Below are 115,343 nucleotides of genomic sequence, written 5' to 3'. Positions count from 1 at the left end.
ATCAGGTACGCAACACGCGCCAAGCGGGTCTGGGCGCTGTTGCGTTGCAATAAAATCCTTGGGTTTCATTCGAATTACAAAGAAGGCAACAGCATGGCTGCTACTCCAAAACAAAGGCCCGGGACCATGCGTCTCGTCGACGCCTTGCAATACCGTCTGCCGCTCGCAGGCTACGTGTCCATCCTGCACCGTATCAGCGGCATAGTGATGTTCGCGCTGCTGCCCTTCGTGATCTGGATGTTCGACACCAGCCTCACGTCCGAGATCTCCTACGAGAGTTTCACCAATGCCTTTGTGGCTGGCATCGGCTTTGTGCCGGCCTGGTTCGTGAAGCTCACCTGCCTGGGCCTGATCTGGAGCTACCTCCACCACTTCATCGCCGGCGTGCGCCATCTCTACATGGACGCAACGCACAGCGTCACCAAGGAATTCGGCCGCAGCTCGGCCGTCGTCACGCTGGCATTGAGCCTGGCGCTCACTGCTGCCCTGGGCGCCAAGCTCTTCGGCCTGTACTGATTGCCACCCAGCATTCGCGAGGCAAAACACAATGACAACTTTCGGTTCCAAGCGCATCGTCACTGGTGCGAAGTACGGCCTGCGCGACTGGCTGGCCCAGCGCGTCACGGCTCTCCTGATGGCGCTGTTCACCATCGTCCTGCTGGTGCAGGTGCTGCTGCCAGGCCCGCTCGGCTATGAGCGCTGGGCAGGCATCTTCAGCCAGCAATGGATGAAGGTCATCACATTCGCCCTGATCGTCTCCCTGGCGTACCACGCCTGGGTCGGCGTGCGCGATATCTGGATGGATTACGTCAAGCCGGTCGGTGTGCGCCTTGCGCTGCACATCTTCACCCTGGTTTGGCTGGTGGGTTGCGCCGGCTGGGCGATCCAAGTGCTGTGGAGACTTTGAAAATGCAAATTGGATCGACTCTCGCGAAACGCAAGTTCGATGTGGTGATCGTCGGTGCCGGCGGTTCCGGCATGCGCGCCTCGCTGCAACTCTCGCTGGCTGGCCTGAACGTGGCTGTGCTGTCCAAGGTCTTCCCGACCCGGTCGCACACCGTGGCGGCGCAAGGCGGCATCGGCGCCTCGCTCGGCAACATGAGCGAGGACAACTGGCACTACCATTTCTTCGACACCGTCAAGGGCTCCGACTGGCTCGGCGACCAGGACGCCATCGAATACATGTGCCGAGAAGCACCCAAGGTCGTCTACGAGCTTGAGCACTTCGGCATGCCCTTCGACCGCAACCCGGACGGCACGATCTACCAGCGCCCGTTCGGCGGCCACACCGCCAACTACGGCGAGAAGCCGGTGCAGCGCGCCTGCGCCGCGGCCGACCGTACCGGCCACGCCTTGCTGCACACGCTGTACCAGCAGAACGTCAAGGCCCGCACGCAGTTCTTCGTCGAATGGATGGCGCTCGACATCATCCGTGACGCCGATGGCGATGCCGTGGGCGTGACGGCGCTGGAAATGGAAACCGGCGAAGTCCATATCCTCGAAGCCAAGACGGTCTTGATGGCCACCGGTGGCGCAGGCCGCATCTTTGCGGCCTCCACCAACGCCTTCATCAACACCGGCGACGGCCTGGGCATGGCGGCACGTGCCGGCATCCCGCTGGAAGACATGGAGTTCTGGCAGTTCCACCCGACCGGCGTGGCCGGTGCCGGCGTGCTGCTGACTGAAGGCTGCCGAGGCGAGGGCGCCATCCTGCGCAACGCCAATGGCGAGCGCTTCATGGAGCGCTATGCACCGACGCTGAAAGACCTGGCACCGCGCGATTTCGTGTCGCGGTCGATGGACCAGGAAATCAAGGAAGGTCGCGGCTGCGGTCCCAACAAGGACTATGTGCTGCTCGACATGACCCACCTGGGCGCCGACACCATCGCCAAGCGCCTGCCCTCGGTGCTGGAGATCGGCCACAACTTCGCCAACGTCGACATCACCAAGGAACCTATTCCCGTGGTGCCGACCATCCATTACCAGATGGGTGGCATCCCAACCAATATCCATGGCCAGGTGGTGATCCCGAAGAACGGCAAGCACAACGACATCGTCAACGGCCTCTATGCCGTGGGCGAATGCTCCTGCGTGTCGGTGCACGGCGCCAACCGCCTGGGCACGAACTCGCTGCTGGACCTGATCGTGTTCGGCCGTGCGGCGGGCAACCACATCGTCGACTTCAACCTGAAGACCAAGAGCCACAAGCCCCTGCCCAAGGACGCTGCCGACCTGACCCTGGCCCGCCTGTCGGCCCTGGAGAATCGCAGCAACGGCGAATACGCGCAGAACGTGGCGAACGACATCCGCTCGACCATGCAGAAGCATGCCGGTGTGTTCCGCACCCAGGCGAGCCTGGACGAAGGCGTCAAGAACATTCTTGAAGTCGCCAAGCGCGTCGGTGGCATTGGCCTGAAGGACAAGTCCAAGGTCTTCAACACCGAACGCGTCGAGGCGCTGGAAGTCGAGAACCTGATCGAGGCCGCCAAGGCCACGATGATTTCGGCTGCCGCCCGCCCTGAAAGTCGTGGAGCGCATGCGCACAACGACTATCCGAACCGCGACGACGCGAACTGGATGAAGCACACGCTGTGGTACTCGGAAGGCAATCGCCTCGACTACAAGCCGGTGAACCTGCAACCGCTGTCGGTGGAATCGGTGCCCCCGAAGGTCCGGACGTTCTAAAGGATTGATGAAATGAAGCGCACTTTCCAGATCTACCGCTACGACCCGGACAAGGATGCCAAGCCCTATATGCAGACCCTCGAGGTCGAGCTGGATGGGCACGAGCGCATGTTGCTGGACGCCCTGGTCAAGCTGAAGGCGGTCGACCCGACGCTGTCCTTCCGTCGCAGCTGCCGCGAAGGCGTCTGCGGTTCGGACGCGATGAACATCAACGGCAAGAACGGCCTGGCCTGCCTGACCAACATGCTGACGCTGCCGGGCGTGATCACCTTGAAGCCGCTGCCGGGCCTGCCCGTTGTGCGCGACCTGATCGTCGACATGACGCAGTTCTTCAAGCAGTACAACTCGATCAAGCCCTACCTGGTCAACGACAACCCGCCGCCCGACAAGGAACGCCTGCAGTCGCCGGTGGAGCGCGAAGAGCTGGACGGCCTGTACGAGTGCATCCTGTGCGCGAGCTGCTCGACGAGCTGCCCGAGCTTCTGGTGGAACCCGGACAAGTTCGTCGGCCCGGCTGGTTTGCTTCAGGCCTACCGCTTCATCGCGGACAGCCGCGACGAAGACACGGCAGCTCGCCTGGACAACCTCGAAGATCCTTACCGCCTGTTCCGTTGCCATACGATCATGAACTGCGTCGACGTCTGCCCCAAGGGTCTGAACCCGACCAAGGCGATCGGCAAGATCAAGGAACTGATGGTCCGCCGCGCGGTCTGATCAGCGCAAAGAAAAGTCATGGCGAACATGGAAGCCACGCTGATCGACGAGAGGTTTCTGTCCAAGCTGCGCTGGCGCTGCCGGCGGGGCCTGCTGGAGAACGATCTCTTCATCGAGCGCTTCTTCAATCGCCATGCCGAGTCACTGACCGAGTTTCAGGCGGAAGGCCTGCGAGTGTTGATGGATCTGTCTGACAACGATCTGCTCGATCTGCTGCTGCGCCGCAAGGAGCCTGAAGGCGAACTCGTTCGTGCCGATGTGCAAGAGGTCCTGAGCCTGCTCCGGACCGTCACCTGAGTTTTGTTAAGCATTACCCCGGAACCCCAAAGGAATGACCATGACCCCGTCTGAAGTCAAAGCCACCCTGTCGTTCTCTGACGGCAGTCCGCAAATGGATCTGCCCATCTACAAGGGCTCGGTCGGACCGGATGTCATCGACATCCGCAAGCTCTACGCGCAGACGGGCAAGTTCACTTACGACCCGGGCTTCCTGTCCACAGCTTCGTGCAACTCGACCATCACCTACATCGATGGCGACAAGGGCGAGCTGCTGTACCGCGGCTACCCCATCGAGCAGCTCGCCGTGAACTGCGACTACCTCGAGACCTGCTACCTGCTGCTGTACGGAGAGCTGCCGAACGCCGACCAGAAGGCCAGCTTCGAAGACCGCGTGATGCACCACACGATGGTCAACGAGCAGATGCAGTTCTTCCTTCGCGGCTTCCGTCGCGATGCCCACCCGATGGCCGTGATGACGGGCCTGGTGGGCGCGATGTCGTCGTTCTATCACGACAGCACCGACATCAATAACCCGGAGCACCGCGAGATCTCGGCGATCCGCCTGATCGCCAAGATGCCCACGCTGGTGTCGATGGCCTACAAGTACACGATCGGCCAGCCCTTCATCTATCCGAAGAACGATCTCTCGTACGCTGGCAACTTCATGCGCATGATGTTTGCCACGCCTTGCGAAGACTACAAGCCCAACGACGTGCTGGTGCGGGCGATGGACCGGATCTTCACGCTGCATGCCGACCACGAGCAGAACGCTTCGACGTCCACCGTGCGCCTGTGCGGCTCCTCCGGTACGAACCCGTTTGCAGCCATCGCCGCTGGCGTGGCCTGCCTGTGGGGCCCGGCTCACGGCGGTGCGAACGAGGCCTGCCTGAACATGCTGAGCGACATCCAGCAGATGGGTGGCGAGGCCAAGATCGGCGAGTTCATCAAGCAGGTCAAGGACAAGAACAGCAGCGTCAAGCTGATGGGCTTCGGTCACCGGGTCTACAAGAACTACGACCCCCGCGCCAAGCTGATGCGCGAAACCTGCCATGAGGTGCTGAACGAGCTGGGCCTGCACGACGACCCGTTGTTCAAGCTGGCCATGTCGCTGGAAAAGATTGCGCTGGAAGACGAGTACTTCGTCGCCCGCAAGCTCTACCCGAACGTCGACTTCTATTCGGGCATCGTGCAACGCGCCATCGGCATCCCGGTGCCGCTGTTCACTGCCATCTTCGCCCTGGCCCGCACGGTGGGCTGGATTGCCCAGCTGAACGAAATGATCGGCGACCCGGAGTACAAGATCGGCCGTCCGCGCCAGCTCTTCGTCGGCGCCACCAGCCGCGACGTCAAGCCGATCGCGCAGCGTTAAGCCACTCGCGTACTGATGAAGATCTCCCGAGCGCTCGGGCGCCGGGAGATCTTTTTTTTCTGGCTCGATGTTGATGTCGACACTGAGCGAAGAGCAATTTGCGCGTCAGCTGGCATCAACTTAGGGGATGTCGGACGCCTTTACATTTTCTTGCTCCGTGCGCGATTCGCCCGGTTCTATCTTGTTGATTTATTGGAAGGATTTTGAGCTGGCATCAAAGATGCTTTGTGCTTCCTGTCCATTACCGTGAGGTCTCAACATGAAATATCTTGCTACTCGGATTGCCACGGCGCTTGCCGTGTTGGCGATGGCAGGCGGGGCCAGTGCCCAGGCCATCATCCAGAACTCGGAAGTCCAGATGGGCGTGCGCGCCTACGGTGACCTGAATGTTGGCGGCGGAACGCCAGCTAGCGGCTCCGGCACCACAGTGGTCGGCCTTCGCTCGGTCCGCACCAATTCCGATTCGACTTCGCCCGGTTGCACCTGCGAAGGTTGGGGTGTCGGCCTGCGCAGCACGGGCCAATATGGCGCGGCCAACAGCGCTGGCGAAGGCGTGGCCAATCTCTCGCTGGTCAGCTTCAACTCGACGGCCAGCACCGCTGTGTCGGTGGTGAATGTGTTGAGCGCAACTGGCGCTGCGATCCTGCAGGTCACCCACGATTACCACCCGATCGCAGGTACCCCGTATCTGTACGAAGTGCTGGTGTCGATCAAGAACATGACCGGCACGGCACTGGCGGCCAGCGACCTGGTCTACCGTCGCGTGATGGACTGGGACATTCCTTCTCCTGGCTACGAGTCGGTGAGCATCCAGGGTGTTCCGGCAGGGTTGGGGCTGGCCAATGGCAGCAACCTCTATCGTTCCGACAACAACGGTTTCAACTACGGCAATCCGTTCAGCTTCAGCAGCTATGGCCTGCAGAACCAGAACTTCGTCAACTCGGAAGGCCGTGACCAAGGCGCCCTGTTCGACTTCGAGTTCGAAGCCCTGGCCAATGGTGCAACCCGCACCTTCGCAACCTACTATGGTGTGGCGCCGACCAAGGCAGCAGCCGACCTGGCCCGCAGCCTGGTTGACGGCGACTCGTCCGACGTCGAGATCGGCCTGTACTCCTACGGTTCGTGCACCGGAGGCCTGACCGGTTGCGATTCTTCGACCGGCGCACCCGACACCTTCATCTTCGGCTTCGGCGCCGCGGGTGGTGTGCTGGTTCCGCCGGATCGCGGTGACGTTCCCGAACCTGCCAGCCTGGCGCTCGTCGGCCTGGGCCTGCTGGCTGCTGTCGGCGCTCGCCGCCGCAAGTCGGTCGCCGCATAATCTCTGCGGTCCATGACTCGGCCCCTCGCCGGCATAGCCGACGAGGGGCTTTTCAATTCTTGAACGGGATGTCGATGAAACTCCGCTATTTGCCGCTCACTGCTTTCCTGCTCTGCAGTCTCAACCTGCACATCGTGATGGCGGAGCCGATCGCTGCTCAGGCGGGCGCCAAGCCGGCGTCCGCTTCTGGTCTGCTGGCGGCGCAAGCGAAGCTTGAACAGGGGCTTGCCGCGCTGGCCAAACGTGATCATGAGAAGGCGCGAGCGCTGTTTCAGGCGGCGACGAAGCTGGCCCCGTATTGGCCTGAGCCCTGGCTCCAGCTCGCTGAAAGCGCGCGGGTTGCGAATCAACCGGAGCTGGTGAACAAGTGGCTGACTGAGGCGCTGCGAGTGGCGCCCGATGATCCGGCAACCCTGTCCGCCTGGGGCAGTCTCCACTATGCCCGCGGCGAGTACCAGAAGGCAGAATCCTTCAAGCAGGCGGCGTTGAAGGCCGATCCCCGCGCAACCAACGTGCTGGTTGATCTTGGCGACTTGTACTTCAATGTCCATGGCAAGCCCGACGTGGCGGCGGACTACTTCCGCCGTGCATTGGTCATCAACCCCAAGCTGGGCGGCGCACACAATGCGCTGGGCACCATGCTCCTGCTCACTGGCAAGGCCGGCCAAGCCATCGACTCCTTCACTGAGTCGGCCAGGCTGGCGCCTACCAATCCCTTGCCCGTGCTGGGCCTGGCGCGCGCCCAGGCGCAGACCGGCAACACCAGTGCAGCGCTGGCGAGCTATGACCAGGCGCTCAAGCTCAGCCCTGGTCTGATTGACGCTTACCTGGGCAAGGGTGACCTGCTGTTGAACCAGGGCAAGCCTGACGCTGCGCTGCGCAGCTTTGCCGATGCGGTCAAGGCCAATCCTCGGTCCAGCCTTGCATACCTGAAGCTGGGCATGGCCCAGCAAATGCAGAACCGGTCAGATGAAGCGATGGCAGCCTACAAGGAGGCTGTCAGGCTCTCGCCCCAGATGGCCGTGGGCTTCAACAACCTGGCCTGGCTGGCTGCGGAGCGCAGCGACGTGGCGGACAAGGGTTTGGCCTGGGCCAAGCAGGCCGTTGCCTTGAACGGTGAGGAGCCGCGTTTCAAGGGAACACTGGCATGGGTCCATTTCAAGCGCGGCGAATCGGCAGAGGCGATCAAGCTGCTGGAGCCCCTGGTGCGTGGCAATGCAAAGGCGCTGCCTGAAACGCATTACCTGCTGGGCCAGGTCTATGCCGGCAGTGGCGACAAGGCCAAGGCCAAGGCCGCCATTCAAGCGGCGCTGGAGCTTGACCCCAGGTTCTCGCAGGCCGAGCAGGCCCGGGCGAGCTTGCGCCAATTGGATCGTCCCTGAGGCCTGCAGGGGTCAAGTCGTCGGTGACCACCGTCCGGTTGATACGTGGCCTGTATGGCATCGAGCTCCAGCAGCAGGCAGCTCATGAGGCGCGGTATTGAGTCGCTTTTGGGCTATGCTGGCACTCCGGCGCCAAACGTTTGCTGGCGCAATTCATCCATCACTCGCCAAGCGAGGCTTCCTCTGCGCGACCTAGGCAGCAGATCCGGGCCGCCAGCGCTTGGTTTTCCTGCATCAGGCTGAGATTCGTGAGCACGATCAAAGATGTCGCGGCCTTGGCGGGGGTGTCGTTCACCACCGTCTCCCATGTCCTGAACGAAACCCGGCCGGTCAGCGCAGATGCGCGCAGGCGCGTGCTGGCTGCGGTCGAGGAGATCGGCTATCTGCCCAGTGCCGTGGCCCGCTCCTTGCGCAAGAGCGAAACCAAGATCATCGGCGTGCTGATACCGACGGTGGTCAACCCCTTCTTTGCCGAGCTGGTTTGCGGCGTCGAGGACTGCTGCCGTTCGGCCGGCTACTCGGTCTTCCTGTGCAACTCCGACAACGACCCGCGCCGCCAGCAGCAATACATGCGCACGCTGCTCGAGAAGCGCGTGGACGGCCTGCTGCTGTCCTCGGCCGGTGATGCCGCGGCGCTGGCACGCATCTTCAAGCTGGCCACGGTGCCGGCGGTGACGGTGGACCGCCTGGTGGCCGGCGCCAAGGCCGACCGGGTATCGGTTCACAACCAGGATGGCGCCTACCAGGCGGTCCGCCATCTGCTGGACCTGGGCCACCGCCGCATCGGCTGCATCAGCGGCCCGGCCGAATTCGAGGTGGCTTGCGAGCGTATCGACGGCTGGCGTCGTGCCCTGGCCGAGCGCGGCATTCAGCCGGGCGAGGACTGGCTGATCGAAAGCGACTTCAGCAATACCGGCGGCTACGAAGCCGCACGTCAATTGCTGCGTGGCCCGGCCGGCCTGTCGGCCATCTTTGCCAGCAACGACATGATGGCCATCGGCGCCTTGCGCGCTGCGGCCGAAAGCGGCCTCAAGCTGCCCGAGCAGATGTCGGTGGTCGGCTTCGACGATGTGGAGCTGAGCGCCTTCGTCTATCCGGCCCTGACCACGGTGGGCGTGTCGATCAAGGAGTTGGGGCGCGAGGCTGGCAAGGTCCTGCTGGACCGCATCGAGAACCCCGGCGCACCCTTGAAGGACGTGCTGCTCACCCCGCGCCTCGTGGTGCGTGAGAGCAGCGGTGCGCCGCGTGCCATGCCTGCTGCGGTGAATCAATGAGTGCCAGTGTCGTCATCGTCGGCAGCCTGAACATGGACATGGTGTCGCACTCGACGCGCCTGCCGGCGCCGGGCGAAACGCTGGTCGGTCACGACTTCGTGATGGCACCGGGCGGCAAGGGCGGCAACCAGGCTGTCGCGGCGGCCCGCCTGGGTGCTTCAGTGGCGTTTGTCTCTCGTGTTGGCACGCGCCAGCATGGCAAGGCCTTGCTGCAAGCCTTGCGTGACGAAGGCATCGATACGAGCGGCAGCACGGTGGATGCTGCGGCTTTGCCCGGCATCGCCGTCATCATGGTTGCGAGCGTGGGCGGCGAGAACTCCATCGTCTACGTGCCGGGCAGCAATGCCGAGCTGTCGCCTGCCGACGTGCAAGCCAGCCGTGCACTCTTGCATGCGGCCAAGGTCGTCGTGGCCCAGCTCGAGGTGCCGATGCCAGCGATTGCAGAAGCCTTTGCCCTGGCCCGCGCGGCCGGCGTTACGACGGTGCTGAACGCGGCGCCGGCGCTGGCCGTGAGCGACGAGTTGCTGGCGCTGAGCGACTGGCTGGTCGTCAACGAAACCGAGGCCGAGCAGATGAGCGGCGAGCCCGATCCGCTGGCCGCTGCACAAGCGCTCCTGAAGCGAGGCCCGAAGCAAGTGCTGGTGACGCTGGGCGCGCAGGGTGCGCTGCTGGTGACGAATGAGGGCTCTCAAACCGTGGCTGCAGCGGCCGTGAAGGCGGTGGACACCGTTGGCGCCGGCGACACCTTTGTCGGCGGCCTGGCTACCGGGCTGGCCGAAGGCATGTCGGCGATAGCCGCCGTTCGCCTGGGCCAGTCGGCTGCGGCCATTGCTGTGAGCCGCAGCGGTGTGCAATCGGCGATGCCTCGCCGTGCTGACCTGGCGTGAGGCCTTGATGATGAGCAACGTTCAACACCAGGTCATTTTCGACACCGACCCTGGCATCGACGACGCGATGGCCTTGTTCCTGCTTGCGCGCCATCCCTCGGTCAGGCTGCGCGCAATCACGGCGGCGTTTGGCAATGCGTCGGTCGAGACCACCGCCCGCAATGCGCTGGCGCTTGCTGGCTTTTATGGCATTGAGGTGCCTGTCGCGGCCGGTGCTGACAGCCCGCTGCAAGCAGACCTGAGGCGCGATTTCCCGGCCCACGTGCATGGCGACGATGCGCTCGGCGGCATGTTCGAGCGCCTGCCGGCGACTCGGCAGACGCTTGACCCGCGACCGGCGCATGAGCTGATCTGCGACATGGTCAATGCCGAGCCAGGTGAGATCACGCTGCTGGCGGTCGGCCCGATGACCAACCTGGCGCTGGCCTTGCGCCACGACCCCGGCATTGCCGCCAAGGTCAAGCAGGTGGTCGTGATGGCTGGCGCCTTCGGCACCCATGGCCATGGCGGCAATGTGACGCCGGTGGCCGAAGCGAATGTGATCAACGATCCGGAAGCGGCCGATCTGGTTTTCACGGCCTCCTGGCCCGTGGTCATCATCGGCCTCGATGTGACCCAGGAAACCGTTATGAAGCACGAGTACCTGGCCGCCCTGCGCGGCAAAGGGCAGGGCGCGGGCGACTTCCTGTGGGAGGCCACGCGCCACTACCAGGACTTCTATCATGAGCGCGACGGCATCGGCGGCATCTACTCGCATGATGCGAGTGCCGCGGCCTACCTGATCGAACCCACGCTGTTCAAGCTGCGCTCAGGGCCGGTGCGTGTGGTGCAAGATGGCATCGCGCGCGGCCAGACCATCCAGGACCATCACAAGCCCACCGGCGCTGTCACGCCCTGGAGTGCCTGCCCGGCCCAGCAGGCTTGCATCGGCGTTGATGCGGCCGGCATGCTGCGGCTGTTTGCCGCGGCCTTTGAAGAATGAATTCGCAAGACAAGGAATCGACATGAGCATCACCCTTTTGAACGCCGGCTGGATCATCCCCATGGCTGCCGGCACCGGCACGCTGGAAAAGCACAGCCTGGTGATGGACGACCAGCGCATCGCTGCTGTGCTGCCCTGGGCCCAGGCCGCGGCGCTCTATCCCGGCGCCGAAGTGGTCGAGCTGCGCGAGCATGTGCTGATCCCTGGCCTGATCAATTCGCACACCCATTCGGCGATGTCGCTGTTGCGCGGCGTGGCAGACGACGTGCCGCTGATGGACTGGCTGCAGAACCACATCTGGCCACTGGAGAAGCAGTGGGTCAGCGAGGACTGGACCTACCAGGGCTCGCTGCTGTCGGCGGCCGAGGCGCTGCGTGGCGGCGTGACCTACCTGAACGACATGTACTTCTTCCCGACCGCGATGGCACGTGCCGCCATCGATTCGGGCATCCGCGCCGGCGTGTCGATCAATGTGATCGACTTCCCCACCGGCTATGCGGCCGGCCCGGACGACTACATCGCCAAGGGCCTGGCCGCCTATGGCCAGTTCAAGGGCGAGGCGCTGCTGGACTGGACTTCGGCGCCGCATGCGCCCTACACGGTGTCGGACGAAACCTTCATCAAGCTGCGCGAGCTGGCCGAGAAGCACGATCTGCAGATGCATTGCCACATCCATGAAACCCAGCATGAGGTCGATGAAAGCCTCAAGCAGTTCGGCATGCGGCCGCTGGCGCGCCTGGACAAGCTGGGCCTCTTGAACGAGCGCATGATCGCCGTGCACATGGTGCATCTGGACGAGGAAGAGATTCCGATGCTGGCCCGCAATGGTGTGCACCTGGTCCACAACCCGAACTCCAACCTGAAGCTCGCTTCGGGCATCGCACCGGTGACTGCGCTGGAGGCCGCGGGCGTCAACACCATCCTCGGTACCGACGGTGCTGCATCCAACAACCGTCAGGACATGTTCGGCGAAATCCGCGCCGCGGCCTTGCTGGCCAAGGGCGTGACGCAGAACGCGACGACCGTTTCGGCCCGCACCGCGCTCGAGATGGCCACGATTCGCGCCGCCAAGGCCATGGGCCGCGGCGACGACCTGGGTTCGCTGGAAGTGGGCAAGCTGGCTGACGTCGTTGCCGTGTCGCTGGCCGCACTGGAATGCCGCCCGGTCTACAACCCGGAAGCTCAGCTGGTCTATGTGGCCGGCCGAGAGCATGTGTCGGATGTCTGGGTCAATGGCCGCCGGGTCTTGAAGGGCCGTGAGCTGACGACCATCGACCAGGGCGCGCTGCTGGATCGCACCGAGGCCATCGTGGCCGCGATGAAGGCGGGCGCCTAAGCCTTACGCCCCAGTGAAACTTGCCGGCTCTGCCCGGCGAGTGCTCCGGCTCTCGGTAGAATCCCGCGGTTTGAAGCCCAGCCCGACCCGGGCCGGCAGCTATCGCGGGACTCCATGGCACATCAAAAGTATCTGCTCTCGTTCGCAGGCGGCAACGCGCTGTCTGCTTTCCGTTCCCAGGCCCTGCTGCCGCGCTTGCAGGCGGTCAACGAGAAGATCACGGCTGTCCATGCCCGCCATGTCCACTGGGTCTGGCTCGATGCAGCGATGGACGCCGCCGGCCAGGCCAAGCTGGCCGAGCTCCTGAACTACGGCGATGCCTACGAAGGCCCGACGGAAGAGGGCACGCTGGTTGTCGTGGCGCCACGCCTTGGAACTGTCAGCCCATGGGCCTCCAAGGCCACCGACATCGCCCACAACTGCGGCCTGCAGGTGCACCGCGTCGAGCGCGTCACCGAATACCGAATCACATTGAAGAGTGGCCTTCTGTCTTCAATTGGCGCCGGCGCGAAGACTCTCAGCCGCGAAGAGCAGATCGCCTGTGCCGAGCTGCTGCATGACCGCATGACCGAGAGCGTGCTCTTGGCCCGCGAAGACGCCGCCCATCTGTTCGACGAAAAAAGCGCCCAAGGCCTGGAGCATGTCGACGTGCTGGGCCAGGGGCGTGCGGCGCTGGAGTCGGCCAACAAGACCTTCGGCCTCGCGTTGTCGGACGACGAGATCGACTACCTGGTCAGCGCCTTCACGAACCTGAAACGCAACCCCAGCGACGTCGAGCTGATGATGTTCGCGCAGGCCAACAGCGAACACTGCCGCCACAAGATCTTCAATGCCAAGTTCACGGTCGATGGTGAAGACCAGGCCTTGAGCCTGTTCGGCATGATCCGCAACACCGAAAAGCTGCATCCGCAGCACACGGTGATCGCCTATTCGGACAACGCTGCCGTGATGGAAGGCCATCAGATCGAGCGCTGGATGCAGGCCGGCGACCAGCGCGCGCCGAAGTACGAAGCACGTGCCGAGCTGTCGCATGTCTTGATGAAGGTCGAGACGCACAATCACCCGACCGCGATCTCGCCGTTCCCCGGTGCCTCGACCGGCGCCGGTGGCGAAATCCGCGACGAAGGTGCCACCGGCCGTGGCTCCAAGCCCAAGGCGGGACTGACCGGCTTCTCGGTCTCGAACCTGCGCTTGCCGGGTTTGAATGAACCCTGGGAAGCGATGAACATCGGCAAGCCGGCGCACATCGCCAGCCCCTTGCAGATCATGATCGAAGGCCCGCTCGGTGGCGCGGCTTTCAACAACGAATTCGGCCGCCCGAACCTGAACGGCTACTTCCGCGTGTACGAGCAGGAAGTGGACGGCGTGCAGCGCGGTTATCACAAGCCCATCATGATTGCCGGCGGCCTGGGCACGATCCGCGCCGACCTCACCAGGAAGATCGAGTTCCCGGCAGGCTCCTTGCTGATCCAGCTCGGCGGCCCGGGCATGCGCATTGGCATGGGCGGCAGCGCCGCCAGCTCGATGGCGGCTGGCACGAACACGGCCGACCTGGACTTCGACTCGGTGCAGCGCGGCAACCCCGAGATCGAACGTCGCGTGCAAGAGGTGATCAACCATTGCTGGGGGCTGGCCGAACGCAACCCCATCCTTGCGATTCACGACGTGGGCGCTGGCGGCATCTCGAACGCCTTCCCCGAGCTGGTGAATGACGCTGGCCGTGGCGCGCGCTTCGACCTGCGCAAGGTGCCGCTGGAAGAGTCGGGCCTCGCACCCAAGGAAATCTGGTGCAACGAGAGCCAGGAGCGCTACGTCCTTGCCATCGCGCCGGGCAGCCTTGAGCTGTTCAAGGCCATGTGCGAGCGTGAGCGCTGCCCGTTCGCCGTGGTCGGCGTGACGACCGAGCAACGCGAGCTGGTGCTGGAAGATGGCGAAGGTGGCGAGCGCGCCATCGACATGCCAATGGACGTGCTCTTGGGCAAGCCGCCCAAGATGCACCGCGAAGTGACCCGCCTGGCCCGCGATGCCGGCCGCATCGAGCTGACCGGCGTGGACCTGTCCAAGGTCGCCTTCGACGTGCTGCGCCACCCGACCGTCGCATCCAAGCGCTTCCTGATCACCATCGGCGACCGCACCGTCGGCGGCCTCAACAGCCGCGACCAGATGGTCGGCCCCTGGCAGGTGCCGGTGGCCGATTGCGCCGTCACGCTGGCCGACTTCCAGGGTTTTGCCGGCGAGGCCATGAGCATGGGCGAGCGCACGCCGCTGGCCGCGATCAATGGCCCCGCCTCGGGCCGCATGGCTGTGGGCGAGTCCATCACCAATCTGCTGGCCGCGCCCATCGAGCTGTCGCGAGTCAAGCTGAGTGCCAACTGGATGGCCGCTTGTGGCGAGCCAGGTGAAGACGCGGCGCTGTTCGACACGGTCAAGGCGGTCGGCATGGAGCTGTGCCCGCAGCTGGGCATCTCGATCCCGGTGGGCAAGGACTCCTTGTCGATGCGCACCCGCTGGACCGACGACAGTGGCACCGTCCAGCAGGTCACTGCACCTGTGTCCCTCATCATCACGGCCTTTGCATCGCTGGCCGATGTGCGTGGCACCTTGACGCCGCAATTGCAGACCGGCGACACGACGCTGATCCTGGTAGACCTCGGCCAAGGCAAGAACCGCATGGGTGGCTCCATCCTGGCGCAGGCCTTGAACCAGTTCGGTGGCGCCGTCCCCGACCTTGACGACGCGGCCCTGCTGAAGCAGCTGGTTGCAGCCGTGAACGAGCTGCGCGCCGAAGGCAAGCTCCTGGCCTATCACGACCGTGGCGACGGCGGCCTCTGGGCCACGGCCTGCGAGATGGGTTTTGCCGGTCATCTGGGCGTGAGCCTGAATGTGGACATCCTGGTGACCGAGGCCGAAGGCCTGGCCGATGTCGGCGACGTCAAGAACTGGGCCGGTCAGGTGGCCGCCCGCCGCGACGAGCTGACGCTGAAGGCGCTGTTCAACGAAGAGCTGGGCGTGGTCCTGCAAGTGGCCACGGCAGACCGTGACGCGACGCTGCAGCTTCTCCGCAAGCATGGCCTCTCGGCTTGCAGCCATGTGGTCGGCAAGCCCAACAGCACGGGGCAGATGGAAGTCTGGCGCGATGCCAAGAAGGTGTTTGCTGCGCCGCTGGAAACGCTGCACAAGAGCTGGGACGAAGTCTCCTCGCGCATCGCCCAGTTGCGTGACAACCCGGCCTGCGCCGAGAGCGAGCATGCGCATGCCGGCCGCGCGGATGACGCCGGCCTGCACGTGCACTTGAGCTTCGACCCGAAGGAAGACATCGCTGCGCCGTTCATCAATGTGGGCGCAAAGCCGAAGCTGGCGATCCTGCGCGAGCAGGGTGTCAACTCGCACGTCGAGATGAGTTATGCGATGGCCAAGGCCGGCTTCGAGACCTACGACGTCCACATGAGCGATCTGCAAGCGGGCGCCGTGACGCTAGAGCAGTTCAAGGGCTTTGTCGCCTGCGGCGGCTTCAGCTATGGCGACACCCTGGGTGCCGGTGAAGGCTGGGCCCGCTCGGTGATGTTCAACCCTGTGTTGTCCGAGCAGTTCAAGGCATTCTTCGCGCGCAGCGACAGCTTCGCGCTGGGCGTGTGCAACGGCTGCCAGATGATGGCGGCGCTGTCGCCCATCATCCCGGGCGCCGAAGCCTGGCCCAAGTTCACGCGCAACAAGAGCGAGCAGTTCGAGGCGCGCCTGGCCATGGTCGAGGTGCTCGAGTCGCCCAGCCTGTTCTTCAAGGGCATGGAAGGCAGCCGCCTGCCCATCGCCGTGGCGCATGGTGAAGGCTTTGCGGACTTCTCGCAGCGTGGCGATGCGGCCAAGGTGGCTCGCGCCATGCGTTACGTTGGCAACGATGGACAGCCGACCGAGGTCTACCCGTTCAACCCGAACGGCAGCCCGGACGGCCTGACCTCCGTGACCACGGCGGACGGCCGCTTCACGGTGCTGATGCCGCACCCGGAGCGCGTGTTCCGCAACATCCAGATGAGCTGGACCAGCGGCGACAAGAGCGAGCTGAGCCCCTGGATGCGCATGTTCCGCAACGCTCGCCACTGGATCGGCTGACCATGGCGACGCGGAGGGCGCTTCAAGGCGACAACGCCGAACGCTCTCCCGAGTTGCTGCACTTCCGCGCCTTCGAGGCGATCTTCCGCCTGGGGAGCCTGACGGCGGCTGCCGAGCATCTGGGCCTCACGCAGCCGGCGCTTTCGAAGTCGCTGTCGCTCTTGCGCCGCTACTACGGCGAAGACCTGTTCATACGCGGCAAGCAGGGCATGCGACCTACGGCGCGCGCGCGCCTGCTGGCTCCGCATGTCGTTGACATGCTGCGCATCGCCGACGGTGAGCTGCGCGCGCAGGCCGGCTTCGAGCCAGCGCGTTCCTCGCGCGTATTCCGCATCAGCTGCTCCGAGATCGGCGCCATCCACTTCATGCCGCGTCTGGTGGCTAGCGCTGCGGCACTGGCGCCGGGTGTCCGCTTCGATGTCGTGCCGCTCCTGAGCCAGCAGACCGAATCGATGCTGGCCAATGGCGAGGTCGATCTGGCCCTGGGCGCCTACATGGACTTCGGCAGCCGTGTGCATTCGCAGGCGCTCTACGAGGTGCCCTATGTCTGCCTGGTGCGCCAGGGCCATCCGCGCATCGGCCAAACCATGGACCTCGCTGCCTTCCGCCGCGAGCAACATGTGGTGGCTTCGCTGCGCGACACCATGCATGCCTTCAGCCGCGTGGAGCAGGCGATCATCGATGTGGCCGGCAGCGCGGCCATCACGCTGCGCGTGCATTCGCTGCTGGTCGCCCCCTACGTGGTGGCGCAGACCGACCACATCTTCACGGCCACTCAGCATGTGGCGCAGCGCGTGGCCGTCATTCCTGGCTTGCGCGTCGTTGAGTGTCCCTTGCCGCTGCCATCCATCGTCGTGCGGCAGTACTGGCACAGCAGTCAGTCCGGCGACCCGGCCATTGCCTGGCTGCGCGCCCAGATCGAAAGCCTCTTCGGCGAGGACTTGCGCTGATAACCGGTGGCTATTTGCGCAATCAGTTTCGATCAGCTTCATTGCTGGCCTGGAACGCGGCCGCTCTAATGCCGCCACGGTAACAAAGATTGCCGATTGAGGAGAGAGGGGACCCTGGTTTCAGGCTTCCTTCCGGGTACCAGTGGAGGCCCCGGGGGCAACAGAAAACCGGTCGGCTGCACGCAGAGGCGGCTGGCCGGCCTGACCCGAAAATCTTCCGCACAGCGCACAAGGCCTCGCTATCATCCGCCGACTTTTCCCACAGGGAGCGCGGATGCTGACGGTCGAAGGTCTTTGCAAATCGTTCGGAACACGCCAGGTCGTGAGCGATCTCAGTCTGAGCCTGCGCGCCGGCCAGACGCTGGGCCTGCTCGGCCCCAACGGCGCAGGCAAGAGCACCTCGGTTGCGATGATCTGCGGCCTCCTGCCGCCCGACAAGGGCCAGGTGCTGATCGATGGCCAGGCGATGGCAGGCGACGATGACCCCAAGAAGCGCCGAATCGGCGTCGTGCCGCAGGAGTTGGCGCTGTACGAGACGCTGAGCGCCGAAGCCAATCTGCAAACCTTCGCCGCTCTCTATGGCCTGGGCGGCGAGACGTGCCGCCAGCGTGTGGCGGCCGCCTTGCAGGTGGCTGGCCTCACCGAGCGGGCCAAGGACAAGGTCGAGCAGTTCAGCGGCGGCATGAAGCGCCGCTTGAACATCGCCTGCGCCTTGCTGCATGAGCCTGACGTCTTGATCTTCGACGAGCCCACCGTGGGCGTGGACCCGCAAAGCCGCAATGCGATCTTCGACACGCTGATCCAGCTGCGCGCGCAGGGCCGCGCCTTGCTCTACACCACGCATTACATGGAAGAGGCCGAGCGCCTTTGCGACAGCATCGTCATCATGGACCAGGGCCGCGTGATCGCCTCGGACAGCCTGGGCGCCTTGCTGTCCAAGCTGCCGATGGCGGCCAGCCTGGAGCTGCGGATTGCCGGCGAGCCGGACGAGGCTGCGCTGCGTGCCGTGCTCGCCGTACAGAGCCTGGACCGCCAGGGCGAGCAGCTGCGCATGGGTCTGGCCACACTGGACGCGGTGCCTGAAATCCTCCAGCTGCTGCAAAAGCAGGGCGTGCAGGTTCAGCAACTGTCCTCGGGCCGCGCCAGCCTGGAGGCGCTGTTCCTTTCACTGACCGGCCGCAGCCTGCGCGATTGAAGGCAGAAGAACATGAACGCATTGCTTGCTCTCATCCGCGTCCAGGTCCGGCTCTATCTGAGCAACCGGCGCGCCATGGCCATCAACCTGGCCATGCCCATCATCATTGCGGCCTTCTTCGGTTCGCTGTTCGGCGGCAGCGGCAAGGACGACAAGCCCCTGCGCGTGAAAGTTGCGGTGGCCGACCTGGACCGCAGCGAGCTCTCCGGGCGCATCGTCAAGGCCATGGCAGCGGACGCATCGCTGGACCTGCAGCAGCTGGACCAGGCCACGGCTGAAGACCAGGTCAAGCGCGGCAAGCTGCGCGCTGCCCTGATCCTGCCGGCCGGCTTTGGCGAGAAGGCCGGCGCAGCCTTGATGGGCCAGGACAAGGCCGACGTTCGCCTGATCTACGACCCGTCCGAGAAGATGGCCAAGAGCATGCTCAGCGGCATGTTCTCGCAGTATGCGATGCAGCAGACGATGAACTCTGCTTTCAGCGGCGCGAGCGGTGGCAAGCTGGTGGATGAAAGCCTGGCGCGCCTGGACAAGGCAGAAGGCATGAATGCCGCCGACAAGGCGAGCCTTGCCAAGCTGTTCAGCAGCCTGCGCGAGGTGCAGAACAGGCAAGCAGCGGCCGCGTCCTCTGCTTCCGCGGCTTCGGGTGCAGATGAAGGTAAGGCCAGCGTTGGCGGCATGAGCATGCCCTTCAAGATGACCGAAGAGGCGCTCAGCTCGGGCGAGCATGGCTACAACGGCTATGCGCATTCCTTTGCCGGCATGGGCGCGCAGTTCGTGCTCTTCATGGGCGTGGAACTCGGCGTGGGCATCCTGCTGGCGCGGCGCGCGGGCCTGTGGCTGCGGCTGCGGTCGGCGCCCTTGTCGCGCTTCACCCTGCTGGCCAGCCATTTCTGCAGCACCACCCTGATCGCAGCCAGCATCCTGGGCCTGGTGATGCTCAGTGGCATGCTGATCTTCGGCTACCGCGTGCAGGGCAGCTGGCTGGGCCTTGCCCTGGTGGTGTTCGGCTATGGCCTGTTCACCGCCGGGTTCGGCCTCTTCCTGGCGGCCGTGGGTCGCTCACCCGAGGCCACGCGCGGCCTGGCCATTCTCGCCACCCTGATGATGGTGATGCTGGGCGGCGCCTGGGTGCCGAGCTTCGTATTCCCGCAGTGGATGCAGGAGCTGACGCTGGTGGTGCCGGTGCGATGGGCCGTCGACGGGCTGGACGCGATGACCTGGCGCGGGCTGGAGCTGATCGAGGCGGTCAAGGCCGCCGCCGTGCTGCTGCTGTCGTCCGCCGTATTCGCCGGTCTGGCCTGGTGGCGCTTCGACTGGCGCGAGTAGTTCTTCAGGGCCAGAGCTCGGCCAGCAGCGTGTAGGAGCGCTGCCTTGCCGCGGCGTCATGCACGCCGCAGGCGACGATGAATTCATCAACCTGGGTGCGCGCCAGTGTGGCTCGCAGGCCCGCGCGCACCGTTGCAGGCGAGCCGACCACGGCCTCGGCCAGCATGCGCTGGACGCCGGCTTTTTCAGCTGCGGTCCACAATGCATCCATGCTGTCGACAGGCCTTGGCAAGGGCCCGCGCTGGCCGCGCTGCATGCCCAGGAATCGTTGTTGCAGCGAGGTAAAGAGGTAGGCGGCTTGCTCGTCGCTGTCGGCCACCACCACGTTCAAGCCCATCATCGCGTGGGGCCTGGGGTGGCGCGCGCTCGGCCGGTACTGGCTGCGATAGATGTCGAGCGCCTGCATCAGCAGGTCGGGCGCGAAGTGTGATGCGAAGGCAAACGGCAGGCCGAGGTAGGCAGCCAGCTGCGCGCCGTAAAGGCTGGAGCCGAGCAGCCAGATCGGCACCTCCGTGCCCTGGCCGGGGATGGCGCGTACGACCTGCCCCTCCTTGGCCGGCGCCAGATAGCCTTGCAGCTCCAGCACGTCTTCGGGAAAACGGTCTTCGGCCGCACTGGAGAGATGGCGGCGCAGGGCACGCATCGTGGGCCCGTCGGTGCCAGGTGCGCGGCCCAGGCCAAGGTCAATGCGGCCGGGGAAGAGCGTGGCCAGGGTGCCGAACTGCTCGGCAATCGTCAGCGGCGCATGGTTGGGCAGCATGATGCCGCCGGCGCCCACGCGAATCTTCTCGGTGGCGGCTGCAAGCTGGCCGATCAGCACGGCCGTGGCCGAGCTGGCCACGCCCTCCATGTTGTGATGCTCGGCCACCCAGAAGCGCTGGTAGCCGAGGCCCTCGGCATGACGGGCCAGCGCAATGCTCTGGCGCAGCGCGGCGGCGGCATCGCTGCCCTCGACGATGGGTGCGAGGTCGAGGATGGAGAGGGGAACGGCTGAACTCATGCCTGGCAGTCTAGGAGCGAGGCCCCGACCCTTGCCCGGCCGGGCCTATTGCTGCCAATGGCGGCTTATTGGTCGGACTCGCCCAGCTTCACCGCCTGCTGTCGAATCTTGCCCTCGCGCCAGAGCGTCAGGCGCACGGTGTCGCCAGGCTGGCGGCGCTCGAGCAAGCTCAGCATGTCGTCCAGGTCGGCAATCGCCTCATCGTTGATGGCCGTGATCACATCGCCATTGACGATGCGGCCGTTGCGGTCGCGGCTGAACGGCTGCAGGCCGGCGGCCTTGGCCGGGCTGCGCTGGCCCACGGCCACGATGGCCACGCCCTTGGGCAGGCGCAGCGCCTGATGCAGCTGCGGCGGGCCCGAGGTGATGCCCAGCGCCGGGCGGATGAAGCGGCCGTCGCGTATCAGCCGCGGCACCACGCGGTTGACCTCGTCCACCGGAATGGCAAAGCCGATGCCGGCGCTGGCGCCGCTGGGGCTGTAGATCTGCGTGTTGACGCCAATCAGCCGGCCGGCCGAATCGAGCAGCGGCCCGCCGGAGTTGCCGGGGTTGATGGCCGCATCGGTCTGGATCACGCCCCGGATGCTGCGGCGGTTGAGCGAGTCGATCTCGCGGTTCAGCGCGGAGACGATGCCGCGCGTCAGCGTCTGGTCCAGGCCGAAGGGGTTGCCGATCGCATAGACGTTCTGACCCACCTGCAGGTCGCGGCTGCTGCCGACGGCAATCGGCAGCAACTTGTCGCGCGGCGCCGTGATGCGCAGCACGGCGATGTCGCGGTCGACGAAGGCGCCGACAAGACGGGCGTCGAAACTGGTCTGGTCCGACAGCGTGACCCGGAACAGGTCGCTGCCCTGGATCACATGGAAGTTGGTGACGATGTGGCCCTGCTCGTCCCAGATGAAGCCGGTGCCCGTGCCATGTGGCACCTCCTGCACATTGCGCGAGAACAGGTCGCGCTGCACGTCCAGCGTGGTGATATGGACCACGGAAGGTGACACCTTGCGGAACACATTGATGTTGTTCTGCTCCGAGGGCTCGAAGGCGCCGCGTGGCGTGACGGGACGGGGATGCGCCTCCGGGCCCGCATGGGCTGGGACGCAAGTTGTGGCGAGCGTGGCCAGGGCGGCCAGCGCTGCCAGAAGCAGCTGGCGAGTGGTCTGCATGATCTTCATCGGTAAGTTTCTCCGGCCGGCATAGACTGCGCGCCTGATGCCCAGCAGCTTCTCTCATCCATCACCGCGCTTTGACCGTCTCGATGCCTTGCGCGGTGCCGCCATTGTCTGGATGGCGGGCTTCCATTTCTGTTTCGACCTGCGCTTTTTCAAGCTGATTGCGGCCGATTTTTACCGCGACCCGTTCTGGACCGGCCAGCGCTCCGCCATCGTCAGCCTGTTCCTGCTCTGCGCTGGCCTGGGCCAGGCCGTGGCCCAGGCCCAGGGTCTCGGCTGGCCGCGCTTCTGGCGGCGCTGGGGTCAGGTGGCCGTGTGCGCCTTGCTGGTGTCTGCCGGCTCGGCCCTGATGTTCCCGCAGAGCTGGATCAGCTTCGGCGTCCTGCATGCCCTGGCCTTGATGCTGCTGATCCTGCGCTGGGCCGGGCCGCACCTGGGGCAGGCCGCTGCATCACTGATAGGCGCCGCAGCCATCGCGCTGCCGCAGCTCTGTTCGCACGCATTCTTCGACAGCCGCTGGACCAACTGGCTTGGCTTCACCACGGCCAAGCCGATCACCGAAGACTATGTGCCGCTGCTGCCCTGGCTGGGCGTGATGCTGTGGGGTTGGGCGCTGGGCCGCTGGCTGCTGGCCACCAAGCCGGCCTGGCTGCAGGGGCAGCTTCCCGCCGCCTTGCAGCCGCTCGCCGTGCTTGGCCGCTGGTCGCTGAGCTTCTACATGCTGCATCAGCCCATCCTGATTGGCCTCCTGTTCGCCTGGACTGCGACAATGGCGCGATGAGCGCACCCAAGCAAATCCTCTTCGGCTTCCATGCCATCACCGTGCGGCTGAAGACCGCCCAGGCCTCGATCCAGGAGATCCATGTCGATGCAAGCCGGCGCGACCAGCGCATGCGCCAGCTCGTCGAACGGGTCAGGGAGGCCGGCGTCAAGCTGATAGAAAGCGATGACGACCGCCTCACCAAGCTCAGCGGCAGCCCGCGCCACCAGGGCGTCGTCGCCCGAGTGACGGCCCTGGTCCAGCAGCATTCGCTGGACGACCTGCTCGACGCGCTGGAAGGCGAGGGCGCCGAGCCGCTGCTGCTGGTGCTGGACGGCGTGACCGACCCGCACAACCTCGGCGCCTGCCTGCGCGTGGCCGATGGCGCCGGTGCGCAAGCGGTGATCGCACCCAAGGACCATTCGGTCGGCGTCAATGCCACCGTGGCCAAGGTGGCCAGCGGCGCGGCCGAGACCGTGCCCTACTTCATGGTCACCAACCTGGCGCGCACGCTCAACGAACTGAAGGAACGCAATATCTGGGTGATCGGCACCTCTGACCAGGCCACCAAGTCGATCTACGAGCTGGACCTGAAGGGCCCCGTGGCCCTGGTGCTCGGCGCCGAAGGCGACGGCATGCGCCAGCTGACCGCCAAGACCTGCGACGAGCTGGTCAGCATCCCGATGAAGGGTGCGGTCGAGAGCCTCAATGTGTCCGTGGCTGCGGGCGTCTGCCTGTTCGAGGCGCTGCGCCAGCGCCGATAATCCTGCCAACTCACACCAGAAAAGAAGCACAGATCATGGCCGTCATCGAAGTCAAACATCCGCTCGTCAAGCACAAGATCGGCCTGATGCGCGAGGCCGACATCTCGACCAAGAAGTTCCGTGAGCTGACCGGCGAGGTGGCGCGCCTGCTGGCCTATGAGGCGACGGCCGACTTTCCGCTCGAGAAGACGACGCTGGAATGCTGGAGCGGCCCGACCGAGGTCGACCAGATCGCCGGGCGCAAGGTCACGGTCGTGCCCATCCTGCGTGCCGGCCTCGGGATGCTGGACGGCGTGCTGGACATGATGCCCAACGCCAAGGTCAGCGTCGTCGGCCTGGCCCGCGACCACGAGACGCTGCAGCCGGTGCACTACTTCGAGCGCTTTGTCGGCCAGCTTGATGAACGCACGGCTTTGATCGTTGACCCGATGCTGGCCACGGCCGGCTCGATGATTGCCACCATCGACCTCCTCAAGCGACGTGGCGCCAAGGACATCCGTGCCCTGGTGCTGGTCGCAGCGCCTGAAGGCGTGGCGGCCCTGACCAAAGCCCACCCCGATGTGCGTTGCTGGACGGCGGCCATCGACAGCCATCTGAACGAACACGGCTACATCATCCCCGGCCTGGGCGACGCCGGCGACAAGATCTTCGGCACCAAGGAAGGTTGAGGCGCGAGAGACTTGGTCAAACCCAGCCCAGCGCACCCACCACGCCGCCGCCCAGCACCATCCACACCGGGCTGAGCTTGGTGCGCAGCATCAATGCAAGCGTGATGGCGATCAGCACCAGCGTTGCCAGCCGGTGTTCAGGCGCTGTCAGGTAGGGCTGGGCGAGCAGCCAGCCGGTGGCGATGATCAACCCGAGCGTGAGCGGCGCCATGCCGCTGCTGAAGGCGCGCACGCCGATGTGCTCGCGGTTGTCGCGGGCCCAGCGCGAGGCGGCCAGCACAAGGAGGGTGGAGGGCAGCATGATGCCGGCCATCGTCACCGCCGCGCCTGCCGGCCCGGCCAGGTTCCAGCCGAGCACGGCCACAAAAAGGATGTTGGGCCCGGGCGCCGCCTGCGCCAGCGCTATCGAGCTGGTGAAGGTCGTGTCCGTCATCCAGCCCTTGTCGACGACCAGGAAACGGTGCATTTCAGGCGCCGTCGTGATGCCGCCGCCAATTGCCAGCAAGGACATCGCCAGAAAGTGCAAAAAGAGCTGCAGGAGGTCGACCGGTGGCATCAGCGCAGCTCCCTCAAGCGCCACCAGGCCATGACCATGCCCATGCTGCCCAGGCCCAGCACCACCCAGATCAGGGGCCAGCGCAGCACCGCCACGGCGATGATCGTGGCAGTACCGAGCAGCAGGCACAGGAGGCGTCCCATCACGTTGCCACGCAGGCTGCCCAGCAGCTTCAGGCCGGTGGCCAGGATCAGGCCTGCGGCCACGGCGCCCATGCCGCGCAATGCCCCGGCCATGGCGGGATGTGCCAGCAGCTGCTCGGAAACCGCGGCCAGGCTCAGGACGATGACGCAGGGCAGGGCGAACATGCCGGCCAGTGCCGCTGCCGCGCCACGCAAGCCAAAGAAGCGGTCGCCAATCATCAGGGAAATGTTGACCACGTTGGGGCCGGGCAGCACCTGCGAGATGGCCAGCAGCTCGACGAACTCCGCCTTGCTCAGCCATCCGCGTTTCTCGACCAGCTCGCGCTGGGCCACGGCCAGCACGCCGCCAAAGCCTTGCAGGGCGAGGACGGTGAAGGCCCGGAATAGGGCCATCGGATTCTCCGGGCGAGGCCGTGGGAGGCCGTCGTCAGCCGTCATCAGCGCAGGACCTTCAGCGCCTCGGGATTGACGATGTTGGTGGGCTCGCCCTTGACGAAGTTCAGCACGTTCTCGAAGGCCGCATCGAAGTAGAGCTCATAGCTGTCTTGCTCGACATAGCCGATGTGGGGTGTGCAGACGGCGTTCTCCAGCCGCAACAGCGGATGGCCTTGCAGGATGGGTTCGCTTTCGAACACGTCGATGGCTGCCATGCCGGGGCGGCCGCGGTTCAGGGCCGAGACCAGTGCGGTTTCGGCCAGAAGCTCGGCGCGCGAGGTGTTGACGAAGAGGGCGGTCGGCTTCATCCGCGACAGGTCTTCCAGGGTGACGACGCCGCGCGTCGCGTCCACCAGGCGCAGATGCAGGCTCAGCACGTCGCATTGTTCGAAGAAGGCTTCGCGGCTCTCGGCCGCCTGATAGCCGTCGGCGCTGGCGCGCAGGCGCGAGGCCTCGCTGCCCCAGATCTGCACGTTCATGCCGAAGGCGCGGCCATAGCTGGCCACCATCTCGCCGATCTTGCCGTAGCCCCAGATTCCCAGTGTCTTGCCTCGCAACTGCATGCCGACGCCGAAATTGGCCGGCATCGAGGCTGACTTCAGCCCCGACTGCTGCCAGGCACCGTGCTTCAGGTTGCCGATGTACTGCGGCAGACGCCGCATCGAGGCCATGATCAATGCCCAGGTCAACTCGGCCGGCGCCACCGGTGAGCCAACACCCTCGGCCACTGCAATGCCCAGCCGCGTGCAGGCATCGACGTCGATGTGCGAGCCCACGCGACCGGTCTGCGAGATCAGCTTGAGCTTGGGCAGCTTCTCGAGCAACTGCCTTGGGAAATGGGTGCGCTCGCGCACCAGCACCAGCACATCAGCGTCGCGCAGGCGCACCGACAGTTGCCCGATCCCCTTGACCGTGTTGGTGAAGACCTTGGCCTGCAGGTGGTCCAGCTTGGCGGCGCAGCGCAGCTTGCGTACGGCGTCCTGATAGTCGTCGAGGATGATGATGTTCATGGCGGGGCCGGGACATTGTGCCCGACCCTTGCCAAGCGAAGACTCAGGCAAATCGCTAGCATCTGCGTCTTTCGTAAGGAGACATGCGATGACGATTTCCATGCATTCGGCTTGCGCGCCGATCTTTGCCAAGACCCTCGGCAACATGCTGCTGTGGCTCGAGGCCGCCAAGAAGCATGCCGAGACGAAGAAGTTCGACACCGCGGTCTACCTGGGGCTGCGCCTGGCGCCCGACATGCTGCCGTTCAGCCGCCAGATCCAGATTTGCAGCGATGCGGCCAAGGGCTGTGTCGGCCGCCTCGCCGGCCAGGAATTGCCGCGCTGGGACGACAACGAAGCGACGCTGGACGAACTCATCGTCCGCATTCGCAAAACCATCGACTACGTCCAATCGATCCCTGCATCAGCCGTCGAAGGGAGCGAGGAGCGTGCGATCGAGATTCCGCGCCGCAATGGCGAGCCGCTGAAGTTCAGGGGCGAGGACTATCTGCGCCACTACGCGCTGCCCAACTTCTTCTTTCACGCGACGACGACGTACGCGCTGCTTCGCCACGCGGGCGTGGACCTGGGCAAGGCGGACTTTCTCGGTCGTCCCTGAGCTCCGGCGGGCCCGGAACGCGAAATGAGCTGAACCCTGGGCTGGGTTCAGCGCTCAGGAGCGGGACGAATGGCTCGGGAAGGCGCGGGCGATGGCCAGCTCCATGTCGGCGCGGTAGACCAGCGCCAGCTCGCAGTGCTCGGGCAGGGCGGCGAGCAGGGTGCCACGCAGCATCCAGAGTTCGATAGGCTCACAGGCCTGGCGAACCTGGCGTTGCAGCTCGGCACCTTGCTGGCCCTGAACTTCCGCCGCAATGCGGGTGCAGACCAGCTTGAGCTCGACAAAGGTCTGGCGCACGCGGCTGCTGCGGCCACGGCGGTCTCCCATGCTGCTCAGGGATGCGAAAGCCCAGGGCGGCGGGAAGTCGGGAATGTCACGCAGGGTCAGGGTCAGCATGATTTCAGTGCCCCCGGCCGCTGCGGCTTGGCTCGAAGAAGCGGTCCATCTGCGCCAGGCGACGCTCGGCCTCGTACTGGCTGTGGCTTCGCGCCACCTCGGTATAAACGGCAGTGCGTAAATGCCACAGATCACGCAGCGATTGGCTGCGTCGGATGGCCGTTTGCAGCGGTTCGGCGAATTCGGTCTGCACATCGCCCAGGCCGCGGAGGAATTCGGCGCGGGCGCGCACCAGATGATTGCGGCTGCCTGGGCGGGTCGACACGGCGGTCTCGGCCTCGCCCGGGATCAGGCGCAAAAGGCTCTGGAACAGCGAATCGACGCTGCTGGCAGGGCGTGTTGCAGGGGTGGCCCCAGGGGCGGCGGTCATTTCCGTCGCCAGGGCGCTGCGGGTCCAACGACTAAAAAATGCATTCAGCATGGCATTGTTCTGTCAGGTTGCCAGGCCTCCTCCGGCCCGGTCTTCTCTTGATTCTGAGCATCAGGAGTCAGCTCTAATGCGTTGATTAGGCAGGATATTCCAGTTCTTCTTCCACCCAATTCGCTTGTAGGAAAATGTCCTACAGACAAACCCTGAGCCGACCCGGCCGTGAATAGATGCGCTTTCGGGCGCCTAATCGCGGCGTCGCTGCAGGCGCCGGGCTTCTAATATCGGGCGAGCCCAATCGGAGGCCGTCTTGTGGCGGCTGCTCTTGCCCATGGACCTTTCATCGCCCCCCGCGAAGACGCTTGCCCACGCTGTGAACGCCGCACCCGTCCCCGCCCCGCTTGAAGCCGGGACCACCGAGCCCGCCGTCATTGCCGTGTTGCAGCGCGCTCGGCTAGGTGGCATCCAGTTGGGCGATCTGCTCGCGCTTGCTCAGCAATGGCAGCAGCAAGGTCGTACCGAGGCCTTGCTGTTGCTGTACCAGAACTGGGTGATGGGCGCGCCTTCGCCTTACCGCCATGTGGCCTGCTTCAACTGGGGTTCGCTGCTGGGCGACCTGCGTCGGCACGCCGAGGCCGAGAAGGTCTACCGCCTGGCCCTGTCTCTGCATCCCCGCTTTGCACAAGCGCGCCTGAACCTCGGGCATCAGCTGGAGCACCTGGGTCGCAGTGCCGAGGCACTGGCCGAATGGCGCGAGGTCTATGAGGCCGAGAGCTTCGAAGCGGTTGGCGCCGACCCGCTGGACCTGCGCCTGCATGCGCTGAACAACGCCGCACGCCTGCTCGAAACCGAGCGCCGCTATGCCGAGTCGCAGGCGCTGATGCGCCGCAGCCTGGAGCTCAAGGCCGACCAGGGCGACGTGCAGCAGCACTATGTGCACATCCGCCAGAAGCAGTGCGACTGGCCGGTCTATCAGCCGGTGGGCGAGGTGACGCTCAACCAGCTCCTGGTCAACACCTCGCTGCTGGCCACGCTCAGCGCCACCGACGACCCGGCCGTGCAATTGATGGCAGCCCAGCGCTTCGTCCATGAGAAGGTGGTCAAGTACAAGGGCCCGGCCTTCCACCTGGAAGCCTCGGGCAAGCAGCGCCGCGAGGGCAAGATCAAGATCGGCTACCTGTCGGGCGACCTGCGCATGCATGCGGTGGGCTTGTTGACGGCCGAGCTGTTCGAGCTGCACGACCACTCGCGTTTCGAGATCCATGCGCTGTGCTGGAGCGTGGATGACGGCACGCCATTGCAGGCCCGCATCCGCAAGGCCATGGACAAGCGGCTGCCGCTGGCCGGCGTTGACGACATCACCGCGGCGCGAATGATCGCCGAAACCGGTATCGACGTCCTGGTGGACCTGCAGGGCCTCACCAGCGGCGCCCGCCCCAACATCCTGGCTTACCGGCCGGCGCCCATCCAGGCCGGCTATCTGGGTCTGCCCGCCACCTCGGCCGTGCCGGGCCTGGACTGGATCATTGCCGACCGTTTCACGATGCCGCCGGAATACCTGCCGTACTGCACCGAGAAGCCGCTCTACGTGCCGAACTGCTATCAGGTCAGCGACCGCAAGCGTGAGGTCGGCCCGGTGCCCACGCGGGCCCAGTACGGCTTGCCTGAAGATGCGTTTGTCTACGCCACGTTCAACAACAACCACAAGTTCAACGAAGAAACCTTCTCGGCCTGGATGCGCACCCTGCATGCGGTGCCGGGAAGCGTCCTGTGGCTGCTGGCGGACAACGAATGGGCACAGGCCAATATGCTGCGGGTAGCGGCCGAGCATGATGTGGCGGCCGAGCGTCTGATCTTCGCGCCGCGCGTGGCACCGCCCGAGTACCTCGCGCGCTTCACGCTCGCCGACCTGGTCCTGGACACCTTCCCGTACAACGCCGGCACCACGGCGAGCGACTGCCTGTGGATGGGCACGCCTATGCTGACCCGTTCCGGCCGCAGCTACATCTCCAGAATGTGCGGAAGTTTGCTCAGCAGCGTCGGCCTGCCCGACCTGGTGACCTTCTCTCTGGAAGAATACGAACAGCGTGCGATCCAGATCGGCCGCAACCCGGCCCGGGCTGCGTCCTACAAGCGCTTCCTGGCCGAACACGGTCATTCGTCCAAACTGTTTGACATTCCGGGCCTGGTGCGCGATCTTGAGGCCGAGTTCGAGAAGCTGGCCTTGGCCGAGCGCCATCGTCAGCCCGCCTGAGAGATTCCTAGGACAGCAGTACCGTGCCGCAGCGCCACGACCCCTTCTTCGACGGACCCGGCAAGGGCGCCGGCGGCCTTTATCTGGCCGCCGATGGCTCCACGCCGCCGCCCGTCGCCCAGGCGCCAGCGCTGGATGCCGGCGCTGCTGAGCTCGGCGACCCGTTGTTGCAGGCCCTGGTCTGGCTGACCCAGCACCACGGCAAACCCCGTTCTGCGGCCTCCTTGCGCGCCGGCGCCGCCTTCAATGGCGTGCTGGCGCCCGACCAGGCCATGCGCATGATGCGCGAGGCAGGCTATGAGGCCGGCCTGCTGCGCCGTTCGATTCCCGAGATCAGCCCGCTGGTGCTCCCGGCCGTCCTGCTGCTCAATGGCGGCGACGCCTGCGTGCTGGTGACGAAGGGCGAGGGCGGTGCCTTCGACGTCGTGTTCCCCGGTCCCGAGCCCAAGGTCTGCCGCGTCACGGCAGCCGATCTCGAGAGCGAGTACAGCGGCTTCGTCATGCTGCTCACGCCGCAGGAGCTGCCCAAGGCCAACGCGACCAACAGCCTGCTCTTGCGCAATACCGGCAGCCACTGGCTCTGGGGCACGCTGAAGCGCTTCATTCCGTATTACCGCGGCGCCATGCTGGCCGCCATGCTCAGCAATATCCTGATGCTGGCCTCGGGCGTGGTCACCTCGGTGGTGTACGACAAGGTGATTCCGCACCACGATGCCACGGCCACGCTGTGGACCCTTGCCATCGGCGCTGGCCTGGCCCTGCTGTTCGACCTGTTCGCCCGCCAGTTGCGTGCGCACCTGATCGACCTGGCCGGGCGCAAGGCCGACCTGATCATCGGCTCCAAGCTGTTCAAGCAGACGCTGGGCGTGCGCATGGAGCACAAGCCTGCATCTGCCGGCAGCTATGCCCACTACCTCGGCCAAATCGAGACGGTGCGCGATTTCTTCACCTCGGCCAGCATGTCGGTCGTCTCGGACCTGCCTTTCATCGCGCTGTTCGTGGGCATGACCTTCGTGATCGGCGGCCCGCTCGGCTGGGTCGTGGCCATGGCCGTGCCGCTCCTGATCATCCTGACGCTGGCCATGCAGGCATACCTGCGCCGCGCCGTGCGTACCAATATGGCCGAACAGGCCGAGCTGCAGGGCTCGCTGGTCGAAGTCATCGAAGGGCTTGAGGACCTGAAGACCTCGGGTGCCGAAGGGCGCTTCCAGCACAGCTACGAGGTCAGCAATGCCGTGGCAGCAGAGTCGGGGCTGAAGATGCGTGCCATGCATGCGCTGTCCAGCAACCTGACCATGACGCTGCAGCAGGCCATCACCCTGATCATGCTGATCTGGGGCGTCTACCTGATCCAGGACAAGACGATTTCGGCCGGCGCCCTGATCGGCGCCATCATGTTTGCCGGTCGCGCCATCGCGCCGCTGGGCAGCGTGGTGAGCCTGGCGGCACGCTACCAAGCCGCGCGTGCGGCCATGCAGTCGATCGACGACATGATGAGCCGGCCCACAGAGCGCGAGTCTGACAAGAACTATGTACCGCTCACCAGCTTCACAGGCCGCCTGGGCTTGCGTGAGGTCGGTTTTGCCTATCCGCCCACAGGCGGCACGCCTTCGCCCAAGGTGCTGAAGGGCGTGACCATGCGCATCGATGCCGGCGAGCGCATCGCCGTGCTGGGCCGCATCGGCAGTGGCAAGTCCACGGTCCTGCGCCTGCTGGCCGGCCTGTATCAGCCGACCGAGGGCATGGTCGACGTGGACGGCATCGATCTGCGCCAGATCGACCCGGCCGAATTCCGCGGCCGCATCGGCTTCGTCTCGCAGGAGCCGCGCCTGTTCCACGGCACGCTGCGCGAGAACGTGTCGATGGGCCGCAGCGAGATCGACTCGGCCCGCCTGGTTGAAGTGGCGCGCCTGACTGGCCTGGACCGCGTGATTGCCGCCCATCCGCAAGGCTGGGACCTGCCGGTGGGCGAGATGGGTGGCCTGCTGTCCGGCGGACAGCGCCAGATGGTGGCCCTGGCCCGAGCGCTGGTGAACAAGCCGCAACTGCTGCTGATGGATGAGCCCACCAGCTCGATGGACGCGCAAAGCGAAATCGCCTTCCTGCGCCAGTTGCGCGATGCCACGCAGGGCTGCACGCTGATCGTCGTCACCCATCGGCCGGCCGTGCTGGAACTGGTGACGCGCATCGTCGTGATGGACAGCGGCAAGCTGGTGCTCGATGGTCCGCGCGACCAGGTGCTGGCTGCGCTGTCGGGCGTGCGTCCGAGCCAGCCCGACCAGGCGGCCCAATCCAACTTGCACATGCATCCGGCCGCGCAGCCAGTGCAGCGTTCGCCGTCGGTGTGACCACATGAGGCCCCTCGTCCAAGGAGTACCTTGGCCGGTCCCCCGAGGGGACGGCGATGCTTGCCGGTTTGACCGACAAGCACGCGCCCATGGCGGGCCGGTTTGGGAGCGGCCCGGCGCTCGGCCCGCAAACCCTAAGGAGAATCGTTGCGATGGCCGCGCCGCGTGAAGAAGGTCTGTTCATCAGCAGCCTGGCAGCCGCCCAGGTCGATGAGCCCTTGCCGCGTGTGATGTGGGCGCTTTATCTGCTGCTTGCCGTCGTGGCCGTGGCGATCACCTGGGCCTCGCTCGCCCAGGTGGACCAGATCAGCCGCAATGAAGGCCGCGTCGTGCCCGACGGCCGCGAGCAGGTCATCGCCAGCCTGGAGGCCGGCATCCTGCGCGAGATCCTGGTGCGCGAAGGCCAGGAGGTCGAGGCCGGCCAGGAGCTGGTCCGCCTGGACCCAACCCGCTTCGAGGCACAGCAGAACGAAGGCCTGGTGCGGCGCACGGCCATGAAGGCAACGCAGGCGCGGCTGTTGGCCGAAGCCAGCGGCGGCAGATTGGTTTTCCCGCCCGAGGTGCTCGAGCAGCCCAGCCTCGTTCAGGCCGAAACGCAAGCATTCCAGGCTCGCCAGCGCTTGCTGGAAGATGCGCTCGCCACCATGGACCGCAGCATCGCCTTGCTCGTGAAAGAGCAGGGTGTCTCCCAGCAGATGGCGGCCAAGGGCCTGATGAGCGACGTCGAGGTGATGCGGCTGACGCGTCAGGTCAATGAACTGCGCCAGCAGCGCGGCGAGCGCCTGGGGCGATTCCGCCAGGAGGCCAGCTCCGAACTGGTGAAGCTGCAGAGCGATCTGGGCATGCTGGAAGAACAGCAGGTGGTGCGCAAGGACGCCTTGACGCGCACCGTGCTGCGCTCGCCGGTCAAGGGCGTGGTCAAGAACATCCGCGTCAACACCATTGGCGGCATCGTCACCAGCGGCGCCGCGGTGATGGAGATCGTGCCGCTCGGCGCGCGGCTGCTGATCGAGGCGCGCATTCCGCCCAAGGAGGTCGGTTTCGTCCACGTGGGCCAGGAGGCGGTGATCAAGCTGGCCGGCTATGACTTCAACAATCTCGGCGGCCTGGAGGGCAAGGTCGAGCAGATCAGCCCGGATGCCATCGTCGATGGCGAGAAGGTGGCCGGTGGCGACAGCCGTTTCTACCGTGCGCTGATCAGTGCCGAGCGCAAGGGCCTGAAATACAAGGGCGAAGACCTGCCGGTGATTCCCGGCATGACCGCCAGCGTCGAGATCAAGACCGGCCAGCGGTCGGTGCTGCAATTCCTGCTGCAGCCGATGCTGAAGTCGCGCGACGCACTCAAGGAGCGCTGAAAGCGCCCTGTTTCACATGGGATAAGCGCCCGCTGTGCGCCGCTGTTCCGGCCTTTGCGGTCGGTGATCCATGATGAAGTAGCGGCATGTCAAGATTTCCCCTGGCCCTGCTCGCCTGCCTGCCCCTGCTGGCCCTGACGCCGGCCGCCGCGCAGCGTGGCTGCAACGAAGACGATGCCGGCCCCTCGCGCAGTGGCCACTATGCTTCGATGCTGGAAACCAGCAACGTCGACCCGCGCGCCCAGGTCATCGAGCTGGTCAACAAGGCCATGCAGCGCAGCCAGTCGATTGGCGCCATCACCTTGCTGGCCCAGGCCGCCCGGGCCGATTGGGAAGAGGCGCGCGATTCGGGCAAGCCGCGCCTGAGCATCGACAGCTCCGCCAACCACATGGGCAGCATCAACAACGGCATTGCAGACCGCCGGGGCCTGCAGGGCCGCGTCGGTGTGACCGCGACCGCGCCAATCTTCGACTTCGGCCGCGTGGCCCAGACCATGGCCTGGCGCAATCAGCTGGCCGAGAGCGCCCGCCAGGGCATGCTCAGCAGCGAGCAGCAACTGGCCCTGAACACCGTGTCGCTGACGCTGGATCGCAGCCGCTACGTCTTGCAGGCCCAGGTCTATGGCCAGTACGTGCGCAAGATGGCCTGCCTCGTCGAGGCGCTGGAGGTCATCACCAAGGCCGACCGTGGCCGCGCCAGCGAGCTGGTGCAGGCGCAGAAGAGCCAGCAGCAGGCCGAGATGGCGGTGGAGCAGACCATGTCGGCGCTGCGCCAGACCGAGATCCGCCTGAAGCGCTTTGTCGGCGAGCCCTTGCCGCCGAGCGCCAGCTATTCCAACCTGCTGACCGCCATCCCCGAGCTGGGCGAGATCCAGCGCGATGCGCGCAGCGCCGCCGACATCATCCAGCTCGAGGCCCAGGCCCGCGCCCAGTCCAGCTATGCCGACCTGGTGGCCGCCAACAACAAACCCATCGTCAGCGCCACTGTCAATGCGGGGGCGTTGGCGGGCTTGAGCAAGGGGCAGGAATGGAGTGCCGGCGTCAACGTCAGCATCCCGATCCTGAGCCCCGGTGCGGATGCAGGCATCGATGCGGCCCGCAAGCGTGCGGCCGCTGCCCGCATGCAGCGTGATGACGCCATCGAGTCGCGCATCTTCCGCGCCACCGACATGTACGAATCGGCCATCTCGGCCTTTGACCGCGCGCGACGCATCGTCGAGATCCTGCGCAACAGCGACAGGGTGCGCGCATCGACTCTGCAGCAATGGCAGCAGCTGGGGCGCCGTTCGCTGTTCGACGTGATGGGCTCGGAAGCCGAGTACTACTCGCTGCGCGTGGCGCACGTGAATGCGATCTACGATGGGCAGCAGGCAGTGGCGCTGCTATGGTCGCTGGGCCGTGGCGTCATGACGCCCTTGCGCTGAGACATGACCATCACCGACCCCCGCGAGCTCCTCACCCCGCTGCGTTTCGACATCAATGCCAAGACCCTGTATGCGCGCCAGCGCGACAAGGGCGTGCAGTGCGTCTGGAACCAGGCGCTGTATCTGGAGCACCTGAAGGTCTGGAACGGCTTCTTCGAGGCTGAGCCACGCAAGAGCGGCCCGCACGACTTCTTGAATGCCTTCAATGCCCTGCTCGACTCGGTCAAGCAGGAAGGCTGGCGCGAGGATGCGCCGCCGGTGCCATTGCTGAACGGTTCGCCCTACAACGGCGCGCATCGCGTCGCAGCGGCCATCACCTATGGCCACATGCCAGCCACGACGGACCAGGTCACCAGCGGGCGAGGGCAGTGCGACTGGACCTTCTTCCGCGACAAGAACGACATCGTGACCTCGGGCCTGCAGCCGATCTTCAGCGATGCGATGGCGCTTGAGTACATCCGCCTGAAACGCAAGGTTCACACCGTCTCGCTGTTCGCTGCAGACCGGATCGACTGCGCCGCTGCCGAGGCCTTGCTCGCGCGCTTCGCGACCATCGTCTATGCCAAGACGATCCAGCTCAGCGAGCTGGGCAAGTTCAACTACATGATGGGCCTCTACGAGAACGAGCCATGGGTCGGCACGGCCGAGAACGGCCACGCCGGGCTGCACTTCAAGAAGCAGGCCTGCTTCGGCGATTCCGACAGCGTGCGCGTCTATCTGATCGAGGCCGAAGGCCTGGCGCCATTGATGGAGTGCAAGCGCCTGATCCGCGCGCACTATGGCCGTGAAAACCATTCGGTCCACATCAACGACACCTGGCGCGAGACCTGGGAGATCGGCTGCGCCGTCTTCAACGACAACAGTGTTGCCTACATGAACCGCGGTCAGCCCTTGACGCAACCGCGCTTCAACGCCTGGTTCAGGCTCTACCGGGATTGGGTGATGCAGAGCCAGGACGTGGAAGACCTGTGCGTGGTTTCCAGTGCTGTGCTGGCGGCCTACGGCCTGCGGGACTGCCGCGATCTCGACTTCCTCAGCCATGCCGAGCCGCCGCCGGCCACGCCGCATCCGGGCCTGGGCTGTCACAACAAGGAGATCGCACACTACGGCGTGCATCGCGACGAGATCATCTACAACCCGCAGCATCACTTCTACCATCGCGGTCTGAAGTTCTGCACCCTGAATGTGGTCAAGGTGATGAAGTGGAAGCGGCGCGAGCCCAAGGATCTCACCGACCTGCAGCTGATTCTGGAATTCGAAGGCAAGGCATGACGACGATGAAAAAGGTGGCCTTTGTGGGCGGCTGGGGTGAAAGCCCGCAAAGCATGTTGCAGCGCTATGCGATGCAGACGCCGGGCAACCGCGGCATCTGGGGCGACCTGATCGGCATCGCCGATCCGCGCCAGGCCGACCTGATCGTGGTGATGGACCGCACGCCGCGCGACTGGGACCTCGAGAAACTCGACTTCTCCAAAGTCATCTATTTCGAGCGCGAGCCGCACCAGGAGCCCTGGTTGAACCGGCAGTTCCCCTCGAACATGCTGTTCGACGGCAGCTACACCAAATGCCACAACGTGCCGACCTGGTGGATCAGCCTGCCTTTCGACGAGCTGGTGGCCATGCCCTACCAGGCCAAGACCAAGCGCCTCTCCTGCGTCAACAGCGGCATGTACAGCCAGGTGCTGGAGCACCGGCTGCGCGTGGAATTCCTGGCGCGCTTCACCCGCGAATATCCGCATATCGATATCTGGGGGCGCGGCATCGACAAGTTCATCAACCCGGCCACATTCCGCGGTGAGTTGAACTACAACGGCAACTGCAAGCTGCGCGGATTCATCGACCACGAATATGCGCTGGTGCTGGAAAACGTGCGCCTGCCCAATACCTGGAGCGAGAAGATCTGCGATCCCTTGCTTTCCTGGACCGTGCCCATCTACTGGGGCGCCAGCAATATCGACTACTTCTTCCCTGCCGAGTCCTATTTCGCCCTTCCTTTTGACATCACCACCGTGACCCCGGCGATGATCGAGGATGTGCTGCGCCGTCCCGTGAATGTCGATGCGCTGCGTGCGGCGCGCAATGACCTGCTCTTCAAGTGGAATATCTGGCCGACGATCAAACGGATCGCCGATGGCCAGCCCGCCATGTGACGCCGCTCGTCGTTGCCTAGGTGGCGAAGTGTGCTGGTGCGTCGAATCGAAGTGCCTATCACCGCTGACTTCATCAGCTGGCAGGACCTGGAATTGAAATTGGTGGCGCGCTGATCAGCTGGCGTAGACAAGCCTTGCGGCTGCCAGATCTTCCAGGCCCGTTCCCACGGATTTGAAGATCGAGCGTTGGCCGGGCTGATGAGCGGCACCTGGGGCGAGCCGACACAGCTTGGCGAGATCGCCGCGGATGCAAGCTGGCGTGATCAGCCCCTCGGTCAGCGGCTGCAGGAGGTCACCGCTCTTGCGCAGCGCCTCGTCGGTATCGACCCAGAGCTCCGCGTTCACGAAGCAGCTGGCATGCGCTTCGCGCATCTGCGGCGTGAAGCCGCCAATCAGGTCCAGATGACTGCCGGGCTTCAGCCATTCGGCCCGGATCAGCGGCTCGCGGGCCAGGGTGGCGCAAGTGACGATGTCGGCCTGCCTGCAGGCATCGGCAAGTTCAGGCACCGCATTCGCCTCGATGCCGATGCCGCGCCATTGCTCGACCAATGGCTGCGCGGCCTCCGGCCGCCGCGCCCAGACCGACACCTGGCCAATGCCCGGCAGCGCCGCGCGATAGGCCTCGGGCAACAGCGACGCGACCCGGCCACTCCCGACGACCAGAAGATGGCGCGATGCAGGGTCGGCGAGGCGGGATGCAGCCAGTGCCGAAGCCGCCGCGGTGCGGCGCGAGGTGATCTCGTTGCCGTCCATCATGGCCAGCGGCTGGCCGGTGCTGGCATCGAACAGCGTGTAGCTCGAGAACAGGCCGGGCAGGCCACGTACAGCGTTGCCAGGCGCAATGCTGACCGTCTTGATGCCCAGCAGGGCGCCGAGCTGCCAGGCCGGCATGATCAGGAGTGTCAGGTCTTGCCCGAGCTGGTGCTGATGCCGCTGCGGCACTTCGCAGCCCTCGATGAACATCTGCCGCAAGGCTTCGATCAGCGCCGTGAAAGGCAGGGCGGCCCGCGTCGCCTCGGCATCAAAGTGCCGCATCGCTCAGAACCACTCGAGCGGCAGGCTCAGGCCCACGCCGGCCAGGAGGGCCTGGCGCTGGGCCTTGAGCTCCGGCGTCGGCGCGGGCCAGCGGCGGTAGGTGTAGAGGAAGTCGAGGATGACCACGTTGTTGGACGAGGTCTCCTGCGTGCCGCGGCGGGTGCCGGGGTTCACATAGTCCTTGTGCATCACCACGCCGGTGCTCGCGAAATGCTGGGGCAGGGCGCGGCTGCAGACCGCAACCAGGAACTCCCAGTCTTCCAGCGAGGCCATGTGGGCGTCGAAGCTGATGCCTTCCAGGAGCGAGCGGCGATAGGCCAGCGCATGGTTGGGAATGAAGTTCTTGACCCAGAGCTGGTTCGCGTCCTGGCGGCTGAAGTCGAGCTGCTGGCGCGACAGCGGCGGCATGCCTTCCTGGGTGCGGTCTTCGGTGACGACGGCGCAATCGGTGAACAGCACCGGTGAGCTGGAGGCTGAAATTGCCTTGCGCAGGGTGGCGAGATGCTCCGGCTCGAAGCTGTCGTCGTCGTCCAGGAAGACGATCCATTCGCCACGCGCCTGCGCCATCGCCACATTGCGGCTGGTGGCCGGGCCGTTCTTGCCCGTGCGCTTGATGAAAGTGTCCTGCGGCCGCAGCAGCTCCGCGGCCACGGCAGCGCTCTCGGGATCCCAGGCATCGGCAACAACGATGATCTCGAAGTCCTGCTCGGTCTGCGCCCGCAGCGAAGCGAGAGACCGGCGCAGCAGCGCCGGGCGCAGATGGGTGGGCATCAGGACGGAGAAGCAGGGAGTCACAGGCATGCCAGGATGCTAGCGCTGCCAGCCTGCGACCGATGCTCAGATTTGCCCCCGAATTGCCCCGACTTGCCCGGCTCGGACAGCAGAACTGAGCTGCCCACGACCCGCAGATGTCAGGATGGGCGGGCCGCCAAGCTTCGTATCATTGCCTCATCCTCCAGACCGAGAATTTCGCCATGCAGAGCGTCGCCATCGTCATTCCCACCACGGGTGCGCCGCTGGTGCGCAAGGCCATCGAATCGGTGCGAGCCCAGACCCATGGGGCGATCGAGCTGCATGTGGTGATCGACGGCCCTGAATTCGTGGCCGCCTTTGAGGCCTCCACGGCGGGCATGGATCTCTCGGGCGTGCGCGTCACCACGCTGCCCAACAATGTGGGCCGCAACGGCTTCTACGGTCACCGGGTGTATGCCGCCTGGTCGCACCTGGTGAACACCGACTGCATCTCCTTCCTGGACCAGGACAACTGGTTCGAGCCTGGCCACATTGCTTCGCTGGTCGCCGCCATCGAGGCTCATGGCTGGCAATGGGGGTTCGCGTTGCGCCGCGTGGTCAGCGAGGAGGGTGAGTACCTGATCGACGATGAATCACAAAGCGTCGGCCCGTGGGGCGAGACCGGCCCGCACAAGCTGGTCGACACCAACTGCTATTGCCTGAAGGTCGACACGGCCCATCGCATCGCCAGCCATTTCCATGGGGGCTGGGGGCAGGACCGGGTGTTCTACACCCAGTTGGCGGCAGCGTTCCCGAATTTCGGCAGTTCGGGCCAGTACACGGTCAACTACCGCACCCGCCCCGAACTGCAAGCGCGCGTGCTGGAGCTCCTGCAGCGCGAGAACGCCGCGATGCGCGCGCGCTATCCGCAGGGCTTTCCGTGGATGCTTGAGACGGCCTGATCCGCGAGTTCAGCGACCGTAGAAGCGGCGGATCTCTACGCAGATGCGCTTGATCTGCGCGTCGGTCAGCTGGATCATGCTCGGCAGCCACAGGCCGTCGCGGCCGACCAGCTCCGACACCGGATAGCTGCCCGCCTGGTCGTAGGCCTTCTGCTGGTTGATCGGCGGGTACATGGTGCGGGTGCCGATGCCTGCAGCCTTGAGGTGGGCGGCCAGCTCGTCGCGGCGCTGGGCCAGGGAGTCGATGAACCAGGGCGTGCACAGCTTCAGGTCATGCTCGAAGAGCTTGAATTCCGGAATGCCGGCCAGGCCCTCGGCGTAGCGCTGCCAGATCACCTTCTTGCGCACCACGCGCTCCGGCAGCTTCTTCATCTGCGCAATGCCGACGCAGGCCTGCAGTTCGGTGAACTTGAAGTTGTAGCCCACCGAGTCGTGGATGTCGGTGCCGCCCGAGCGACGGCCGAAGTCCTTCAGGCGGCGCAGCTTGTCGGCCAGTGAGTCGTCGTCGGTGATCAGGGCGCCGCCCTGGCCGGTCGAGATGATCTTGGGCGCGGAGAACGAGAAGCTGCCGATGGCGCCGGCCCGGCCCACGTGCTGATCGGGTGCGTAGAAGGAGCCGAGTGACTGGGCCGAGTCTTCGATGAGCGCAATGCCGCGCTCGCTGCAGAGCTGCTGGAAAGCGGCGATGCCGACCTGGGGCGCGCGGCCATTGGCCGACACCAGCATCAGCGCCTTGGTCTTCGGCGTGATCGCGGCGCGGGCCTTCTCGATGTCCATCACCAGCGTCTCGGGTTCGACGTCGACGAAGACCGGCACGGCGCCGAGCATCTTCACCGAATTGGGCGACGCGATCATCGTGTAGTTCGGAACGATCACCTCATCGCCAGGACCGACGCCCAGTGCGATCGCTGCCAGCGTCAGCGAGACCGTGCCGTTGTTGACCACGATGCAGTGGCGTGCTCCGGTGTAGTGCGCGATCTGCTGCTCAAACAGTTCGGTCCGCTTGAACTCGGTGAAGAAGCCGTCTTCGGTCAGGTAGTCGGCCAGCTCGGCCTTCTCTTCCTCGCCGAACAGCGGGCGCATCTGTGGGATGAATTCTTCGGCAGACATGGCTTTCAGGGCTTTCGGGCTTGGAGATTGAGCGAGAGTAGCAGGCCGTGCGCCTTGTCCATGTGCGGAAAATAGGCCTGGGAGTAGTCGTCTATCTGGGCATGTTCGGTCTGGCGCCAGTCCCAATGGCGAATGGCGACAAAGCCGGCCGCGTGCAGCAACTGGCTCAAGGTCGCCTCGTCATAGGCAGTCTTGTGGAACAGCGTGGCCGGGCCGGCCTCGGTGGCAATCTCGAGCCGTCCGTAGAGCGGGCCGAGGATGCGTTGCAACTCGCCGGTCTGCTGATAGACCTTCATCAGCGCTGCCACGTCGGGTACCGCCAGTCGCAAGAGACCATCCGGCCGCAGCACCCGCCGCCACTCGACCAGGGCCTGGCGAGCCTCGATAAGGTCGAGGTATTCGAAGGCATGGCTGCAATAGACCATCTCGACCGAGTCGTCCGCCAGGAAGGGCAGAGGGCTGATGCTCGCCTTGTGATCGATGTGCGGATATTCGGCCAGGTCAACGTGGACGAAGCCCGGGATCACCCGCGGCCCGCAGCCGAGGTGCAGTCTCATTCGCCCCTCGTCCAAGGAGTACCTTGTCCGGTCCCCCGAGGGGACGGCGACGCATGCCGGATTTGCCGGCAAGCAAGTCGCCATCGCGGGCCGGCTTGGGAGCGGCCCTGCGCTCGGCCCGATTGCCGCGAACCGGCGCTCACGGTTGAAGACGTCGGCGGTCGGCATCTGCGCCGACGTAGGGGCCGTTCTTGATCTCCAGCACCTGCGTGCCGTCTTCGAGTATCTGGTAGCCGTGGCCGCCGCGCAGCAGCACGAGGATGTCGCCGGCGCCGGCTTCCAGCTCGGCCACCTTCTGGTCCTTGGTATCAAAGACCTCGGCCTTCACGCGGCCCTGGCGGATGTAGAGCACTTCCTGCGTCCACAGCACGGCGCGCGTCACCTCGTTGTGGCTGTGGGCCAGCAACTGCTTGCCCTGGTCGTAGCCCCAGGTGCCGACCTGCTGGTAGTCGCCGTCGGGCGAGAAGAACTTGAGGCCGCCGCCCCAGGCATCTTCGGCGGGAATGTGGCGGGCGAGGACCAGCTCGCCTTCCTTGATTTCATTGACGGCCATTGTCAGCTTCCGTGTTCGATGTACCAGTCGACAGTGTCGCGCACGCCTTGCTCAAAGTCGCGTGCAGGCGTCCATTGCAGCAGTGCGGCGCCCTTGCTGCCGTCAACCGTCTTGTAGGGCGCGCCGTCAGGCTTGCTGGTGTCGAGCACCAGCTCCCCCTGGTAGCCCACCACGCGCTTGATCAGCTCGGCCATCTCGATGATGGAGATACCCTGGGCCACGCCGACGTTGACCGGCTGGTTGGTGGCGGCGGCGTCGAGGCCGCGGATCAGCGCCTCGGCGCCATCGTCCACATGCAGCCATTCGCGCACCGGCCGGCCAGAGCCCCAGACCACGACCTGTGGCGCGCGCTCCCGCTTGGCCTTGACGATCTTCATGATCAGGGCGCCCATCGCATGCGAACGCTCTTCCTCGAAATGGTCCTCGGGACCGTACATGTTCGAAAGGATCAGGTTGATGACGTCGAGGCCGTACTGCTGCTGGTAGGCCCAGGCGCCCACCCATGAAGCCTTGCGCACGAAGCCATAGACCATCACCGAGTCATGCAGCGGCCCGTCCCAGAACTCCTCTTCCTTGAACAGCGTGGCGGCAGCCGGATAGGCGCAGTTGCTGATCGGGTTGACGATGCGGGCAACGCCGGTGGCCTTGGCCGCTGCCAAGAGGCTCAAGGTCATCAAGAGGTTGTTGTGGAACAGCTCGGCCGGGTGCTTGGTGCCGAACTGGATGCCGCCCACATAGGCGGCGCAGTTGATGACCTCCGTGGGTCGGTGGGTCTCGAAGAACGCGAGGGTGGCGGCCGCATCGCGCAGGTCCAGCCCGAGCGACTGCGAGGTGCGCATGAACTCGCGGCCCTGCGCGGCCAGCTGCCGGCAGACGCGCTTGCCCAGGAAGCCGGTGGCGCCGGTGACCAGGATCACAGCTCAGGCCCGCCGTACTGGTCGTTGTGCAGGTCGTACTGCACCATCTTGCGAACCAGTTCGCGCACCGGCGTCCTGGCCACCCAGCCAAGCTTCTCGCGCGCCTTGGCCGGATTGCCCCAGAGCAGGTCCACCTCGGCGGGGCGGAAGTAGCGCGGGTCGATGGCCACGCGCACCTTGCCAGTGGCGCGGTCGATGCCCTTCTCGTCAACACCGGTACCGACCCAGTCCAGCTGAACGCCGATCTCGTCGAAGGACATGTCGACGAACTGGCGCACGGTCCAGGTTTCGCCGGTGGCGATCACGTAGTCGTCGGGCTGCTCCTGCTGCATCATCAGCCACATGGCTTCGACGTAGTCCTTGGCATAGCCCCAGTCGCGCTTGGCATCCATGTTGCCCAGCGTGAGCAGCTCCTGGCGGCCTTGCTGGATCCTGGCCACGGCCTGGGTGATCTTCTTGGTCACGAAGGTCTGGCCGCGGCGCGGCGACTCGTGGTTGAAGAGGATGCCGTTGCTGCCGTGCAGACCATAGGACTCGCGGTAGTTCACCGTCACCCAGTAGGCGTAGAGCTTGGCTGCGCCATAGGGCGACTTGGGATAGAAGGGCGTTGATTCGCTCTGCGGCGCTGTCTCCGGCAGGCCGCCGAAAAGCTCGGACGTGGAGGCCTGGTAGAAGCGCGGCTTGATGCCCAGGTCCTTGATCGCGTTGAGCAGCCGGATCGTGCCCAGCGCATCGACCTCGGCCGTGTACTCGGGCACCTCGAAGGAAACGGCCACGTGTGACTGGGCGCCGAGGTTGTAGATCTCGTCAGGTTCGATCCTGGAGAGCAGCGTGTGCAGGTTGCTGGAGTCGGTCAGATCACCGTGGTAGGTCTTGAAGCGCTCATGATCGATGAAGCTGTCGACCCGGTGGGTCGTGAAGACCGAGCTGCGTCGCAGGATGGCATGAACCTCATAGCCCTTGGCGAGCAACAGCTCGGCAAGGTAGGAACCGTCCTGGCCGGTCACGCCGGTGATGAATGCTTTCTTCATGGGATGGTGCTGGCCTCGGTCTGGAATCCAGTGCAGATTGGAGCGCATCTGCGCGTCCTCTGGCGGGTGGAGTGGTGCAGGATTTCCCGCGCATTTTGCAGTTCCCGGTGAGAGGGCCGATCTGACCGTGGTTTCTCGCCGTCTTTGCTGGACCGCCTGGCCTTGGCTGCGGGACACTCGCCGCATCTCGAATTCGCGGGAGAAGCGCCCATGCAACTGCTGAGTCTTGGCTACGACTGCAAGGTGGCCTGGCAGATCCGACGCCACAGCGGCCAGGGCGAAGCATTCTTCTTCGATTGGCTGATGACGCCCATCGACGCCTTGGCGGTGATGCTGGGCCGCGATGAAGACCTGCTGCGCGACGGCCGCTGGGAGCTGATCAAGGACGACTGCTGCCTGCGCGACCTCGACACCGGGCTGATGTTCATGCATGAATTCCCCTCGGTGCCGGTGGTGGGCGGCGAGCAGTCGCACCGCATCCTCGCCGAACAGGTGCCTGCCCATCTGCCCATCGCAAGGGCCAAGTTCGCCTACCTGCGCCGCAAGACGCTGGAGTTCATCCGCAGCAGTGAGAACCTGCTGCTGGTTCGTGCCGACGAGGTGGCGACGCTGGACGAGGCGATAGCGAACGTCAACAAGATGCGCAGCTTGTTTCTGCCGATCAATCCGACCCTGAAATTCGCGCTCGCCTCGACGCTTGTTCCGGCCAGCGGCGCCGTGGCCGATACTTTGATCTTCAAGACCGACGCTGGCGACGATTGGCGCGGCGGTCATGAAAGCTGGAGCCGGCTTTTCGAAGCGGCGACCCGAAGGTTTGCCGGCCAGCCTGCCTGAGACTGCGATCATCCATTCCATGAGCACGACCAAGTACTTCGTTCACCCGCAGGCACTGCTGGAATCGACCCAGGTCGGCGAGGGCAGCCGCATCTGGGCCTTCAGCCACGTGCTCCCGGGCGCGCGCATCGGTGCCGAAGCCAATATCTGCGACCACGTCTTCATCGAGAACGATGTCGTCGTCGGCAACCGCGTGACGGTGAAGTGCGGCGTGCAACTGTGGGACGGCGTGACACTGGAAGACGATGTCTTCATCGGCCCCAACGTCACCTTCTCCAACGACCCGGCACCGCGCAGCAAGCACAAGCCCGAGGCGCCACTGCGCACGCTGGTGCGCGCTGGTGCAAGCATTGGCTCGAACGCCACGATCCGCCCCGGCATCACCATCGGCCCCGGCGCCCTGGTGATGGACGGCGCGGTGGTCACGCGTGATGTGCCATCGAACGCCATCGTCACCGGCAACCCCGCGCACATCACCGGCTATCGCGACACGCCGCACCTGGCCTTGGCGGGCAGCCTGAGCAGCGACGCTGCGCTGCCCCAGCTGCAAGCGCGTGGCGCGGCCCTGCACAAGCTGCCCAAGATCGTGGACCTGCGTGGCGCCCTGAGCTTTGGCGAGATCGGTGCCCACCTGCCGTTCACCCCGCAGCGATTCTTCATGGTCTACGACGTGCCGACCAAGGAAGTGCGCGGCGAGCATGCGCACAAGGCCTGTCACCAGTTCCTGGTCTGCGTGAAGGGCAGCGTGGGCATCGTGGTGGACGACGGCGAACGGCGCGACGAGCTCTTGCTCGACAGCGCTCAGCTCGGCCTGCACATACCGCCCATGGTCTGGGGCATCCAGTACCAGTTCTCAAGCGACGCCGTGCTGCTGGTGCTGGCCTCCGATTGCTACGCGGCAGACGACTACATCCGCAACTACGACGAGTTCCTGGCGGCGGTGCGAGGGGCGGGCAATGGGCACTGAAGCGGTTCCTTTCCTGGACCTGCAGCCGGCCTATCGAGTGGCTCAGCCCGCCATCGATGCAGCGCTCTTGCGCGTGGCGGGCAGTGGCTGGTTTCTGCTCGGCAAGGAGCTGCATGCCTTCGAGGAGGCCTGGGCGCGCAGCTGCGGCACCGCGCATTGCGCGGGCGTGGCCAATGGCCTGGATGCGCTCTTCCTGAGCCTGAAGGCACTCGGCGTGCGCGAGGGCGATGAAGTCATCGTGCCCTCCAACACCTATATCGCCACCTGGCTGGCAGTCAGCCAGTGCGGCGCGAAGCCGGTCCCGGTGGAACCTGATGCGCGCACTTTCAACATCGACCCGGCCCGCATCGAAGCGGCGATCACGCCTGCTACCCGGGTGATCCTGCCGGTGCATCTGTATGGGCAGCCGGCCGACATGGACGCGATCATGGACATCGCGCGCCGCCATCATCTGAAGGTGCTGGACGATTGCGCGCAAGCCCATGCAGCGCGCTACAAGGTGAGGCCGGTGGGTGGCCTGGCGGACATGTCGGCCTGGAGTTTCTATCCGGGCAAGAACCTTGGTGCCTTTGGCGACGGCGGCGGCGTGACCTGCCGCGATGCCGACTTGATGCAGCGCGTCAAAGTGCTGCGCAACTATGGCTCGCAGCAGAAGTATCACAACGAGGTCAAGGGCATCAACTCGCGGCTGGACGAGATTCAGGCCGCGGTGCTGGCCGCCAAGTTGCCGCTGCTCGAAGCTGCAACGCATGAGCGCCGCGCCATTGCCGCGCGCCTGCTCGAGGGCCTGGCCGGCTGCGACCTGCAGCTGCCTCATGTGCCGCACTGGGCCGAGCCGGCCTGGCATCTGTTCGTGGTCCGTCATGCCGACCGCGACGGCCTGCAGCGCCGCCTGGCGGAGCAGGGCATAGGCACGCTGATCCACTATCCGGTGCCGCCACACCGCCAGCCAGCCTATGCGGAGCTGGGTTTTGCCGAGGGCGACTTCCCGGTCTCCGAGACCATGCACCGCGAGGTCTTGAGCCTGCCCTTGTGGCCCGGCATGAGCGAGCTGCAGATCGAGCGCGTCATCAAGGCGGTGCGCGCCAGCGTCTGACGCTGGCGGGGGCGGCGATCGGTCGATCAATCAGCTGCTGTTGTCGTGCACGGCCTTCCAGCCGTGCGCGGTGCGCAGCCAGGCCGCGGGCCGGCCTTGGGAATGGGTGCGATTGTTTTGCTCAGGCCGGGCCGCGCGAGCGAGCCGGGTTGCCGACCCACAGCTCGCCGGCCGGCACGTCGCGGGTCACCACGCTGCCGGCGCCAATCATCGCGCCCTCGCCGATGGTGATGCCGCCGAGGATGGTGGCATTCGCGCCAATCGAGGCGCCGCGCCTGACCACGGTGCGCTGGAAGGCCTCGGGGTATTGCTTGGAGCGTGGGTACTTGTCGTTGGCAAACGTAACGTTGGGTCCAATGAAGACCTTGTCTTCGAGCGTGATGCCGTCCCACAGCTGCACACCGCATTTGACGGTCACCTCGTTGCCCACGACGACATCGTTCTCGATGAAGCACTGCGCATTGATATTGCAGCCGCTGCCGACACGCGCACCGGCCAGCACGACACAGAACTGCCAGATCGTCGTGCCTTCGCCGATTTCCTGGCTTTGCACATCTGAACTCGGATGGATGAAAGCGGGTTGGCTCACTTGGTTGCGCTGCTGATGAGTCGAGGCGGCCCAGCATAAGGCAAGCCGCCCCGCCACAGTGCGAACCGTGACGGGGCGGCTTTTGAAGCGGGGCATGGCGCCCCGCTGGGGTTCTTCGTCAGATCAGCGGCGGCAGACGGTCGTCCTCGTCCAGCTTCTTGTGCGTCAGCAGGTGCGAGTGCATCGGGTCGGCATGCGGCACGAAGCCGGTGGCCGCCGAGGCATCGCCCAGCACACTGCCTTGCGGCGGTGCCAGCACATCGGTCAGGCTGACCTTCACCTCAGGTTGCGTGCTGCCTTCCGGCTTCACGTCCTTGGCGAACCAGACGTCGGCCATCTCATGCGTCTTGCCGTCGGCCGTCTTGTAGCCGGAGACCAGACCCACCAGGTTGCCGTTGTCGATCACGCTGCTGGCCTGTGCCTGCAGGTCGAGCTCGGTGATACCGAGGCCTGCCAGGTCCTTCAGCTCGCCCGCATCGGTCTTGCCGTCGTGATTGGCGTCGACCCAGACCTTGAGGTCCTTGAAGCCGGCATCCAGCACGTCGAGCTTGCCGTCGTGGTTGACGTCCAACGCTGCCATCGCCTGGTAGCCGTTGCCGGCATGCTGGCCATTCGCCAGGACCGTGCCGGTGCCGAACAGCTCCTTGCCGTCGTTGATCACACCGTCCTTGTTCAGGTCCATCACCAGCAGACCGTCATTGCCGCCGACCCAGCCCCACTTCTGGGCGTTGCCGGTGCCGTTCAGGTCGAAGGTCACGCCTTGTGCCGAGGACAGGGTCTGGATGCCATTGCCATCCAGGTCCAGCACGATAGGTGTGGCCAGCCACAGGGCATCGAGCTGACCGCCGTCCAGCGAGGCGATCTGGTCGGAAGTGAACGCGCCCACCTGGGTCATGTTCATCTTCGCGATGTCGGCCGAATCAAGGCCGTCGAGCTGATCGGTGGTGAACGAACGGATCTGGTCCGTCGTCAGGCCCGGCATCTGCGCTGTGGTGAAGGCGTGAATGTCGTCCGAGTCAAGCTTGCGGAGCTGGTCGGTCGAGAACGCGCCGATCTGCGTCGAGGTGAACGAGGCGATCTGTGCCGAGGTCAGCGCACCCATGTCATCGGTGGTGATGGCATGCAACTGGTCGGTCGTGATCGCCACGATCTGTGTCGTCGACAGCGAACCGATCTGGTCGCTGGTGAAGGCCAGGAACTGATCGGTCGACAAGGCGCGCAGCGCAGCCGTGGTGAGGCCTCGCAGTGCATCGGTGCTGATGGTGTCCAGGTCGGCCGCATCAATGCCGACGATCTGCGCCGAGCTCAGGCCGCCCAGCTGGGTGCTGGTGAAGGCCGCGATCTGATCGGAGTTGAACGCGGCCAGATCCTCAGACTGCAGGCCCTTGATGCTGGCGGTGCCCAGGGCACGCACATCGTCGGTCGAGAAGGTCTTGATCTGGTCGCTGCTCATGTAGCCGATCTGGGCCGAGGTCAGTGCACCGACCTGGTCCGAACGCAGAGCCTGCACATCGTCCGTCGCCCAGCCCTGGACCTGGGTGCTGGTGAGCACCGAGATCTGCAGGTTGGTCAGTGCGTCCACCTGATCGGTGGTCAGTGCATTGAGCTGATCGGTCGAGAGGGCACGCACGCCGAACACGCTGATCGAGCGAATGTCATCCGTCTCAAGCTTGCGCATCATGTCGGTCGTGATGCCGGCGACCTGCGTCGCAGTGAGTGCGCCGAACTGACTTGTGCTCAGTGCATTGAAGTCGTCCGAACCCATGGCCGTGACCTGGGCCGAGGTGACCGCGGTGACCTGGGTGTTGGTCAGCGAAGCCACCTGATCCGAGGTGAAGGCCACGAACTGGTCGGTGCTGAGCTTGGACAGGGCCGCCGAGGACAGGGCGCGGACGTCATCCGTCTCCATCTTGGCGATCTGGTCGGTGCGCAGGCCGGCCAACTGGTTGGTACCCAGTGCGGCGAACTGTGCGGTGCCCAGGGCCACGACGGCGTCGGTCGTCAGCGCTGCGATCTGGTCGGAGCTGAAGCCCTTCAGGCCGGTCGTCGAGATGGCCGCGAGGTCATCCGTCTGCAGGGTCTTGACCTGGTCGGTGCTGATCGCCGCGATCTGATTCGAGGTCATGGCCTTGAATTGATCGGTCGTGAAGGCGTTCAGGTCGTCGCTCACCAGACCCTGGACCTGGGCCGAGGTCAGCGAGTTGACTTGCGACGTCGTCAGCGATGCGAGCTGGTCGGAGCCCAGGGCGCCGAGCTGGTCAGTGCTGAACTTGGCCAGGGCCGAGGTGCCGAGGGCGCGGAGGTCGTCGGTCTCGAGCTTGGCGATCTGGTCGGTACGCAGGCCGGCAGTCTGGGCGCTGCTCAGCGAAGCGTACTGGGCCGTCGTCATCGCCACGGTCTCGTCCGTCGTCAGCGCGTTCAGCTGTGCCGAGGACAGGCCACGCAGGCCGGCCGAGCTCAGCGATGCCAGGTCGTCGGTCTGCAGGGCCTTGACCTGGTCGGTACCAAGGCCGGCCACTTGCGCCGATGTCAGCGCCCTGAACTGATCGGTGGTGAGCGAATTCAGCTTGTCGGTGGCCAGGCCGGCGAGCTGGGCGCTCGTCAGCGAAGACACCTGGGCCGTGGTCAGCGCGCTCAACTGGTCGGTGCTCAGGCCGGCCAACTGGTCGGTCGCGAGGCCACGCAGTGCGGCGGTGTTGATGGCACGCAGGTCGTCGGTCTCGAGCTTGGCCATCTGGTCGCTGGACAGGCCCTTGACCTGCGCCGTGGTCAGCGCTGCGGCCTGGGCCGTGGTCAGTGCCTTCACATCGTCGGTCGACAGGCTGGTCAGCTGCTGCGAGGTCAGCGACACGATCTGGCCCGTGGACAGCTGGCCGATCTGGTCGGAGGTCAGCGCCGCGAACTGGTCGGTCGAGAACTTGGACAGGGCCGACGTGCTCAGGGCACGCAGATCGTCACTTTCCAGCTTGGTGATCTGGTCGGTGCGCAGGCCGGCGATCTGGCCGGAGGTCAAGGTGCTGACCTGGGCCGTCGTCAGGGCGACGATCTCGTCGGTGCGCATCGCCTCGATCTGTGCCGAGCTGAAGCCCTTGATGCCGGCCGTGGAGATGGCAGCCAGGTCGTCTGTCTGCAGCGTCTTGACCTGGTCGGTCGTCAGCGCAGCCACCGTGGACGAGGCCATGGCCTTGAACTGGTCGCTGGTGAAGGCGTTCAGATCATCGCTGACCAGGCCCTGGATCTGGGTCGAGGTGAGCGAATTGACCTGCGCGGTTGTCATCGCCGCCAGCTGGTCGGAGCCCAGGGCGCCGAGCTGGTCGGTGCTGAGGGCACGCAGGCCGGCAGTGCTGAGGGCACGCAGGTCGTCGGTCTCCAGCTTGGCCATCTGGTCGGTGCGCAGACCCAGCACCTGGGCCGAGCCGAGTGATGCGTACTGAGCCGTGCTCATCGCCACGACTTCGTCCGTCGTCATCGCGGCCAGTTGAGCCGAGTTCAGGCCCTTGATGCCGGCGGTCGAGATGGCCGCCACATCGTCGGTCTGCATCGCCTTGACCTGGTCGGTCGTCAGCGCGCCGATCTGGGCCGAGCCGAGCACCTTGATCTGGTCGGTGACCAGGGCGTTCAGGTCGTCGGTCTGCAGGCCGGCCACCTGGGCGGTGCCCAGCGAGCTGACTTGGGCCGTGGTCAGTGCGCCTACCTGGTCGGAATTCAGTGCGGCCAGTTGGTCGGTGGCGAGGGCCTTGATCGAGGCGGTGTTGATCGCACGCAGATCGTCGGTCTCGAGCTTGGCCATCTGGTCGGTCGACAGACCCTTGACCTGCGAAGAGGTCAGCGCTGCGGCCTGGGCCGTGGTCAGTGCGCGGATGTCGTCGGTCGACAGGGCTCCCAGCAGGTTGACCGGCGTGGTGCTCAGCGTGGCCACTTGTGCCGTGGTCAGCTGGGCCACCTGGTCGGAGGTCAGGGCTGCGAACTGGTCGCTCGTGAACTTGGACAGGGCGCCGGTATTGATCGCACGCAGGTCATCGCTTTCCAGCTTGACGATCTGGTCGGTGCGCAGGCCGGCCACCTGGACCGAGCTCAGGGCGGCGTACTGTGCCGTCGTCATGGCCGCCGTTTCATCGGTGGTCATGGCGCCGATCTGGGCGGAATTCAGGCCCTTGATGCCAGCGGTCGAGATGGCCGCCAGATCGTCGGTCTGCATCGTCTTGACCTGGTCGGTCGTCAGCGCGCCGATCTGTGCCGAGTTCAGGACCTTGATCTGGTCGGTGACCAGGGCGTTCAGGTCGTCGGTCTGCAGGCCGGCCACCTGGGCGGTGCTCAAGGAGCTGACTTGGGCCGTGGTCAGCGCGCCGATCTGGTCGGAGTTCAGTGCTGCAAGCTGATCAGTGCCCAGTGCCTTGATGGCGCCGGTGTTGATCGCGCGCAGGTCGTCGGTTTCCAGCTTGGCGATCTGGTCGGTCGACAGGCCCTTGACTTGCGAGCTGGTCAGCGCCGCGGCCTGGGCCGTGGTCAAGGCGCGGACGTCGTCGGTTGACAGGGCGCCAAGCTGATTGGCCGGCGTGGTGGCCAAGGAAGCCACTTGCTGGGTGGTCAGGACCGCCACCTGGTCGCTCGTCAGGGCTGCAAACTGATCGGTCGAGAACCTGGACAGGGCCGTGGTGGTCAGGGCGCGCAGGTCATCGCTTTCCAGCTTGGTGATCTGGTCGGTGCGCAGGCCTGCGACCTGGGCGGTGCCCAGGGCCGCGTACTGCGCCGTCGTCATCGCGACAATCTCGTCCGTCGTCATCGCCGCAAGCTGGGCCGAGTTGAAGCCCTTGATGCCGGCCGTGGAGATGGCAGCCACGTCGGCTGTCTGCAGCGTCTTGATCTGGTCGGTCGTCAGTGCCGCCACCGTGGACGAGGCCATGGCCTTGAACTGGTCGCTGGTGAAGGCGTTCAAATCGTCACTTACCAGACCCTGGATCTGGGTCGAGGTGAGCGAGTTGACCTGCGCGGTCGTCATCGCCGCCAGTTGGTCGGAGCCCAGGGCGCCGAGCTGGTCGGTGTTCAGTGCGCGCAGTGCGGCCGTGTTGAGCGAACGCAGATCGTCCGTCTCGAGCTTGGCCATCTGGTCGGTGCGCAGCCCCAAGACCTGTGCCGAGCCCAGAGCGCCGAACTGGGCGGTGCCCATGGCGACCACTTCATCGGTGGTCATGGCATTGATCTGGGCCGAGTTCAGGCCCTTGATGCCGGCGGTCGAGATGGCCGCCACATCGTCGGTCTGCATCGCCTTGACCTGGTCGGTCGTCAGTGCGCCGATCTGGGCCGAGGACAGCACGCGCACCTGGTCAGAAACCAGGGCGTTCAGGTCATCGGTCTGCAGGCCGGCCACCTGGGCGGTGCCCAAGGAGCTGATTTGGGCCGTGGTCAGCGCGCCGACCTGGTCGGAGTTCAGCGCGGCCAGTTGGTCGGTGGCCAAGGCCTTGATCGCGGCGGTATTGATCGCACGCAGATCATCCGTCTCGAGCTTGGCGACCTGGTCGGTCGACAGACCCTTGACCTGCGAAGAGGTCAGCGCTGCGGCCTGGGCTGTGGTCAGTGCGCGGATGTCGTCGGTCGAGAACGAACCGATCTGGTTGGCCGGCGTGGTGGCGAGCGCGGCGATTTGCGCCGTGGTCAGCACGGCCACCTGGTCGCTCGTCAGGGCGGCGAACTGGTCGGTCGTGAACTTGGAGATCACGCCGGTGCCGATGGCCCGCAGGTCATCGCTTTCCAGCTTGGTGATCTGGTCGGTACGCAGACCGGCCACCTGGGCGGTGCCCAGGGCGGCGTACTGCGCCGTGGTCATGGCGACGATCTCGTCTGTCGTCAGTGCGGCGATCTGAGCCGAGTTGAAGCCCTTGATGCCGGACGTCGACAGCACGGCCAGGTCCTGCGTCTGCAGCGCCTTGACCTGGTCGGTCGTCAGGGAGGCGACCGTGCCCGAGGCCATGGCCTTGAACTGGTCGGTGCTGAAGGCGTTCAGGTCGTCCGTCGCCAGGCCCTGGACTTGGGCTGAGGTCAGCGAATTGACCTGGGTGGTCGTCATCGAAGCCAACTGGTCCGAGGTCAGTGCGGCGAGCTGGTCGCTGTTCAGTGCACGCAGGGCGCCGGTGTTGATGGCACGAAGGTCATCCGTTTCCAGCTTGGCCATCTGATCGGTGCGCAGACCCGCGACCTGGCCCGAGCCGAGTGCCGACACCTGGGCGGTGCTCAGCGCCACCACTTCATCGGTGGTCAGGGCGCCCAGCTGGGTCGAGGTGAGGCCCTTGATGCCAGCGGTCGAGATCGCCGCGACATCGTCGGTCTGCATGGCCTTGATCTGGTCGGTCGTCAGCGCAGCGATCTGGCCGGAAGACAGCACCTTGATCTGGTCGGTGACCAGCGCGTTCAGGTCGTCGGTCTGCAGGCCGGCCACTTGCGCCGTGGTCAAGGAGACCACTTGCACCGTGGTCAGCGCGCCCATCTGGTCGGAGTTCAGCGCGGCCAACTGGTCGGTGCTCAATGCCCGGACCGCGCCGGTATTGATCGCACGAAGGTCGTCGGTCTCGAGCTTGGCCATCTGGTCGGTACCCAGGCCCTTGACTTGCGAACTGGTCAGCGCCGCGGCCTGTGCCGTCGTCAGTGCCCGGATGTCGTCGGTCGAGAAGGCGCCAAGCTGGTTGGCCGGCGTGGTGGCAAGCGATGCGACCTGTGCCGTCGTCAGCTGCGACACCTGGTCGCTGGTCAGCGCGGCGACCTGGTCGCTCGACAGCTTGGACAGCGCGCCAGTGCTGATCGCACGCAGGTCATCGCTTTCCAGCTTGACGATCTGGTCGGTGCGCAGGCCTTGCAACTGGGCCGAGCCGAGCGCAGCGAACTGCGCCGTGGTCATGGCCACGATCTCGTCGGTCGTGAGCGCGCCGAGCTGGGCCGAGTTCAGGCCCTTGATGCCGGCGGTCGAGATGGCCGCAAGGTCATCCGTCTGCATCTTGATGAGCTGGTCGGTCGCAATTGCCGCGATCTGACCCGAGCTCATGTTCTTGAACTGGTCGGTCGTGAAGGCGTTCAGGTCGTCGCTGACCAGGCCCTGGATCTGGGTCGAGGTGAGCGAGTTGACCTGCGCTGTGGTCATGGCGGCCAGCTGGTCGGAGCCCAGGGCGCCGAGCTGGTCGGTGGACAAGGCACGCAATGCGGCGGTGTTGATCGCGCGCAGGTCGTCTGTTTCCAGCTTGGCCATCTGGTCGGTGCGCAGGCCAAGCACCTGGGCGGAGCCCAGGGCCGCGACTTGCTGCGTGCCCAGACCGACAACTTCATCGGTGGTCAGCGCGCCGAGTTGGGCCGAGCTCAGGCCCTTGATGCCGGCGGTGGAAATGGCGGCCACATCATCCGTGGTCATCGCCTTGAGCTGGTCAGTCGTGATCGCGCCGATCTGCTGCGACGTCAGGACCTTGATCTGGTCGCTCACGAGGGCGTTCAGGTCGTCGGTCTGCAGGCCGGCCACCTGGGCAGTCGTCAGCGAAGTGACCTGCAGGCTGGTGAACGCCGACATCTGGTCGGAGTTAAGCGCCGCCAGCTGGTCGGTGCTCAGAGCCTTGATCGCGCCCGTGTTCAGTGCACGCAGGTCGTCGGTCTCGAGCTTGGCCACCTGGTCGGAGGACAGGCCCTTGATCTGGCTGGAGGTGATGGCCGCGGCTTGAGCCGTGGTCATTGCGCGGATGTCGTCCGTCGAGAAGGCGCCGAGCTGGTTGGCTGGCGTCGTGGCCAGGGCCGCGACTTGCGCCGTGGTCAGCTGCGAGACCTGGTCGGAGGTCAGCGCGGCGATCTGGTCGGAGCTCAGCTTGGACAGCACGCCAGTACTGATCGCGCGCAGGTCATCGCTTTCCAGCTTGATGATCTGGTCGGTGCGCAGACCCGCCAGCTGGGCCGTGCCCATGGCTCCGAACTGCGCCGTACTCATCGCGACGATTTCATCGGTCGTCATCGCGGCGATCTGGTCGGACGAGAAGCCCTTGACGCCCAGCGTCGAGATCGCGGCCAGGTCGTCGGTCTGCAGCGTCTTGACCTGGTCGCTCGTCATTGCTGCGACTTGCGCCGTGGCGAGATTCTTGAACTGGTCGGTCGTGAAGGCGTTCAGGTCATCACTGACCAGGCCCTTGATCTGCGTGGAGGTCAACGCGTTGACCTGCGTCGTGGTCATCGCGGCCAGTTGGTCTGAGCCGAGAGCGCCGAGCTGGTCGGTCGACAGCGAGCGCAGAGCGCCCGTGCCGAGCGCGCGCAGGTCGTCGGTCTGGATCTTGGCCATCTGGTCGGTCGTCAGGCCTTGGACCTGGGCCGAGTTGAAGCTGCCGTACTGCGTCGTCGTCAGCGCCACCACTTCATCGGTGGTCATCGCGCCGAGCTGGGCCGAGTTCAGGCCGCGGATACCGGCGGTGGAGAGCGCCGCCAGGTCGTCCGTCTGCATCTTGCGGATCTGGTCGGTCGCGATCGCGCCGACCTGAGCCGAAGTCATGTTCTTGAACTGGTCGGTCGTGAACGCGTTCAGGTCGTCACTGACCAGGCCCTGGATCTGGGCCGAGGTGAGCGAGTTGACCTGCGCCGTGGTCATCGCGGCCAGTTGGTCTGAGCCGAGGGCGCCGAGCTGGTCTGTAGAGAGGGCGCGCAGCGCGGCGGTGTTGATCGCGCGCAGGTCGTCCGTTTCCAGCTTGGCCATCTGGTCGGTGCGCAGACCCGTCAACTGGGCCGAGCCCATGGCGGCGAACTGCGCCGTGCCCATGGCCACGACTTCATCGGTGGTCAGCGCAGCGACCTGCGCCGAGTTCAGGCCCTTGATGCCGGCGGTCGAGATCGCCGCCACATCGTCACTCTGCATGGCCTTCAACTGATCGGTCGTCAGTGCGCCGATCTGGGCCGAGGTGAGTGCCTTGATCTGGTCAGTGACCAAGGCGTTCAGGTCGTCGGTCTGCAGGCCGGCCACCTGGCCCGTCGTCAGGGAGACGAGCTGGGCCGTGGTGAGGGCGCCGATCTGGTCGGAATTCAAGGCGGCCAGCTGGTCGGTGCTCAGTGCCTTGACCGCGCCGGTGTTCAGCGCGCGCAGGTCATCGGTCTCGAACTTGGCCATCTGGTCCGTGCCGATGCCCTTGATCTGGGCCGAGGTGATGGCGGCCGCCTGGGCGGTCGTCAGCGCGCGGATGTCGTCGGTCGAGAACGAACCGATCTGGTTGGCCGGCGTGGTGGCCAGCGACGCGACCTGCGCCGTGGTCAGCACGGCCACCTGGTCGCTGGTCAGTGCCGCAACCTGGTCGCTGCTCATCTTGGACAGCGCGCCTGTGGTCAGTGCGCGCAGGTCATCGCTTTCCAGCTTGGTGATCTGGTCGGTGCGCAGGCCGGCCACCTGGGCCGAGCTCAATGCGGCGAACTGCGCCGTGGTCATGGCGACGATTTCGTCGGTCGTCAGCGCTTCGATCTGGGCGGAGTTGAGGCCCTTGATGCCGGCCGTGGAGATGGCGGCCAGATCGTCGGTCTGCAGTGTCTTGATCTGATCAGTCGTCAGCGCCGCCACCGTGGACGAGGCCATGGCCTTGAACTGGTCGCTGGTGAAGGCGTTCAGGTCATCGCTGGCCAGGCCCTTGATCTGGGTCGAGGTCAGCGCATTGACCTGGGCCGTGGTCATGACGGCCAGCTGGTCGCTGGTCAGCGCGCCGAGTTGGTCGCTGGACAGTGACCGCAGCGCGCCTGTGTTGATGGCGCGCAGGTCGTCCGTTTCAAGCTTGGCCATCTGGTCCGTGCGCAGGCCAAGCACTTGTGCGCTACCGAGGGCTGCCACTTGTTGGGTGCTCAGGCCCACCACTTCATCGGTGGTCAGCGCCCCCAGCTGGGCCGAGTTCAGGCCCTTGATGCCGGCCGTGGAGATGGCGGCCACGTCGTCCGTGGTCATGGCCTTCAATTGGTCGGTCGTGATCGCGCCGATCTGCTGCGAGGTCAGGACCTTGATCTGGTCACTCACCAGGGCGTTCAAGTCATCGGTCTGCAGGCCGGCCACCTGGGCGGTTGTCAAGGAGACGACTTGGGCGCTGGTCAGCGCGCCCACCTGGTCGGAATTCAACGCGGCCAATTGGTCGGTGCTCAGAGCCTTGATCGCACCTGTGTTCAGCGCGCGCAGGTCATCGGTTTCCAGCTTGGCGATCTGGTCGGTGCCCAGGGCCTTGATCTGGGCCGAGGTCAGAGCAGCCGCCTGAGCGGTCGTCAACGCGCGGATGTCGTCGGTGGAGAAGGAGCCGAGCTGGTTGACCGGCGTCGTTGCCAGCGAGGCGATCTGGGCCGTGGTCAGCTGGGAGATCTGGTCGCTGGTCAGCGCAGCGGTCTGGTCCGATGTCAGCTTGGACAGCGCAGCGGTACTGATGGCACGCAGGTCGTCGCTTTCCAGCTTGGTGATCTGGTCGGTGCGCAGGCCGGCCAACTGGGCCGAGCCCATGGCGGCGAATTGCGCGGTACCGAGCGCCTGAATTTCGTCGGTGCTCAGCGCGGCGATCTGGTCCGAGTTCAGGCCCTTGATGCCGGCGGTGCTGATCGCAGCCAGGTCGTCGGTTTGCAGTGTCTTGATCTGGTCGGTCGTCAGCGCGCCGACAGTGGCCGAGCCCATGGCCTTGAACTGGCTCGTCGTGAAGGCGTTCAGGTCGTCGCTGGACAGGCCCTTGATCTGGGTCGAGGTCAGGGCGTTGACCTGCGCCGTGGTCATGGCGCCGAGCTGGTCGGAGACCAGGGCACCGAGCTGGTCGGTGCTGAGCGAACGCAGGGCCGCGGTGCCGATGGCGCGCAGGTCGTCGGTTTCCAGCTTGGCCATCTGGTCGGTGCGCAGGCCGGCAACCTGTTGCGTGCCAAGGGCCGCCACTTGCTGCGTGCCCAGGGCAACGACTTCGTCCGTGGTCAGCGCGGCGATCTGGGCGGAGTTCAGGCCCTTGATGCCGGCGGTCGAGATGGCGGCCAAGTCGTCCGTCTGCAGCTTGGCAACCTGATCGGTGCCGATGGCGCCGACCTGGGCCGAGGTCAGGACCTTGAACTGCTCGGTCGTGAAGGCATTCAGGTCATCGCTGGCCATGGCGGCGACCTGGCCGGTGGTCAGCGAGACGACTTGGGCCGAGGTGAGGGCGGCGGTCTGGTCGGAGGTGAGGGCAGCGAATTGGTCGCTGCTCAAAGCACGAAGCGCGCCGGTGTTAATGGCGCGCAGGTCGTCGGTTTCCAGCTTGGCGATCTGGTCGGTTCGCAGCCCCTGCAACTGGGCTGATCCCAAGGCACTGAACTGCGCTGTTCCCAGCGCCACGACCTCGTCGGTACTGAGCGCCGCGATCTGCGCTGAATTGAGTCCCTTGATGCCGGCAGTGCCGATGGCTGCCAGGTCATCGGTCTGCAGGGCCTTGATCTGGTCGGTCGTCAGGCCAGCCACCTGGCCGGAGCCCAGGACCTTGAACTGTTCGGTGGTCAGGCCATTCAGGTCGTCAGTCGTCAGCCCGGCCAGCTGGGCCGTGGTCAGCGAGACCACTTGGGCGGTGCTCAGGGCGGCGATCTGGTCGGAATTGAGGGCGCCGAGCTGGTCGGTGCGCAGGGCGCGCAGGGCGCCGGTGTTCAGGGCACGCAGGTCGTCGGTTTCGAGCTTGCCGATCTGATCGGTCGTCAGGCCGGCCATCTGGGCCGAGCTGAAGGACTTGAACTGGGCGCTCGTGAAGGCATTCAGGTCATCGCTGACCAGGCTGGACAGTTGGCTGGTGGTGAGCGTCGAGACTTGGTTGGTACCAAAGGCGGAGAGCTGGTCGGAATTGAGTGAGCCGAGCTTGTCGGTGCTCATCGAGCGCAAGGCCAGGGTGCTGAGTGCTCGCAGGTCCTCGGTCTGGAACTTGCCGATCTGGTCGCTGGACAGCGAGGCAATCGCGAAGGTGCCGAAGGTGCTGACCTGTCGAGTGGTCAGCGCCGCAATCTGGTCTGAGTTGAAGGCCGCCCAGTCCTCGGTCGTGAGTTTCGCCAGTGTCTGAGTGGCAAGACCGGCGATCTGCGCTGTCGACAGACTGGAAATGATAGAGGCCATCTTTAACTCACTTGGTTAATTCAGAAGCGCCGCCCGGGGGCGACGTCTCGACACAAATCTCACAGGCGCTGTGTCAAGCACCATAACTTTTCAGGCAGGCTCCGCGTGCCAGCGCACGCACGAAGCCTTCCCGCTTCATTCGGTTTTCGTCTCCTGCGCCCAGTACTTGAGCGCAATCGACGGCAAGCTGTGCTTGAACGACCCAGCCAACCAACAGATTGCTATAAAAACAAGCAAAAGCAACGAAAAGATACACGTATTGCAGGGTCCGCCAATACTAGGGGTGTGGCCTGTCCACAATGTTTACAAAAGCGAGTCCAAAACTTGGCTGTTCTGCCCATGAACGGAAGCCAGTCGCGAGTTAAATCACGATTCGCCGCCCTTTTCGAGGGCGGCTATCGCCCGTGCGCTCTTCCATGCAAATCACCACGCTGATTCCCGCCTACAAGACCAAGTACATGGTCGAGCTGATGACCAGCCTGGTCACGCAGACGCACAAGAGCCAGCGCATCATTGTGTCCGACGACAGCCCGGGCGGCGAGTTCGGCCAGATCCTGTCGTCGCCTGCCATGCTGGTGGCTCGCGAGCGTTTGCCGATTGAGATCCATCAAGGCCCCCGCATCGGTGCCTATGAGAACTTCCTCCACCTGCTGAAGCTCTGGGACAACAGCACCGAGCTGGTGCATTTGCTGCTGGACGACGACGTCATCTACCCGGATTTCTATGCCGCCCATCGCGCCATCCACGGGGCTGGCAACTTCGCCTGCAGCATCAGTGCCCGCTGGACGGCCAATGAGCGCGGCCAGCCGATCGAGGGCATGCCGATACCGGCCGGCGTTCTGCAGTCCATGGGCCGCATCGTCTCGCTGGACGCCGGGGCGATGTTCACGACCACGATTCCGCAGTGCCAGAATTGGTTCGGCGAGTTCTCCAACTGCGTGATGCGGCGCGAAACGGCAGCCCTGCTGTTCAAGCCGGACTTTGGCGGTGTGTCCTATGCGGGCTTGTGGGACCTGGGCGCCTTCCTGGCCGCCAGCCTGCAGGGACCGGTCGCCTACATCCAGGACCGCCTGGGGCACTTCCGTACCGGTGGAGAAGGCCATTCCAATCAGCTCTACGGCAAGCACATGAAGGCTGCGCACCTGGGCTATGCCGCGCTGGCGGTGGGCGCTCGCCGTATCGGGCAGCTGGGTGAGAGCCACGCACGCCAGTGCTACGACGGTATCGCCTCGGCAATTTGGCAGCGCTACGCAGGCGAGGAAGACATGCAGCCTTTCTGCCGGGTGCTGCCGCGGATGCGCGACGGCCTGCCCGGTGCCGAAGACGAGTTTCTGCCGATCTGGCAGGACTTTCTGACTCGGCACAAGTTCTGAGCCGGCGGCTTTCATCACCATGCTGAAACTCATCGAAAGCCTGCGCAAGCGCCTCGGCCGCAGCAACCCGCTGGACCTGGAGCTGTGGGTACGCGGCCTCCTGATCCACTATTTCTTCCATACCTCGGAGCGAGGTCGCATCGAGCTGGCCGGCGAGGGCGGCCGCACGCTCAAGCTGCTCACGCCCACGCAGTTCAAGGGCGATGGCCGGGTCCGCCTCGACGTGAGCGCCGTTTTCGGCGTGCCGCGCTCGCCCGGCGCGTACAGCTGCTCCTATATAGAAGCGCGCACGCCGGAGTCGCTGATCGAGGTCGGCCCAGGATGCGTCTTCAACAACCGCTGCGTGCTGATCTCCGAAGGCGCCAGCATCCGTTTCGGCGCCAATGTCCTTGTCGGCCCCGAGCTGCATGTGATGGACAGCAATTCCCACGACTTGCGACTGACGCACCGCCGCTCGCCCGACCCGCGCCCGGCGGGCGTGGAGATCGGCGACGAGGTCTTCATCGGCTCGCGTGTCACCATCCTCAAGGGCGTGAAGATCGGGCGTGGCTGCGTGATCGCTGCGGGTGCCGTTGTCACGCCTGGCTTCGAGGCGCCGGCCATGAGCATCGTCGCCGGCAATCCGGCGCGCGTGGTCGGGCAGGTCAGCCCGGAAGGAATGAATCCATGAGCGCGGACATCCAGGCGATTCCTGTTGTCGCCGTCTCCTACAACTCACCCGAGCTCTTGCAGGGCCTGCTGAGCTCGCTGCGCGAGTTCTACCCGAACCCGGTTCACATCGTGGACGGCTCGACGCCCGAGCATGTCGAGAAGATCCGAGCCGTCGTGGCCGGCTTCGAGAACGTCCAGCTCCACGTGATGGGCTTCAACATCCACCACGGGCCCGGCATGGCCTGGGCAATCACCGAACTGGGCCTGAGCGGCCGCGTGCTGTTCCTGGACACCGACATCGTGATCCGCCGCGGCGGCTTTCTGGAGCTGTTGGCCGAGGCCCTGCAGCCGGGCGACTACGGCGCCGGCGGTGTGGCCTACGTGAACCGCGACGGCTTCGACATTCCGTATGCCTACGGCGCCGTGCCCTATCTGCATCCGCCTTGCATGCTCTGCAATGTCGAGGTGATGCGGCAATGGCCGCTGCCGATCAAGCATGGTGCACCCATGGTGGCGCCGATGCTGGCGCTGCACGACGCAGGCAAGTCTGACCTGCTGCGCCATCTGGACTGGTGTGGCAACGATGTCCTGATGGGCACGAAAAAGGTCTACGTCGACCACATCGGCCAGGGCACCAGCCAGGCCACCGGAAGCTACAACCTGGACGAATGGTTTGCCGAGGTGCGCGCCAAGGAGGCGGCGAAGGCCTTGCCACCACCCACCGGCTACAACCCGGACCTGCTGGCGCTGATTCCCGCCACGGCGCAAGCCATCGTCGAGATCGGCTGCAGCACCGGCGCGCTGGCCCATGCGGTCAAGAGCAGCCGGCCGGCCGTGCATTACATCGGCGTCGAGCTGGACCCCAAGGCCGCCGAGATCGCCGCGCGCTTCTGCGATGGCGTGCAGGCCCTGGACCTGGAGGCGACCGACGACAGCCAGTTCCGCGACTATGCCTCGCGCGACTGCTGGGTTTTCGGCGACGTGCTCGAGCATCTGCGCGACCCCTGGAAGGTCTTGCAGCGCATCCGCGCCGTGCTGCCACCTGGCGGCTGCGTGGTAGCCAGCATCCCGAATGCCCAGCATTGGAGCCTGCAGGGGCGGCTGTCGGTGGGCGACTTCCGTTATGAATCGGGCGGCCTGCTGGACCGCACGCACCTGCGCTGGTTCACCCGCGTGACCATCTTCGAGCTGTTCCAGTCGGCCGGCTTTCGCGTCGAGGCCGGCGTGCCGCGCATCTTCGACGAACCCGGCCGCGAGCCGGTCTTGAACGCGATCCGTCAGATGGCCATGGCCATGGGGCGCGACCCTGAGGGTGCGGTGCGCGACGCGCTGCCGCTGCAGTACGTGGTCAGGGCTGTCGCGGCCTGAAGAGGCTCAGGCGCCGGCCGTCGCGGCGGTCAGACCGTTCTCGAAATGCTCGCGCATCAGGCGCGCCGCCGCCTTGCCGTCCCGCTGGCCGATGGCCTTCATCACGGCCCGGTGCTCGCCCAGCGATTCGGCCAGGCGGCCCTGCTTGAACAGGGAGTGATGACGGTTCAGCTTCATCACGCGGCGCAGGTCATTGACCATCTGGCAGCGCCAGCGGTTGCCTTCGATTTCCAGCAGGCGCAGATGGAAGCGCTCGTTGGCAATGAAGAAGGCATCGCGCTGGTCAATGGCGGCTTCCAGCTGCTCGTGCAGCGATTGCAATTCCGCCAGCTCTTCGTCTGAACCGGATTCGGCCACGCGGGCGGCCGCATCGCTTTCCAGCAGGGCCAGCAATTGATAGGCCTCGCGCACATCGCGCTCGCTCATCTCGGTCACGTAGGCGCCGCGCCGCAGCTTCATGGTGACCAGGCCTTCTACGGCCAGCACCTTCAGGGCTTCGCGCATCGGCGTGCGGCTGATCCCGAGTTCGGCGCACAGCTTCAGCTCGTCGATCCAGCTGCCCGGCTCCAGTTCACGGCCGAAGATCTGCTGGCGCAGGCGTTCGGCAACCTCCTGGTAGAGGGCGCGGGGGGCGAGAGGTGGGGCGGCGGACATGCGTGTTGAAAAGCAGGGCGTGTCAGATTCTAGCCAGTTCTGAATTCATAATTATGAATAACGGAGGCGGTATGATGCCCACTTCAACGGAGTTGCCCCATGTCTGAGTCCAAGCCCAACCCATCTGAATTTGCTTCCGCCACGCTGGAGCAATGGCACAAGGCGGCCGCAAAGTCGGCCCCTGGTGGCGATGTCTCCGCCTTGAACTGGGTGACTCCCGAAGGCCTGACAGTCAAGCCGCTCTACACGGCGGCCGACACGGCAAACCTGCCGCATGCCGACACGCTGCCCGGCTTCGAGCCCTATCTGCGCGGCCCGCAGGCCACGATGTATGCCGTGCGGCCCTGGACCATCCGTCAATACGCCGGCTTCTCGACCGCCGAAGAATCCAATGCCTTCTATCGCAAGGCCTTGGCTGCGGGCGGGCAGGGCGTGTCGGTCGCCTTTGACCTGGCCACCCACCGCGGCTACGACTCCGACCATCCGCGCGTGACTGGCGACGTGGGCAAGGCCGGCGTGGCCATCGACTCGGTCGAGGACATGAAGATCCTGTTCGACGGCATTCCGCTCGACAAGGTGTCGGTCTCGATGACGATGAACGGCGCCGTGCTGCCGGTGCTGGCCGGCTATGTGGTGGCGGCGGAGGAGCAGGGCATTTCGCAAGACAAGCTCAGCGGCACCATCCAGAACGACATCCTCAAGGAGTTCATGGTCCGCAACACCTACATCTACCCGCCCGAGCCGAGCATGCGGATCATCGGCGACATCATTGGCTACACGGCCAGGAACATGCCCAAGTTCAACTCGATCTCGATCTCGGGTTATCACATGCAGGAGGCGGGTGCGAACCAGGCGCTGGAACTGGCCTTCACGCTGGCGGACGGCAAGGAATACGTGAAGACGGCGATCGCCTCCGGCCTTGACGTGGACGACTTTGCCGGCCGTCTGAGCTTCTTCTGGGCCGTCGGCATGAACTTCTATCTGGAGATCGCCAAGATGCGGGCGGCGCGCCTGCTCTGGTGCCGGATCATGAAGGGTTTCGACGCGAAGAACCCGAAGAGCCTGATGCTGCGCACGCATTCGCAGACCTCGGGCTGGAGCCTCACCGAGCAGGACCCGTACAACAACGTGGTGCGCACCACCATCGAAGCCATGGCCGCGGTGTTCGGCGGCACGCAATCGCTGCACACCAATTCGCTGGACGAAGCCATCGCGCTGCCCACCGAGTTCTCGTCGCGTATCGCTCGCAACACGCAGCTGATCATCCAGGAAGAGACGCACATCACGAACGTGGTCGACCCCTGGGCCGGCAGCTACCTGATGGAGACGCTGACGCAGGACATGGCAGACAAGGCCTGGTCCATCATCGAAGAGGTCGAGGCCATGGGTGGCATGACCAAGGCGGTGGACAGCGGCTGGGCCAAGCTGAAGATCGAGGCCAGCGCGGCCGAGAAGCAGGCGCGCATCGACTCGGGCAAGGACGTGATCGTCGGTGTCAACAAGTACAAGCTGGCCAAGGAAGACCCGATCGAGATCCTCGACGTGGACAACGTCAAGGTGCGTGACAGCCAGATTGCCCGCCTGAACACCATCAAGGCCACGCGTGATGGTGCAGCCGTGCAGGCGGCGCTCGCTGCCTTGACGCAGGCTGCGCGCAGCGGCGAGGGCAACCTGCTCGACCTCTCGATCAAGGCCGTGCGACTGCGCGCCACGGTCGGCGAGATCAGCGATGCGCTGGAAGAAGTGTTCGGCCGCCACCGCGCCGACACGCAGAAGGTCAGCGGCGTCTACGCCGCGGCCTACGACTCGGCCGAGGGTTGGGCCAAGCTGCAAGACGAGATCAAGGACTTCGCCGAGGCGCAGGGCCGCCGCCCGCGCGTGATGATCGCCAAGCTCGGCCAGGACGGCCATGACCGCGGCGCCAAGGTCGTGGCTACCGCCTATGCCGACCTGGGCTTTGACGTCGACATGGGCCCCCTGTTCCAGACGCCCGAGGAATGTGCCCGCCAGGCGATCGAGAACGACGTGCATGCCGTGGGTGTGTCCACGCTGGCCGCCGGGCACAAGACGCTGGTGCCAGCCATCATCGCGGCGCTGAAGGCTCAGGGCGCGGACGACATCATCGTTTTCGTCGGCGGCGTGATCCCGGCACAGGACTACGACATGCTTTACGAGGCAGGCGTCAAGGGCATCTACGGCCCGGGCACGCCGATACCGGCCAGTGCCAAGGACGTGCTGGAACAGATCCGCCAGTCGGTGGCCAAGGTCGCTGCCTGATGAATCTCGCTGCGGCGGTCACTGGTGAGCCCGGCGCCGAGCAGCGCCGCGCCATCGCCAAGACCATCACCCTGCTGGAGTCGACCCGGGCCGATCATCGTGCCCAGGCCGATGCCCTGCTGACTGCGCTGCTGCCGTACAGCGGAAAGTCGCTGCGCCTGGGCATCTCCGGCGTGCCGGGCGTGGGCAAGAGCACCTTCATCGAAGCGCTGGGCCTGTTCCTGATTGCACGTGGCCACCGAGTGGCCGTGCTGGCCGTGGACCCGTCCAGCAGCATCTCGGGCGGCTCCATCCTCGGCGACAAGACGCGCATGGAGCGGCTCTCGATGGATGAGCGCGCCTACATTCGCCCCAGCCCCAGTAGCGGGACGCTGGGCGGCGTGGCCGAGAAGACGCGCGAAGCCATGCTGGTCTGCGAGGCAGCGGGCTACGACATCGTGATCGTCGAGACCGTCGGCGTGGGCCAGAGCGAAACCGCCGTGGCCGGCATGACCGACATGTATGTGCTGATGCAGCTGCCCAATGCCGGCGACGATCTGCAGGCGATCAAGAAAGGCGTGATGGAGCTGGCCGACCTGGTGGTCATCAACAAGTCCGACCTGGACCATGCGGCGGCCACCCGCGCGCAAGCCCATATCTCTTCTTCGCTGCGACTGCACGGCATGCACGGCCATGCGCATGACGAGGCTGTCTGGCATCCGCTCGTGATGCAACTCTCAGCCTTGAAGGGCGATGGTCTCGATCAATTCTGGGCGGCGGTGAGCCGCTTTCAGCAGCTGCAGGCCGGCAATGGCAGCTTCGCCTCCAAGCGCCAGCAGCAGTCACTCGCCTGGATGTGGGAGCGTATCCAGGCCGGGCTCAAGCAGCAATTTTCCGAGGCGCCGCCTGTTCGCGCGGCCTTGTCCACCATCACCGAACGCGTGCTGCAAGGCCAGCTCGCACCCTCTACGGCAGCCCGTGAGCTGCTGACGAAGTTTTCCGGAGACAAACCCTCCTAACCCCCACGCCCATGAATGGGCTGCCCCCCGAGGGGGTGCAGTCCTTTCTTGGGGCGGCCCTGCGAAAGAACTGACCATGCATGACATCCAGCAGATGCTCGAAGAGAAGCGCGAGCAAGCCCGCCAAGGTGGCGGCGCCAAGCGCATCGCAGCCCAGCACGCCAAGGGCAAGCTGACCGCACGTGAGCGGCTGGAGCTGCTGTTCGACGAAGGCACGTTCGAGGAATGGGACATGTTCGTTGAGCACCGCTGTGTGGATTTCGGCATGCAGGACAACAAGATCCCGGGCGACGGCGTGGTCACCGGCTACGGCATGATCAACGGCCGCCTGGCGTTCAGCTTTAGCCAGGATTTCACGGTCTTTGGCGGTGCGCTCTCGGAGTCTCATGCCGAGAAGATCTGCAAGGTGATGGACCAGGCGATGAAGGTCGGCGCGCCGGTCATCGGCCTTAATGATTCGGGCGGTGCACGCATCCAGGAAGGTGTGGCTTCGCTGGGCGGTTATGCCGACGTATTCCAGAAGAACGTGCTGGCCTCGGGCGTGATCCCGCAGATCAGCATGATCATGGGGCCTTGCGCCGGCGGCGCCGTGTACTCGCCTGCGATGACCGACTTCATCTTCATGGTGAAGGATTCCTCCTACATGTTCGTCACCGGCCCCGAGGTGGTGAAGACGGTGACACACGAGGAAGTCACCGCTGAAGAGCTGGGCGGCGCCGCCACGCACAACAGCAAGAGCGGCGTGGCCGACCTCTCGTTCGAGAACGATGTCGAAGCGATCCTGATGCTGCGCCGCTTCTTCAACTACCTGCCCCTGAACAACCGCGAGAAGGCGCCCACGCGCCCGAGCGGCGACCCCGGCAACAGGCTCGACATGTCGCTGGACACCCTGGTGCCCGACAACGCCAACAAGCCCTACGACATGAAGGAGCTGATCCTCAAGACCGTGGACGATGGCGACTTCTTCGAGCTGCAGCCCGACTACGCCAAGAACATCATCATCGGCCTGGCCCGCATGGAAGGGCAGACCGTGGGCATCGTGGCCAACCAGCCGCTGGTGCTGGCCGGTTGCCTGGACATCAAGAGCTCGATCAAGGCCGCACGCTTCGTCCGCTTCTGCGACGCTTTCAACATCCCGGTGATCACCTTCGTCGATGTGCCTGGCTTCATGCCCGGCACATCGCAGGAGTACGGCGGCATCATCAAGCATGGCGCCAAGCTGCTCTATGCCTACGCCGAATGCACGGTCCCCAAGGTCACCGTGATCACGCGCAAGGCCTATGGCGGCGCCTATGACGTGATGGCCTCCAAGCACCTGCGCGGCGACGTCAACTTCGCCTGGCCCAATGCCGAGATCGCGGTGATGGGCGCCAAGGGCGCGGTGGAAATCATCTTCCGCGAAGACAAGAACGACCCCGAAAAGCTGGCGGCCCGCGAGGCTGAATACAAGGCCCGCTTTGCCAACCCCTTCGTGGCCGGCGCGCGTGGCTTCATTGACGATGTGATCCAGCCGCACGAAACACGCAAGCGCATTTGCCGTTCACTCGCGATGCTCAAGGACAAGAAGCTCGAGAACCCGTGGCGCAAGCACGGCAACATCCCTCTGTAAATGTTGGCCCCCACGCTCCTCTCGTCGCTGCCCCCCACGGGGGCTCATGCAGCGGACCGGCGGAGCCGGATCCGCGCATGTCCCTTGATCGGACGACCGCCCTGTCTCGAAAAGAAAAGGTGAAGTGATGTTTACCAAGATACTGATTGCAAACCGTGGCGAGATTGCCTGCCGCGTCATCAAGACGGCCCAGAAGCTGGGCATCAAGACCGTTGCCGTTTACTCAGAAGCCGACAGGGACGCCCGCCATGTCGAGCTGGCTGACGAAGCCGTGCTGCTCGGCCCGGCTCCCTCGCGCGAGTCCTACCTCGTTGCCGACAAGATCATCGCCGCTGCCAAGCAGACCGGCGCGCAGGCCATCCACCCCGGCTACGGCTTCCTGTCAGAGAACGAGGACTTCGCGCGCCGCGTCGAAGAGGCCGGCATCGCCTTCATCGGCCCCAAGCACTATTCCATCGCGGCCATGGGCGACAAGATCGCCTCCAAGAAGCTCGCGAACGAAGCTCGGGTCAACACCATCCCGGGCCACAACGAGCCCATCCTCTCGCCCGAAGAGGCGGTGAACATTGCCCAAGGCATCGGCTATCCGGTGATGATCAAGGCCAGCGCCGGCGGCGGAGGCAAGGGCCTGCGCGTGGCTTTCAACGACAAGGAGTGCTTCGAAGGCTTCACGTCCTGCCGCAACGAGGCGCGCAACAGCTTTGGCGACGACCGAGTCTTCATGGAGAAGTTCGTCGAGGAGCCGCGCCACATCGAGATCCAGGTGCTGGGCGACTCGCTTGGCAACGTGGTCTACCTGCATGAGCGTGAATGCTCGATCCAGCGTCGCCATCAGAAGGTGATCGAGGAGGCGCCGAGCCCCTTCATCAGCGACGAAACACGCAGGGCCATGGGAGAGCAGGCCGTGGCTTTGGCCAAGGCCGTGAAGTACCAGAGCGCAGGCACGGTGGAGTTCGTGGTCGGCAAGGACCAGAGCTTCTACTTCCTCGAGATGAACACCCGTCTGCAGGTGGAGCACCCGGTGACGGAGTGCATCACCGGCGTCGACCTGGTGGAGCAGATGATCCGCGTGGCTGCCGGCTTGCCGTTGCCCTTCAAGCAGGAAGAGATCAAGCGCGAGGGCTGGGCCATCGAGTGCCGCATCAATGCCGAGGATCCCTTCCGCAACTTCCTGCCCTCGACCGGGCGACTGGTGAAGTACCAGCCGCCGGCGGCCAACCTGGAGCAGGGCACGAACACACTCGTTGGCGCGGCCTACGAGGGCGGCCAGTTCGGTGGCGTGCGGGTCGAACCGGCGTCTACGAAGGCGGCGAGATCCCGATGTTCTACGACTCGATGATCGCCAAGCTGATCGTCCATGGCCGCGACCGCAAGGACGCGATTGCCAGGATGCGCGAGGCGCTCAACGGCTTCGTGATCCGCGGCATCTCCAGCAACATCCCCTTCCAGTCGGCCCTGCTGGCCCACCCTGACTTCGCCACCGGCAACTTCAACACCGGCTTCATCGCCCAGCACTACGGCGGCGGCTTCCTCGCCGAGGATGTGCCGCATGACGACCCGCTGTTCCTCGTGGCGCTGGCCGGCTTCATCCGCCGCAAGGCACGTGAGCGCGCCGCCGGCATCAGCGGCCAGATGGCCGGCCATGAAGTCAAGGTGGAGCACGACTACGTGGCGGTCGTCAATGAGGGCCATGGTGACTTCGAGCGCCATGCCTTGCATGTCTACGAGTTCAGCGGCAGCCAGGGCGAGGCCCTGGTCGATGTCCGCGACGGCACCGAGACCTGGAGCTACCGCATCGTCTGCACCTCACGGCTCAACGATGTACGCCTCAGCGGCACGGTCAACGGCCGGCCTTTCACGGCGCAGGCCGAGCGCGGCACGCCCAAGAATCCGCTGGCCTACCGCATACAGCACAACGGCCGCGCCATCGAGGTGACGGTGCTGTCGCCTCGCGCGGCCGAGTTGCAGCAGCTGATGCCCTACAAGGCGCCGCCCGACACCAGCAAGTTCCTGCTCTCGCCGATGCCGGGCCTGCTGGTCCACATCGCCGCTAAGCCAGGTCAAGTGGTGCAGGCCGGCGAACGCCTCGCAGTCATCGAAGCGATGAAGATGGAGAACATCCTTGTCGCCGAGCGCGATGTGAAGGTGGCCGAAGTGTTGGCGAAGACGGGTGAGAGCCTGGCAGTCGATCAGCCGATCCTGAGGTTCGAGTAATGACCAAGCCCTACAAGATCCTCGGCATCCAGCAGATCGCCATCGGCGGGCCCGACAAGAAGCGCTTGAGCAAGCTCTGGGTCGATGTGCTGGGCCTCACCGTCACCGGCAACTTTGTGTCCGAGCGCGAGAACGTCGACGAAGACATCTGCGCGATCGGCAGCGGAGCGCACAAGGTCGAGGTCGACCTGATGCAGCCGCTGGACCCCGAGAAGAAGCCAGCCGTGCACACCACGCCGCTCAATCACGTGGGCCTGTGGGTGGACGACCTGCCCAAGGCGGTCGAGTGGATGAGCGCCAACGGCGTGCGCTTCGCGCCGGGCGGCATCCGCAAGGGCGCGGCGGGCTTTGATATCTGCTTCATCCATCCGAAGAGCAGCGACGAGTTCCCGATTGGCGGCGAGGGCGTGCTGATCGAGCTGGTGCAGGCACCGGCCGAGGTGATCGCCGCCTTGGGTTGAAGTCGCTCGGCGCTGCGCGCCGCCATGCTTCTATCGGCCGGCCGCGATGGCCTGCGCCAGCTGCCACAGCGCCGTGCGATGCGCACTGACCAGCGCATCGGTGTCGGCGCCGGAGGCCGCCACGTCGATGCGGCGCTCGGCCACCACCGGCTTGCTGGCGCCACTTGGGTCGATCAGCGTCCAGCGCGCCTGCAAGACGACGACGCGGCCAGCGCTGTCGGCATCCAGCCTTTGAATCTCGACACGCAAATGCCGCTCCGCCGTCATGCCGGGTGGCAGCGGCAGGCGCCACACAGCATCGTTGCCGCGCAGCCGTGCCAGGTCTTGCTGCAGGAGGCGCGGCACGGCATCTCGCAAAGACTCGGCCCAGCGTTCGCCGGGGTTGGTGTTCAGCGTGGCCTGGCCGCTGGAGCGGACGATGGCATCGCGGTCCAGGTACTCCGGCAGCAGGACCGGGCCCAGGGCCCAGGTCGGCGACGCTGCCTGTGGCGCCGCTGCCAGCGGGCCTGGTGGGTCGGCTCGCAGCTGGTAGAGCTGCACCGGTGGCGAGCTGCCGCAGGCGCTCAAGGCCAGTGCGCACAGCACAGCGAGGGTCGACTTGGCTGAGATCATTTGCGTCCCTTCAACACCGATTCCGGCTGCTTGTCCAAGGTGTCAGCCAGCTCGCGCAAGGCGCGCGCTGCTTGCGCGATGTCTTTCAGTGCCCGCTGCAAGTTCTGGTTCAAGGGCGCTTCGTCCTGTGTGGCGCTCGATACCGAGGCTGCAGCCTTGGCCAGCTCATCGGCGACCCGGCGAAGGTCCTTCACCAGCGGTCCCTCTGCATTGAAGGTCTTCTTGACGGTATCGGCCGCGCCGTCCACCGTCACGGCTGCCTTGTTCATCCGTTCCATGGCCTGCCGGGTGCTTTCCATGGCCGCCAGCGTGGTGTCCGACAGCGGACCCACGCGCTTGTCCAGCTGTTCGGTCAGCCGGCGCAGATTGGCGCTGACCTGCTCGATGTCCTTCAGCGCATGGCTCAGCTCCGGCCCTTCGATCAGGCGCCGGCCGGTGCTGACCAGGGCGGAGAGATCGACCACGAGGCGCTTGATGTCCAGGCCGTCGACCTGGCTGCGCAGGTCCTGCAGCGGCGTGCTGACCGTCGGGATCTCGATGTACTTGTGCTCGGGTGCATCGACGGCCGGGCCCTTGCCGGGCCGGAAATCCAGGTCCACATAGAGCTGGCCGGTCAGCAGGCTTTGCAGGCCCAGTTGTGCCCGCAGGCCACGCCCGACCAAGGCGTTCAGCGACGGCGCATTGCTGCCGCGCCGGTGCTCGCCCGTCAGGTTGCCGAGCATGTCGCGCTCCAGCTCGGCCTCGACCGGAATCGACACCGTGTTGTTGGCGCCGTCGTACGACACGCCGATGGCGCTGACACTGCCCAGGTGCACGCCACGGAACACCACCGGCGCGCCGACCTGCAGGCCGTAGATCGAGCCGTTGAAATACATCACCACCTTCTCCTTGCCGCCGAGCAGCTTGCCGCCGGCGATCACGAACACGGCGACGAAGAGCAGGATCAGCGCCGTGACGACGAAGAGCCCGAGCAGGGCAGGGTGGCCATGGCGTTTTCTCATGCGGGCTCTCCGCGACGCAGGAACTCGCGCACGGCCAGTGGCCCGGATTCAAGCAATCGTTGCGGCGCATCCAGCGCGGTCATGGTCTTTTCCTTGGCGTCGAGAAACAGGGCGCGGTCGGCCACCGCGAAGATACTGCTGAGCTCATGCGTGACCAGCACGATGCTGGTGCCCAGATGATCGCGCAGCTTCAGTATCAAGTCATCCAGCCTGGCGGAAGTGAGCGGGTCCAGCCCGGCAGAGGGTTCATCCAGAAACAGCAAGGGCGGGTCCAGTGCCATCGCGCGGGCAATCGCGGCGCGCTTCTTCATGCCGCCGCTCAAGGAACTGGGCATTTCATCGAAAGCGCCGTCCAGACCCACCAGGGCCAGCTTGAAGCGCGCCACCTGCTCGACGCCTGCTTCGTCCAGATCGGCAAACTCGGTCAGCGGCAGCATCACGTTCTCGCCTACCGTCATCGAGCTCCACAAGGCGCCCGCCTGAAACATCACGCCGAACTGGCTGCGCAGCCGGGTGAGCTCCGTTTCATCGGCCTCGGCCAGGTCCACGTCGCCGTAGATGACGCGGCCACAGGCCGGCTGCTGCAGGCCCACGAGATGGCGCATCAAGGTGCTCTTGCCGCAGCCGCTGCCGCCCATCAGCGCGAGGATCTCGCTGCGGCGCACATCGAAATTCAGGTCCTTTTGCAGCAGTCGGCCGGCCGCGCTGAGTGACAGGTTTTCGACACGCAGGAGTGGGGCTGGCGCTGCCTTGCTCATCACACCCCCAATCGCTGGAAGGCGATGGTCAGGGCCGAGGCGGCGATGACGATCCAGATGATGGCCTGCACCACCGCCTTGGTCGTGGCATCCCCCACTGCCTGCGCGCTGCGGCCGGCATTCATCCCTTGCCGGCAGCCAGCCAACGCGACGAGCAAGGCGTAGACGGTTCCCTTGAGCAGCCCGATGCCCGCGTGCGCCAACGTCAGCGCCTTGGAGCTGCGGTAGAGATAGTCCAGCAGCTCGACATGGAAGATGCCCACGGCGACCAGGCAGCCCGCCAGCATGCCGACGAGCGCTGCAAAAGTGGTGAGTAGCGGCGCCATCAGCACCATGGCCAGCACTCGCGGCAGCACCAGGTGCTCGACCGGATTCAGGCCCATTGCCCGCAAGGCGTCAATCTCCTCGTTTGCTTCCATGCTGCCGAGTTGCGCAGCGAACGCCGCACCCACGCGGCCGGCCAGGATGATGCCGGTCATCAGCGCGGCAATTTCTCGCACCACGCCGATCGTTACCAGGTCGGCCATGAAGGACTGGGCGCCCAGGCGCTGCAGCTGCGCTGCGCCCATGTAGGCAATGATCAGCCCGACCAGAAAACTCACCAGCGCCACGATGGGCAGGCTGGCCGGCCCGGTGGCATGCAGTTGCGTGGCCAGGTCCTCGCCGCGCATCGCGGTGCTGCCTCGCATGGCCTTGTAGGTCGCCTGCAAGACCTCGCCGATGAAAGTGAGCGTGGTGTGCGTGCGGTGGTAGCGGCCCAGCCAGTCCAAGCCGACCTGGGTCAGCCAGCGTGGCCGGCGGCGGCGCTGTGACTCCGGCGTGCGGCTGCCGGGATTGTCGAAAGCCAGTTGCAGCAGGCCGCGCAGCCCTGACGGCAGTTGGCTCAGGTCGAGCGGGCGGCCGCTCTGCATCGCCAGGTCGAACAGCGCCGCAGGCAATTGGCTGTCGAAATGGCCCAGTGCCAGGCCGTCCACTCCCCAAGGCTGGTCAGCGGGCGGGGGCGACGGTGGCGCAGGCAGCTCGCCTCGGCCACGCCAGTCGCCGCGAAGCACCAGCAGCGGCCGCCCTTGCGGGTCGAGTTCCCAGCGGGCCTCGGCAGGCAAGGAGTCAGATGCTGCTTTCGCGGCGTGTTCGCTCAACGGGCTTGCTCCCGGCAGCCTCAGCTGCATAAAGACCGAGATGGGCTCAGGGTAACAGGGCAGCAAGCCGGTTTAAACTTCGCCATCCACGAACCCTTCGTTTTGATCTGCCGTATTTCCGGCTTGTTCGCGAAGGGACAATCAACCCAGTCGAGTACACCCCCATGCGCCTGGACCTCACCACCCTCAATCTCGTGCTGGCCATCGAGCAGACCCGCTCGATCACCCGCGGAGCCGAGCGCGAGCACCTGGCGCTGGCGGCGGCCAGCAAGCGCATCTCCGACCTGGAGTCGCGCCTGGGCGTGCAGTTGTTCGAGCGCCGAGCGCGCGGTGTCGAGCCCACCGAAGCCTGCCGCGCGCTGGTCCGCCATATCCGCACGCTCAATGCATCGCTGCATGCGCTGGAGAGCGAGGTGGTGGAGTTTGCGCGAGGCATCAAAGGTCATCTGCGCATCGCCGCCAATGCCGGTGCGATTGCCGAATGCCTGCCTGCCGACATGGCCAGCTTTCTGCAGGCCCATCCGCAGATCCGCATCAGCCTGGAAGACATGACCAGCGCCGAGACTCAGGCTGCCGTGGCCGAAGGCCGGGCCGACGTGGGCGTGTTCACGCCACCCATCGTCGACAACCGGCTCGATACCCGCAACTACAGCCAGGGCCGCCTGGCCGTGTTGGTGCCGGATGGTCATGCGCTGGCCGGGCGTCAATCAGTGTCGTTCGACGATTTGCTGGATTACGACCTGGTCGGCCTGCATGCCGGCGCCTCAGCCCAGGAGCTGATGCGCGAGCAGGCGCTGGCCCGCGGCCGCACGCTCAATGCGCGCCTGGCCGTGCGCGGCTTCGATGCCATCGCGCAGCTGGTCGAAGCGGGCCTTGGCGTTGCCGTACTGCCGCAGGGCCCGGCGCAGCGTTTCTCGCAGGTCTTTGCCGTCAAGCTGTTGCGCCTGGAAGAACCCTGGGCACAGCGCGACTATGTTCTCGGTGTGGCCCGCGTCGAGCGGCTGCCCACCGTGGTGCAGCGCTTTGTTGATGCGCTGTGCCCAGTTGCCAAGGAAGAGAAGAAGCCATGAGTGCAAGAACCTTGTACGACAAGCTCTGGGATGAGCATGTCGTCCATACCGAAGACGATGGCACGGCCGTGCTCTACATCGACCGCCACCTGGTCCATGAAGTGACCAGCCCGCAAGCTTTTGAAGGCCTGGACCTCGCGGGTCGCAAGGTCTGGCGCCTGTCGGCCAATCTGGCCGTCAGCGACCACAACGTGCCGACGACCGACCGAAGCGAAGGTATTGCCGACCCGATCTCGCGCCTGCAGGTCGACACGCTGGACAAGAACTGCGACCGCCATGGGCTGACGCAGTTCAAGATGAACGACAAGCGCCAGGGCATCGTCCACGTGATCGGCCCGGAGCAGGGCGCGACGCTGCCCGGCATGACCGTGGTCTGCGGCGACAGCCACACCTCGACGCATGGCGCATTTGGCGCTTTGGCCCATGGCATCGGCACGTCCGAGGTGGAGCATGTGCTGGCCACGCAGACGCTCTTGGCCAAGAAGGCCAGGAACATGCTCGTGCGCGTTGAAGGCGCCTTGCCGCGTGGCGTTGGTGCCAAGGACGTCGTGCTGGCCATCATCGGCAAGATCGGCACCGCCGGCGGCACCGGCTACACCATCGAGTTCGCCGGCTCGGCGATTCGCTCGCTGTCCATGGAAGGCCGCATGACGGTCTGCAATATGGCGATCGAGGCGGGTGCCCGCGCCGGCCTGATCGGTGTGGATGACACGACCATCGCCTATTGCAAGGGCCGGCCGTTCTCGCCCTCTGGCGTGGAATGGGACCAGGCCGTGGCGTACTGGCGCACGCTGCACAGCGATGCCGGTGCGCATTTCGATGCGGTGGTCGAGCTCGATGCCTCGCAGATCCGCCCGCAGGTGACCTGGGGCACCTCGCCCGAGATGGTGCTCTCCATCGAGGACCGCGTGCCCGATCCGGACAAGGAAAAGGACAGCGTCAAGCGCGGTGCCATCGAGCGCGCCCTGCAGTACATGGCACTGGAGCCCAACAAGGCGCTGGCCGACATCCGCATCGACAAGGTCTTCATCGGCTCCTGCACGAACAGCCGCATCGAAGACATGCGCGAAGCCGCTGCGGTGGTCCGGCGTGTCGGCGGCAAGATCGCCGGCAATGTGAAGCTGGCGCTGGTGGTCCCGGGCTCGGGGCTCGTGAAGGCGCAAGCCGAAGCCGAAGGCCTGGACCAGGTCTTCAAGGCCGCCGGCTTTGAGTGGCGTGAGCCGGGCTGCTCGATGTGCCTGGCGATGAATGCCGACCGGCTGGAGCCGGGCGAGCGCTGCGCCTCGACCAGCAACCGCAATTTCGAAGGACGGCAAGGTGCCGGTGGCCGCACGCATCTGGTGAGCCCGGCCATGGCCGCGGCCGCCGCCATGCAAGGCCATTTCGTCGACGTTCGCCGGATCTCCTGAGCACACCATCATGGAAAAGTTCACCCTCCACAAGGGCCTCGTCGCGCCGATGGACCGTGAGAACGTCGACACCGACGCGATCATGCCCAAGCAGTTCCTGAAGTCGATCAAGCGCAGCGGCTTCGGCCCCAATCTGTTCGATGAATGGCGCTATCTGGACCACGGCGAACCGGGGCAGGATCCGGCCACGCGCAAGCCCAATCCGGACTTCGTCCTGAACCAGCCGCGCTACCAGGGCGCCTCCGTCCTGCTCGCGCGCCGCAACTTCGGCTGCGGCTCCAGCCGCGAGCACGCGCCCTGGGCGCTGGATCAATACGGCTTCCGCGCCCTGATCGCGCCGAGCTTTGCCGACATCTTCTTCAACAACTGCTTCAAGAGTGGCCTGCTGCCGATCCAGCTGTCAGAGACGCAAGTCGCGCAATTGTTTGATGAAGTGGCCGCATTCCCGGGCTACCAGTTGACGGTGGACCTGCCGCGCCAGGTCGTCATCAAGCCCGATGGCACCGAGCTGCCGTTTGATGTGCAACCGTTCCGCAAGTTCTGCCTGCTGAACGGCTTCGACGACATCGGCCTGACGCTGCGCCACGCCGACAAGATCAAGGCCTTCGAGGCCGAGCGCATGGCCAGCAAGCCCTGGCTCAACAACCGAATCATTGGATGAACATGAAGATCGCAGTCCTGCCGGGCGATGGCATCGGCACCGAAATCATCAATGAGGCGGTCAAGGTCCTGAAGGTCCTCGACCTGCCAATGGAGCTGGAGTTCGCGCCGGTCGGCGGCGCGGCCTACGAAGCGTCCGGCCATCCGCTGCCGGAGGCCACGCTGAACCTGGCCAAGGCGGCCGATGCCGTGCTGTTCGGCGCTGTGGGCGACTGGAAGTACGACAAGCTGGACCGCCCGTTGCGCCCCGAGCAGGCGATTCTTGGCCTGCGCAAGCACCTGGGCCTGTTCGCCAATTTCCGTCCGGCCATCTGCTACGAGCAGCTCACGCATGCATCGAGCCTGAAGCCGGAGCTGGTGGCGGGGCTGGACATCCTGATCATCCGCGAGCTGACCGGTGACATCTACTTCGGCCAGCCACGCGGCCGCCGCATGGCGGTCGATGGCCACTTCCCCGGAGCTGAGGAAGCCTTCGACACCATGCGCTACTCGCGCCCCGAGATCGAGCGCATCGCCCATGTGGCTTTCCAGGCCGCGCGCAAGCGCAACAAGCGCGTGACCAGCGTCGACAAGGCCAATGTGCTGGAGACTTTCCAGTTCTGGAAGGATGTGGTCACCGAGGTCCACGCTCAGTATCCAGACGTCGATCTGGACCACATGTATGTGGACAACGCGGCCATGCAATTGGTCAAGGCGCCGAAGAAGTTCGACGTGGTGGTGACCGGCAATATGTTCGGCGACATCCTCTCGGACGAAGCGGCGATGCTGACCGGTTCCATCGGCATGCTGCCCTCGGCCTCGCTCGACAAGAACAACAAGGGCCTCTACGAGCCCAGCCATGGCAGCGCGCCGGACATCGCTGGTAAGGGTGTTGCAAACCCACTGGCTACAATCCTTTCCGCTGCCATGATGCTCAAGTTCTCCCTCAACCGGCCCGAAGCTGCCGCTCGTATCGAGTCGGCCGTTCAATCGGTGCTGTCCCAAGGTCTGCGCACCGCCGACATTTGGAGCGAGGGCACCCAGAAGGTGGGTACGCGCGAGATGGGTGATGCCGTGGTTGCGGCAATCACCACGATGACCAAAACCATTAAGGGCTAGTTCAGCTCCGGTTCGTCTCGCCCCTACAAACCCGGCGAAGCGAGCCGGGGAAGAAGAAACCCGAGGGTTTGTTTTGTTTGTAGAGCGATTGAGGAATACGAGATGACGACGACATTGGTTGGACTGGTGGGCTGGCGCGGCATGGTCGGCTCGGTGCTGATGGACCGCATGGCGGCCGAGCGCGATTTCGATTTGATCGAGCCGCTGTTCTTCAGCACTTCGAACGCTGGCGGCGCTGCCCCAGCGTTCGCCAAGAACGAAACACAGCTGCAGAACGCCTTCGATATCGAGCAGCTCAAGCGCTGCGAGATCATCATCACTGCCCAAGGTGGCGACTACACCAGCGAAGTCTTCCCCAAGCTGCGCGCCGCGGGCTGGAACGGCCACTGGATCGACGCCGCCTCCACGCTGCGCATGGCCGACGACGCCGTGATCGTGCTGGACCCAGTCAACATGCCCGTCATCAAGGACGCGCTCGCCAAGGGCGGCAAGAACTGGGTCGGCGGCAACTGCACGGTCTCCTGCATGCTGATGGGCGTGGGCGCGCTCTACAAGGCCGGCCTCGTGGAGTGGATGAGCACGCAGACCTACCAGGCCGCGTCTGGCGGCGGCGCCCAGCACATGCGCGAACTGCTCACCCAGTACGGCACGCTGAATGCCGAAGTGCGCGCTCTGCTGGACGATCCCAAGAGCGCCATCCTCGAGATCGACCGCAAGGTCATCGCCAAGCAGCGTTCGCTGTCCGAGGCGGAAACGGCCAACTTTGGTGTGCCGCTGGGGGGCTCGCTGATCCCCTGGATCGACAAGGACCTGGGCAACGGTCAATCCAAGGAAGAGTGGAAGGGCATGGCCGAGACCAACAAGATCCTCGGCAGCGCCAATATTCCTGTCGACGGCTTCTGCGTCCGCGTGGGCGCGATGCGCTGCCACAGCCAGGCCCTGACCTTCAAGCTGAAGAAGGACGTGCCGCTTGCCGACATCGAGGCCATGATCGCCGCCGACAACGAATGGGTGAAGTTCGTGCCCAACACCCGCGAAGCCACGCTGAAAGACCTGACCCCCGTGGCCGTGACCGGCACGATGACGATTCCGGTTGGCCGTGTGCGCAAGCTGGCCATGGGCCCCGAGTACCTGGGCGCCTTCACCATCGGCGACCAACTGCTGTGGGGAGCGGCGGAGCCGCTGCGTCGCATGCTGCGCATCCTGTTGGCTCAGTAATTCCCCTAGCTGATCCCCCCGCCCCCCGTTGCCCTGAAGCTACAAGCGGTGACAGGGGGTAATTCAGAGCGCTGACATGGGGCGTATTCACGCTTTGCATGAGGGGTGCAGCGTATATGCTTGCCGCTGTTGTGTTTTCGGACCGTTGGGTCACTGAGGGCATCGTGCAGACAGCCGACAACGAGACCATCATTGCAAGAACAGGCGGGACCCATGTTGGCCCCGCCTTGTCGTTTTGGGGGACGCCTTGAAAAAACCATCCAGCGCTTTGGGGCGCTTCGCCCTGTCTCATGTCGCGGTGGCGGCGATTGCAACGCTCACCACCACGGCCTCCTGGGGTCTGGGTCTGGGCCGTTTGTCGGTGCAGTCTTCGCTCGGCGAAACGCTGAGGGCCGAGATCGACGTGGCCAGCCTCAGTGCGGAAGAAGCCGGCTCCCTGAAGGTGCGCATCGCGCCGGCCGACATCTATCGCAGCAGTGGCGTCGAGTTCAACTCGGTGTTGAGCAACACGCAGGTCCAGCTGGCGCGCCGCGCCGATGGCCGCCCATATTTCCGCATCCAGAGTGACCGCGCGGTCCAGGAGCCCTTCGTCGATGTGATCCTCGAGATCACCTGGACCGGCGGCCGCCTGGTACGTGAGTACACCTTGCTGTTCGATCCGCCGGCCACGCCGTCGCGTCAGGCAGCGCCGCCGATGGTTGCGACATCGCCGGTGATCGCACCAGCCCCGGCTGATCCAACCCCCTTGCCCAGCGCAGCGGCCACGCCAGCTCCCGCCGTGGCCGCAGCGCCGCAGCGTCCTGCCGTGCCGGCGCCAGCGCCGCGCGCTCGTCCCGAGCCTGCGGCACCGCCGCCGGCCACCCCGGTGCCGCCGCGCGATGCCAGCCAGTACCAGGTCAAGGCGGGCGACACGCTGTCTCGCGTCGCTGCCAAGACGCAGGCGCCCGGTGTATCGCTGGACCAGATGCTGGTCGGCCTGTTCCGCTCCAACCCGCAAGCCTTCATCGAAGGCAATATGAACCGGCTCAAGTCCGGCTCGGTGCTGCAAGTGCCAGCCAGCGACGAACTGAGCAGCGTCACGCCCGGCGAGGCGCGCCAGATCATCGTGGCGCAGAGCGCAGACTTCGAGAGCTATCGCCAGCGCCTGGCGGGTGCCGCGCCGCTGATGAAGCAGGACGAAAGCCCGCGCCAGGCCAAGGGCCAGGTGCAGGCCGCCGTTGAAGACCGCAAGCCAGCGGTCTCCGCAACACCAGACAAGCTGACACTGAGCAAATCCAGCGTTGCCGCCTCGCAGGCCGGCAAGGCCTCCAAGGACACCGAGAAGAAGGATGCGGCCGCCCGCGTGGCCGAATTGACTCGCAATGTGGAAGAGCTGAAGAAGCTCTCCAGCGCGGCCAAGCCAGCGCCGCAACCGGCCGCACCGCCGCCGAGTGCGCCTGCGCTGTCGGCACCGCCGCCAAGCTCGCCGCCACTGGGCGCCAAGCTGGCTGCGCCGCCGCCGAGCGCGCCCCCGTTGGCAGCCCCGCCGCCAAGTGCGCCGCCTTTGGCCGCTCCGCCGCCGAGCGCGCCGCCTCTGGCTGCACCGCCGCCAAGCGCACCACCAGCCGCTTCCAAGCCCAAGACCATCACCAGTGCTGGCGAGCCGAGCCTGATCGATGGCCTGCTGGACAGCCCGCTGGTCGTGACCGGCGCGGCAATCCTGGTCGCGCTCCTGGGTGGCTTCGGTCTGTACCGCTTGCGTGCTCGCAATGCCGGCAAGAATTCGAAGCCTGACACCGGCTTCCATGAAAGCCGCCTGCAGCCCGACTCCTTCTTCGGATCGGCCGGCGGCCAACGCGTGGACACCCGAGATCAGTCGACCACCGGCCAGTCGTCGATGAGCTACTCGCTCAGCCAGCTCGACGCCATCGGTGATGTGGATCCGGTGGCCGAGGCCGATGTCTATCTGGCGTATGGCCGCGACCTGCAGGCCGAGGAAATCCTCAAGGAAGCCTTGCGCGCCAATCCGGAACGCATGGCCATCCGGCTGAAGCTGCTGGAGGTCTACGCCAAGCGCCGCGACATCAAGGGCTTCGAGCAATTGGCCGTGCATCTCTATGCCGAGACACAGGGCCAGGGTGAAGATTGGGACAAGGCGCAGGAGCTCGGCCGCCAGATCGACCCTGACAATCCGCTCTACCAGCCCGGTGGAGCGCCCGCCCAGTTGCTGAGCTCCAGCATGGGCGGCCGTCCCGAGCCCATGGATGCCAGCACGCTGCCGCAGACCGTGTCGGCGCCGGGCATGGCCACCGAGCCGATGCTGGACCACGCAAGCGACCCCGGCCCGGCCAGCGGCATGGGCGACCTGGATCTGGACCTCGATCTGGACCTGGGCGGCGGCGATGAACCGTCCACCAGCTCGATGCAAGCCACGCAAGCCATGGCCATCTCGGTCGAGCAGGCGCCGATGGAAATGGACTTCGACCTGTCGAAGGCACCTGCGAAGGCAGCGCCTGCGCCAGCAGAAGACAACGAGCTGGAGTTCGACCTCGATCAGCTGGACACCGCCCAGCCGGCCGCGGCCGAGCAGGCTTCGTCGCTGGACTTCGACCTGTCCTCGATCGATCTGAACCTGCCAGCAGCACCCGCTGCCGCGCCGGTGCCGTCGGGCGAGGCCATCGAAGGCCTGTCGCTGCCCGATATCAGCGACGCTGCCTCGCTGGGCGAAGATGACGGCGATCCGCTGCAGCGCCAGTTGGAGCTGGCCGACGAGTTCCGCCAGATCGGCGATACCGAAGGCGCCCGCGACGTGCTGCAGGAACTGGTCGGCAAGGCGACCGGCGTCCTGAAAGCCAAGGCTCAAGCCATGCTCGACGAGCTGCGCTGACCGATACTCGGGCATGATCCCGAAGGCGCTCGGCCCCGGCCGGGCGCCTTTTCTTTTTGCAGAGCCAATATGACGATACGAGTGGCGCTGGGCGTGAGCTACCGCGGCGAGCCCTACAAGGGTTGGCAAAGCCAGAGTGGCGGCGGCACGGTGCAAGACGCGCTGGAAACGGCACTGACCCAGTTCGCAGCGCATCCGGTCCGCACGATCTGCGCTGGCCGCACCGATGCCGGCGTGCACGGATTGAACCAGGTCGTTCACTTCGACGCCGAGGTCGAGCGCGATCCGTTCTCGTGGATACGCGGCAGCAACCGCTACCTGCCTGCTGACATCGCGATCCAGTGGTGCGAGTTCCCGGGTGCCGATTTCCATGCTCGCTTCGATGCGCGGGGTCGGCGCTATGCCTATCTCCTGCGCGAATCGGTCGTCAGGCCGGCCATCGAAAGCGGTTCCTGCGGCTGGGTTTTCCGGCCCCTGGATGGCGATGCGATGCGTGCCGCGGCGGCCTTGCTGGTGGGCGAACACGATTTCTCATCATTTCGCTCGGCCGAATGCCAGGCCAAGTCACCGATCAAGCAGCTGCGCTCCATCCACATCAAGAAGCAGGGTGCCTATTGGCGCTTCGAGTTCGACGCCACGGCTTTCCTGCATCACATGGTTCGCAACCTGATGGGCTGCCTGATCGCCGTGGGCACAGGCACGCGCAGCGTGGAGTGGATTTCAGAGGTCCTGGCTGCAAAAGACCGAAGGGTGGCCGCGCCGACCTTTGCCCCTGACGGGCTCTACTTCGTCGGGCCGTACTACGATGCCCACCTGAACCTCCCCGAGCATGTAGCAGCCCTCGACTGGCTGCCTGGCGCATGAAGCATCACGCAAGCACCCGAATCAAGATCTGCGGCCTGACCCGCGAGGCCGATGTGGATCTGGCGGTCGAGGCTGGGGCCGACGCCATCGGTTTTGTCTTCTACGAGAGGAGCCCGCGCTACGTGAGCCCGGCCCGCGCGGCCGAGCTGGCGCGCAGGCTCCCACCGTTCGTGACGCCTGTCGGTCTGTTCGTCAATGCCTCGCCCGCGCTGCTGGCGCAAGGCCTGGCGGCCTTGCCGAACATGCTTGTGCAGTTCCATGGCGACGAGACACCGGCCGACTGCCGCGCGCCGGGGCGGCCCTTCCTGCGCGCCGCGCGGATGGAGCCGGGCTTTGATTTGCTAGACTTCGCCCATCAATTTTCAGAGGCATCAGGCCTGCTCGTCGACGCCCACGTCGAGGGCTATGGCGGTGGTGGAAAGGTTTTCGATTGGTCACTGCTTCCAACAAACGTGCCCCGTCCAGTCGTTTTGTCTGGTGGGTTGCATGCCGGAAATGTGATCGAAGGGATTCTTCGGGTCCGGCCCTGGGCCGTTGACGTCAGCTCCGGCGTGGAGGAGGCCAAGGGCCTCAAGAGCGCCGCGCTGATGCGCCAGTTCTGCGATGCGGTCCGCCAGGCGGATGCGCAGATTGCCGGAGCTGTTTCTGCACCGAATCTCTGAAGAAGGAAATCCATGTCCTACGACCAACCCGATGCCCGCGGGCATTTCGGTCAATTTGGCGGCCGCTTTGTCGCTGAAACCCTGATCCATGCGCTGGACGAGCTGAACGCGGCCTATGCCCACTACAGCAAGGACCCCGAGTTCATCGCCGAGTTCAACAAGGAACTCGCCCACTTCGTCGGCCGCCCCAGCCCCATCTATCACGCCGACCGGCTGAGCCGTGAACTGGGTGGCGCGCAGATTTTCCTCAAGCGCGAAGACCTGAACCACACGGGCGCTCACAAGGTCAACAACACCATCGGTCAGGCCTTGCTCGCCAAGCGCATGGGCAAGAAGCGCGTGATCGCCGAGACCGGCGCCGGCCAGCACGGCGTGGCCACGGCCACGATCTGCGCCCGCTACGGCATGGAATGCGTGGTCTACATGGGCAGCGAGGACGTCAAGCGTCAGTCGCCCAATGTCTATCGCATGAAGCTGCTGGGCGCGACCGTGGTGCCGGTGGAGTCGGGCTCCAAGACCCTGAAGGACGCGCTGAACGAAGCCATGCGCGACTGGGTTACCAATATCGAGTCGACCTTCTACATCATCGGTACCGTTGCCGGCCCGCACCCTTATCCAATGATGGTGCGCGACTTCCAGCGCATCATCGGTGACGAATGCCTGACGCAGATGCCGGCCATGACGGGCCGCCAGCCCGATGCCGTGATCGCCTGTGTCGGTGGCGGTTCGAATGCCATCGGCATCTTCTACCCCTACATCGATCACAAGGAGGTGCGCCTGATCGGTGTCGAGGCTGCAGGGCAGGGCATTGAAAGCGGCAAGCATGCCGCCACGCTCTCGGCCGGTAGCCCGGGTGTCTTGCATGGCAACCGCACCTATCTCCTGCAGGACGCCGACGGTCAGATCATCGAGACCCATTCGATCTCGGCCGGCCTGGATTACCCCGGCGTTGGCCCCGAACACTCGTATCTCAAGGACATCGGCCGGGCCGAGTACGTCGGCGTGACGGACCAGGAGGCGCTCGCCGCCTTTCACCGCCTGTGCCGCACCGAAGGCATCATCCCGGCACTGGAGTCCAGCCATGCGGTGGCCTATGCAATCAAACTGGCGCCGACGATGAGGCCGGATCAGCATCTGCTGGTGAACCTTTCCGGCCGGGGCGACAAGGACATCGGCACGGTCGCCGATCTCTCGGGCGCCAAGGTCTATGACCAGCCCTCGCAGGCCGGCCACACGGTGAAGGGAGGTGCAGCATGAGCCGCATTGCCAATGCCTTCGCCCGCCTGAAGTCGGAAGGCCGCAAGGCCCTGATCCCTTTTATCACCGCTGGCGACCCGTACCCCGATGCGACGGTCGAGATCATGCATGCGCTCGCCCAAGGCGGCGCCGACGTGATCGAGCTGGGCGTGCCGTTTTCCGACCCAATGGCCGACGGCCCGGTGATCCAGAAGGCCGGCGAACGCGCCCTGAAGCATGGCATCGGCCTGGCCAAGGTGCTTGAATTCGTGCGCAGCTTCCGCAGCACGGATGGCAATACGCCGGTGGTGCTGATGGGTTATGCCAATCCGGTGGAGCGCTACGGCCTCCAGCGTTTTGTGGCGGACGCCAAGGCGGCCGGAGTCGATGGCGTGCTGATCGTCGACTATCCGCCGGAAGAGGCCGAGGCCTTCGCAGCCGCCTTGCGCACGCAGGCGCTCGATCCGATCTTCCTGCTGGCTCCGACCAGCAGTGAGGAGCGCATGGAGCGGATCGGCAAGATTGCCAGCGGCTACGTCTACTACGTCTCGCTCAAGGGCGTGACCGGTGCCGGGCACCTGGACACGGCTGCCGTGGCCGAAGTCATCCCCCGGATTCGCAAGCATGTCAGCGTGCCGGTGGGCGTCGGTTTCGGCATCCGCGACGCGGCCACGGCGCAGGCGGTGGGGGCGGTTTCGGACGCCGTCGTCATCGGTTCACGCCTGGTTCAGCTGCTGGAGGTCCAGCCACGCGATAATGTGGCCTCCACTGCGGCAGCCTTCATGGCTGAAATCCGCGCGGCCCTGGACAAAATCTAGGCGCCGGCCCCAACAAGACAGAAGGAGCACGCGCATCATGAGTTGGCTTGAGAAACTGCTGCCACCCAAGATCCAGCAAACCGACCCCGCCGAGCGCCGCACGGTGCCCGAAGGTCTCTGGATCAAATGCCCGTCCTGCGAAACGGTGCTCTACAAGACCGACCTGGAGCAGAACGTCAACGTCTGCCCCAAGTGCTCGCACCACCATCGCATCGGCGCGCGTGCCCGCCTGGACGCCTTCCTCGACGGCGAAGGCCGCTACGAGATCGGTCAGGAGGTGCTGCCGACCGACGCCTTGAAGTTCAAGGACAGCAAGAAATATCCCGACCGCCTCAAGGAAGCGCTGGAAAACACCGGCGAGACCGACGCGCTCGTGGTGATTGGTGGCGCCGTGATGAGCGTGCCGGTGGTTGTGGCCTGCTTCGAGTTCGACTTCATGGGCGGTTCCATGGGTTCTGTGGTCGGCGAGCGCTTCGTGCGCGGTGTCGAAACCGCCATCGAGCAGAAGACGCCCTTCATCTGCTACACCGCCACCGGCGGTGCTCGCATGCAGGAGGGCCTGCTCTCGCTGATGCAGATGGCCAAGACCAACGCGGCCCTGACCAAGCTGGCCAAGGCCAAGTTGCCCTATATCAGCGTGCTGACCGATCCGACCATGGGCGGCGTGTCCGCCTCCTTCGCCTTTGTGGGTGACGTGGTGATCGCCGAGCCCAAGGCCCTGATCGGCTTTGCCGGCCCGCGCGTGATCGAGAACACCGTGCGCGAAAAGCTGCCGCCGGGCTTTCAGCGTGCCGAGTTCCTGATGGAGAAGGGTGCCGTCGACATGATCGTCGACCGCCGCCAGTTGCGCGAGACCATCGCCCGCCAACTGGCCATGCTGCAGCGCCAGAGCGCCGACGCTGTCGCCTGAACCTGAAAAGCTCTTGTGACACTGGCGGCCAGGCCCTCAAGCCTGGCCGTCTTCTTTTGCGAATCGAATTCTATGAACCTCGACGACTGGCTGGCCCACTGCGAGCGACTCCATCCAAAGCAGATCGACATGACGCTGGAGCGCGTTGCGCGCGTGCGCGATGCCCTGGGCTTGCGCTTCGAGGCACCGGTCATCATGGTGGCGGGCACCAATGGCAAGGGCTCGACCTGCGCGATGCTGGAGTCCATCGCCCTGCAGGCGGGCTTTCGCGTCGGGCTCTATATCAAGCCGCACCTGGTGCATTTCCAGGAGCGCTGCCGCGTGGGTGGCGCGCCAGTAGAGGCTGATTCGCTGCTGCCGCATTTCGAGGCGGTGGAGAAGGCGCGCGGCGAGGTGTCGCTGAGCTATTTCGAATTCACCACGCTGGCCATCATGCGGCGCCTGAGCCAGGAGCCGCTGGACCTGGTCATCCTCGAAGTGGGACTGGGTGGGCGCCTGGATGCCGTCAACTGCATCGATGCCGACTGCAGCATCATCACCAGCATCGATCTGGATCACACCGAATACCTGGGACCGGACCGCGAGTCGGTGGGCCGCGAGAAGGCCGGCATCATGCGATCGGGCAAGCCGGTGGTGGTGAGCGACCCCATGCCGCCTGCCTCGCTGGCTGCGCGTGCCGCCGAGATCGGCGCCGACCTGCGCCAACTGGGCCGCGATTTTTCATTCAACGGCGACCGCCAGCAATGGCAATGGGTGGGCCGCGAGAAGCGCTTCTCCGGCATGGCCTACCCCTCGCTGCGCGGCGTGAACCAACTGCTCAATGCCTCGGGCGTGCTGGCGGCCTTCGAGGCGCTGTACCAGCAACTGCCGATCAGCGCGCAGGCGGTTCGCACCGGGCTGTCGATGGTCGAGTTGCCGGGTCGTTTCCAGGTCGTGCCGGGCCAGCCGGCCCTGGTGCTGGACGTGGCGCACAACCCGCACGCGGTGTCGGCGCTGGCCCAGAACCTCGATCAGATGGGCTTCTTCCCGCGCACCCACGCGGTGTTCGGTGCCATGGCCGACAAGGACCTGGCGCAGATCTTCGAGCGCATTGCCCACCTGGTCGACGACTGGCATTTCTGCGACCTTGCGATCCCCCGGGCTGCCAAGGCTGACGCCCTGGCAGAGAGTTTTGAAGCACTGCGCCTGGCTGGGCGTTTGAAGACGCCGGGTCAGCCGGCAATTCACAGGCACGCCGACCCGCTTTCAGCCCTGGCCGCCGCGGCGGCCGAGGCGGACCCCGCTGATAGAATTCTGGTCTTCGGCTCCTTCTACACCGTCGGCGGTGTGCTCAAGAACGGAGTGCCGCGGCTGCAGTCGGCCAAGCACCTGCCGACCTGATTGCCCTCCCGATCCAGCCATTCCACCGGAACCTCTCCAAGACCATGGGTTTGATGTCTTTCTTCAAGCGCGGTACGGACAAGCCGGCGGCCAAGCCGGTGGCGGATTCGGCCGATGCGGTGCAGCAACTTCGTCTGCGCGCCCGACGCCGCCTGATCGGTGCCGCGGTGCTGGTGCTGATCGGCGTGATTGGCTTCCCGCTGGTGTTTGAAACCCAGCCGCGGCCCATTCCCGTGGACCTGCCGATCGACATTCCGCGCAAGGAATCTGCCTTGCCGCTGCAGATTCCGGCTGCGCCAGCTTCGCAACTCGTCGCTACGGCGCCCACGCACGCGCCGACACCGTCAGCGGTGGCCGAGCCGCAGTCAACCGTGCCCGCCGAAGCGCAGCCCGTGGTTGAAGACAGTCCGCCGCCTGCCAAGGCCGTTGAAAAGCCGGCGGACAGGCCAGCCGTGAAGCTCGTCGAGAAGGCGGCGGAGAAAGCCGCAGAGAAACATGCCGATCACAAGGCTGCCGACAAGGCAGCCGCAGACAAGGCAGGCCGTGAATCCGCGCGCATCCAGGCGCTGCTTGATGGCAAGCCAGCACCCAAGGCGAGTGAGGCTGCGCCTGGGCGCTTCATCGTCCAGGTCGGCGCCTATGGCGAGGCCAAGGCGGCGCAAGAGGCTCGCATGAAGGTCGAGAAGCTCGGCCTGAAGACCTATACCCAGGCGGTTGAAACTGCGGACGGCAAGCGCATCCGCGTTCGTGTCGGCCCCTACGGTGATCGTGCCGAGGCTGACAAGGTCGCTGCCAAGGTTCGCAGCGCCGGCCTGTCGGTGGTCGTGTTGACGCTTTGAGTCTGTAAGCACCGCATGAGCACGCTCGACTGGATCCTCATCGGCCTCTTGGCCATTTCGGTCGCGGTGGGGCTGTGGCGCGGCCTCGTGTTCGAGATCCTGTCCATCGTCGGCTGGTTCGTCGCCTACTTCGCTGCACCCTATGTGTCGCCCTTCGTCGTGCAGTGGCTGCCCGAAGAGCGCATGAGCCCGGCAACGCTGCAGGTGGCCGGCTTCGTCATCGCCTTTCTGATCGTGCTGCTGGTCTGGAGCCTTGGCGCCAAGCTGGTGCGCATGCTGATCCATGCCACACCGCTGAGCCTGATCGACCGGGTCGGCGGTGCCGGGTTCGGTGTGCTGCGGGGCGTTCTGTTCGCCTTGCTGGCCGTGCTGCTGGTTGGCCTCACGCCGGTGCGCGAGACACCATCCTGGCAGGATTCTGTGCTGGCGCCGCCCCTGCTGGCGCTTCTGCAGGGCATCAAGCCGGTATTGCCGGAGCAACTCGTCAAATTCATCCCGGCCTGAGCGTCACGAGCGCGCGGGCCTGCAAGCTATCCAGGAACAAGGACTTCAATCATGTGCGGCATCGTTGGTGTGCTCTCCAAGCAGCCGGTCAATCAGCTGATCTACGACGCCTTGCTGCTCTTGCAGCATCGTGGCCAGGACGCCGCCGGCATCGTCACGATGCAGGGCAACAAGTGCTTCATGCACAAGGCGCGCGGCATGGTGCGCGACGTGTTCCGCACCCGCAACATGCGTGCCTTGCCCGGCACGGTGGGCCTGGGCCAGGTGCGCTACCCGACGGCCGGCAATGCCTACAACGAAGAGGAGGCGCAGCCCTTCTACGTCAATGCGCCGTTCGGCCTGGTGCTGGTGCACAACGGCAATCTCACGAACGCCCATGCGCTGAAGGATGAGCTGTTCCAGAATGACCGCCGCCACATCAACACCGAAAGCGACACCGAGGTCCTGATCAATGTGCTGGCGCATGAGATCGAGCGCGTGGCGCGCGACCTGCCTCTGACGCCGGACTCGATCTTCGAAGCCGTGCGCGCGGTACAGAAGCGCATCAAGGGCTCCTATGCCGTGATCGCCCTGATTGCCGGCCATGGCCTCCTGGCCTTCCGCGACCCCTTCGGCATCCGGCCTCTGTGCTTCGGCCAGGCTGAAGACGGCGAGTTCATGGTGGCCAGCGAAAGCGTGGCGCTCGAGGGCACGGGCCACAAGCTAGTTCGCGACGTGGCGCCCGGCGAGGCCTTGTTCATCGACACGGCCGGCAGGGTACATACGCAGCAATGCAATGACAACCCGACGCTGAATCCCTGCATGTTCGAGTTCGTCTACCTGGCCCGTCCGGACTCGGTGATGGACGGCATCTCGGTCTACCAGGCCCGCCTGAACATGGGCGAGACCCTGGCCCAGCGCCTGATCTCGACCATGCCGCCCAGCGACATCGACGTGGTGATCCCGATTCCTGAATCGAGCCGTCCCTCGGCCATGCAATTGGCCCACCGCATCGGCAAGCCCTATCGGGAAGGCTTTGTGAAGAACCGCTATGTCGGCCGTACTTTCATCATGCCGGGGCAGGGCGCGCGCAAAAAGTCGGTGCGCCAGAAGCTGAACGCCATCGGCCTGGAGTTCAAGGGCCGCAATGTGCTGCTGGTGGACGACTCCATCGTGCGCGGCACCACGTCCAAGGAAATCGTGCAGATGGCGCGCGAAGCCGGCGCCCGCAAGGTCTACCTGGCTTCGGCCGCACCGCCGGTGCGCTACCCGAATGTCTACGGCATCGACATGCCCACCAGCGAAGAGCTGATCGCCCACAACCGCACCATCGAAGAGATTCGTGCCTACATCGGTGCCGATGCCCTGATCTATCAGGACGTGGATGCCATGAAGCGCGTGGTGGCTGCGCTGCGCCCGGGTCTCAACGGCTTCGAGGCCTCCTGCTTCGATGGCCAGTACGTGACCGGTGACGTGTCGGTGGAGGACTTCGCCACCATCCAGGCACAGCGCAAGTCGCAAGGCGACGAGGAAGAGGACTCCGCGCGCAGCCGCCTGGCGTTGCAGAGTCGAGCGGAAGGCTGATGGGCATGAGCGACGAAGAACGCCGAATCGCCCGCGCCAAGCTGCCCGAAGGCCTGCGCCCGGAAACTCTGGCCGTGCGCACGGCGCTGGCCCCCAGCCAGCATGGCGAAAACTCCGAAGCGCTGTTCCTGACGAGTGCCTACGTGCAGCCGGATGCGCAGACCTCGGCCGAGCGTTTTGCCGCGTCCGAAGACTTCACCTACTCGCGCACCAGCAACCCGACGGTGCGCAGCCTTGAAGCGCGCCTGGCCGCGATGGAAGGCACGGAAGCAGCGGTTGCCACGGCCAGCGGCATGGGCGCCATCCTGCTGCTCTGCATGGGCCTCTTGAAGGCCGGCGACCATGTGGTCTGCTCGCGCTCGGTGTTCGGCTCGACCATCAACTTGTTTGCCAAGGAGTTCGGCAAGTTCGGAGTCGAGACGACTTTCGTCTCGCAGACCGATCTTCAGGAATGGCGCGACGCAATCAAGCCGACGACCAAGCTCTTCTTCGCCGAGACACCCACCAATCCCCTGACCGAGGTCTGCGATATCGGCGCGCTGGCCGACATCGCTCATGCCGCGGGTGCGCTGCTGGTGGTGGACAACACCTATTCAACGCCTTGCCTGCAACGGCCCACCGAGTTCGGTGCCGACCTGATCATGCATTCGGCCACCAAGTACATGGATGGCCAGGGTCGCGTGATGGCGGGCGCGCTGTGCGGCCCGAGCCGCATCATCAAGGACGTGTTCGGCCCGGTGGTCCGCACGGCCGGCATGGTGTTGTCGCCTTTCAATGCCTGGGTCGTGCTGAAGGGCCTCGAGACACTGAGCCTGCGCATGCGGGCACAAAGCGAGCAGGCACTGGCTGTGGCGAGCTGGCTGGAAGCGCGCCCGGAAGTTGCCCGCGTCCACTACCCATCACTAGCGTCGCATCCTCAGCACGAGCTGGCCATGCGTCAGCAATCGGGGCAGGGCGGTGCCGTCTTGTCCTTTGAACTGCACGGTGCAACACCCGAGGCTGCGCGCGCCGCGGCCTTCCACGTCATCGACAGCACTCGCGTCCTGAGCATCGCGACGAACCTGGGCGATACCAAGTCCATCATCACGCATCCGGCCACGACCTCGCATGGCCGCCTGAGCGAAGAGCAACGTCGCGCTGCCGGCATCAGCCAGGGCTTGATCCGCCTGTCCGTCGGCCTCGAGCATGTCGACGACATCACCGACGATCTGCTGCGCGGCCTTTCCACATTGTTGAAGAACTGATGAGCCAACAAGCTTCCACCACCGTGCGCACCCGCATTGCGCCTTCGCCCACCGGCTTCCTGCACCTGGGTACCGCGCGCACTGCGCTGTATTCCTGGGCCTACGCCCGCCACCACGGCGGCCAGTTCGTGCTGCGCATCGAAGACACCGATTTGGCCCGCTCGACGCAGGATTCGGTCGAGCAGATCCTTGCCTCGATGAAGTGGCTGGGCCTTGAGTACGACGAAGGCCCGATCTATCAGATGCAGCGTCTGGAGCGCTATCAGGCGGTGGTCGATCAGCTGATCGCCGAGGGCAAGGCCTACCGCTGCTACTGTACTCCCGAGCAGCTCGAATCGATGAAGGCGGCGCAAGATGCACGCGGCGAGAAGCGGCGCTACGACGGCACCTGGCGCCCCGAGGCAGGCAAGGAGTTGCCCGCCGTACCTGAAGGTGTGCAGCCGGTCGTGCGCTTCAAGAATCCCGTGGATGGCGACGTGACCTGGAACGATCTGGTCAAGGGTCCGATCACGATCAACAACCGCGAGATCGACGACCTGATCATCGTTCGCCCGGATGGCGTGCCGACCTACAACTTCGCGGTGGTCGTGGACGACTGGGATATGTCGATCACCCATGTCTTCCGTGGTGACGAGCACATCAACAACACGCCCTGGCAGATCAACATCTTCCATGCGTTGGGCGCCAAGCTGCCAGTATTCGGCCATCTGCCCATCATCCTGGGCGACGATGGCCAGAAGCTCTCGAAGCGCCGCGGTGCGGTCAGCGTGACGGCCTATGAAGACGACGGCTACCTGCCCGAGGCGATGCTCAACTACCTCTCGCGCCTGGGCTGGAGTCATGGCGACGACGAGCTGTTCTCCAGCGAACAAATGGTCAGCTGGTTCGACGGCACGCACTTGTCCAAGAGCCCGTCGCAATGGGATCCGGCCAAGTTGGAGTGGGTCAACGGCCAGTACATCAAGCAGATCGACGAAGCTCGCCTGGCATCGTTGGTCTCGGCTCAACTGGCCAAGCGCGGCATTCAGGCCGAAGCGGCGCAGCTGCAGCCGATGTGTGCTCTGTTCAAGGATCGTTGCGCGACCACGGTCGCGCTCGCCGACTGGTTGAGCATGTACTTTGCTGCGGTGACGCCGTCAGCGGAAGAGTTGACCGCTCACGTAACCGACACGATCAAGCCAGCCTTGACCGCGCTGGCCGACAAGTTCGCCGGCATCGAGTGGCACAAGGCTGCCATCCAGGCAGCGATCAAGGAGGTCATTGGTGCCCATGCCCTGAAGATGCCGCAACTCGCGATTCCGGTGCGGGTGCTGGTGTGTGGCCGCGCGCAAACGCCATCGCTCGATGCCGTGCTCGAACTGTTCAGCAAAGAAAAAGTCATCGAACGCTTGCGTGGGGCCTAAAAAACGGTCTATACTCTTGGTCTTGCTTGAACAGCGCGATACATTGAATTGCAAGCGGCGGCTGAGTTTAGATACTCGCGGTAGCTTGAGAATCAAAGTAACCAAGGCTGAACACGAAAGTGCGCAGTCGGCCGTGAAAACGGGGGTATAGCTCAGCTGGGAGAGCGCTTGCATGGCATGCAAGAGGTCAGCGGTTCGATCCCGCTTACCTCCACCAAGTTTCAAAGCTTGAGTGGCGCGCAGTTCAAGTGACAGAAGGATTTGTCCCCTTCGTCTAGAGGCCTAGGACACCACCCTTTCACGGTGGCTACAGGGGTTCGAATCCCCTAGGGGACGCCAGATTTATCTGGTCAATCCGTCGCAAGACGGGCAAGTTTGGTAATACTTGGCAGTCTTTTTGAACGCGAGTTTGAAGAGGTTGTTCAAAATTACCCCACGCGGAGTGGTAGTTCAGTTGGTTAGAATACCGGCCTGTCACGCCGGGGGTCGCGGGTTCGAGCCCCGTCCACTCCGCCAAGGTTTGCTAATATCAGCGGCCATTCAGTTGGCCGCTTGTATTTTGATGGTATAGTTAGTGACACGCTTGAACAGCGCGCCCTGATTGAAGAAATTCAAAAGGGGGTATAGCTCAGCTGGGAGAGCGCTTGCATGGCATGCAAGAGGTCAGCGGTTCGATCCCGCTTACCTCCACCAAGTTTCAAGGCTTGAGTGGCGCGCGTTCAGGTGCAGAAGTTTTGTCCCCTTCGTCTAGAGGCCTAGGACACCACCCTTTCACGGTGGCTACAGGGGTTCGAATCCCCTAGGGGACGCCAGATTTATCTGGGTAGTCCCGTCGCATGATGGGAGATTTTGACAATCCCGTCGCAAGACGGGCGAGTTTGGTGAGCTTGGTTGGATTCAAGAAATTGAATTCGGCTTAAATTACCCGGTGATTGAAATATATCCCCGAATGGAGTGGTAGTTCAGTTGGTTAGAATACCGGCCTGTCACGCCGGGGGTCGCGGGTTCGAGCCCCGTCCACTCCGCCAACATTCAAAAGCCCTGGTTGCGAAAGCAGCCGGGGCTTTTTCTTTGGCGCAGTTGTCGGACTCGCCATGCTCGTCAAAATTCCAGCTGGCCCATTAGATTGAACTTGTTCCCGGTAGGGCCTGGTCAATACTCAGCGAGCGCCTGATTCAATGCTGATTAGATAGTTCCGTAAAGTGCCTTGCGTTGCGCCGTGTAATGCCACCACGGGCTGGCAGCAGCGCCGCCCATGAAATCAACGGCCGCCATGAAGGTATCGAGCACGCAGGGGTCATGACGCTGTTCGGTTACTGCGCAAAGCTGCTGATAAAGAACGAAGGCGTCGCGGCCGCGCAGTTCACGCGGCTTCTTGATACCCAGCAGCCTCAAATCGGCCGCAGCGGCCGGACCGATGTTTGGAATCTGCTCCAGCTCCTCGCACTCGTCACGATGCTGAGCCTTGGTCGACTGCGTCATCAAGCGGCCCCGTTCAGAATTGCGAACGGATCAGCCCGACGGCGAGACCCTCCAGGGCAAAGCTCTCATCGTCATTGCTGACGATGATGGGTTCGAAATCCGGGTTCTCTGGCAGCAGCTCGATGCCGGCGCGGCCGCGCTTGAAGCGCTTGACCGTGACTTCATCTCCAAGCCTGGCCACCACGATCTGACCGTTCCTGGCCTCGCTGGCGCGTTGCACGGCCAGCAGGTCGCCATCGACGATGCCGATGTCGCGCATGCTCATGCCCTTGACTCGCAGCAGGTAGTCCGGCTTGCGGGCGAAGAGCGAGGGCTCCACGCTGTAATGCTGCTCGATATGCTCTTGCGCGAGGATCGGGCTGCCGGCCGCCACACGGCCCACCAGGGGCAGGCTCAATTGCGCGATGCCCGGCATGGGCAGTGAAAACTGGCGCTCGCGAGCTTCTCTTGCCTCGTGTAACGCGCGCAATGTGTCAGACTTCAGGCGGATACCTCGCGAGGTGCCGCCCACCAGTTCGATTACGCCCTTGCGGGCCAGTGCTTGCAGGTGCTCCTCGGCCGCGTTGGCCGAGCGGTAGCCGAGCTCGTTGGCGATTTCGGCACGGGTGGGGGGGGAGCCTGTCTTCGCGATGGACTCGCGCACCAGGTCGAGGATTTGCTGTTGGCGGGCAGTGAGTTTCGGGCTGTCGTCCACAAGATCCTCTTTGTGTTGTTGCGCCCGGCTTGTCGAATGAACTGCAAGCCAGAGCGCAGGATCAGCCGGCGGCTGAGTATTTATCCAGTGGCTGTATTTTCATCCAGGAATTTCCAAATTGCAAAACAAAGCTGAGCGCATCGTCATTCTGGGTACCGGCGGCACCATTGCGGGCAAGGCTGCTGATGCGGCCGACAACGTCGGCTACGTGGCCGGGCAGGTGTCGATCGAGCAGCTGGTGGCTGCGGCGCCGCCCTTGGCTGCCTATGAGCTCGAGACGGAGCAGGTCGCGCAGCTCGACAGCAAGGACATGGATTTCGCCACCTGGCAACGCCTGGCCCAGATCGTGGACAGGCATCTTGCACGCCCGGAGGTGGCTGCAGTCGTCATCACGCATGGCACTGACACTCTCGAGGAAAGTGCGTTCTTCCTGCAGCGTGTGCTGGCGCCGGGCAAACCGGTCGTCTTCACGGCTGCCATGCGGCCTTCAACAGCATTGGCGCCGGATGGCCCGCAGAACCTGCTCGATGCAGTGGTGGTGGCGTCGCAAGCGAAATCCGGCGTGCTGGCGGTGATGAGCGGCAAGGTTCACGGCGCTGATCGTCTGCGCAAGGTGCATAGCTATGCGGTTGAGGCCTTCGCGTCTGTCGAGGGCGGGCCATTGGGTGTGGTGGAGGAGGGCAGGCTGCGCTGGCTTGGCGCGCCGCCTGTGCAAGCGCAGGCGCTTGGCCTTGCGCGCATCGAAATAGATGCGGATGCCTGGCCCTGGGTCGAGGTGATCCAGAACCACGCTGGTGCCGATGGCCGCGTGGTCGACGCGATGCTGTCGCAAGGCGTGCAAGGCATTGTTGTGGCCGGAACAGGCAACGGCACCTTGTCGGAGCGCCTGACAGCTGCTTTGATGCGCGCCCAGGCTCAGGGCGTGCGGGTGCTGCGAAGCACACGCTGCGACGCCGGCCCAGTCATTGGCGGCGCTCTGCCCAGCGCGGGAGCGCTGAGCCCGGTCAAGGCGCGGGTCGAGCTGCTGCTGCAGTTGCTGGCCTGAGAAACCAAGAAACCCCGCCGCGGCGGGGTTCAGCGAGAACCGCCGGCGGCGGGTTCACGTGCCTCAGTGCAGTTGTCTCAGACGACGGTCAGTGCCACGTCGATATTGCCGCGCGTGGCGTTCGAGTAAGGGCAGACCTGGTGGGCGGCAGCCACCAGGGCTTCGGCCTGAGCGCGCTCCATGCCTGGCAGGCTGATTGCCATGGCGACCTGAATGCCAAAGCCGGCGGGAATCGGGCCGATGCCGACATCGGCAGTGATCGACAGGTCGGCCGGCAGTGCCAGCTTCATCTTGCCAGCAACGGCCTTCATCGCGCCGATGAAGCAGGCCGAATAGCCGGCAGCAAACAGCTGCTCCGGGTTGGTGCCCGGGCCGCCGGCGCCGCCGAGCTCCTTGGGCGTGGACAGCGCGACGCTCAATGCGCCATCGCTGGATGCAGACTTGCCTTCGCGGCCGCCGGTCGAAGTGGCGCGTGCGGTGTAGAGGACCTTGTCGAGTGCCATATTCATTCCTGTTGAGGTGAGGTGGGGTTTGCAGCGGCGTCGCTGAGCTGCTTTCGCAACTCATGCAGGCGCCGGGTGAGGGAACTCAGTTCTTCCAGTGAGCAGGCCGAGGCGCAGGCCAGCTGTGGCGGGATGTCCTGGGCCTGGCGCTTCAGGGCCTGGCCTTCAGGATTCAAGAAGATCTCGACGCGGCGCTCATCGTCGCTGGCGCGCTGGCGCTTGATCAGCCCGGCCGCTTCAAGTCGCTTGAGCAGGGGGGTCAGGGTGCCCGAATCCAGCGACAGCCGCTGGCCCAAGGTGGAAACGCTGATGCCGTCCTGCTCCCAAAGCACCAACATCACGAGGTACTGCGGATAGGTCAGGCCCAGCGGTTCCAGCAAGGGCTTGTAGAGCTTGGTCATGGCCAGCGAGCTGGAATACAGCGCAAAGCAGAGCTGCTGGTCGAGCCTCAGCCAATCTGCTGGAGTGCTTTGTTTGCCGGGAGTGTTGCTGCGTGCCATGGGTGATAATGTAGTTCGCAATTCAATTGCACACAATTGAAATGGTTATTCCGCGAGCCTTGGCTCGCTTCGACGGAGATCAAAGAGATGACGATGCTCGCCAATGTGCTGGTCGGCCTGGTGGCCGCCCTGCATCTGTACTTCCTGGTGCTGGAGATGTTCTTCTGGACCAAGCCGCTGGGTCGCAAGGTCTTCAGGCTGGAGCCGGAGTTCGCTGAAGCCAGCAAGACGCTGGCGGCGAATCAGGGCCTGTACAACGGTTTCCTCGCCGCAGGCCTGGCCTGGGGCCTGGTTGCGGGCAAGGTGGACGTGCAGCTGTTCTTCCTGGGCTGCGTCGTCGTCGCTGGCGTGTATGGCGCAGCGACGGTCGGCAAGAAAATTCTCTACGTGCAGGCGTTGCCGGCAGCCTTGGCAATGGCCGCCGTCTTGGCGAGCTAGGCACGCATCAAGCCGGAATCAGGCGGCTGCCGCGTGCATCGCGTCGACCTGGCCGCTGAGTTCCAGCCAACGCAGCTCGGCGGCTTCCAGTTCGTCGTGGATGGCCTTCAGTCGCTTGCCCACCTCGGCAATCTGCGGCGGGGTGGCTGAGCCGTTGGCCAGCTGCGCCTCCAATGCCGTGCGCTCGTCCGCCAGCTTGTTCAGCCTGGCGTCGATGCCTTCCATTTCCTTGCGCAAGGGCCTGGTCTGCTCGGCCAGCTTCTGACGGGCCTGGCCGCTGGCCTTGCGGTCCTCGCGCGAGGCGATGGGAGCAGGCGGCGGAGGTGCCGCGACAGCGGGCGCAGGCGCAGGCGCAGCGACCGCAGCGGACGATGTCTTCCTGCTCGCCTCCTTCGCCGCTTCCTTTGCCAGCTTGGCCGCTTCCTTGGACTGGTCGAGCAGCCACTTCTGGTAGTCATCCAGGTCGCCGTCAAACGGCCCCACGCCGCCCTTGGTGACCAGCCAGAACTCATCGCAGACCTCCCGCAGAAGCGCGCGATCATGGCTGACCAGCATCACCGTGCCTTCGAACTCGTTCAAGGCCATCGATAGCGCCTCGCGGGTTTGCAGATCCAGATGGTTGGTCGGCTCGTCCAGCAGCAGCAGGTTGGGGCGCTGCCAGACCAGCATGGCCAGCACCAGGCGCGCCTTCTCGCCACCGGAGAGGCTGCCCACCTGCTGGTTGACCATGTCGCCGACAAAGCGGAACTGGCCCAGGAAGTCGCGCAGCTCCTGCTCGCGTGCCGATGGGCTGACCTCCTTGGCCAGGCGCACCATGTGCATCAGCGGGCCTTCGTCAGGGCGCAAGACATCCATTTCCTGCTGGGCAAAGTAGCCGATCGACAGGCCCTTGCCCTCGGTGATCTTGCCGCCCATGGCGCGCTGCATGCGGGCCACGGTCTTCACCACGGTTGACTTGCCCTGGCCGTTGGCGCCAAGGATGCCGATGCGCTGGCCGGCCAGCACGGAACGGTCGATACCGCGCACGATGATCTTTTCGCCTTCGTCGGTGTCGTAGCCGCAGGCGACTTCGTCGAACATCAGCATTGGATTTGGAAGACTGACTGGCTCGCGGAACTCGAACGAGAAGTCCGAAGCCGTGAGAACGGGCGCCAAGCGTTCCATCCGCTCCAGCGCCTTCACGCGGCTCTGCGCCTGCTTGGCCTTGCTGGCCTTGGCCTTGAAGCGGTCGATGAACTTCTGCAGGTGCGCCATGCGGTCCTGCTGCTTCTCAAAGGCTGCCTGCTGCAAGACCATGCGCTCGGCGCGCATCGCCTCGAAGGCCGTGTAGTTGCCGCCGTAGCGCATCAGCTTGGCTTCATCCAGGTGCAAGGTCACCTTGGTGATCGCATCGAGGAATTCGCGGTCATGGCTGATGATGATCAGCGTGCCTTCATAGCGCTGCAGCCAGGCTTCCAGCCAGACCAGGGCGTCCAGGTCCAAGTGGTTGGTCGGCTCGTCCAGCAGCATCAGGTCAGCCGGGCACATCAGCGCACGAGCGAGTTGCAGACGCATGCGCCAGCCGCCGGAGAAGCTGTTGACTGGCGCATCGACCTGCGCGCCCTTGAAGCCCAGACCCATGAGCAGCGCCTGCGCGCGCGGGCGAGCATCAAAGGCGCCGGCATCCATAAGCAGGCCATGAGCATCAGCCATCGCATGGCCGTCTTCGGCCGCTTCGGCTTCTTCCAGCGCCTTGCGGGCAGCCATCAGGCGGGTGTCGCCTTCCAGCACGAACTCGGTGGCCGGCATGTCGGTTTCGGGCATGTTCTGCGCGACCTCGCCCACCGCCCACTGGCGCGGAATCTCGACCTCACCCTTGTCGCTTTGCAGCCGGTCGGTCAGCAGCGAAAAGAGGCTGGACTTGCCGGCGCCATTGCGTCCCACGAGGCCGACCTTTTCACCGGGTTGCAGGGTGACGCTGGCGTCGTCGAGGACGACCTTGGTGCCGCGGCGCAGCGTGATATTGCGTAGAGTAATCATTGTGTCGCCTGCAGGGCCGCCCCAAAGGCGACAGCGCCCCCTCGGGGGGCAGCGAGTAAAAGGAGCGTGGGGGTTGTCAACATGCCTGAAGGGCCTCTTTCGTGACCAGCAATACCTGGTCGTCTCCGGCCGATGTCTCCATCCAAGCCACTTCCAGCTGCGGGAATGCAGCCTCGAAAAATTCTCTCTCGTTGCCGATCTCGAGCACCAGCACACCGTGCTCGCTCAAATGTCGCGGTGCGGCAGCCAGCAACTGGCGGACAAAGTCCATGCCATCGCTGCCGCCAGCCAGCGCGAGCTCAGGCTCGGCCAGATATTCGGCCGGCAATCTGGCCATCGAGCCGCTGTTCACATAAGGCGGGTTGCAAAGAATCAGGTCGTACTCGCCGTCGGCAGGCGCCAGGCCATCGCCTTGCAGCAGCCGGATGCGCTCTTGCAGGCCATGCCTGTCCACATTGATGCGGGCAACTTCCAGCGCCTCGGTGCTCAGGTCGATGGCATCCACCTTCACGTCGGGCCAGGCCATCGCGGCCAGCACGGCCAGGCTGCCGTTGCCAGTGCACAAGTCCAGCACGCGCGACGTGTCTTCGGACAACCAGCCGTCGATGCTGGCATCGGCAATCAGCTCGGCGATGAAGCTGCGCGGCACGATGGCGCGCTCGTCCACATAGAAGGGCACGCCTTGAAGCCAGGCTTCGCGGGTCAGGTAGGCGGCAGGCTTGCGGCTGGCAATGCGCTCGCCCACCAGGGCTTCGATCTCGGCCAGCTGCTGCTGGGTCAGGTCTTGCTGGGCGTGCTCATCCAGTGCATCGAGCGGCAGCTGCAGGCGCCACAGCACCAGCCAGGCGGCTTCGTCAAAGGCATTGGTCGTGCCATGCCCAAATGAAACGCCCGCCGTACTCAGGCGGGCGGCTTGTGCCTCGATGCAGGCAATCAGGGTGCTTGTCACAGCAGCAGATTCTCCAGGGTGCGCCGGTAGATGGCGGTCAGCGGTTCGATGTCGGCCACCGGCACGAATTCGTCGATCTTGTGGATGCTTGCGTTGATGGGCCCGAACTCGATCACCTGCGGGCAGATCTTGGCGATGAAACGGCCGTCCGACGTGCCACCGGTCGTCGAGAGTTCCGGCTTGCGGCCGGTTTCAGCCTCGATTGCCGCGGCGAGCGCTTCCGAGAGGCTGCCCACCGGCGTCAGGAAGGGCTCGCCGCCCAAGGTCCATTCCAGGCGGTAGTCCAGGCCATGGCGGTCCAGCAGCGCGTGCACGCGTTGCTTCAGGCTCTCCGGCGTCGATTCGGTCGAGAAGCGGAAATTGAAGTCCAGCACGCAGTCGCCCGGGATCACATTGCCCGCGCCGGTGCCGGATGCGATGTTCGATATCTGGAAGCTCGTGGCCGGGAAATACGCGTTGCCAGCGTCCCATTCGGTGCCCACCAACTCTGCCAAGGCCGGTGCTGCCTGATGAATCGGATTGCGCGCCAATTGGGGATAGGCCACGTGGCCTTGGATGCCGATCACGCGCAGCTTGCCGCTGAGCGTGCCGCGGCGGCCGTTCTTGGCCACATCACCCAATTGCTTCACCGATGTCGGCTCGCCAACGACGCAGAAGTCCAGGCGCTGGCCGCGCTCGCGCAGCTTGGCGCAGCAGACCACGGTGCCATCGCGCGCCGGGCCTTCTTCATCGCTGGTCAACAAGAGTGCGATGCTGCCGCGATGCTTGGGATGCGCCGCGGCAAACTGCTCCGCCGCGACCACCATCGACGCGACCGAAGTCTTCATGTCAGCCGCGCCACGGCCATACAGGCGGCCATCGCGATAGCTGGGGACGAATGGTGGCGACTGCCAGTCGGCGAGACGCCCAGGCGGCACCACGTCGGTATGGCCGGCCAGCACCAGCACCGGCCCGTCGCTCGCGCTGCCGCGCCGGATCGCCCAGAGATTGCTGACGCGAAAGTCGGCTGGTCCGCTGTCCATGCGCTCGCACTCGAAGCCCGCCGCTGTGAGTCGCGCAGCGATCAGCTCTTGGCAGCCGCCGTCGTCCGGCGTCACCGAAGGCCGCGCGATCAGCGCTTCGACGAGGGCGGCAGTTGAGCTCATTCGCCCCGCACGTCCAACTGGATTTCAGTGAAGCTGGCCTGGTCGCTGGCCGGCTCTTCCTTCTTGGCCACCGGTTTGCCGCCAGGCGCGCTTTCGTTCTGCAGGCGCCAGATCAGGTTGGTCGGCGAATCGGCGTAGAGCAGGCCTTCCTCGCGCGTGATCACGCCGTCGCGGATCAGCTTGGCGAAATGCTCTTCAAAGGCCTGCGAGCCTTCGGCAATGGACTTCTCCATCGCTTCCTTGACACCGTTGAAGTCGGACTTCTCGATCAGCTCGGACACCAGCTTGGTGTTGAGCAGGATCTCGACAACAGGCACGCGGCCACCTGCGGTGGCGCGCACCAGGCGCTGCGAGACGATGGCTTTCAGGCCTGCGGACAAGTCGTTCAGCAGGGCCGGGCGAGATTCCGGCGTGTAGAAGGAAAGGATGCGGTTCAGCGCGTGATAGCTGTTGTTGCCGTGCAGGGTGGCCAGCACCAGGTGGCCCGAGAGCGCGTACGAGATCGCAGCGGTCATCGTCTCGCGGTCGCGGATTTCGCCGATCAGGATGCAGTCCGGCGACTGGCGCAAGGCATTCTTCAGCGCTACCTGCAGGGAGGCCGTGTCGCGGCCCACCTCGCGCTGGTTGACCACCGAACGCTTGTTGCTGAACAAGAACTCGACCGGGTCCTCGATGGTGAGGATGTGGCCGGCCATGTTCTGGTTGCGCTGCTCCAGCATCGCGGCAAGCGTCGTGCTCTTGCCGGTGCCGGTGGCGCCGACCATCAGGATCAGGCCGCGCTTTTCCTGCACCAGCTTGGCCAGGATGGGCGGCAGGTTGAGGCTGTCCAGCGAAGGGATCTGGTGCGGAATATGGCGGAACACGGCGGCGATCGAGCCGCGCTGGCGGAAGCCCGAAAGCCGGAAGCTGCCGACCTTGGGGACAGACACCGCCATGTTCAGCTCACCGGTCTTGTCCAGCTCTTCCAGCGCTTCCTCGCCCACCACTTCGGCGATCAGCTGCCGCGGCTGCGAGGGCGTCAATTGCTGGTCGGAGAGCTGCAGCATCTGGCCGTTGATGCGGATCAGCACCGGCATGGCCGCCGACAGATAGGCGTCAGAAGCGCCTTTCTCGGCCATCAGGCGCAGGATGCGCTCCATGTTCCCACCACTCATGCGGACTCCCTGTTGCTGGAAGAAATTCAGGCGCGCAGCAGCTCGTTGATCGAGGTCTTGGCGCGGGTGCCGGCGTCGACCTTCTTCACGATGATGGCTGCATAGAGGCTGTACTTGTCGCTCTTGGGCAGCGAACCGCTGATCACCACCGAGCCGGCCGGCACGCGGCCGTAGCTCACCGTGTCGGTTTCGCGGTCATAGATCGGCGTGCTCTGGCCGATGTAGACGCCCATCGAGATGACCGAGTTCTCTTCGACGATCACGCCCTCGACCACTTCCGAGCGGGCGCCGATGAAGCAGTTGTCTTCGATGATGGTCGGGTTGGCCTGCAGGGGCTCGAGCACGCCGCCGATGCCTACGCCTCCACTCAGATGCACGTTCTTGCCAATCTGGGCGCAGGAGCCGACGGTGGCCCAGGTGTCGACCATGGCTCCGTCATCGACGTAGGCGCCGATGTTCACGTACGAAGGCATCAAGACCACATTCTTGCCCTGGAAGCTGCCGCGGCGGGCCACGGCGGGCGGCACCACGCGCACACCCATGGCGCGGATCTCTTCGTCGGACAGACCTGCGAACTTGGTCGGCACCTTGTCGAAGAAGGTCATGTCGCCCGATCCCATGATGCGGTTGTCGTTCAGGCGGAACGACAGCAGCACGGCCTTCTTGATCCACTGGTGCACCGTCCACTGGCCCACGCCTTGGCGTTCGGCCACGCGCAGGCGGCCGCCGTCGAGCTCATTGATCACATGCTCGACAGCCTCGCGCACTTCGGGCGCATTGGCGGGGTTGAGCGAGGCGCGACCTTCCCAGGCGAGGTCGATGACGGATTGCAGTTCGTGGCTCATGATCGGGGTGGGCTAAAGATAGGTTTCGGTGAAGCGGACGATGCGTTCGGCCGCTTCCAGACATTCGGCTTGATCGGCCACCAGGGCAAGGCGGACCCGTCCGGCGCCCGGGTTGTGCCCATGCGCCTCGCGGGCCAGAAGGCTGCCCGGCAGGACCGCGACATTGTATTGAGCCAGCAGGCCCTGGGCGAACGCAACATCATCCCCGCCCGGCACGCCTGCCCACAGGTAGAAGCCTGCATCCGGCAAGGCCACATCCAGCACCTGGGCCAGCATCGGCGTGACGGCAGCGAACTTGGCCCGGTACTCGTCGCGATTGGCGTGCACATGGGCCTCGTCATTCCAGGCCGCGATGCTGGCCGCCTGCACCATGGGGCTCATCGCGCTGCCGTGATAGGTGCGGTAGAGCAGAAATTTCTTCAGGATGGCCGCATCGCCCGCCACAAAGCCCGAGCGCATGCCCGGCACATTGCTGCGCTTGGAGAGACTGCTGAACACCACGAGATTGCGGAAATCGCCCCGGCCCAGCTTCTGTGCCGCTTCCAGCGCGCCCAGCGGCGCTTCCTCGCGGAAGTAGATCTCCGAATAGCACTCATCCGAGGCGATCACCAAGCCATGCCGGTCGCTCAGCTCGAACAGCTCTCGCCATTCGTCCAGCGGCATCACCGCGCCGGTCGGGTTGCCCGGTGAGCAGACGTAGAGCAGCTGGGTGCGGGCCCAGGTGGCTCCATCGATCTGGCCCCAGTTGGCGGCGAAGTTGCGCGCCGGGTCGCTGTTGGCAAACGCGGGCTGCGCGCCGGCCAGCAGGGCTGCTCCTTCGTAGATTTGATAGAAGGGGTTCGGGCAGACGACGGTGGCGCCGGGGCGCGTCGGGTCGATCACGGTCTGCGCAAAGGCAAACAAGGCTTCGCGTGAGCCATTGACCGGCAGCACTTGCGTTGCCGCGTCAATCTGAACTCCGTAGCGGCGCCCGACCCAGCCGGCAATGGCGGCTCGCAGCGCCGGGTCGCCGGCCGTCAGCGGATAGCTGGACAGGCCCTTGAGATTGGCCATCAGTGCCTGCTCGACCACAGCCGGCGCAGGATGCTTGGGCTCGCCCATGCCCAGCGAGATGTGCCGCAGCTCGGGGTTGGGCGTGATGCCGGCTGTCAGTGCGCGCAGGCGTTCGAAGGGGTAGGGGTTCAGCCGCTCCAGCAGCGGATTCACAGGGAAATTCATGCCGCGATGATAGGTGAGCAACGGCGGCTTGCCGGGTGCGAAAGTGGCTTCAAAGCCAGCCCGCGCAGGCCGCTGAGCCGCAGCGGCAGGCCAGGCGCCCCTCGTGATGGCTGCTGCCGTAGTCAACCGTCAGTTCCTCGCCAACCGAGATTTCGCGCAAGGCGAAGAACTCGATCTCGCCGCCCTCGACCTGCAGCCGCGCGTTGGGGCAGCAGCCGTGGTTGGTGAAGCGCATCGGGTCGCTGGAACGCGTGGCGTCGATCGCGCGGCTGGCCGAGATCTCGACCAGCATCAGGCGCTGCCGGCCTTCGGCGCGGCGGCGCGCCTCGGCCACCGTGATGGTTTCTCCGGTCAGCGCGCCGATCTTGGCCGCTGCCGGTATGCCCTCGGCCGCGAACACGCCAAAGCCGTCGATGCGGCTGCGCCGCACGGCAACTTCGTAGTGCTGGTGATCGGAGTTCGAGGCGAAGGCCAAGCGCGGCTCAGAGCGTCTCAGCGCAAGAGGCCCGATTCGAAACCATGCGTCGGCAGGTCGACGCGCGGCTCCGGCTTCCAGCCCTTCTTGCGGTGCTCGACCACCACGTTGGTGTAGATGCCGCCGCGCACGTACCACTTGGCCGTGATGCGGATGAAGCGCGGCTTCGTGACCTTGACGATGTCTTCGAGGATGGTGTTGGTGACCTTCTCGTGGAAGGCGCCTTCATCGCGGTAGCTCCAGAAGTACATTTTCAGGCTCTTCAGCTCGACGCAGTACTGGTCCGCGATCATGTCGATCGTGAAGTGGGCGAAGTCGGGCTGGCCGGTCAGCGGGCAGTGGCAGGTGAACTCGGGCACCTGAAACTGGATCACATAGTCGCGCTCGGGCGCCGGGTTGGGGAAGGCGTGCAACTCCTTGCTGGGGCGCGAGGGCGGGTTGGGCGGCATCTCGCGTTGCTTGGGCGCGGCCGCGGTGCGGGGCTTCTTGGCGGCCGCTTTGACAGCGGGCTTGGCGGCAGTCTTCACTGCGGCGGCGGAGGTGTTCTTGGCCATGGGGGTCAATGCTTGCGCCCGGGTCTTCATGGAGACGCCAAGGCATTTTTGGGGAAGGCCCGATGGTATCATCCCGACCCGAGATCAAGCCCCGCGAAGGGGCTTTTCTTTCGATAAATCAACGGCTTAGCTTCACCCGATTGGTCCACGACACCGATGCGCCTGAACTCGATCAAGCTCTCGGGCTTCAAGTCCTTTGCCGACCCGACCAACTTCCAGCTGCCCGGGCAACTGGTCGGCGTGGTCGGACCCAACGGCTGCGGCAAATCCAACATCATGGATGCGGTGCGCTGGGTGCTGGGTGAGAGCAAGGCCAGCGAGCTGCGCGGCGAGTCCATGCAGGACGTGATCTTCAACGGCTCAGGCAACCGCAAGCCGGCCAGCCGTGCCAGCGTGGAGCTGGTGTTCAGCAACGAAGACGCGCGTGCCGGCGGCCAGTGGAACCAGTTCACCGAGATCGCGGTCAAGCGTGTGCTGACCCGTGATGGCACCAGCAGCTACTTCATCAACAACCAGCCGGTGCGCCGCCGTGATGTGCAGGACGTGTTCCTCGGCACGGGCCTCGGCCCCCGCGCTTACGCCATCATCGGCCAGGGCACGATCTCCCGCATCATCGAATCCAAGCCGGAAGAGATGCGCATGTTCCTGGAAGAGGCCGCTGGCGTCTCCAAGTACAAGGAGCGCCGCCGCGAGACCGAGAACCGGCTCAAGGACACGCGCGAGAACCTGACCCGCGTCGAAGACATCCTGCGCGAGCTGAACAACAACCTCGAGAAGCTGGAGCGCCAGGCCGAGGTGGCCGCGAGCTACCGGTCCTTGCAGGAGCAGGGCACGCTGAAGCTGCACCAGCTCTGGTTCCTCAAGCACCGCGATGCGGCCGGTGAGGAGGCGCGGGTCAAGACGGCGCAATCCGAAGCGGTGAATGCCCTGGAAGCCCGCATGGCCGAGCTGCGCCATGTGGAAGCCGAGCTGGAAACGGTTCGTCAGGCCCACTACGCCGCTGGCGACGAGCTGCATGCTTCACAGGGCCGCATGGCCGAAGCCCAGCTGGAGGTGAGCCGCCTGGAAGAGCGCATCCGCTATGTGGTCGAAGGCCGCAACCGTGTTGAGCAGCGCATCGCAGAATTGAAGGCGCAAGATCAGCAATGGCAGGAACGCTCGGCCCTGGCCGCCGAGGAGCTGGACAACATCGCCGCCCAGATTGCCATGGCCGAGGAGCAGAGCGAGATCCTGGCGGCACAGGCCGAGGAGCAATCGCTCAACCTACCGACGATTGAAGACGGTCTGCGTGCGGCGCAAGGCAAGGCGAACGAACAGCGCGTGCATGTCACGCAGGTGCAGCAGCAGATCCAGGTGCTGGCCGCCGACAGCCGCAACATCGAAGAACAGTCGCGCACCTTGCGCACCCGGCGCGAGCGCCTTGCGACCGAGCGTGCCGGCCTCGCCGCGCCGGATACCGACAAGCTCGCCGAGCTGAAGACGCAAAGCGCCGCCGCCGACGAGCAACGCGAGCTGGCCGACGCCCGCCTGCATGAGCTCTCCGAGCAAGTGCCGGCGCTGGACGAAGCGCGGGCCGCTGCGCAGTCGGACAGCAATACGCAGCTTGCGCGACAGGCCGACCTTTCGGCTCGCCTGGAAGCCTTGCGCGCCTTGCAAGAGAAGGTGCAGACCGAGGGCAAGTTGAAGCCCTGGCTGGCCAAGCATGGGCTCGATGGCCTGGCTGGTTTGTGGACCAGGCTGCACATCGAAACCGGCTGGGAAAACGCCCTGGAAGCCGCGCTGCGCGAACGCATGGGCGCACTGGAGGTTGGCCGTCTCGACACGGTGCGCGCCTTCGCCGCCGATGCGCCGCCGGCCCGAATGGCCTTCTATTCGCCGCCGCCGGCCGGCATCGCCAACACGCATGAAACGCTGCCCCGTTTGTCGGAGCTGCTTCGCTTGAATGACGCCGGTCTGAAGGCGCTGCTGAACGACTGGCTGGAAGGTGTCTACACGGCTTCCAGCATCGAGGAGGCCCTGGCCGGCCGGTCCAAGCTGACGCACGGCGAGGTCATCATGACCCGCGAGGGCCATGCAGTCAGCCAGTTCGCCGTGGCCTTCTATGCGCCCGATTCCGAGCAGGCCGGCCTGCTGGCCCGCGCCCAGGAAATCGAGAACCTCGAGCGCGAGCTGCGCGCCCAGGGCCTGATCACGGAAGACGCCAAGACCCGCGTCGTGCGGGCCGAAGCAGCCTATTCCGAAGCCGCTCAGCGCCTTGCAGGCGTGCGCCGCGAAGCCAGCGAAGCGCAGACTCGCGCTCATCAACTCCACGTGGAGCTCTTGCGTCTGAGCCAACAGGCCGAAGCCGCCAGCAACCGGCGCAACCAGCTCGAGGAAGAGCTGGCCGAGATCGACGCGCAGGAAGAAGAACTGCAAGAGCGCCGCATGACCGGTGAAGCGCGCTTCGAAGAGCTGGACATGCAGCTCGCCAGCACGCAGGAAATGCATGCGGAGCTGGAAGAGGCCGTGATCAACGCCGAGCGCAAGCTCGCCGAGGCCCGCGAGCAGTTGCGGGCCCTGGAGCGCCGTTCGCAGGAAGCGCAGTTCAGCGCCCGCGCGCTGGCCGCGCGCCGTGGCGAGTTGCAGCGTTCGATCGAGACGGCTCAAGCGCAAGTCCAGCAAAACCATGCATCCAGCGAAAGCCTGCAGAGCGAGCTGACAACGCTGAACGACGCTGCCGCCCAGGCCGGCCTGCAAGATGCACTGGCCTTGAAGGCCGAGCGCGAGCAGGCTCTCGCTGCCGTGCGCAGCAACTACGACGACCTGAGCCTGCGCCTGCGCAAGGCGGACGAGCAGCGACTCGAGTTCGAACGCAGCCTGGACCCGCTGCGCGAGCGCATCACCAAGCTTCAGCTCGAAGAGCAGGCCGCGCAGCTCGGGGGTGCTCAATACATGGAGCAGCTCACGGCCGCCAATGTGGACATGGCGCTGCTGGCTCAGTCCATCGAAGAAGGCCAGGTCAAGCTCTACGGCCTGCAGGGCGAGATCGACCGAATCAATCGCGAGATCGCAGCACTCGGCGCCGTGAACCTGGCGGCGCTGGACGAGCTGACCTCGGCTCGCGAGCGCAAGACTTTCCTCGATGCGCAGAACGCCGACCTGCAGTCGGCAATGAAGACACTGGAAGACGCGATCCACAAGATCGACCTCGAAACCCGCGACCTGCTGGGCGCGACCTTCGAGCAGGTCAATATGCATTTCGGCCGCATGTTCCCGACCTTGTTCGGTGGCGGCCAGGCTCGGCTCGTGATGACGGGCGACGAGATCCTGGACGCTGGCGTGCAGGTCATGGCACAACCGCCGGGCAAGAAGAACTCGACCATCCACCTGCTCTCCGGTGGCGAGAAGGCGCTCACCGCGATTGCGCTGGTGTTCGCGATCTTCCAGCTGAACCCGGCGCCCTTCTGCCTGCTGGACGAGGTGGACGCGCCGCTAGACGATGCCAATACCGAGCGCTATGCCAAGCTCGTTTCCGAGATGAGTGCGGGCACGCAGTTCCTCTTCATCTCCCACAACAAGATCGCCATGGAAATGGCCAAGCAGCTGATCGGCGTGACGATGCAGGAGCAGGGCGTCTCGCGCATCGTCGCGGTCGACATGGAAGCTGCACTGACCATGGCCGAGGCCTGAGCACCCTATGACCCTCACCGCATTGCTGGCCATTCTCGGTGGCCTGATCCTGGCCGGCGTCATCGCCCATGGTGCCTGGAGCGCCCGCAAGGCCGGCCCGCGCCGCGCCGACCCGCCGATCGAGCCGCAACTGGGTGAAGGCCGCCAGGAACCCAGCCTGGGTGAGGCCCGTGAAGCGGTTGCATCGGAGCTTGACAACACCCTGCCCGCCGCGGCCCGCCTGTTGCCGCGCAAGCCTTCGGCACGTATCGATGCCTTGATCGACATGATCGCCACGATGAGCCTGGAAGCGCCAGTGAGTGGCGAGATGGCTGCTTCGCACCTCCCGCCCAGCCGCCGCGCCGGCACCAAGCCTTTCCATATCGAAGGGCTGAATGCAGAAAGCGGTGAATGGGAGCTGCCTATGCCTGGTCAGCGCTACGGCGAGTTCCAGGCCGGCGTGCAACTGGCCAATCGAAGCGGTGCCCTGAACGAGATCGAGTACTCCGAGTTCGTGCAGAAGGTGCAGGCCTTTGCCGACGGCATCAATGCCTCGGTCGACTTCCCCGACATGCTGGAAGTCGTGGCCCGCGCCCGCGAGCTCGATCAGTTCGCCAGTGCCCATGACGCGCAGCTGGCCGTGCTGCTGCGCGCACGCAATGCCGCCTGGACGCTCGGCTTCGTACAGCAGCTTGCGCTGCGCAACGGCTTTGTGCCGGGCGCCATCCCTGGCCGCCTGGTGCTGTCGGCCGAAGAGGAGGGCGCGCCGCCCATCCTGACCCTGAGCTTCGAATCTCAGGCGGCCCTGGCCGAAGACCCGCAGGCCAGCTCGCTGCGAGAGCTGACGCTGGCGCTGGATGTGCCGCAGACGCCCGAATCGCAAGAACCCTTCGCTGCCTGGCAGGAAGCCGCGCGTGGCCTGGCCCGCGACATCGAGGCCGACATCTGCGACGACCGCGGCCAGATCCTCAATCTGCATGCCTTCGCAGCCATCGACCAGGAACTGGCCACGCTCTACCGCGCGCTGGCGTCGCGCGACCTGGCGGCGGGCTCGCCGGTGGCGCGGCGGCTTTTCAGCTGAACAAGAGGCTCAGTCAGCTTTCTCCATCAGTGCGGCGATTCGTCGCGTCTCGACTCTGCTGTGTTCACTGAGCATGCCGAAACCGCGCAGGTCGTGGGAGTTCATCTTGATCTCGCCAGGGCTGCAGGTCGCCTGAGCGAGCGGGCTCGCAGCTACACTGCCGCGCATGAGCACCAGTCTCCTGCTGATCGCGCTGCTGATCGCGGCCAGCGCCTTCTTCTCCATCGCCGAAATTTCGCTGGCCTCGGCCCGCCGGCTCAAGCTGCAGCAGCTGATCGAAGACGGTGATCCTCGTGCGGCCCGGGTGCTCGCCACGCAGGAGCGGCCTGGCCACTACTTCACGGTCGTGCAGATCGGCGTCAACACCCTGGCCATCCTGGCCGGCATCGTCGGCGAGGGGGTGCTCTCGCCGCACTACGAGGCCGCCATGAAGCTGGTGTTTGGCGACCCCGAGCGTGCCGCTGCCCTGGGTTTTGCCGCCTCGTTTGCCACCATCACCAGCCTCTTCATCGTGCTGGCCGACCTGCTGCCCAAGCGCCTGGGCATGAACGAGCCCGAGCGCATGGCCATGGCCGTGATCGCGCCCATGCTGGCCCTGGTCACAGTGCTCAAGCCGCTGGCCTGGGCCTTCAGTGCCTTGTCTGATCTGCTGACCCGCCTGCTGGGCCTGCCCGCCGGGCGCGATGACAGCATCACCTACAACGACATCCTGGCCCTGACCGAGGCCGGCAACCAGGCCGGCGTGGTGGCCGATGCCGAACAGCAGGTGATTGCCAATGTGTTCGAGCTCGACACCCGCCGGGTTGAAAGCGCGATGACCACGCGCGAACGCATCGTCTACCTCTCGCTCGATGATGAAGAGGCGCTGATACGCACGCGCATCGCCGAGAGCCCGCACTCCACCTACCTGGTCTGCGATGGCGAGATCGATGCCGTGGTCGGCTATGTGGACGCCACCGACCTGTTTCAGCGCGTGCTGCGCGACGAGGGCCTGACGCTGCGCGGCAGCGCCATGGTCAAGAAGGTGCTGATCGTGCCGGACCGGCTGACGCTATCCGAGGTGCTGATCCAGTTCAGAGAGAAGCTCGAAGACTTTGCCGTCATCGTCAATGAGTACAGCCTGGTCGTCGGTGTGATCACCCTGAACGACGTGATGAGCACGGTGATGGGCAGCCTCGTGGCCTCGCACGACGAGGAACAGATCGTCCGCCGGGACGACGGCAGCTACCTGGCCGACGGCATCACGCCCATCCCCGATGTGCAGCGCGCGCTGGAGCTGGAAGCCTGGCCGCATGCCGGCCAGTACGACACACTCGCCGGCTTCCTGATGGTGATGCTGCGCCGCATACCGAAGCGCACGGACCAGGTCGTCTGGGAAGGTTGGCGCTTCGAGGTGGTGGACGTGGACAGCCACCGGGTCGACCAGGTGATGATCACGCGGCAGCCTGCCGCGTCCGACTGAATTTCGAGTTTCCATGAACGACATTGAATCCGCGCGCCGCCGGGCCGCCGAGCTGCGTGCCACGCTCAACCACCACGCCCATCTCTATTACGTGCTGGATGCGCCGACGCTGCCGGATGCCGAGTACGACAAGCTCTACCAGGAGCTGCAAGCGCTGGAGAGGGCGCACCCGGAACTGCTGACGCCGGACTCGCCGACGCAGCGTGTGATCGGCAAGGTGCTGGACGGTTTCACGCCGGTGCGCCATGCGGTGCCAATGCTGTCGATCTATACCGAGACCGATACCGAAGACAGCGGCGCCGTTGCCTTTGACGAGCGCGTGCGCAAGCGGCTGGAGCTGGACGAATCGGCGCCGCCGCTCGAGTACGCGGCCGAACTGAAGTTCGACGGCCTGGCACTGAACCTGCGCTACGAACACGGACTTCTGGTGCAAGCCGCGACACGCGGTGATGGCGAAACCGGCGAGGACGTGACCCAGAACATCCGCACCATCGGCCAGATCCCCTTGCGGCTGAAGGGCACCGAGGCCGAGGTGATCGAGGTGCGCGGCGAGGTGTACATGCGCCGCGATGATTTCGAGACGCTCAATGAACGCCAGCGCGAGAAGGGTGAGAAGACCTTCGTCAACCCGCGCAATACCGCGGCGGGCGCCGTGCGCCAGCTCGACCCGGCACTGGCCAGGCAGCGGCCCTTGAGTTTCTATGCCTACGGTCTGGGCGAGGTGAAGGGCTGGGCTGAACCTGAAACTCACGCGGGCCTGATGGATGCGCTCGCAGCCATGGACCTGCCCGTCTGCGAGCACCGCGTGGTCACGCAAGGCGCGGCCGGCCTGGTCGCCTTTCATCAGAAGATCGCCGCGCTGCGCGACAGCCTGCCCTTCGACATCGACGGCGTGGTCTACAAGGTCAACAAGCGCGCCTTGCAGCAGCGCCTGGGCTTCATCAGCCGCGAACCGCGCTGGGCGGTGGCGCACAAGTATCCGGCGCAGGAGCAGCTGACGCGCCTGAACGGCATCGAGATCCAGGTCGGCCGCACCGGCAAGCTCACGCCGGTGGCCAAGCTGGAGCCGGTCTTCGTGGGCGGCACGACAGTCAGCAATGCCACCTTGCACAACCTGTTCGAGCTGCGCCGCAAGGGCGTGCGCATCGGCGACCAGGTGATCGTGCGCCGTGCCGGTGACGTGATTCCCGAAGTGGTGGGCGTGCTGGCGGCCCAGCGGCCGGCCTATGTGCCGAACTTCCGCATGCCGCGCGAATGCCCGGTCTGTGGCAGCGCTACGGCGCGCGAGAAGGGAGGCATGGACTACCGCTGCACCGGCGGCCTGTTCTGCGCGGCGCAGCGCAAGCAGGCGCTGCTGCACTTCGCCGGCCGCCGTGCGATGGACGTTGAGGGCCTGGGCGACAAGCTTGTGGACCAACTGGTGGATGGCGGCATCGTCGACAGCCTGCCCGCGCTCTACAAGCTCGGCGTGGCCAAGCTCGCAGCGCTGGAACGCATGGCCGAGAAGAGCGCGCAGAACATCGTCGATGCGCTGGAGAAGAGCAAGAGCACCACGCTACCGCGCTTCCTGTTTGCGCTGGGCATTCGGCAAATTGGCGAAACCACGGCCAAGGAC

The 115,343-nt window shown here is 65.1% G+C and carries 95 protein-coding genes, 6 tRNA genes and 1 pseudogene (1 of these 102 cut by a window edge); 69 read left to right on the top strand and 33 right to left on the bottom strand.

Going from position 1 to position 115,343, the window contains the following annotated elements:
* Window positions 1-93 precede the first annotated feature (93 nt).
* From sdhC to V3596_RS06975, 16 genes are all read left to right on the top strand, one after another.
* Entirely contained in the window at window positions 94-516 is a 423-nt protein-coding gene (gene sdhC / locus V3596_RS07050; RefSeq protein ID WP_416383964.1) for a succinate dehydrogenase, cytochrome b556 subunit, read from the top strand.
* Between the two features lie 31 nt (window positions 517-547).
* On the top strand, window positions 548-907 hold the full coding sequence (sdhD, locus tag V3596_RS07045) for a succinate dehydrogenase, hydrophobic membrane anchor protein (protein WP_334276968.1): 360 nt from the start codon (window positions 548-550) through the stop codon (window positions 905-907).
* A gap of 2 nt (window positions 908-909) precedes the next feature.
* Window positions 910-2,685: a succinate dehydrogenase flavoprotein subunit gene (gene sdhA / locus V3596_RS07040; protein WP_334276967.1), complete on the top strand. Its 1,776-nt coding sequence runs from the start codon at window positions 910-912 to the stop codon at window positions 2,683-2,685.
* Window positions 2,686-2,697: 12 nt separating this feature from the next.
* Window positions 2,698-3,399, top strand: a complete 702-nt coding sequence (locus tag V3596_RS07035; RefSeq protein ID WP_334276966.1) for a succinate dehydrogenase iron-sulfur subunit — start codon at window positions 2,698-2,700, stop codon at window positions 3,397-3,399.
* A gap of 27 nt (window positions 3,400-3,426) precedes the next feature.
* Window positions 3,427-3,696 (top strand): FAD assembly factor SdhE, encoded by a 270-nt coding sequence (locus V3596_RS07030; protein WP_334277363.1) that lies wholly within the window; start codon window positions 3,427-3,429, stop codon window positions 3,694-3,696.
* Window positions 3,697-3,736: 40 nt separating this feature from the next.
* On the top strand, window positions 3,737-5,047 hold the full coding sequence (gene gltA, locus V3596_RS07025) for a citrate synthase (RefSeq protein ID WP_334276965.1): 1,311 nt from the start codon (window positions 3,737-3,739) through the stop codon (window positions 5,045-5,047).
* 259 nt (window positions 5,048-5,306) lie between these two features.
* Window positions 5,307-6,365 (top strand): PEP-CTERM sorting domain-containing protein, encoded by a 1,059-nt coding sequence (locus tag V3596_RS07020; protein ID WP_334276964.1) that lies wholly within the window; start codon window positions 5,307-5,309, stop codon window positions 6,363-6,365.
* A 74-nt stretch (window positions 6,366-6,439) separates the two neighbouring features.
* Window positions 6,440-7,747: a tetratricopeptide repeat protein gene (locus V3596_RS07015; RefSeq protein WP_334276963.1), complete on the top strand. Its 1,308-nt coding sequence runs from the start codon at window positions 6,440-6,442 to the stop codon at window positions 7,745-7,747.
* 248 nt (window positions 7,748-7,995) lie between these two features.
* Window positions 7,996-9,021 carry a LacI family DNA-binding transcriptional regulator gene (locus V3596_RS07010; RefSeq protein ID WP_334276962.1) on the top strand — a complete coding sequence of 342 codons (1,026 nt, stop codon included), beginning with the start codon at window positions 7,996-7,998 and terminating at the stop codon, window positions 9,019-9,021.
* Window positions 9,018-9,908, top strand: coding sequence for a ribokinase (rbsK, locus tag V3596_RS07005; RefSeq protein WP_334276961.1), 891 nt, complete (start codon window positions 9,018-9,020; stop codon window positions 9,906-9,908). The genes V3596_RS07010 and rbsK overlap by 4 nt, the downstream gene beginning before the upstream one ends.
* 10 nt (window positions 9,909-9,918) lie before the next feature.
* Entirely contained in the window at window positions 9,919-10,890 is a 972-nt protein-coding gene (locus V3596_RS07000) for a nucleoside hydrolase (RefSeq protein ID WP_334276960.1), read from the top strand.
* Between the two features lie 22 nt (window positions 10,891-10,912).
* Window positions 10,913-12,226 carry a TRZ/ATZ family hydrolase gene (locus tag V3596_RS06995; RefSeq protein WP_334276959.1) on the top strand — a complete coding sequence of 438 codons (1,314 nt, stop codon included), beginning with the start codon at window positions 10,913-10,915 and terminating at the stop codon, window positions 12,224-12,226.
* Window positions 12,227-12,340: 114 nt separating this feature from the next.
* Window positions 12,341-16,333, top strand: a complete 3,993-nt coding sequence (purL, locus tag V3596_RS06990) for a phosphoribosylformylglycinamidine synthase (protein WP_334276958.1) — start codon at window positions 12,341-12,343, stop codon at window positions 16,331-16,333.
* A 2-nt stretch (window positions 16,334-16,335) separates the two neighbouring features.
* A complete protein-coding gene (locus V3596_RS06985; protein WP_334276957.1) occupies window positions 16,336-17,283 on the top strand; it encodes a LysR family transcriptional regulator in 948 nt (315 codons plus the stop codon).
* A gap of 322 nt (window positions 17,284-17,605) precedes the next feature.
* On the top strand, window positions 17,606-18,478 hold the full coding sequence (locus V3596_RS06980) for an ABC transporter ATP-binding protein (RefSeq protein WP_334276956.1): 873 nt from the start codon (window positions 17,606-17,608) through the stop codon (window positions 18,476-18,478).
* Between the two features lie 12 nt (window positions 18,479-18,490).
* Window positions 18,491-19,804: an ABC transporter permease gene (locus tag V3596_RS06975; RefSeq protein WP_334276955.1), complete on the top strand. Its 1,314-nt coding sequence runs from the start codon at window positions 18,491-18,493 to the stop codon at window positions 19,802-19,804.
* Between the two features lie 4 nt (window positions 19,805-19,808).
* On the opposite strand, the gene V3596_RS06970 is transcribed toward V3596_RS06975, so the two are convergent.
* Together V3596_RS06970 and V3596_RS06965 are read right to left on the bottom strand one after the other, a co-directional pair.
* Window positions 19,809-20,804: an LLM class flavin-dependent oxidoreductase gene (locus tag V3596_RS06970; protein WP_334276954.1), complete on the bottom strand. Its 996-nt coding sequence runs from the start codon at window positions 20,802-20,804 to the stop codon at window positions 19,809-19,811.
* Between the two features lie 65 nt (window positions 20,805-20,869).
* The gene (locus V3596_RS06965) at window positions 20,870-21,967 is read right to left on the bottom strand and encodes a S1C family serine protease (protein WP_334276953.1); all 1,098 of its coding nucleotides are present in this window, start codon (window positions 21,965-21,967) and stop codon (window positions 20,870-20,872) included.
* Window positions 21,968-22,013: 46 nt separating this feature from the next.
* On the opposite strand from V3596_RS06965, the gene V3596_RS06960 reads away from it, so the two are divergent.
* From V3596_RS06960 to upp, 3 genes are read left to right on the top strand one after another with little or no spacing between them, the layout of a single operon-like run.
* Window positions 22,014-22,754 (top strand): acetyltransferase domain-containing protein, encoded by a 741-nt coding sequence (locus V3596_RS06960; RefSeq protein WP_334276952.1) that lies wholly within the window; start codon window positions 22,014-22,016, stop codon window positions 22,752-22,754.
* Window positions 22,751-23,497 carry a 23S rRNA (guanosine(2251)-2'-O)-methyltransferase RlmB gene (gene rlmB / locus V3596_RS06955; RefSeq protein ID WP_334276951.1) on the top strand — a complete coding sequence of 249 codons (747 nt, stop codon included), beginning with the start codon at window positions 22,751-22,753 and terminating at the stop codon, window positions 23,495-23,497. The genes V3596_RS06960 and rlmB overlap by 4 nt, the downstream gene beginning before the upstream one ends.
* Window positions 23,498-23,532: 35 nt before the next feature.
* Entirely contained in the window at window positions 23,533-24,165 is a 633-nt protein-coding gene (upp, locus tag V3596_RS06950) for a uracil phosphoribosyltransferase (protein ID WP_334276950.1), read from the top strand.
* A 16-nt stretch (window positions 24,166-24,181) separates the two neighbouring features.
* On the opposite strand, the gene V3596_RS06945 is transcribed toward upp, so the two are convergent.
* Genes V3596_RS06945 through V3596_RS06935 form a run of 3 tightly spaced genes read right to left on the bottom strand, consistent with a single transcriptional unit; the run spans window position 24,182 to window position 26,309 of the window.
* Window positions 24,182-24,721: a chromate transporter gene (locus V3596_RS06945; protein ID WP_334276949.1), complete on the bottom strand. Its 540-nt coding sequence runs from the start codon at window positions 24,719-24,721 to the stop codon at window positions 24,182-24,184.
* On the bottom strand, window positions 24,721-25,257 hold the full coding sequence (locus tag V3596_RS06940; protein WP_334276948.1) for a chromate transporter: 537 nt from the start codon (window positions 25,255-25,257) through the stop codon (window positions 24,721-24,723). Before V3596_RS06940 ends, V3596_RS06945 begins: the two co-directional genes overlap by 1 nt.
* Before the next feature lie 44 nt (window positions 25,258-25,301).
* Entirely contained in the window at window positions 25,302-26,309 is a 1,008-nt protein-coding gene (locus V3596_RS06935; protein WP_334276947.1) for a D-2-hydroxyacid dehydrogenase family protein, read from the bottom strand.
* 88 nt (window positions 26,310-26,397) lie between these two features.
* Here V3596_RS06935 and V3596_RS06930 point away from each other — a divergent pair, with 88 nt between their 5' ends.
* A complete protein-coding gene (locus V3596_RS06930; protein WP_334276946.1) occupies window positions 26,398-26,907 on the top strand; it encodes a DUF1993 domain-containing protein in 510 nt (169 codons plus the stop codon).
* A gap of 54 nt (window positions 26,908-26,961) precedes the next feature.
* Here V3596_RS06930 and V3596_RS06925 read toward each other — a convergent pair whose 3' ends face one another.
* Both V3596_RS06925 and V3596_RS06920 read right to left on the bottom strand, forming a co-directional pair.
* Window positions 26,962-27,303, bottom strand: coding sequence for a hypothetical protein (locus V3596_RS06925; protein ID WP_334276945.1), 342 nt, complete (start codon window positions 27,301-27,303; stop codon window positions 26,962-26,964).
* Between the two features lie 4 nt (window positions 27,304-27,307).
* Window positions 27,308-27,673, bottom strand: a complete 366-nt coding sequence (locus tag V3596_RS06920) for a hypothetical protein (RefSeq protein WP_334276944.1) — start codon at window positions 27,671-27,673, stop codon at window positions 27,308-27,310.
* Window positions 27,674-28,139: 466 nt separating this feature from the next.
* On the opposite strand from V3596_RS06920, the gene V3596_RS06915 reads away from it, so the two are divergent.
* From V3596_RS06915 to V3596_RS06890, 6 genes are all read left to right on the top strand, one after another.
* Entirely contained in the window at window positions 28,140-29,924 is a 1,785-nt protein-coding gene (locus tag V3596_RS06915; protein ID WP_334276943.1) for an O-linked N-acetylglucosamine transferase, SPINDLY family protein, read from the top strand.
* 23 nt (window positions 29,925-29,947) lie between these two features.
* Window positions 29,948-32,272 carry a type I secretion system permease/ATPase gene (locus V3596_RS06910; protein WP_334276942.1) on the top strand — a complete coding sequence of 775 codons (2,325 nt, stop codon included), beginning with the start codon at window positions 29,948-29,950 and terminating at the stop codon, window positions 32,270-32,272.
* Window positions 32,273-32,424: 152 nt separating this feature from the next.
* A complete protein-coding gene (locus V3596_RS06905) occupies window positions 32,425-33,627 on the top strand; it encodes an HlyD family type I secretion periplasmic adaptor subunit (RefSeq protein ID WP_334276941.1) in 1,203 nt (400 codons plus the stop codon).
* Between the two features lie 86 nt (window positions 33,628-33,713).
* Complete coding sequence (locus tag V3596_RS06900) at window positions 33,714-35,051, top strand: TolC family protein (RefSeq protein WP_334276940.1); 1,338 nt, start codon at window positions 33,714-33,716, stop codon at window positions 35,049-35,051.
* Window positions 35,052-35,054: 3 nt separating this feature from the next.
* Window positions 35,055-36,323, top strand: a complete 1,269-nt coding sequence (locus tag V3596_RS06895; protein WP_334276939.1) for a hypothetical protein — start codon at window positions 35,055-35,057, stop codon at window positions 36,321-36,323.
* The gene (locus V3596_RS06890; RefSeq protein ID WP_334276938.1) at window positions 36,320-37,201 is read left to right on the top strand and encodes a glycosyltransferase family 10 domain-containing protein; all 882 of its coding nucleotides are present in this window, start codon (window positions 36,320-36,322) and stop codon (window positions 37,199-37,201) included. Before V3596_RS06895 ends, V3596_RS06890 begins: the two co-directional genes overlap by 4 nt.
* 114 nt (window positions 37,202-37,315) lie before the next feature.
* On the opposite strand, the gene lhpI is transcribed toward V3596_RS06890, so the two are convergent.
* Both lhpI and V3596_RS06880 read right to left on the bottom strand, forming a co-directional pair.
* Entirely contained in the window at window positions 37,316-38,236 is a 921-nt protein-coding gene (gene lhpI / locus V3596_RS06885) for a bifunctional Delta(1)-pyrroline-2-carboxylate/Delta(1)-piperideine-2-carboxylate reductase (RefSeq protein WP_334276937.1), read from the bottom strand.
* Window positions 38,237-38,239: 3 nt separating this feature from the next.
* Window positions 38,240-39,037, bottom strand: a complete 798-nt coding sequence (locus tag V3596_RS06880; RefSeq protein ID WP_334276936.1) for a glycosyltransferase family 2 protein — start codon at window positions 39,035-39,037, stop codon at window positions 38,240-38,242.
* 173 nt (window positions 39,038-39,210) lie between these two features.
* On the opposite strand from V3596_RS06880, the gene V3596_RS06875 reads away from it, so the two are divergent.
* Window positions 39,211-39,930, top strand: a complete 720-nt coding sequence (locus tag V3596_RS06875; RefSeq protein WP_334276935.1) for a glycosyltransferase family 2 protein — start codon at window positions 39,211-39,213, stop codon at window positions 39,928-39,930.
* Between the two features lie 9 nt (window positions 39,931-39,939).
* Here V3596_RS06875 and V3596_RS06870 read toward each other — a convergent pair whose 3' ends face one another.
* From V3596_RS06870 to gmd, 5 genes are all read right to left on the bottom strand, one after another.
* Window positions 39,940-41,040 (bottom strand): DegT/DnrJ/EryC1/StrS family aminotransferase, encoded by a 1,101-nt coding sequence (locus V3596_RS06870; RefSeq protein ID WP_334276934.1) that lies wholly within the window; start codon window positions 41,038-41,040, stop codon window positions 39,940-39,942.
* A gap of 5 nt (window positions 41,041-41,045) precedes the next feature.
* Complete coding sequence (locus V3596_RS06865; RefSeq protein ID WP_334276933.1) at window positions 41,046-41,597, bottom strand: class I SAM-dependent methyltransferase; 552 nt, start codon at window positions 41,595-41,597, stop codon at window positions 41,046-41,048.
* Window positions 41,598-41,736: 139 nt separating this feature from the next.
* Window positions 41,737-42,150, bottom strand: coding sequence for a cupin domain-containing protein (locus tag V3596_RS06860; RefSeq protein WP_334276932.1), 414 nt, complete (start codon window positions 42,148-42,150; stop codon window positions 41,737-41,739).
* Window positions 42,151-42,152: 2 nt separating this feature from the next.
* Entirely contained in the window at window positions 42,153-43,067 is a 915-nt protein-coding gene (locus tag V3596_RS06855) for an NAD-dependent epimerase/dehydratase family protein (RefSeq protein WP_334276931.1), read from the bottom strand.
* Window positions 43,064-44,098, bottom strand: a complete 1,035-nt coding sequence (gmd, locus tag V3596_RS06850; protein WP_334276930.1) for a GDP-mannose 4,6-dehydratase — start codon at window positions 44,096-44,098, stop codon at window positions 43,064-43,066. Before gmd ends, V3596_RS06855 begins: the two co-directional genes overlap by 4 nt.
* A 210-nt stretch (window positions 44,099-44,308) precedes the next feature.
* On the opposite strand from gmd, the gene V3596_RS06845 reads away from it, so the two are divergent.
* From V3596_RS06845 to V3596_RS06835, 3 genes are read left to right on the top strand one after another with little or no spacing between them, the layout of a single operon-like run.
* Window positions 44,309-44,932, top strand: a complete 624-nt coding sequence (locus V3596_RS06845) for a hypothetical protein (protein ID WP_334276928.1) — start codon at window positions 44,309-44,311, stop codon at window positions 44,930-44,932.
* A gap of 19 nt (window positions 44,933-44,951) precedes the next feature.
* Window positions 44,952-45,899, top strand: coding sequence for a WxcM-like domain-containing protein (locus V3596_RS06840; RefSeq protein WP_334276927.1), 948 nt, complete (start codon window positions 44,952-44,954; stop codon window positions 45,897-45,899).
* Entirely contained in the window at window positions 45,889-46,995 is a 1,107-nt protein-coding gene (locus V3596_RS06835) for a DegT/DnrJ/EryC1/StrS family aminotransferase (RefSeq protein WP_334276926.1), read from the top strand. The genes V3596_RS06840 and V3596_RS06835 overlap by 11 nt, the downstream gene beginning before the upstream one ends.
* Before the next feature lie 121 nt (window positions 46,996-47,116).
* Here the strand turns inward: V3596_RS06835 and V3596_RS06830 are convergent, their stop codons facing one another.
* A complete protein-coding gene (locus tag V3596_RS06830) occupies window positions 47,117-47,584 on the bottom strand; it encodes an acyltransferase (protein WP_334276925.1) in 468 nt (155 codons plus the stop codon).
* Window positions 47,585-47,702: 118 nt separating this feature from the next.
* Window positions 47,703-59,657, bottom strand: coding sequence for a hypothetical protein (locus V3596_RS06825; protein WP_334276924.1), 11,955 nt, complete (start codon window positions 59,655-59,657; stop codon window positions 47,703-47,705).
* A 416-nt stretch (window positions 59,658-60,073) separates the two neighbouring features.
* Between V3596_RS06825 and V3596_RS06820 the strand changes: the two genes are divergently transcribed.
* From V3596_RS06820 to V3596_RS06810, 3 genes are read left to right on the top strand one after another with little or no spacing between them, the layout of a single operon-like run.
* Window positions 60,074-61,030, top strand: a complete 957-nt coding sequence (locus tag V3596_RS06820) for a glycosyltransferase family A protein (protein ID WP_334276923.1) — start codon at window positions 60,074-60,076, stop codon at window positions 61,028-61,030.
* 19 nt (window positions 61,031-61,049) lie between these two features.
* Window positions 61,050-61,700, top strand: coding sequence for an acyltransferase (locus tag V3596_RS06815; protein ID WP_334276922.1), 651 nt, complete (start codon window positions 61,050-61,052; stop codon window positions 61,698-61,700).
* Window positions 61,697-63,049 (top strand): bifunctional glycosyltransferase/class I SAM-dependent methyltransferase, encoded by a 1,353-nt coding sequence (locus V3596_RS06810; protein WP_334276921.1) that lies wholly within the window; start codon window positions 61,697-61,699, stop codon window positions 63,047-63,049. Before V3596_RS06815 ends, V3596_RS06810 begins: the two co-directional genes overlap by 4 nt.
* Window positions 63,050-63,055: 6 nt before the next feature.
* On the opposite strand, the gene V3596_RS06805 is transcribed toward V3596_RS06810, so the two are convergent.
* Window positions 63,056-63,703, bottom strand: coding sequence for a GntR family transcriptional regulator (locus tag V3596_RS06805; protein ID WP_334276920.1), 648 nt, complete (start codon window positions 63,701-63,703; stop codon window positions 63,056-63,058).
* Window positions 63,704-63,802: 99 nt separating this feature from the next.
* Here V3596_RS06805 and scpA point away from each other — a divergent pair, with 99 nt between their 5' ends.
* The 7 genes and pseudogenes from scpA to V3596_RS06770 all read left to right on the top strand — a co-directional run bounded on the left by scpA (window position 63,803) and on the right by V3596_RS06770 (window position 71,262).
* Window positions 63,803-65,980, top strand: a complete 2,178-nt coding sequence (scpA, locus tag V3596_RS06800; RefSeq protein ID WP_334276919.1) for a methylmalonyl-CoA mutase — start codon at window positions 63,803-63,805, stop codon at window positions 65,978-65,980.
* Window positions 65,980-66,978, top strand: a complete 999-nt coding sequence (gene meaB / locus V3596_RS06795; protein WP_334276918.1) for a methylmalonyl Co-A mutase-associated GTPase MeaB — start codon at window positions 65,980-65,982, stop codon at window positions 66,976-66,978. The genes scpA and meaB overlap by 1 nt, the downstream gene beginning before the upstream one ends.
* Window positions 66,979-67,054: 76 nt before the next feature.
* The gene (locus V3596_RS06790) at window positions 67,055-68,587 is read left to right on the top strand and encodes an acyl-CoA carboxylase subunit beta (protein WP_334276917.1); all 1,533 of its coding nucleotides are present in this window, start codon (window positions 67,055-67,057) and stop codon (window positions 68,585-68,587) included.
* Between the two features lie 127 nt (window positions 68,588-68,714).
* Window positions 68,715-69,926, top strand: a complete 1,212-nt coding sequence (locus V3596_RS06785; RefSeq protein ID WP_334276916.1) for an acetyl-CoA carboxylase biotin carboxylase subunit — start codon at window positions 68,715-68,717, stop codon at window positions 69,924-69,926.
* Window positions 69,833-70,036 (top strand): annotated as a pseudogene (locus V3596_RS21750) (hypothetical protein); the annotation flags it as partial. The gene V3596_RS06785 and the pseudogene V3596_RS21750, both read left to right, overlap by 94 nt.
* A gap of 93 nt (window positions 70,037-70,129) precedes the next feature.
* A complete protein-coding gene (locus V3596_RS21745) occupies window positions 70,130-70,801 on the top strand; it encodes a biotin/lipoyl-containing protein (protein ID WP_416383971.1) in 672 nt (223 codons plus the stop codon).
* On the top strand, window positions 70,801-71,262 hold the full coding sequence (locus tag V3596_RS06770; protein WP_334276915.1) for a VOC family protein: 462 nt from the start codon (window positions 70,801-70,803) through the stop codon (window positions 71,260-71,262). Before V3596_RS21745 ends, V3596_RS06770 begins: the two co-directional genes overlap by 1 nt.
* 30 nt (window positions 71,263-71,292) lie before the next feature.
* On the opposite strand, the gene V3596_RS06765 is transcribed toward V3596_RS06770, so the two are convergent.
* From V3596_RS06765 to V3596_RS06750, 4 genes are read right to left on the bottom strand one after another with little or no spacing between them, the layout of a single operon-like run.
* Window positions 71,293-71,874 (bottom strand): PqiC family protein, encoded by a 582-nt coding sequence (locus tag V3596_RS06765; RefSeq protein WP_334276914.1) that lies wholly within the window; start codon window positions 71,872-71,874, stop codon window positions 71,293-71,295.
* Complete coding sequence (locus tag V3596_RS06760; protein WP_334276913.1) at window positions 71,871-72,875, bottom strand: MlaD family protein; 1,005 nt, start codon at window positions 72,873-72,875, stop codon at window positions 71,871-71,873. Before V3596_RS06760 ends, V3596_RS06765 begins: the two co-directional genes overlap by 4 nt.
* On the bottom strand, window positions 72,872-73,633 hold the full coding sequence (locus V3596_RS06755) for an ABC transporter ATP-binding protein (protein WP_334276912.1): 762 nt from the start codon (window positions 73,631-73,633) through the stop codon (window positions 72,872-72,874). The genes V3596_RS06760 and V3596_RS06755 overlap by 4 nt, the downstream gene beginning before the upstream one ends.
* The gene (locus V3596_RS06750; RefSeq protein ID WP_334276911.1) at window positions 73,633-74,772 is read right to left on the bottom strand and encodes an MlaE family ABC transporter permease; all 1,140 of its coding nucleotides are present in this window, start codon (window positions 74,770-74,772) and stop codon (window positions 73,633-73,635) included. The genes V3596_RS06755 and V3596_RS06750 overlap by 1 nt, the downstream gene beginning before the upstream one ends.
* A gap of 164 nt (window positions 74,773-74,936) precedes the next feature.
* Here V3596_RS06750 and V3596_RS06745 point away from each other — a divergent pair, with 164 nt between their 5' ends.
* The 23 genes from V3596_RS06745 (at window position 74,937) to V3596_RS06635 (ending at window position 95,544) form a co-directional block, all read left to right on the top strand.
* Window positions 74,937-75,842 (top strand): LysR family transcriptional regulator, encoded by a 906-nt coding sequence (locus tag V3596_RS06745; RefSeq protein WP_334276910.1) that lies wholly within the window; start codon window positions 74,937-74,939, stop codon window positions 75,840-75,842.
* On the top strand, window positions 75,839-77,251 hold the full coding sequence (gene leuC, locus V3596_RS06740; protein WP_334276909.1) for a 3-isopropylmalate dehydratase large subunit: 1,413 nt from the start codon (window positions 75,839-75,841) through the stop codon (window positions 77,249-77,251). Before V3596_RS06745 ends, leuC begins: the two co-directional genes overlap by 4 nt.
* Window positions 77,252-77,261: 10 nt before the next feature.
* Entirely contained in the window at window positions 77,262-77,912 is a 651-nt protein-coding gene (gene leuD, locus V3596_RS06735) for a 3-isopropylmalate dehydratase small subunit (RefSeq protein ID WP_334276908.1), read from the top strand.
* A 2-nt stretch (window positions 77,913-77,914) separates the two neighbouring features.
* A complete protein-coding gene (leuB, locus tag V3596_RS06730) occupies window positions 77,915-79,009 on the top strand; it encodes a 3-isopropylmalate dehydrogenase (protein WP_334277361.1) in 1,095 nt (364 codons plus the stop codon).
* Window positions 79,010-79,111: 102 nt separating this feature from the next.
* On the top strand, window positions 79,112-80,227 hold the full coding sequence (asd, locus tag V3596_RS06725) for an aspartate-semialdehyde dehydrogenase (protein ID WP_334276907.1): 1,116 nt from the start codon (window positions 79,112-79,114) through the stop codon (window positions 80,225-80,227).
* Window positions 80,228-80,474: 247 nt separating this feature from the next.
* Complete coding sequence (locus V3596_RS06720) at window positions 80,475-83,093, top strand: FimV/HubP family polar landmark protein (protein ID WP_334276906.1); 2,619 nt, start codon at window positions 80,475-80,477, stop codon at window positions 83,091-83,093.
* 75 nt (window positions 83,094-83,168) lie between these two features.
* Window positions 83,169-83,957: a tRNA pseudouridine(38-40) synthase TruA gene (gene truA, locus V3596_RS06715; RefSeq protein WP_395386847.1), complete on the top strand. Its 789-nt coding sequence runs from the start codon at window positions 83,169-83,171 to the stop codon at window positions 83,955-83,957.
* Window positions 83,954-84,619 (top strand): phosphoribosylanthranilate isomerase, encoded by a 666-nt coding sequence (locus V3596_RS06710; protein ID WP_334276904.1) that lies wholly within the window; start codon window positions 83,954-83,956, stop codon window positions 84,617-84,619. Before truA ends, V3596_RS06710 begins: the two co-directional genes overlap by 4 nt.
* Before the next feature lie 12 nt (window positions 84,620-84,631).
* On the top strand, window positions 84,632-85,876 hold the full coding sequence (trpB, locus tag V3596_RS06705) for a tryptophan synthase subunit beta (RefSeq protein ID WP_334276903.1): 1,245 nt from the start codon (window positions 84,632-84,634) through the stop codon (window positions 85,874-85,876).
* Complete coding sequence (gene trpA / locus V3596_RS06700; protein WP_334276902.1) at window positions 85,873-86,673, top strand: tryptophan synthase subunit alpha; 801 nt, start codon at window positions 85,873-85,875, stop codon at window positions 86,671-86,673. The genes trpB and trpA overlap by 4 nt, the downstream gene beginning before the upstream one ends.
* 37 nt (window positions 86,674-86,710) lie before the next feature.
* On the top strand, window positions 86,711-87,583 hold the full coding sequence (gene accD / locus V3596_RS06695) for an acetyl-CoA carboxylase, carboxyltransferase subunit beta (RefSeq protein ID WP_334276901.1): 873 nt from the start codon (window positions 86,711-86,713) through the stop codon (window positions 87,581-87,583).
* Between the two features lie 72 nt (window positions 87,584-87,655).
* Window positions 87,656-88,963 carry a bifunctional tetrahydrofolate synthase/dihydrofolate synthase gene (gene folC / locus V3596_RS06690; protein ID WP_334276900.1) on the top strand — a complete coding sequence of 436 codons (1,308 nt, stop codon included), beginning with the start codon at window positions 87,656-87,658 and terminating at the stop codon, window positions 88,961-88,963.
* Between the two features lie 44 nt (window positions 88,964-89,007).
* The gene (locus V3596_RS06685; protein WP_334276899.1) at window positions 89,008-89,802 is read left to right on the top strand and encodes an SPOR domain-containing protein; all 795 of its coding nucleotides are present in this window, start codon (window positions 89,008-89,010) and stop codon (window positions 89,800-89,802) included.
* A gap of 15 nt (window positions 89,803-89,817) precedes the next feature.
* Window positions 89,818-90,306: a CvpA family protein gene (locus V3596_RS06680; RefSeq protein WP_334276898.1), complete on the top strand. Its 489-nt coding sequence runs from the start codon at window positions 89,818-89,820 to the stop codon at window positions 90,304-90,306.
* 51 nt (window positions 90,307-90,357) lie between these two features.
* Window positions 90,358-91,869 carry an amidophosphoribosyltransferase gene (purF, locus tag V3596_RS06675; RefSeq protein WP_334276897.1) on the top strand — a complete coding sequence of 504 codons (1,512 nt, stop codon included), beginning with the start codon at window positions 90,358-90,360 and terminating at the stop codon, window positions 91,867-91,869.
* Between the two features lie 5 nt (window positions 91,870-91,874).
* A complete protein-coding gene (locus V3596_RS06670; protein ID WP_334276896.1) occupies window positions 91,875-93,113 on the top strand; it encodes an O-succinylhomoserine sulfhydrylase in 1,239 nt (412 codons plus the stop codon).
* On the top strand, window positions 93,113-94,516 hold the full coding sequence (gltX, locus tag V3596_RS06665; RefSeq protein WP_334276895.1) for a glutamate--tRNA ligase: 1,404 nt from the start codon (window positions 93,113-93,115) through the stop codon (window positions 94,514-94,516). The genes V3596_RS06670 and gltX overlap by 1 nt, the downstream gene beginning before the upstream one ends.
* Window positions 94,517-94,657: 141 nt before the next feature.
* Window positions 94,658-94,733, top strand: a tRNA-Ala gene (locus V3596_RS06660).
* A 46-nt stretch (window positions 94,734-94,779) separates the two neighbouring features.
* Window positions 94,780-94,855, top strand: a tRNA-Glu gene (locus V3596_RS06655).
* A 100-nt stretch (window positions 94,856-94,955) separates the two neighbouring features.
* Window positions 94,956-95,032 (top strand) — tRNA-Asp (locus V3596_RS06650).
* Between the two features lie 101 nt (window positions 95,033-95,133).
* Window positions 95,134-95,209, top strand: a tRNA-Ala gene (locus V3596_RS06645).
* Window positions 95,210-95,252: 43 nt separating this feature from the next.
* A tRNA-Glu gene (locus V3596_RS06640) sits at window positions 95,253-95,328 on the top strand.
* Window positions 95,329-95,467: 139 nt separating this feature from the next.
* Window positions 95,468-95,544 (top strand) — tRNA-Asp (locus tag V3596_RS06635).
* Window positions 95,545-95,701: 157 nt separating this feature from the next.
* Here V3596_RS06635 and V3596_RS06630 read toward each other — a convergent pair.
* Both V3596_RS06630 and lexA read right to left on the bottom strand, forming a co-directional pair.
* Complete coding sequence (locus V3596_RS06630; protein ID WP_334276894.1) at window positions 95,702-95,998, bottom strand: helix-hairpin-helix domain-containing protein; 297 nt, start codon at window positions 95,996-95,998, stop codon at window positions 95,702-95,704.
* 13 nt (window positions 95,999-96,011) lie between these two features.
* A complete protein-coding gene (gene lexA / locus V3596_RS06625; RefSeq protein ID WP_334276893.1) occupies window positions 96,012-96,692 on the bottom strand; it encodes a transcriptional repressor LexA in 681 nt (226 codons plus the stop codon).
* Window positions 96,693-96,810: 118 nt separating this feature from the next.
* Here lexA and V3596_RS06620 point away from each other — a divergent pair, with 118 nt between their 5' ends.
* The gene (locus V3596_RS06620) at window positions 96,811-97,737 is read left to right on the top strand and encodes an asparaginase (protein WP_334276892.1); all 927 of its coding nucleotides are present in this window, start codon (window positions 96,811-96,813) and stop codon (window positions 97,735-97,737) included.
* A 77-nt stretch (window positions 97,738-97,814) separates the two neighbouring features.
* Here the strand turns inward: V3596_RS06620 and V3596_RS06615 are convergent, their stop codons facing one another.
* Window positions 97,815-98,240 carry an organic hydroperoxide resistance protein gene (locus V3596_RS06615; protein ID WP_334277360.1) on the bottom strand — a complete coding sequence of 142 codons (426 nt, stop codon included), beginning with the start codon at window positions 98,238-98,240 and terminating at the stop codon, window positions 97,815-97,817.
* A 2-nt stretch (window positions 98,241-98,242) separates the two neighbouring features.
* A complete protein-coding gene (locus V3596_RS06610; protein ID WP_334276891.1) occupies window positions 98,243-98,740 on the bottom strand; it encodes a MarR family winged helix-turn-helix transcriptional regulator in 498 nt (165 codons plus the stop codon).
* An 87-nt stretch (window positions 98,741-98,827) separates the two neighbouring features.
* Here V3596_RS06610 and V3596_RS06605 point away from each other — a divergent pair, with 87 nt between their 5' ends.
* Window positions 98,828-99,178 carry a DUF1304 domain-containing protein gene (locus V3596_RS06605; protein WP_334276890.1) on the top strand — a complete coding sequence of 117 codons (351 nt, stop codon included), beginning with the start codon at window positions 98,828-98,830 and terminating at the stop codon, window positions 99,176-99,178.
* A gap of 18 nt (window positions 99,179-99,196) precedes the next feature.
* On the opposite strand, the gene V3596_RS06600 is transcribed toward V3596_RS06605, so the two are convergent.
* The 8 genes from V3596_RS06600 to queF form a co-directional block, all read right to left on the bottom strand.
* Window positions 99,197-101,197, bottom strand: a complete 2,001-nt coding sequence (locus tag V3596_RS06600; protein WP_334276889.1) for an ATP-binding cassette domain-containing protein — start codon at window positions 101,195-101,197, stop codon at window positions 99,197-99,199.
* A 76-nt stretch (window positions 101,198-101,273) separates the two neighbouring features.
* On the bottom strand, window positions 101,274-102,146 hold the full coding sequence (prmB, locus tag V3596_RS06595; RefSeq protein ID WP_334276888.1) for a 50S ribosomal protein L3 N(5)-glutamine methyltransferase: 873 nt from the start codon (window positions 102,144-102,146) through the stop codon (window positions 101,274-101,276).
* Window positions 102,143-103,291 carry a succinyl-diaminopimelate desuccinylase gene (gene dapE, locus V3596_RS06590; protein WP_334276887.1) on the bottom strand — a complete coding sequence of 383 codons (1,149 nt, stop codon included), beginning with the start codon at window positions 103,289-103,291 and terminating at the stop codon, window positions 102,143-102,145. The genes prmB and dapE overlap by 4 nt, the downstream gene beginning before the upstream one ends.
* Window positions 103,288-104,445 carry a PilT/PilU family type 4a pilus ATPase gene (locus V3596_RS06585; RefSeq protein WP_334276886.1) on the bottom strand — a complete coding sequence of 386 codons (1,158 nt, stop codon included), beginning with the start codon at window positions 104,443-104,445 and terminating at the stop codon, window positions 103,288-103,290. Before V3596_RS06585 ends, dapE begins: the two co-directional genes overlap by 4 nt.
* 26 nt (window positions 104,446-104,471) lie before the next feature.
* Window positions 104,472-105,290 carry a 2,3,4,5-tetrahydropyridine-2,6-dicarboxylate N-succinyltransferase gene (gene dapD, locus V3596_RS06580; RefSeq protein ID WP_334276885.1) on the bottom strand — a complete coding sequence of 273 codons (819 nt, stop codon included), beginning with the start codon at window positions 105,288-105,290 and terminating at the stop codon, window positions 104,472-104,474.
* A gap of 12 nt (window positions 105,291-105,302) precedes the next feature.
* Window positions 105,303-106,496 (bottom strand): succinyldiaminopimelate transaminase, encoded by a 1,194-nt coding sequence (gene dapC / locus V3596_RS06575; RefSeq protein WP_334277359.1) that lies wholly within the window; start codon window positions 106,494-106,496, stop codon window positions 105,303-105,305.
* A 61-nt stretch (window positions 106,497-106,557) separates the two neighbouring features.
* Window positions 106,558-106,983, bottom strand: coding sequence for an SET domain-containing protein (locus V3596_RS06570; protein ID WP_334276884.1), 426 nt, complete (start codon window positions 106,981-106,983; stop codon window positions 106,558-106,560).
* A gap of 17 nt (window positions 106,984-107,000) precedes the next feature.
* Window positions 107,001-107,432 (bottom strand): preQ(1) synthase, encoded by a 432-nt coding sequence (gene queF, locus V3596_RS06565; protein WP_282824921.1) that lies wholly within the window; start codon window positions 107,430-107,432, stop codon window positions 107,001-107,003.
* 261 nt (window positions 107,433-107,693) lie between these two features.
* Between queF and smc the strand changes: the two genes are divergently transcribed.
* The 4 genes from smc to ligA form a co-directional block, all read left to right on the top strand.
* Window positions 107,694-111,206, top strand: a complete 3,513-nt coding sequence (gene smc / locus V3596_RS06560; protein ID WP_334276883.1) for a chromosome segregation protein SMC — start codon at window positions 107,694-107,696, stop codon at window positions 111,204-111,206.
* Between the two features lie 7 nt (window positions 111,207-111,213).
* Window positions 111,214-112,266 (top strand): cell division protein FtsZ, encoded by a 1,053-nt coding sequence (locus V3596_RS06555; protein ID WP_334276882.1) that lies wholly within the window; start codon window positions 111,214-111,216, stop codon window positions 112,264-112,266.
* Window positions 112,267-112,432: 166 nt separating this feature from the next.
* Window positions 112,433-113,728 carry a polyamine export protein PaeA gene (gene paeA / locus V3596_RS06550; RefSeq protein ID WP_334276881.1) on the top strand — a complete coding sequence of 432 codons (1,296 nt, stop codon included), beginning with the start codon at window positions 112,433-112,435 and terminating at the stop codon, window positions 113,726-113,728.
* A 13-nt stretch (window positions 113,729-113,741) separates the two neighbouring features.
* A protein-coding gene (ligA, locus tag V3596_RS06545; RefSeq protein WP_334276880.1) for an NAD-dependent DNA ligase LigA crosses the window boundary here: on the top strand, window positions 113,742-115,343 show its 5' portion. 447 nt of this gene lie beyond the right edge of the window; only the first 1,602 of its 2,049 coding nucleotides appear in the window; the start codon lies at window positions 113,742-113,744; the stop codon falls past the right edge of the window.

Origin of the sequence: Roseateles microcysteis, assembly GCF_036880965.1 — a bacterium.
Lineage (GTDB): Bacteria > Pseudomonadota > Gammaproteobacteria > Burkholderiales > Burkholderiaceae_C > JAUASW01.
The sequence above is the reverse complement of the archived record's forward strand: the minus strand, read 5'-3'. Positions and strand labels throughout refer to the sequence as shown.

Coding starts and splice junctions, on each gene's coding strand:
- sdhC (WP_416383964.1), top strand. CDS start 94: ATGGCTGCTACTCCAAAACAAAGGCCCGGGACCATGCGTCTCGTCGAC.
- sdhD (WP_334276968.1), top strand. CDS start 548: ATGACAACTTTCGGTTCCAAGCGCATCGTCACTGGTGCGAAGTACGGC.
- sdhA (WP_334276967.1), top strand. CDS start 910: ATGCAAATTGGATCGACTCTCGCGAAACGCAAGTTCGATGTGGTGATC.
- V3596_RS07035 (WP_334276966.1), top strand. CDS start 2,698: ATGAAGCGCACTTTCCAGATCTACCGCTACGACCCGGACAAGGATGCC.
- V3596_RS07030 (WP_334277363.1), top strand. CDS start 3,427: ATGGAAGCCACGCTGATCGACGAGAGGTTTCTGTCCAAGCTGCGCTGG.
- gltA (WP_334276965.1), top strand. CDS start 3,737: ATGACCCCGTCTGAAGTCAAAGCCACCCTGTCGTTCTCTGACGGCAGT.
- V3596_RS07020 (WP_334276964.1), top strand. CDS start 5,307: ATGAAATATCTTGCTACTCGGATTGCCACGGCGCTTGCCGTGTTGGCG.
- V3596_RS07015 (WP_334276963.1), top strand. CDS start 6,440: ATGAAACTCCGCTATTTGCCGCTCACTGCTTTCCTGCTCTGCAGTCTC.
- rbsK (WP_334276961.1), top strand. CDS start 9,018: ATGAGTGCCAGTGTCGTCATCGTCGGCAGCCTGAACATGGACATGGTG.
- V3596_RS07000 (WP_334276960.1), top strand. CDS start 9,919: ATGAGCAACGTTCAACACCAGGTCATTTTCGACACCGACCCTGGCATC.
- V3596_RS06995 (WP_334276959.1), top strand. CDS start 10,913: ATGAGCATCACCCTTTTGAACGCCGGCTGGATCATCCCCATGGCTGCC.
- purL (WP_334276958.1), top strand. CDS start 12,341: ATGGCACATCAAAAGTATCTGCTCTCGTTCGCAGGCGGCAACGCGCTG.
- V3596_RS06985 (WP_334276957.1), top strand. CDS start 16,336: ATGGCGACGCGGAGGGCGCTTCAAGGCGACAACGCCGAACGCTCTCCC.
- V3596_RS06975 (WP_334276955.1), top strand. CDS start 18,491: ATGAACGCATTGCTTGCTCTCATCCGCGTCCAGGTCCGGCTCTATCTG.
- V3596_RS06970 (WP_334276954.1), bottom strand. CDS start 20,804: ATGAGTTCAGCCGTTCCCCTCTCCATCCTCGACCTCGCACCCATCGTC.
- V3596_RS06965 (WP_334276953.1), bottom strand. CDS start 21,967: ATGCAGACCACTCGCCAGCTGCTTCTGGCAGCGCTGGCCGCCCTGGCC.
- V3596_RS06960 (WP_334276952.1), top strand. CDS start 22,014: ATGCCCAGCAGCTTCTCTCATCCATCACCGCGCTTTGACCGTCTCGAT.
- rlmB (WP_334276951.1), top strand. CDS start 22,751: ATGAGCGCACCCAAGCAAATCCTCTTCGGCTTCCATGCCATCACCGTG.
- upp (WP_334276950.1), top strand. CDS start 23,533: ATGGCCGTCATCGAAGTCAAACATCCGCTCGTCAAGCACAAGATCGGC.
- V3596_RS06945 (WP_334276949.1), bottom strand. CDS start 24,721: ATGCCACCGGTCGACCTCCTGCAGCTCTTTTTGCACTTTCTGGCGATG.
- V3596_RS06940 (WP_334276948.1), bottom strand. CDS start 25,257: ATGGCCCTATTCCGGGCCTTCACCGTCCTCGCCCTGCAAGGCTTTGGC.
- V3596_RS06935 (WP_334276947.1), bottom strand. CDS start 26,309: ATGAACATCATCATCCTCGACGACTATCAGGACGCCGTACGCAAGCTG.
- V3596_RS06930 (WP_334276946.1), top strand. CDS start 26,398: ATGACGATTTCCATGCATTCGGCTTGCGCGCCGATCTTTGCCAAGACC.
- V3596_RS06925 (WP_334276945.1), bottom strand. CDS start 27,303: ATGCTGACCCTGACCCTGCGTGACATTCCCGACTTCCCGCCGCCCTGG.
- V3596_RS06920 (WP_334276944.1), bottom strand. CDS start 27,673: ATGACCGCCGCCCCTGGGGCCACCCCTGCAACACGCCCTGCCAGCAGC.
- V3596_RS06905 (WP_334276941.1), top strand. CDS start 32,425: ATGGCCGCGCCGCGTGAAGAAGGTCTGTTCATCAGCAGCCTGGCAGCC.
- V3596_RS06900 (WP_334276940.1), top strand. CDS start 33,714: ATGTCAAGATTTCCCCTGGCCCTGCTCGCCTGCCTGCCCCTGCTGGCC.
- V3596_RS06895 (WP_334276939.1), top strand. CDS start 35,055: ATGACCATCACCGACCCCCGCGAGCTCCTCACCCCGCTGCGTTTCGAC.
- V3596_RS06890 (WP_334276938.1), top strand. CDS start 36,320: ATGACGACGATGAAAAAGGTGGCCTTTGTGGGCGGCTGGGGTGAAAGC.
- lhpI (WP_334276937.1), bottom strand. CDS start 38,236: ATGCGGCACTTTGATGCCGAGGCGACGCGGGCCGCCCTGCCTTTCACG.
- V3596_RS06880 (WP_334276936.1), bottom strand. CDS start 39,037: ATGCCTGTGACTCCCTGCTTCTCCGTCCTGATGCCCACCCATCTGCGC.
- V3596_RS06875 (WP_334276935.1), top strand. CDS start 39,211: ATGCAGAGCGTCGCCATCGTCATTCCCACCACGGGTGCGCCGCTGGTG.
- V3596_RS06870 (WP_334276934.1), bottom strand. CDS start 41,040: ATGTCTGCCGAAGAATTCATCCCACAGATGCGCCCGCTGTTCGGCGAG.
- V3596_RS06865 (WP_334276933.1), bottom strand. CDS start 41,597: ATGAGACTGCACCTCGGCTGCGGGCCGCGGGTGATCCCGGGCTTCGTC.
- V3596_RS06860 (WP_334276932.1), bottom strand. CDS start 42,150: ATGGCCGTCAATGAAATCAAGGAAGGCGAGCTGGTCCTCGCCCGCCAC.
- gmd (WP_334276930.1), bottom strand. CDS start 44,098: ATGAAGAAAGCATTCATCACCGGCGTGACCGGCCAGGACGGTTCCTAC.
- V3596_RS06845 (WP_334276928.1), top strand. CDS start 44,309: ATGCAACTGCTGAGTCTTGGCTACGACTGCAAGGTGGCCTGGCAGATC.
- V3596_RS06840 (WP_334276927.1), top strand. CDS start 44,952: ATGAGCACGACCAAGTACTTCGTTCACCCGCAGGCACTGCTGGAATCG.
- V3596_RS06835 (WP_334276926.1), top strand. CDS start 45,889: ATGGGCACTGAAGCGGTTCCTTTCCTGGACCTGCAGCCGGCCTATCGA.
- V3596_RS06825 (WP_334276924.1), bottom strand. CDS start 59,657: ATGGCCTCTATCATTTCCAGTCTGTCGACAGCGCAGATCGCCGGTCTT.
- V3596_RS06820 (WP_334276923.1), top strand. CDS start 60,074: ATGCAAATCACCACGCTGATTCCCGCCTACAAGACCAAGTACATGGTC.
- V3596_RS06815 (WP_334276922.1), top strand. CDS start 61,050: ATGCTGAAACTCATCGAAAGCCTGCGCAAGCGCCTCGGCCGCAGCAAC.
- V3596_RS06810 (WP_334276921.1), top strand. CDS start 61,697: ATGAGCGCGGACATCCAGGCGATTCCTGTTGTCGCCGTCTCCTACAAC.
- V3596_RS06805 (WP_334276920.1), bottom strand. CDS start 63,703: ATGTCCGCCGCCCCACCTCTCGCCCCCCGCGCCCTCTACCAGGAGGTT.
- scpA (WP_334276919.1), top strand. CDS start 63,803: ATGTCTGAGTCCAAGCCCAACCCATCTGAATTTGCTTCCGCCACGCTG.
- meaB (WP_334276918.1), top strand. CDS start 65,980: ATGAATCTCGCTGCGGCGGTCACTGGTGAGCCCGGCGCCGAGCAGCGC.
- V3596_RS06790 (WP_334276917.1), top strand. CDS start 67,055: ATGCATGACATCCAGCAGATGCTCGAAGAGAAGCGCGAGCAAGCCCGC.
- V3596_RS06785 (WP_334276916.1), top strand. CDS start 68,715: ATGTTTACCAAGATACTGATTGCAAACCGTGGCGAGATTGCCTGCCGC.
- V3596_RS06770 (WP_334276915.1), top strand. CDS start 70,801: ATGACCAAGCCCTACAAGATCCTCGGCATCCAGCAGATCGCCATCGGC.
- V3596_RS06765 (WP_334276914.1), bottom strand. CDS start 71,874: ATGATCTCAGCCAAGTCGACCCTCGCTGTGCTGTGCGCACTGGCCTTG.
- V3596_RS06760 (WP_334276913.1), bottom strand. CDS start 72,875: ATGAGAAAACGCCATGGCCACCCTGCCCTGCTCGGGCTCTTCGTCGTC.
- V3596_RS06755 (WP_334276912.1), bottom strand. CDS start 73,633: ATGAGCAAGGCAGCGCCAGCCCCACTCCTGCGTGTCGAAAACCTGTCA.
- V3596_RS06745 (WP_334276910.1), top strand. CDS start 74,937: ATGCGCCTGGACCTCACCACCCTCAATCTCGTGCTGGCCATCGAGCAG.
- leuC (WP_334276909.1), top strand. CDS start 75,839: ATGAGTGCAAGAACCTTGTACGACAAGCTCTGGGATGAGCATGTCGTC.
- leuD (WP_334276908.1), top strand. CDS start 77,262: ATGGAAAAGTTCACCCTCCACAAGGGCCTCGTCGCGCCGATGGACCGT.
- leuB (WP_334277361.1), top strand. CDS start 77,915: ATGAAGATCGCAGTCCTGCCGGGCGATGGCATCGGCACCGAAATCATC.
- asd (WP_334276907.1), top strand. CDS start 79,112: ATGACGACGACATTGGTTGGACTGGTGGGCTGGCGCGGCATGGTCGGC.
- V3596_RS06710 (WP_334276904.1), top strand. CDS start 83,954: ATGAAGCATCACGCAAGCACCCGAATCAAGATCTGCGGCCTGACCCGC.
- trpB (WP_334276903.1), top strand. CDS start 84,632: ATGTCCTACGACCAACCCGATGCCCGCGGGCATTTCGGTCAATTTGGC.
- trpA (WP_334276902.1), top strand. CDS start 85,873: ATGAGCCGCATTGCCAATGCCTTCGCCCGCCTGAAGTCGGAAGGCCGC.
- accD (WP_334276901.1), top strand. CDS start 86,711: ATGAGTTGGCTTGAGAAACTGCTGCCACCCAAGATCCAGCAAACCGAC.
- folC (WP_334276900.1), top strand. CDS start 87,656: ATGAACCTCGACGACTGGCTGGCCCACTGCGAGCGACTCCATCCAAAG.
- V3596_RS06685 (WP_334276899.1), top strand. CDS start 89,008: ATGGGTTTGATGTCTTTCTTCAAGCGCGGTACGGACAAGCCGGCGGCC.
- V3596_RS06680 (WP_334276898.1), top strand. CDS start 89,818: ATGAGCACGCTCGACTGGATCCTCATCGGCCTCTTGGCCATTTCGGTC.
- purF (WP_334276897.1), top strand. CDS start 90,358: ATGTGCGGCATCGTTGGTGTGCTCTCCAAGCAGCCGGTCAATCAGCTG.
- V3596_RS06670 (WP_334276896.1), top strand. CDS start 91,875: ATGAGCGACGAAGAACGCCGAATCGCCCGCGCCAAGCTGCCCGAAGGC.
- gltX (WP_334276895.1), top strand. CDS start 93,113: ATGAGCCAACAAGCTTCCACCACCGTGCGCACCCGCATTGCGCCTTCG.
- V3596_RS06630 (WP_334276894.1), bottom strand. CDS start 95,998: ATGACGCAGTCGACCAAGGCTCAGCATCGTGACGAGTGCGAGGAGCTG.
- V3596_RS06615 (WP_334277360.1), bottom strand. CDS start 98,240: ATGGCACTCGACAAGGTCCTCTACACCGCACGCGCCACTTCGACCGGC.
- V3596_RS06610 (WP_334276891.1), bottom strand. CDS start 98,740: ATGGCACGCAGCAACACTCCCGGCAAACAAAGCACTCCAGCAGATTGG.
- V3596_RS06605 (WP_334276890.1), top strand. CDS start 98,828: ATGACGATGCTCGCCAATGTGCTGGTCGGCCTGGTGGCCGCCCTGCAT.
- V3596_RS06600 (WP_334276889.1), bottom strand. CDS start 101,197: ATGATTACTCTACGCAATATCACGCTGCGCCGCGGCACCAAGGTCGTC.
- dapE (WP_334276887.1), bottom strand. CDS start 103,291: ATGAGCTCAACTGCCGCCCTCGTCGAAGCGCTGATCGCGCGGCCTTCG.
- V3596_RS06585 (WP_334276886.1), bottom strand. CDS start 104,445: ATGAGTGGTGGGAACATGGAGCGCATCCTGCGCCTGATGGCCGAGAAA.
- dapD (WP_334276885.1), bottom strand. CDS start 105,290: ATGAGCCACGAACTGCAATCCGTCATCGACCTCGCCTGGGAAGGTCGC.
- queF (WP_282824921.1), bottom strand. CDS start 107,432: ATGCCGCCCAACCCGCCCTCGCGCCCCAGCAAGGAGTTGCACGCCTTC.
- smc (WP_334276883.1), top strand. CDS start 107,694: ATGCGCCTGAACTCGATCAAGCTCTCGGGCTTCAAGTCCTTTGCCGAC.
- V3596_RS06555 (WP_334276882.1), top strand. CDS start 111,214: ATGACCCTCACCGCATTGCTGGCCATTCTCGGTGGCCTGATCCTGGCC.
- paeA (WP_334276881.1), top strand. CDS start 112,433: ATGAGCACCAGTCTCCTGCTGATCGCGCTGCTGATCGCGGCCAGCGCC.